The organism is Methylobacterium sp. Leaf104 (genome assembly GCF_001422885.1).
Taxonomy (GTDB): domain Bacteria; phylum Pseudomonadota; class Alphaproteobacteria; order Rhizobiales; family Beijerinckiaceae; genus Methylobacterium.
In genome coordinates this window covers 1-111,627 of sequence record NZ_LMMZ01000034.1, presented here as the reverse complement: position 1 = coordinate 111,627, position 111,627 = coordinate 1, and the positions used below count along the sequence as shown (strand labels likewise).

111 protein-coding genes, 1 tRNA gene and 2 pseudogenes (1 of these 114 only partly in view) are annotated in these 111,627 nt (G+C 69.4%); 80 read left to right on the top strand and 34 right to left on the bottom strand.

Annotated features, from left to right (window positions below; all coding sequences use genetic code 11):
• From ASF49_RS15775 to ASF49_RS15745, 7 genes are all read left to right on the top strand, one after another.
• Positions 1-7 carry the 3' portion of a pyruvate dehydrogenase complex E1 component subunit beta gene (locus ASF49_RS15775; RefSeq protein ID WP_056474777.1) on the top strand. Its footprint begins 1,436 nt before the window's first position, so only the last 7 of its 1,443 coding nucleotides appear in the window; its start codon lies off the left edge, out of view; the stop codon is at positions 5-7.
• A 59-nt stretch (positions 8-66) separates the two neighbouring features.
• Positions 67-348, top strand: a complete 282-nt coding sequence (locus ASF49_RS15770; RefSeq protein ID WP_056475531.1) for a DUF5076 domain-containing protein — start codon at positions 67-69, stop codon at positions 346-348.
• A 46-nt stretch (positions 349-394) separates the two neighbouring features.
• Positions 395-1,807 carry a pyruvate dehydrogenase complex dihydrolipoamide acetyltransferase gene (locus ASF49_RS15765; RefSeq protein WP_056474774.1) on the top strand — a complete coding sequence of 471 codons (1,413 nt, stop codon included), beginning with the start codon at positions 395-397 and terminating at the stop codon, positions 1,805-1,807.
• Positions 1,808-1,889: 82 nt separating this feature from the next.
• A complete protein-coding gene (gene lpdA, locus ASF49_RS15760) occupies positions 1,890-3,329 on the top strand; it encodes a dihydrolipoyl dehydrogenase (protein WP_056474771.1) in 1,440 nt (479 codons plus the stop codon).
• 113 nt (positions 3,330-3,442) lie between these two features.
• The gene (locus tag ASF49_RS15755) at positions 3,443-3,727 is read left to right on the top strand and encodes a GlsB/YeaQ/YmgE family stress response membrane protein (protein ID WP_056474768.1); all 285 of its coding nucleotides are present in this window, start codon (positions 3,443-3,445) and stop codon (positions 3,725-3,727) included.
• Positions 3,728-3,855: 128 nt separating this feature from the next.
• Entirely contained in the window at positions 3,856-4,818 is a 963-nt protein-coding gene (lipA, locus tag ASF49_RS15750) for a lipoyl synthase (protein ID WP_056474765.1), read from the top strand.
• Between the two features lie 7 nt (positions 4,819-4,825).
• Positions 4,826-5,281 carry a type II toxin-antitoxin system RatA family toxin gene (locus ASF49_RS15745; RefSeq protein ID WP_056474762.1) on the top strand — a complete coding sequence of 152 codons (456 nt, stop codon included), beginning with the start codon at positions 4,826-4,828 and terminating at the stop codon, positions 5,279-5,281.
• Between the two features lie 16 nt (positions 5,282-5,297).
• Here ASF49_RS15745 and ASF49_RS15740 read toward each other — a convergent pair whose 3' ends face one another.
• The 4 genes from ASF49_RS15740 to ASF49_RS15725 all read right to left on the bottom strand — a co-directional run bounded on the left by ASF49_RS15740 (position 5,298) and on the right by ASF49_RS15725 (position 9,472).
• Positions 5,298-5,630, bottom strand: a complete 333-nt coding sequence (locus ASF49_RS15740; RefSeq protein ID WP_056474759.1) for a low molecular weight protein tyrosine phosphatase family protein — start codon at positions 5,628-5,630, stop codon at positions 5,298-5,300.
• Entirely contained in the window at positions 5,627-7,414 is a 1,788-nt protein-coding gene (locus tag ASF49_RS15735) for an ABC transporter ATP-binding protein (protein WP_056474756.1), read from the bottom strand. Before ASF49_RS15735 ends, ASF49_RS15740 begins: the two co-directional genes overlap by 4 nt.
• Positions 7,415-7,676: 262 nt before the next feature.
• Positions 7,677-8,180, bottom strand: coding sequence for a CinA family protein (locus tag ASF49_RS15730; protein WP_056474753.1), 504 nt, complete (start codon positions 8,178-8,180; stop codon positions 7,677-7,679).
• Entirely contained in the window at positions 8,177-9,472 is a 1,296-nt protein-coding gene (locus ASF49_RS15725) for a bifunctional 2-C-methyl-D-erythritol 4-phosphate cytidylyltransferase/2-C-methyl-D-erythritol 2,4-cyclodiphosphate synthase (RefSeq protein WP_056474750.1), read from the bottom strand. Before ASF49_RS15725 ends, ASF49_RS15730 begins: the two co-directional genes overlap by 4 nt.
• A gap of 184 nt (positions 9,473-9,656) precedes the next feature.
• Here ASF49_RS15725 and dusB point away from each other — a divergent pair, with 184 nt between their 5' ends.
• From dusB to ASF49_RS15705, 4 genes are read left to right on the top strand one after another with little or no spacing between them, the layout of a single operon-like run.
• Entirely contained in the window at positions 9,657-10,709 is a 1,053-nt protein-coding gene (gene dusB / locus ASF49_RS15720) for a tRNA dihydrouridine synthase DusB (RefSeq protein WP_056474747.1), read from the top strand.
• On the top strand, positions 10,706-11,860 hold the full coding sequence (locus ASF49_RS15715; protein WP_056474744.1) for a two-component system sensor histidine kinase NtrB: 1,155 nt from the start codon (positions 10,706-10,708) through the stop codon (positions 11,858-11,860). Before dusB ends, ASF49_RS15715 begins: the two co-directional genes overlap by 4 nt.
• A gap of 9 nt (positions 11,861-11,869) precedes the next feature.
• Entirely contained in the window at positions 11,870-13,333 is a 1,464-nt protein-coding gene (ntrC, locus tag ASF49_RS15710; RefSeq protein ID WP_056474739.1) for a nitrogen regulation protein NR(I), read from the top strand.
• Positions 13,330-13,935 carry a DUF6886 family protein gene (locus tag ASF49_RS15705; protein WP_243214566.1) on the top strand — a complete coding sequence of 202 codons (606 nt, stop codon included), beginning with the start codon at positions 13,330-13,332 and terminating at the stop codon, positions 13,933-13,935. Before ntrC ends, ASF49_RS15705 begins: the two co-directional genes overlap by 4 nt.
• 75 nt (positions 13,936-14,010) lie before the next feature.
• Here the strand turns inward: ASF49_RS15705 and oxlT are convergent, their stop codons facing one another.
• Together oxlT and ASF49_RS15695 are read right to left on the bottom strand one after the other, a co-directional pair.
• Positions 14,011-15,285 (bottom strand): oxalate/formate MFS antiporter, encoded by a 1,275-nt coding sequence (oxlT, locus tag ASF49_RS15700; RefSeq protein ID WP_056474730.1) that lies wholly within the window; start codon positions 15,283-15,285, stop codon positions 14,011-14,013.
• 115 nt (positions 15,286-15,400) lie between these two features.
• Entirely contained in the window at positions 15,401-16,999 is a 1,599-nt protein-coding gene (locus ASF49_RS15695) for a gamma-glutamyltransferase family protein (RefSeq protein ID WP_056474727.1), read from the bottom strand.
• Between the two features lie 292 nt (positions 17,000-17,291).
• On the opposite strand from ASF49_RS15695, the gene ASF49_RS15690 reads away from it, so the two are divergent.
• From ASF49_RS15690 to hflX, 4 genes are all read left to right on the top strand, one after another.
• The gene (locus ASF49_RS15690) at positions 17,292-19,562 is read left to right on the top strand and encodes a sensor histidine kinase NtrY-like (protein WP_056474724.1); all 2,271 of its coding nucleotides are present in this window, start codon (positions 17,292-17,294) and stop codon (positions 19,560-19,562) included.
• Complete coding sequence (gene ntrX / locus ASF49_RS15685; RefSeq protein ID WP_056474719.1) at positions 19,559-20,929, top strand: nitrogen assimilation response regulator NtrX; 1,371 nt, start codon at positions 19,559-19,561, stop codon at positions 20,927-20,929. Before ASF49_RS15690 ends, ntrX begins: the two co-directional genes overlap by 4 nt.
• Positions 20,930-21,083: 154 nt before the next feature.
• On the top strand, positions 21,084-21,338 hold the full coding sequence (gene hfq / locus ASF49_RS15680; protein WP_003600267.1) for an RNA chaperone Hfq: 255 nt from the start codon (positions 21,084-21,086) through the stop codon (positions 21,336-21,338).
• A gap of 113 nt (positions 21,339-21,451) precedes the next feature.
• Positions 21,452-22,867, top strand: coding sequence for a GTPase HflX (hflX, locus tag ASF49_RS15675; RefSeq protein WP_056474716.1), 1,416 nt, complete (start codon positions 21,452-21,454; stop codon positions 22,865-22,867).
• Between the two features lie 96 nt (positions 22,868-22,963).
• Here hflX and ASF49_RS15670 read toward each other — a convergent pair whose 3' ends face one another.
• The 3 genes from ASF49_RS15670 to uvrA all read right to left on the bottom strand — a co-directional run bounded on the left by ASF49_RS15670 (position 22,964) and on the right by uvrA (position 28,278).
• Complete coding sequence (locus tag ASF49_RS15670) at positions 22,964-23,542, bottom strand: fasciclin domain-containing protein (protein WP_056475526.1); 579 nt, start codon at positions 23,540-23,542, stop codon at positions 22,964-22,966.
• Between the two features lie 258 nt (positions 23,543-23,800).
• Positions 23,801-24,802 (bottom strand): hypothetical protein, encoded by a 1,002-nt coding sequence (locus ASF49_RS15665; RefSeq protein WP_056474713.1) that lies wholly within the window; start codon positions 24,800-24,802, stop codon positions 23,801-23,803.
• Positions 24,803-25,302: 500 nt separating this feature from the next.
• Complete coding sequence (gene uvrA / locus ASF49_RS15660; protein WP_056474711.1) at positions 25,303-28,278, bottom strand: excinuclease ABC subunit UvrA; 2,976 nt, start codon at positions 28,276-28,278, stop codon at positions 25,303-25,305.
• Between the two features lie 484 nt (positions 28,279-28,762).
• Between uvrA and ASF49_RS15655 the strand changes: the two genes are divergently transcribed.
• Entirely contained in the window at positions 28,763-30,817 is a 2,055-nt protein-coding gene (locus tag ASF49_RS15655) for a methyl-accepting chemotaxis protein (RefSeq protein ID WP_056474708.1), read from the top strand.
• Positions 30,818-30,837: 20 nt separating this feature from the next.
• On the opposite strand, the gene ASF49_RS15650 is transcribed toward ASF49_RS15655, so the two are convergent.
• Complete coding sequence (locus ASF49_RS15650; protein WP_243214565.1) at positions 30,838-31,476, bottom strand: hypothetical protein; 639 nt, start codon at positions 31,474-31,476, stop codon at positions 30,838-30,840.
• A gap of 183 nt (positions 31,477-31,659) precedes the next feature.
• Between ASF49_RS15650 and ASF49_RS15645 the strand changes: the two genes are divergently transcribed.
• A complete protein-coding gene (locus tag ASF49_RS15645) occupies positions 31,660-33,084 on the top strand; it encodes a DEAD/DEAH box helicase family protein (RefSeq protein WP_056474706.1) in 1,425 nt (474 codons plus the stop codon).
• 132 nt (positions 33,085-33,216) lie between these two features.
• Positions 33,217-33,609, top strand: a complete 393-nt coding sequence (locus ASF49_RS15640; RefSeq protein ID WP_082511347.1) for a phage holin family protein — start codon at positions 33,217-33,219, stop codon at positions 33,607-33,609.
• Between the two features lie 3 nt (positions 33,610-33,612).
• On the opposite strand, the gene ASF49_RS15635 is transcribed toward ASF49_RS15640, so the two are convergent.
• The 3 genes from ASF49_RS15635 to epmA all read right to left on the bottom strand — a co-directional run bounded on the left by ASF49_RS15635 (position 33,613) and on the right by epmA (position 36,279).
• A complete protein-coding gene (locus tag ASF49_RS15635) occupies positions 33,613-34,062 on the bottom strand; it encodes a hypothetical protein (RefSeq protein ID WP_056474702.1) in 450 nt (149 codons plus the stop codon).
• A 115-nt stretch (positions 34,063-34,177) separates the two neighbouring features.
• Complete coding sequence (locus ASF49_RS15630; protein ID WP_056474700.1) at positions 34,178-35,230, bottom strand: lysine-2,3-aminomutase-like protein; 1,053 nt, start codon at positions 35,228-35,230, stop codon at positions 34,178-34,180.
• Positions 35,227-36,279: an EF-P lysine aminoacylase EpmA gene (epmA, locus tag ASF49_RS15625; RefSeq protein ID WP_056474697.1), complete on the bottom strand. Its 1,053-nt coding sequence runs from the start codon at positions 36,277-36,279 to the stop codon at positions 35,227-35,229. The genes ASF49_RS15630 and epmA overlap by 4 nt, the downstream gene beginning before the upstream one ends.
• A gap of 183 nt (positions 36,280-36,462) precedes the next feature.
• Between epmA and efp the strand changes: the two genes are divergently transcribed.
• Positions 36,463-37,029, top strand: coding sequence for an elongation factor P (gene efp / locus ASF49_RS15620; protein WP_056474694.1), 567 nt, complete (start codon positions 36,463-36,465; stop codon positions 37,027-37,029).
• A gap of 25 nt (positions 37,030-37,054) precedes the next feature.
• Here the strand turns inward: efp and ASF49_RS15615 are convergent, their stop codons facing one another.
• A complete protein-coding gene (locus ASF49_RS15615; protein WP_431739901.1) occupies positions 37,055-38,044 on the bottom strand; it encodes a DUF1624 domain-containing protein in 990 nt (329 codons plus the stop codon).
• A gap of 302 nt (positions 38,045-38,346) precedes the next feature.
• Between ASF49_RS15615 and ASF49_RS15610 the strand changes: the two genes are divergently transcribed.
• The 9 genes from ASF49_RS15610 (at position 38,347) to ASF49_RS23240 (ending at position 43,963) form a co-directional block, all read left to right on the top strand.
• Positions 38,347-38,964: a cold-shock protein gene (locus ASF49_RS15610; protein ID WP_056474692.1), complete on the top strand. Its 618-nt coding sequence runs from the start codon at positions 38,347-38,349 to the stop codon at positions 38,962-38,964.
• A gap of 11 nt (positions 38,965-38,975) precedes the next feature.
• Positions 38,976-39,473, top strand: coding sequence for a DUF192 domain-containing protein (locus ASF49_RS15605; RefSeq protein WP_431739900.1), 498 nt, complete (start codon positions 38,976-38,978; stop codon positions 39,471-39,473).
• 139 nt (positions 39,474-39,612) lie between these two features.
• A complete protein-coding gene (locus ASF49_RS15600; RefSeq protein WP_056474685.1) occupies positions 39,613-40,098 on the top strand; it encodes a hypothetical protein in 486 nt (161 codons plus the stop codon).
• Positions 40,099-40,177: 79 nt separating this feature from the next.
• Positions 40,178-41,074 carry a dienelactone hydrolase family protein gene (locus tag ASF49_RS15595; protein WP_056474683.1) on the top strand — a complete coding sequence of 299 codons (897 nt, stop codon included), beginning with the start codon at positions 40,178-40,180 and terminating at the stop codon, positions 41,072-41,074.
• A gap of 154 nt (positions 41,075-41,228) precedes the next feature.
• Positions 41,229-41,669, top strand: a complete 441-nt coding sequence (locus ASF49_RS15590; protein WP_056474680.1) for a response regulator — start codon at positions 41,229-41,231, stop codon at positions 41,667-41,669.
• Between the two features lie 91 nt (positions 41,670-41,760).
• The gene (locus tag ASF49_RS15585; RefSeq protein ID WP_056474677.1) at positions 41,761-41,964 is read left to right on the top strand and encodes a hypothetical protein; all 204 of its coding nucleotides are present in this window, start codon (positions 41,761-41,763) and stop codon (positions 41,962-41,964) included.
• 139 nt (positions 41,965-42,103) lie between these two features.
• Positions 42,104-43,297: an alpha/beta hydrolase gene (locus ASF49_RS15580; protein ID WP_056474674.1), complete on the top strand. Its 1,194-nt coding sequence runs from the start codon at positions 42,104-42,106 to the stop codon at positions 43,295-43,297.
• A gap of 118 nt (positions 43,298-43,415) precedes the next feature.
• Positions 43,416-43,616: a hypothetical protein gene (locus tag ASF49_RS15575; protein ID WP_056474671.1), complete on the top strand. Its 201-nt coding sequence runs from the start codon at positions 43,416-43,418 to the stop codon at positions 43,614-43,616.
• Positions 43,617-43,786: 170 nt separating this feature from the next.
• The gene (locus ASF49_RS23240; protein WP_003599466.1) at positions 43,787-43,963 is read left to right on the top strand and encodes a DUF1328 domain-containing protein; all 177 of its coding nucleotides are present in this window, start codon (positions 43,787-43,789) and stop codon (positions 43,961-43,963) included.
• A gap of 144 nt (positions 43,964-44,107) precedes the next feature.
• On the opposite strand, the gene ASF49_RS15570 is transcribed toward ASF49_RS23240, so the two are convergent.
• Positions 44,108-44,332, bottom strand: a complete 225-nt coding sequence (locus ASF49_RS15570) for a NepR family anti-sigma factor (RefSeq protein ID WP_056474667.1) — start codon at positions 44,330-44,332, stop codon at positions 44,108-44,110.
• 180 nt (positions 44,333-44,512) lie between these two features.
• Here ASF49_RS15570 and ASF49_RS15565 point away from each other — a divergent pair, with 180 nt between their 5' ends.
• Positions 44,513-45,316 carry a response regulator gene (locus ASF49_RS15565; protein WP_055953119.1) on the top strand — a complete coding sequence of 268 codons (804 nt, stop codon included), beginning with the start codon at positions 44,513-44,515 and terminating at the stop codon, positions 45,314-45,316.
• 950 nt (positions 45,317-46,266) lie between these two features.
• Here the strand turns inward: ASF49_RS15565 and ASF49_RS15555 are convergent.
• Complete coding sequence (locus ASF49_RS15555; RefSeq protein ID WP_055953126.1) at positions 46,267-46,461, bottom strand: general stress protein; 195 nt, start codon at positions 46,459-46,461, stop codon at positions 46,267-46,269.
• Positions 46,462-46,752: 291 nt separating this feature from the next.
• Between ASF49_RS15555 and ASF49_RS15550 the strand changes: the two genes are divergently transcribed.
• On the top strand, positions 46,753-47,196 hold the full coding sequence (locus ASF49_RS15550; protein ID WP_056474661.1) for a cyclic nucleotide-binding domain-containing protein: 444 nt from the start codon (positions 46,753-46,755) through the stop codon (positions 47,194-47,196).
• 26 nt (positions 47,197-47,222) lie between these two features.
• Here ASF49_RS15550 and ASF49_RS15545 read toward each other — a convergent pair whose 3' ends face one another.
• A complete protein-coding gene (locus tag ASF49_RS15545) occupies positions 47,223-47,666 on the bottom strand; it encodes a VOC family protein (protein WP_056474658.1) in 444 nt (147 codons plus the stop codon).
• Positions 47,667-47,910: 244 nt separating this feature from the next.
• Here ASF49_RS15545 and ASF49_RS15540 point away from each other — a divergent pair, with 244 nt between their 5' ends.
• The 8 genes from ASF49_RS15540 (at position 47,911) to greA (ending at position 55,606) form a co-directional block, all read left to right on the top strand.
• The gene (locus ASF49_RS15540; protein ID WP_056474655.1) at positions 47,911-48,552 is read left to right on the top strand and encodes a L,D-transpeptidase; all 642 of its coding nucleotides are present in this window, start codon (positions 47,911-47,913) and stop codon (positions 48,550-48,552) included.
• Positions 48,553-48,601: 49 nt separating this feature from the next.
• Positions 48,602-48,754 carry a DUF3096 domain-containing protein gene (locus ASF49_RS23235; protein WP_082487738.1) on the top strand — a complete coding sequence of 51 codons (153 nt, stop codon included), beginning with the start codon at positions 48,602-48,604 and terminating at the stop codon, positions 48,752-48,754.
• 147 nt (positions 48,755-48,901) lie between these two features.
• Positions 48,902-51,574, top strand: a complete 2,673-nt coding sequence (ppdK, locus tag ASF49_RS15535) for a pyruvate, phosphate dikinase (protein WP_056474651.1) — start codon at positions 48,902-48,904, stop codon at positions 51,572-51,574.
• A gap of 197 nt (positions 51,575-51,771) precedes the next feature.
• On the top strand, positions 51,772-52,035 hold the full coding sequence (locus tag ASF49_RS15530; RefSeq protein WP_056474649.1) for a hypothetical protein: 264 nt from the start codon (positions 51,772-51,774) through the stop codon (positions 52,033-52,035).
• 171 nt (positions 52,036-52,206) lie between these two features.
• Positions 52,207-53,214, top strand: a complete 1,008-nt coding sequence (locus tag ASF49_RS15525) for a cell wall hydrolase (protein ID WP_056474646.1) — start codon at positions 52,207-52,209, stop codon at positions 53,212-53,214.
• A 193-nt stretch (positions 53,215-53,407) separates the two neighbouring features.
• A complete protein-coding gene (locus tag ASF49_RS15520; RefSeq protein WP_056474643.1) occupies positions 53,408-54,010 on the top strand; it encodes a hypothetical protein in 603 nt (200 codons plus the stop codon).
• A gap of 105 nt (positions 54,011-54,115) precedes the next feature.
• Positions 54,116-55,102, top strand: a complete 987-nt coding sequence (acuI, locus tag ASF49_RS15515; protein WP_056474641.1) for an acrylyl-CoA reductase (NADPH) — start codon at positions 54,116-54,118, stop codon at positions 55,100-55,102.
• Positions 55,103-55,144: 42 nt separating this feature from the next.
• Positions 55,145-55,606: a transcription elongation factor GreA gene (gene greA / locus ASF49_RS15510; RefSeq protein ID WP_056474637.1), complete on the top strand. Its 462-nt coding sequence runs from the start codon at positions 55,145-55,147 to the stop codon at positions 55,604-55,606.
• A gap of 151 nt (positions 55,607-55,757) precedes the next feature.
• Here greA and ASF49_RS15505 read toward each other — a convergent pair whose 3' ends face one another.
• Complete coding sequence (locus ASF49_RS15505; protein ID WP_056474633.1) at positions 55,758-56,771, bottom strand: L-threonylcarbamoyladenylate synthase; 1,014 nt, start codon at positions 56,769-56,771, stop codon at positions 55,758-55,760.
• A 122-nt stretch (positions 56,772-56,893) separates the two neighbouring features.
• Between ASF49_RS15505 and ASF49_RS15500 the strand changes: the two genes are divergently transcribed.
• From ASF49_RS15500 to ASF49_RS15465, 8 genes are all read left to right on the top strand, one after another.
• Positions 56,894-58,657, top strand: coding sequence for an acyl-CoA dehydrogenase (locus tag ASF49_RS15500; RefSeq protein ID WP_056474630.1), 1,764 nt, complete (start codon positions 56,894-56,896; stop codon positions 58,655-58,657).
• 59 nt (positions 58,658-58,716) lie between these two features.
• Positions 58,717-59,475 (top strand): enoyl-CoA hydratase-related protein, encoded by a 759-nt coding sequence (locus tag ASF49_RS15495; protein WP_056474627.1) that lies wholly within the window; start codon positions 58,717-58,719, stop codon positions 59,473-59,475.
• Between the two features lie 53 nt (positions 59,476-59,528).
• Entirely contained in the window at positions 59,529-60,347 is an 819-nt protein-coding gene (locus ASF49_RS15490; RefSeq protein WP_056474623.1) for an SDR family NAD(P)-dependent oxidoreductase, read from the top strand.
• Positions 60,348-60,350: 3 nt separating this feature from the next.
• Positions 60,351-61,211: an SDR family oxidoreductase gene (locus ASF49_RS15485; RefSeq protein ID WP_056474621.1), complete on the top strand. Its 861-nt coding sequence runs from the start codon at positions 60,351-60,353 to the stop codon at positions 61,209-61,211.
• A 10-nt stretch (positions 61,212-61,221) separates the two neighbouring features.
• Positions 61,222-62,226: a magnesium transporter CorA family protein gene (locus tag ASF49_RS15480; RefSeq protein WP_055953169.1), complete on the top strand. Its 1,005-nt coding sequence runs from the start codon at positions 61,222-61,224 to the stop codon at positions 62,224-62,226.
• Positions 62,227-62,317: 91 nt separating this feature from the next.
• A complete protein-coding gene (locus tag ASF49_RS15475) occupies positions 62,318-63,082 on the top strand; it encodes an SOS response-associated peptidase (protein WP_056474618.1) in 765 nt (254 codons plus the stop codon).
• A 97-nt stretch (positions 63,083-63,179) separates the two neighbouring features.
• The gene (locus ASF49_RS15470) at positions 63,180-63,383 is read left to right on the top strand and encodes a hypothetical protein (protein WP_056474615.1); all 204 of its coding nucleotides are present in this window, start codon (positions 63,180-63,182) and stop codon (positions 63,381-63,383) included.
• A 10-nt stretch (positions 63,384-63,393) separates the two neighbouring features.
• Positions 63,394-63,609, top strand: coding sequence for an alkylphosphonate utilization protein (locus ASF49_RS15465; protein ID WP_056474610.1), 216 nt, complete (start codon positions 63,394-63,396; stop codon positions 63,607-63,609).
• Positions 63,610-63,660: 51 nt separating this feature from the next.
• On the opposite strand, the gene ASF49_RS15460 is transcribed toward ASF49_RS15465, so the two are convergent.
• On the bottom strand, positions 63,661-63,915 hold the full coding sequence (locus tag ASF49_RS15460) for a hypothetical protein (RefSeq protein WP_056211374.1): 255 nt from the start codon (positions 63,913-63,915) through the stop codon (positions 63,661-63,663).
• Between the two features lie 291 nt (positions 63,916-64,206).
• On the opposite strand from ASF49_RS15460, the gene ASF49_RS15455 reads away from it, so the two are divergent.
• The 6 genes from ASF49_RS15455 (at position 64,207) to trhA (ending at position 69,287) form a co-directional block, all read left to right on the top strand.
• Positions 64,207-66,015, top strand: a complete 1,809-nt coding sequence (locus ASF49_RS15455) for an adenine deaminase C-terminal domain-containing protein (protein ID WP_056474607.1) — start codon at positions 64,207-64,209, stop codon at positions 66,013-66,015.
• A gap of 213 nt (positions 66,016-66,228) precedes the next feature.
• Positions 66,229-66,414, top strand: a complete 186-nt coding sequence (locus tag ASF49_RS15450; RefSeq protein WP_056474605.1) for a hypothetical protein — start codon at positions 66,229-66,231, stop codon at positions 66,412-66,414.
• Positions 66,411-66,692: a hypothetical protein gene (locus tag ASF49_RS24870; protein ID WP_056474601.1), complete on the top strand. Its 282-nt coding sequence runs from the start codon at positions 66,411-66,413 to the stop codon at positions 66,690-66,692. The genes ASF49_RS15450 and ASF49_RS24870 overlap by 4 nt, the downstream gene beginning before the upstream one ends.
• A 91-nt stretch (positions 66,693-66,783) precedes the next feature.
• Positions 66,784-66,936: a hypothetical protein gene (locus ASF49_RS24255; RefSeq protein ID WP_200930067.1), complete on the top strand. Its 153-nt coding sequence runs from the start codon at positions 66,784-66,786 to the stop codon at positions 66,934-66,936.
• A gap of 58 nt (positions 66,937-66,994) precedes the next feature.
• Positions 66,995-68,119, top strand: a complete 1,125-nt coding sequence (locus ASF49_RS15440; RefSeq protein ID WP_056474600.1) for a COX15/CtaA family protein — start codon at positions 66,995-66,997, stop codon at positions 68,117-68,119.
• A 487-nt stretch (positions 68,120-68,606) separates the two neighbouring features.
• Positions 68,607-69,287, top strand: a complete 681-nt coding sequence (trhA, locus tag ASF49_RS15430; protein ID WP_056474593.1) for a PAQR family membrane homeostasis protein TrhA — start codon at positions 68,607-68,609, stop codon at positions 69,285-69,287.
• Between the two features lie 120 nt (positions 69,288-69,407).
• Here trhA and ASF49_RS15425 read toward each other — a convergent pair whose 3' ends face one another.
• Positions 69,408-70,277: a glycoside hydrolase family 25 protein gene (locus tag ASF49_RS15425; protein ID WP_056474590.1), complete on the bottom strand. Its 870-nt coding sequence runs from the start codon at positions 70,275-70,277 to the stop codon at positions 69,408-69,410.
• A gap of 215 nt (positions 70,278-70,492) precedes the next feature.
• Between ASF49_RS15425 and ASF49_RS15420 the strand changes: the two genes are divergently transcribed.
• The 4 genes from ASF49_RS15420 (at position 70,493) to ASF49_RS15405 (ending at position 72,737) form a co-directional block, all read left to right on the top strand.
• Complete coding sequence (locus ASF49_RS15420) at positions 70,493-70,924, top strand: DUF488 domain-containing protein (protein ID WP_056475514.1); 432 nt, start codon at positions 70,493-70,495, stop codon at positions 70,922-70,924.
• A 104-nt stretch (positions 70,925-71,028) separates the two neighbouring features.
• Entirely contained in the window at positions 71,029-71,763 is a 735-nt protein-coding gene (locus ASF49_RS15415; protein ID WP_056474587.1) for a LuxR family transcriptional regulator, read from the top strand.
• Between the two features lie 128 nt (positions 71,764-71,891).
• Complete coding sequence (locus ASF49_RS15410; protein WP_056474585.1) at positions 71,892-72,515, top strand: acyl-homoserine-lactone synthase; 624 nt, start codon at positions 71,892-71,894, stop codon at positions 72,513-72,515.
• 24 nt (positions 72,516-72,539) lie between these two features.
• Positions 72,540-72,737: a hypothetical protein gene (locus tag ASF49_RS15405; RefSeq protein WP_056474580.1), complete on the top strand. Its 198-nt coding sequence runs from the start codon at positions 72,540-72,542 to the stop codon at positions 72,735-72,737.
• Positions 72,738-72,750: 13 nt separating this feature from the next.
• On the opposite strand, the gene ASF49_RS15400 is transcribed toward ASF49_RS15405, so the two are convergent.
• On the bottom strand, positions 72,751-73,680 hold the full coding sequence (locus ASF49_RS15400; RefSeq protein ID WP_056474577.1) for a histone deacetylase family protein: 930 nt from the start codon (positions 73,678-73,680) through the stop codon (positions 72,751-72,753).
• Positions 73,681-73,860: 180 nt separating this feature from the next.
• Here ASF49_RS15400 and ASF49_RS15395 point away from each other — a divergent pair, with 180 nt between their 5' ends.
• From ASF49_RS15395 to ASF49_RS24565, 8 genes are all read left to right on the top strand, one after another.
• Positions 73,861-74,517: a L,D-transpeptidase gene (locus ASF49_RS15395; protein ID WP_056474575.1), complete on the top strand. Its 657-nt coding sequence runs from the start codon at positions 73,861-73,863 to the stop codon at positions 74,515-74,517.
• A 342-nt stretch (positions 74,518-74,859) separates the two neighbouring features.
• Positions 74,860-75,282, top strand: a complete 423-nt coding sequence (locus ASF49_RS15390; RefSeq protein ID WP_056474571.1) for an aspartate 1-decarboxylase — start codon at positions 74,860-74,862, stop codon at positions 75,280-75,282.
• A gap of 176 nt (positions 75,283-75,458) precedes the next feature.
• Positions 75,459-75,893, top strand: a complete 435-nt coding sequence (locus ASF49_RS15385; protein WP_056474567.1) for a hypothetical protein — start codon at positions 75,459-75,461, stop codon at positions 75,891-75,893.
• A gap of 196 nt (positions 75,894-76,089) precedes the next feature.
• The gene (locus ASF49_RS15380; RefSeq protein WP_056474563.1) at positions 76,090-78,093 is read left to right on the top strand and encodes an acetyl-CoA carboxylase biotin carboxylase subunit; all 2,004 of its coding nucleotides are present in this window, start codon (positions 76,090-76,092) and stop codon (positions 78,091-78,093) included.
• Positions 78,094-78,159: 66 nt separating this feature from the next.
• Positions 78,160-78,591: a gamma-glutamylcyclotransferase family protein gene (locus ASF49_RS15375; RefSeq protein WP_056474561.1), complete on the top strand. Its 432-nt coding sequence runs from the start codon at positions 78,160-78,162 to the stop codon at positions 78,589-78,591.
• 209 nt (positions 78,592-78,800) lie between these two features.
• The gene (locus ASF49_RS15370) at positions 78,801-79,082 is read left to right on the top strand and encodes an acylphosphatase (RefSeq protein ID WP_056474558.1); all 282 of its coding nucleotides are present in this window, start codon (positions 78,801-78,803) and stop codon (positions 79,080-79,082) included.
• 113 nt (positions 79,083-79,195) lie between these two features.
• Positions 79,196-79,918, top strand: coding sequence for a DUF599 domain-containing protein (locus ASF49_RS15365; protein ID WP_056474556.1), 723 nt, complete (start codon positions 79,196-79,198; stop codon positions 79,916-79,918).
• 152 nt (positions 79,919-80,070) lie between these two features.
• Entirely contained in the window at positions 80,071-80,334 is a 264-nt protein-coding gene (locus ASF49_RS24565) for a DUF3253 domain-containing protein (protein WP_056475509.1), read from the top strand.
• Here the strand turns inward: ASF49_RS24565 and ASF49_RS15355 are convergent.
• Entirely contained in the window at positions 80,292-81,125 is an 834-nt protein-coding gene (locus ASF49_RS15355; protein WP_056474552.1) for a YdcF family protein, read from the bottom strand. The genes ASF49_RS24565 and ASF49_RS15355 overlap by 43 nt on opposite strands.
• A gap of 258 nt (positions 81,126-81,383) precedes the next feature.
• Between ASF49_RS15355 and ASF49_RS15350 the strand changes: the two genes are divergently transcribed.
• Entirely contained in the window at positions 81,384-81,650 is a 267-nt protein-coding gene (locus ASF49_RS15350) for a DUF6894 family protein (RefSeq protein WP_056474550.1), read from the top strand.
• 332 nt (positions 81,651-81,982) lie between these two features.
• On the opposite strand, the gene ASF49_RS15345 is transcribed toward ASF49_RS15350, so the two are convergent.
• The 8 genes from ASF49_RS15345 to ASF49_RS15315 all read right to left on the bottom strand — a co-directional run bounded on the left by ASF49_RS15345 (position 81,983) and on the right by ASF49_RS15315 (position 91,255).
• Positions 81,983-83,416: a mannose-1-phosphate guanylyltransferase/mannose-6-phosphate isomerase gene (locus ASF49_RS15345; protein ID WP_056474547.1), complete on the bottom strand. Its 1,434-nt coding sequence runs from the start codon at positions 83,414-83,416 to the stop codon at positions 81,983-81,985.
• Positions 83,417-83,650: 234 nt separating this feature from the next.
• Positions 83,651-83,938: a hypothetical protein gene (locus ASF49_RS15340; RefSeq protein WP_056474543.1), complete on the bottom strand. Its 288-nt coding sequence runs from the start codon at positions 83,936-83,938 to the stop codon at positions 83,651-83,653.
• 207 nt (positions 83,939-84,145) lie between these two features.
• The gene (locus tag ASF49_RS23225) at positions 84,146-84,421 is read right to left on the bottom strand and encodes a hypothetical protein (protein ID WP_082511340.1); all 276 of its coding nucleotides are present in this window, start codon (positions 84,419-84,421) and stop codon (positions 84,146-84,148) included.
• Between the two features lie 514 nt (positions 84,422-84,935).
• Positions 84,936-85,027 (bottom strand) — tRNA-Ser (locus tag ASF49_RS15335).
• A 130-nt stretch (positions 85,028-85,157) separates the two neighbouring features.
• On the bottom strand, positions 85,158-86,723 hold the full coding sequence (locus ASF49_RS15330; protein WP_056474541.1) for an acyl-CoA synthetase: 1,566 nt from the start codon (positions 86,721-86,723) through the stop codon (positions 85,158-85,160).
• 101 nt (positions 86,724-86,824) lie between these two features.
• Complete coding sequence (locus ASF49_RS15325; protein ID WP_056474538.1) at positions 86,825-88,198, bottom strand: methyl-accepting chemotaxis protein; 1,374 nt, start codon at positions 88,196-88,198, stop codon at positions 86,825-86,827.
• A gap of 517 nt (positions 88,199-88,715) precedes the next feature.
• A complete protein-coding gene (locus tag ASF49_RS15320) occupies positions 88,716-90,941 on the bottom strand; it encodes an HWE histidine kinase domain-containing protein (protein WP_082511339.1) in 2,226 nt (741 codons plus the stop codon).
• Positions 90,938-91,255, bottom strand: a complete 318-nt coding sequence (locus ASF49_RS15315) for a SelT/SelW/SelH family protein (RefSeq protein WP_056474535.1) — start codon at positions 91,253-91,255, stop codon at positions 90,938-90,940. The genes ASF49_RS15320 and ASF49_RS15315 overlap by 4 nt, the downstream gene beginning before the upstream one ends.
• Before the next feature lie 263 nt (positions 91,256-91,518).
• On the opposite strand from ASF49_RS15315, the gene ASF49_RS15310 reads away from it, so the two are divergent.
• The 12 genes from ASF49_RS15310 (at position 91,519) to ASF49_RS15255 (ending at position 105,570) form a co-directional block, all read left to right on the top strand.
• Positions 91,519-92,157 carry a LemA family protein gene (locus tag ASF49_RS15310; protein WP_056474532.1) on the top strand — a complete coding sequence of 213 codons (639 nt, stop codon included), beginning with the start codon at positions 91,519-91,521 and terminating at the stop codon, positions 92,155-92,157.
• A 72-nt stretch (positions 92,158-92,229) separates the two neighbouring features.
• Positions 92,230-92,994 carry a TPM domain-containing protein gene (locus ASF49_RS15305; protein WP_056474529.1) on the top strand — a complete coding sequence of 255 codons (765 nt, stop codon included), beginning with the start codon at positions 92,230-92,232 and terminating at the stop codon, positions 92,992-92,994.
• Entirely contained in the window at positions 92,984-93,616 is a 633-nt protein-coding gene (locus tag ASF49_RS15300) for a TPM domain-containing protein (RefSeq protein WP_200930065.1), read from the top strand. The genes ASF49_RS15305 and ASF49_RS15300 overlap by 11 nt, the downstream gene beginning before the upstream one ends.
• Before the next feature lie 156 nt (positions 93,617-93,772).
• Positions 93,773-95,839 carry a carbon starvation CstA family protein gene (locus ASF49_RS15295; RefSeq protein ID WP_056474523.1) on the top strand — a complete coding sequence of 689 codons (2,067 nt, stop codon included), beginning with the start codon at positions 93,773-93,775 and terminating at the stop codon, positions 95,837-95,839.
• 5 nt (positions 95,840-95,844) lie between these two features.
• Entirely contained in the window at positions 95,845-96,069 is a 225-nt protein-coding gene (locus tag ASF49_RS15290) for a YbdD/YjiX family protein (RefSeq protein WP_056212834.1), read from the top strand.
• A gap of 436 nt (positions 96,070-96,505) precedes the next feature.
• Positions 96,506-99,730, top strand: coding sequence for an efflux RND transporter permease subunit (locus ASF49_RS15285; protein ID WP_056474520.1), 3,225 nt, complete (start codon positions 96,506-96,508; stop codon positions 99,728-99,730).
• A gap of 67 nt (positions 99,731-99,797) precedes the next feature.
• A complete protein-coding gene (locus tag ASF49_RS15280) occupies positions 99,798-101,072 on the top strand; it encodes an efflux RND transporter periplasmic adaptor subunit (RefSeq protein WP_056474517.1) in 1,275 nt (424 codons plus the stop codon).
• 312 nt (positions 101,073-101,384) lie between these two features.
• On the top strand, positions 101,385-102,080 hold the full coding sequence (locus ASF49_RS15275; RefSeq protein ID WP_243214564.1) for a hypothetical protein: 696 nt from the start codon (positions 101,385-101,387) through the stop codon (positions 102,078-102,080).
• A gap of 152 nt (positions 102,081-102,232) precedes the next feature.
• On the top strand, positions 102,233-103,414 hold the full coding sequence (locus ASF49_RS15270) for an MFS transporter (protein WP_056475500.1): 1,182 nt from the start codon (positions 102,233-102,235) through the stop codon (positions 103,412-103,414).
• A gap of 107 nt (positions 103,415-103,521) precedes the next feature.
• Complete coding sequence (rpmG, locus tag ASF49_RS15265) at positions 103,522-103,689, top strand: 50S ribosomal protein L33 (RefSeq protein WP_056474514.1); 168 nt, start codon at positions 103,522-103,524, stop codon at positions 103,687-103,689.
• 152 nt (positions 103,690-103,841) lie between these two features.
• On the top strand, positions 103,842-105,239 hold the full coding sequence (gene gor / locus ASF49_RS15260; protein ID WP_056474511.1) for a glutathione-disulfide reductase: 1,398 nt from the start codon (positions 103,842-103,844) through the stop codon (positions 105,237-105,239).
• 7 nt (positions 105,240-105,246) lie between these two features.
• Positions 105,247-105,570 carry a hypothetical protein gene (locus ASF49_RS15255; RefSeq protein ID WP_243214563.1) on the top strand — a complete coding sequence of 108 codons (324 nt, stop codon included), beginning with the start codon at positions 105,247-105,249 and terminating at the stop codon, positions 105,568-105,570.
• Positions 105,571-105,577: 7 nt separating this feature from the next.
• Here ASF49_RS15255 and ASF49_RS15250 read toward each other — a convergent pair whose 3' ends face one another.
• From ASF49_RS15250 to ASF49_RS23220, 4 genes are all read right to left on the bottom strand, one after another.
• Entirely contained in the window at positions 105,578-106,981 is a 1,404-nt protein-coding gene (locus tag ASF49_RS15250) for an SGNH/GDSL hydrolase family protein (RefSeq protein WP_056474508.1), read from the bottom strand.
• Between the two features lie 70 nt (positions 106,982-107,051).
• The gene (locus ASF49_RS15245) at positions 107,052-108,269 is read right to left on the bottom strand and encodes a lytic murein transglycosylase (RefSeq protein ID WP_056474507.1); all 1,218 of its coding nucleotides are present in this window, start codon (positions 108,267-108,269) and stop codon (positions 107,052-107,054) included.
• On the bottom strand, positions 108,266-109,354 hold the full coding sequence (galE, locus tag ASF49_RS15240) for a UDP-glucose 4-epimerase GalE (protein ID WP_056474506.1): 1,089 nt from the start codon (positions 109,352-109,354) through the stop codon (positions 108,266-108,268). Before galE ends, ASF49_RS15245 begins: the two co-directional genes overlap by 4 nt.
• Positions 109,355-109,373: 19 nt before the next feature.
• Complete coding sequence (locus tag ASF49_RS23220) at positions 109,374-109,514, bottom strand: NAD-dependent epimerase/dehydratase family protein (protein ID WP_082511338.1); 141 nt, start codon at positions 109,512-109,514, stop codon at positions 109,374-109,376.
• A 349-nt stretch (positions 109,515-109,863) separates the two neighbouring features.
• On the opposite strand from ASF49_RS23220, the gene ASF49_RS15235 reads away from it, so the two are divergent.
• The 3 genes and pseudogenes from ASF49_RS15235 to ASF49_RS23215 form a co-directional block, all read left to right on the top strand.
• Positions 109,864-110,907: an IS110 family transposase gene (locus ASF49_RS15235; RefSeq protein WP_056475495.1), complete on the top strand. Its 1,044-nt coding sequence runs from the start codon at positions 109,864-109,866 to the stop codon at positions 110,905-110,907.
• Between the two features lie 306 nt (positions 110,908-111,213).
• Positions 111,214-111,336, top strand: a pseudogene (locus ASF49_RS24865) (IS3 family transposase); the annotation flags it as partial.
• A 17-nt stretch (positions 111,337-111,353) separates the two neighbouring features.
• Positions 111,354-111,569 (top strand): annotated as a pseudogene (locus tag ASF49_RS23215) (integrase core domain-containing protein); the annotation flags it as partial.
• Positions 111,570-111,627: the final 58 nt, after the last annotated feature.

Below are 111,627 nucleotides of genomic sequence, written 5' to 3'. Positions count from 1 at the left end.
CCGCTGAGGGCCGCACGCGTTCACCTCCAACTCTCCCCGTGTCGGGGAGAGACCGGAGACGAGATGATGACTGACAAATTCGAAGAACTCTCCGCCCCGCCGGATGCCATCGAGAACGGTGGCATCGAGGTGCTGCGCGCCAGCGTCGTCGACGGCGCGGTGAGCATCGCCCTGCGCCGCTCCTTCGACGATCCGGCCACCTGGGGCCGCCTGCTGGCGGATCTGGCCCGTCAGGCGGCGCGCGTCTACGCGCTGGAGACCGAGATGTCCGAGGACGAAGCCTTCGCGCGCATCAGCGCCGGCTTCGAGGCCGAGAGCCTCGACCCGGACGCACCGATTCTGAACTGACCGCCGCTCCCCCGACACCGCCCGCTGACGATCAGGATTTCACCCCATGCCGATCAACGTCCTGATGCCCGCCCTGTCGCCCACGATGGAGAAGGGCAACCTCGCCAAGTGGCTCAAAAAGGAGGGGGACGCGGTGAAGTCCGGCGACGTGCTCGCCGAGATCGAGACCGACAAGGCGACGATGGAGGTCGAGGCCATCGACGAGGGCGTGCTCGCCAAGATCCTGGTGGCCGAGGGCACCGCCGACGTGCCGGTGAACGACCTCATCGCCATCATCGCGGCGGATGGCGAGGATCCGGCCAGCGTCCAGGCCCCCGGCGGCGGCGAGGCGCCGAAGGCGGACGCCAAGGCCGAGGCTCCGAGCGAGAACGCCACCCCCGGCGGTGGGACGATGTCCTACGCCCGGGTCAACGAGGCGCCGGACGGTGCCAAGTCCGCGGGAGGTCAGGGCGCCGCCCCCCGGAGCGCCGCGCCCGCGGCCGAGGCTGGGCGCATCTTCGCCTCGCCGCTGGCCCGCCGCATCGCCAAGCAGGAGGGCGTCGACCTCGCCGCCGTGACGGGCTCCGGCCCTCGCGGCCGGGTGATCGAGCGCGATGTCCGCACGGCGCTGGCCGCCGGCACCGGCAAGGCCGCCCCGGCCACCGCGCCGAAGCCCGCCGAGGCGCCGCAGGTGGCCCCCGCACAGGCCGCGCCCGCCAAGGCGGCGGCCCCCGCTGGCCTGACCACGGATCAGGTCCGCGGCTTCTACGCGAAGGACAGCTTCGAGGAGGTGCCCCTCGACGGCATGCGCAAGACCATCGCCAAGCGCCTCACCGAGGCGATGCAGGTCGCCCCGCACTTCTACCTCACGGTGGATTGCGAGCTCGACGCCCTGATGGCCCTGCGCGAGCAGCTGAACAAGAGCGCCGGCACGACCAAGGACGGCAAGCCGCTGTTCAAGCTCTCGGTAAACGACTTCGTCATCAAGGCGATGGGTCTCGCCCTGATGCGGGTGCCGACGGCCAACGCGGTCTGGGCCGAGGACCGGATCCTGCGCTTCAACAACGCCGAGGTCGGCGTGGCGGTGGCCATCGACGGCGGCCTGTTCACGCCGGTGATCCGCCGGGCCGACCAGAAGACGCTCTCCACCATCTCCAACGAGATGAAGGACTTCGCCGCCCGGGCGCGGGCCAAGAAGCTGAAGCCCGAGGAATACCAGGGCGGCGTCACGTCGGTCTCGAATCTCGGCATGTTCGGCATCAAGCACTTCACGGCCGTGATCAACCCGCCGCAATCCTCGATCCTGGCGGTCGGCGCGGGCGAGAAGCGCATCGTGGTCCGCGACGGCGCCCCGGCCGTCGCCCAGGTGATGACCGCGACCCTCTCCTGCGATCACCGGGTGCTCGACGGGGCGCTCGGCGCCGAGCTGATCTCGGCGTTCAAGGCGCTGATCGAGAACCCGATGGGGATGCTGGTGTGACCGGAGCCCACTGACCCGTCCCCGAGCCCGGCAATCACCCACCCGGCCCCTTCCCATGCGGGAAAGGGGCGTAGGAGCGCACATGGCCGACACCTATGACATCCTCATCATCGGCGCCGGCCCCGGCGGCTACGTGGCGGCGATCCGGGCGGCACAGCTCGGGTTCAAGACCGCCGTGGTGGACCGCGAGCATCTCGGTGGCATCTGCCTGAACTGGGGCTGCATCCCCACCAAGGCCCTGCTCCGCTCGGCCGAGATCTATCACTACATGCAGCATGCCTCCGATTACGGCCTGTCGGCCGAGAAGGTCGGATTCGACACGGCGGCCATCGTCAAGCGCTCGCGCGGGGTCTCGACCCGGCTCAACGGCGGCGTCGGCATGCTCCTGAAGAAGAACAAGGTCGACGTGATCTGGGGCGAGGCCACGGTCACGTCCGCGGCCAAGGGCAACCAGCCGGGACAGGTCACGGTGAAGGAGACCACCCGCGCGCCGGCCCCGAAGGGCGCCCTCGCGGCGGGCGCGTATTCGGCCAAGCACATCATCGTCGCGACGGGCGCGCGGCCCCGCGCGATCCCGGGCATCGAGCCCGACAGACGCCAGATCTGGACCTATTACGAGGCCATGGTGCCGGAGACGATGCCCAAGAGCCTGCTCGTCATCGGCTCGGGCGCCATCGGCATCGAGTTCGCCTCGTTCTATCGCACCATGGGCGCCGAGGTGACGGTGATCGAACTCCTGCCGCAGATCCTGCCCGTGGAGGATGCCGAGATCGCCGGGCTGGCCCGCAAGCGCTTCGAGAAGCAGGGCATCAAGATCCTCACCGGCGCCAAGGTGACGAAGGTGGAGAAGTCCGCCGATGCCGTCACGGCGACGATCGAGACCGGTGACGGCAAGTCCCAGCAACTGAGCGCCGAGAAGCTGATCTCGGCGGTGGGCGTCGTCGGCAACATCGAGGGCATCGGCCTCGACACGCTCGGCGTCACCATCGAGCGCGGGATCGTGGTCACGGACGGCCTCGGCCGCACCAACGTGCCGGGGATCTATGCCATCGGCGACGTCGCCGGCCCGCCCATGCTCGCCCACAAGGCCGAGCACGAGGGCGTGCTCTGCGTGGAGACGATCAAGGGCCTGCACACCCACGCCATGGACAAGGCCAAGATCCCCGGCTGCACCTATTGCCAGCCGCAGATCGCTTCCGTCGGCCTCACCGAGGCCAAGGCCAAGGAGCAGGGCTTCGCCGTGAAGGTCGGCCGCTTCCCCTTCGCGGGCAACGGCAAGGCCATCGCGCTCGGCGAGCCGGACGGCCTCGTGAAGACCGTCTTCGACGCCAAGACCGGCCAGCTGCTCGGCGCCCACATGGTCGGCGCCGAAGTCACCGAGCTGATCCAGGGCTACGTCGTGGCCATGAACCTGGAGACCACCGAGGAAGACCTGATGCACACGGTCTTCCCGCACCCGACGCTCAGCGAGATGATGCACGAGAGCGTGCTGGATGCGTATGGGAAGGTGATCCACACCTGATCCGGTGCGGTGCCGGATGCGACGGACACCCCTCCGCTTGAAACCCGCGCCGCTCGGGGACACCTGAGCGCCGGCCGACAACGGGTCGAGCACCGCAGAGAGGAACACGCGGGATGGATGGACACGTCTACGGCGCCCTGGGTCAGCCCGGCGTCGGCCTGGTCATGGCGATCGTGATCGGGGCGCTGGCGGGATGGCTCGCCGAGCGCTTCACGGCGGCGAATATGGGCCTCATCGCCAACATCGTGATGGGCATCCTCGGCGGCCTGCTCGGCAACTACCTCGCCCAGAAGCTGCACATCCCGGTCTTCGGGTTCTGGCGCAACCTGATCTCGGCGACGGTCGGGGCCGTCATCATCATCACGATCTACCGGGCGATCGCCGGGCGCCGATACTGATCCACAGGGCGCCTGACGAACACGGGACCCTGTCGCGCCATCCCGTCGCGGCGGGTTTGCGGTCGGGGACGTCACGGCTTAAGTCGGGGGATACGCCGGCCTGTCGCGGGCGAATCCCGTGGATTGTCATGGCCGTCGTCCTCGACCTGCTTCGCAACGATCAGCGCCCGCGCCATCCCGAGAAGGCGCACCGGCCCGACAAGCCGATCCAGCGCAAGCCCGACTGGATCCGCGTGAAGGCGCCCGGCTCGAAGGGTTGGGAGGACACCCGCAAGATCGTCCACGAGCACGGGCTCGTCACGGTCTGCGAGGAGGCCGGCTGCCCCAATATCGGCGAATGCTGGGAGAAGAAGCACGCCACCTTCATGATCATGGGCGACACCTGCACGCGGGCCTGCGCCTTCTGCAACGTGCGCACCGGCCTGCCCGAGGGGCTCGATCCGTCGGAGCCCGACAACGTCGCGGATTCGGTGGCCAAGCTCGGCCTCCACCACGTGGTCATCACCTCGGTGGACCGGGACGACCTCGCCGACGGCGGCGCCGAGCACTTCGCCCGCACCATCCGGGCGATCCGGGCGCGCAGCCCCGCCACCACCATCGAGGTGCTGACCCCGGATTTCCTGCGGAAAGCCGGCGCTCTCGAGGTCGTGGTCGCGGCCCGTCCCGACGTGTTCAACCACAACATGGAGACCGTGCCGGGCAATTACCTCACGGTCCGCCCGGGTGCCCGCTACTTCCACTCCGTGCGCCTGCTCCAGCGCGTGAAGGAACTCGACCCGACCATCTTCACCAAGTCCGGCATCATGGTCGGCCTCGGCGAGGAGCGGAACGAGGTCGTGCAGCTCATGGACGACCTGCGCTCCGCCGATGTCGACTTCCTCACCATCGGCCAGTACCTCCAACCGACGAAGAAGCACCACGAGGTGGTGCGCTTCGTGCCGCCGGACGAATTCAAGGGCCTGGAGACCACCGCCTACACCAAGGGTTTCCTGCTCGTCTCGGCGACGCCCCTGACCCGCTCCTCCCACCACGCCGGTGAGGATTTCGCAAAGCTGAAGGCGGCCCGTCTCGCCCGCATCGCCAACGCTTAGAGTCTCGATGCCCTCATTCCGGATCACCCGCGCGGTGCGGCACTCACCGCGCCAGATGTACGACCTCGTGGCCGACGTGGAGCGCTACCCGGACTTCCTGCCCCTCTGCGAATCCCTGCGCGTGCTGCGCCGCCAGCCGGGGGCGGACGGCACGGAGGTGCTCGTGGCCGAGATGGGGGTCGGCTACAAGGCGATCCGCGAGCGCTTCACCACGCGCGTGACCCTGGATCCGCATAGCCTGCGCATCGTCGCCGAGTACATCGACGGTCCGTTCCGCCACCTCGAGAACCGCTGGGCCTTCAAGGAGGCCGAGGGCGGCGGCTGCACGGTCGACTTCTTCATCACCTACGAGTTCAAGAGCCGGACGCTCGGGATGCTCATGGGCACGATGTTCGACCGCGCCTTCCGCAAGTTCACCGACGCCTTCGAGGCGCGGGCGAACCGGGTCTACGGCGCGGCCTGAGACGCGGCACGCGGCTTCAGCGCAGGTGCGGCGTGACCCGGGCACGGAGCAGCCGCACGAGGTCCGGGTCCATGAAGCCGTAGACGTCGGGGATGTCGAGGCAGACGAGCCGCGCGTGCTTGAGGCTGGCGCGGAAGCGGCGCTGCAGCAGCGCCCTGTGCCGGCCCTCCATCACGACGATCAGGTCGGCCCAGGCCAGCCATTCCGCCGAGACCGGTTCGTCGGCCGCCGCATCCGTCCCCGCCGAGGCGACCTCCACATCCGGTTCGGCCGAGAAGACCTGCTCGGCGGTGGGGCTGCGCAGCCGGTTCCGGCTGCACACGAACAGCACGCGCCGCGCGCGTCTCACGCCTCCACCACCCCGCCGGCCTGGCGCTCGAACAGGGCGCGGTAGCGCCCCTCCGGCCGGGCGACCAGGTCCGCGTGGGTGCCGTCCTCGACGATGCGGCCACCGTCGAAGACGAGGATCCGGTCGAGGGCCCGCACGGTGGAGAGGCGATGCGCGATGACGATGGCGGTGCGCCCGCGCATCAGCCGCTCCATCGCCTCCTGGATCAGCGCCTCCGATTCCGAGTCGAGGCTGGAGGTGGCCTCGTCGAGGATCAGGAGGGGCGCGTCGGCCAGGAAGGCGCGGGCGAGCGCCACTCGCTGGCGCTCGCCGCCCGAGAGCTTGACGCCGCGCTCGCCGACCAGGGTGGCGTAGCCCCCGGGCAGGCGCGCGATGAAGTCATGCGCGTTGGCGAGGCGGGCCGCGCGCGCGATCTCCTCCGCCGTGGCGCCGGGCCGTGCATAGGCGATGTTCTCGGCCAGCGAGCGGTGGAACAGCACCGGCTCCTGCGGCACGATGGCGATCTGCGCGCGCAGGGAGGCCTGCGTCACCCCGGCCACGTCCTGCCCGTCGATACGGACGTGGCCGCCGGTGACGTCGTAGAGGCGCTGCACCAGCTTGACGAAGGTCGTCTTGCCGGAGCCGGACCGGCCGACGAGTCCGACCCGCTGCCCGGCCGGGATATGCACCGACAGGTCGCGGTACAGCGGCGTCGCGTGCCCGCGATAGTGGAAGGTGACGCGGTCGAACCGCAGGTCGCCGCCCTTCGCGACGAGCGCCGTGGCGCCCGGCCGGTCCGCGACATCGTAGGGCTCGGCCTCGAGGGCGACGAGTTCCTCCATCTCGTTCACCCCCCGCTGCACCCGGTTGATCTGACCGCCGATGTCCCGCAGGTAGCCGTGCACCACGAAGTAGGTGGTGAGCACGTAGGCCACGTCGCCGGGGGTCGCCGCCCCCGTCCACCAGAGCCAGAGCGCCGTGCCGACGATGGCGGTGCGCAGGGCGAGGAGCAGCACGAACTGCGCCGTGATGCTCCAGGTGATCCGCATCCAGGTCCGGTGCGTCCGCCGGTTCCACTTGCCCAGCAGGCGCGCCAGGCGCGCATCCTCGCGGGCCTCGGCGCCGAAGGCCTTCACCACCGCGTTCGCGCCGACGGCGTCGCTGAGCGCGCCGCCGAGGCGCGAATCCCAGACGTTGGAGAGCTGGGCCGCGGGGGCGATGACCCGCGTCGCGAGCATCACGACGATGCCGAGATAGATCAGCGAACCGAGGCCGATCACCAGTCCCATCACGGGCCATTGCAGGCCGAGCAGGATCATGGTGCCGAGAAGCACCGTGAAGGCCGGCAGCAATTCCAGCAGCAGCGTGTCGTTCAGCCCTTCGAGGGCCCACATCCCGCGCGAGACCTTGCGCACGGTGGAGCCCGAGAAGCTGTTGGCATGCCAATCCGTGGAGAGGCGTTGCACGCGGTGGAAGCCGGCCTGCGCCACGGCCTGCATGGTCGAGAGCGTCAGCGGCACCACCAGCGCCCAGGCGACGTGGCGCAGCCCCAGGGTGACGACCCCGAGGCCGCCCATCGCGGCGAACGCCATCAACGCGTCCCACCGGGCCGCGTCGCGGTCGGCGGCCGAGAGCGCGTCGACCAGGCGCCCGGCGAACAGGGGCAGGAACACGTCGGCCAGGGTCGAGCCGACGATCGCCGCGACGACGCCGGCGAGCAGCGGCAGACGGGTCCGCCATTGGCGAACGAGGAACGCGAGGACGGCCCGATAGGCCTCCGCGCCGTTCAGGCGGTCGAGAATCATGGGGCGATCACGGCGCCAATCGAGCACCGGCTCCGAAGGCGGCAGCCGCACGCGGCCTGCCGTTGTGATGGACGAGATACGAGGGAGACGGGCGCGGCGCGCTCAGGCGCGCGGCGGCGTCAGGCCGGCAGGCGCAAGGCGCGCGGGCGGGCCGGAGAGGCGATCGATACCAATATCATGCGGCCTCCCCAACGGTTCGAGGACGAACCCGGCGCGGAACGCGGCGCCGTGATCCGCAACCTGACGGCCAAGCGTGTCAGTTTCAAGACGTCGGCGCGAGGACCGATTCGAGCAGGCCCAGGGCATCGCCCACCGCCTGGCGGCGGATCGCGGTGCGGCCGAGATCGCCGTACCGGCGCTCGCGATGGCGCACGGGAGCCCCCCGTGTCGCGAGACCGAAATGCACGAGGCCGACCGGCTTGTCGGCGCTGCCGCCCCCGGGACCAGCGATGCCGGTGATCGCCACGGCGACGCCGGCGCGGGCATGCGCCAGGGCGCCCTCGGCCATGGCCCGGGCCACTTCCATGCTCACCGCGCCGTGCGTGGCGATGAGGTCGGCGGGCACGCCGATGCTCTCGGCCTTCGCCGCGTTCGAGTAGGTCACGAAGCCGCGCTCGACCACTGCGGAGGAGCCCGGAATCGCGGTGAGCAGGCCGGCGACGAGGCCGCCGGTGCAGGATTCCGCCGTGGCGAGCGTCAACCCCGCCGCCGCGTAGGCGGCGACCAGTGCCTCCGCCCGGGCGAGCAGGGCGGGATCGTCGATCACGAGCGGCGCTCGGCCGTCTCGTCGGCGGCGTTCAGCTCGGCCGTCACCTCGGGCAGGCGCACCGTGGCGGCGGCCTGGGCTGCGAGGCCTTCGGCGCGGCCGACGAACCCGAGCTTTTCCGTAGTGGTGGCCTTGATCGAGACCGCGCTCAGGGGCACGCCGGCGATCTCGGCGATGCGGGCACGGATCGCCTCGCGATGGGCGCCGATGCGCGGAGCCTCGGCCAGTACCGTGATGTCGAGATGGTCGATCTTGCCGCCACGAGCCCGCACCAGTTCCACCGCGTGCGCCAGGAAGCGGTCGGAGGCCGCACCGCGCCACTGTTCGTCGCTCGGTGGGAAGTGCGTCCCGATATCGCCGTCGGCGATGGCACCGAGCAGCGCGTCGGTCAGGGCGTGCAGGGCGACGTCGCCGTCCGAATGGGCCAGCACGCCCCGGTCGGCCGGGATCTTCACGCCGCCGAGCCAGACATGGTCGCCTTCCGTGAAGGCGTGGACGTCGAAGCCGGTGCCGAGGCGGGTGACATAGGTGGTCATGGAATGGGCCTCGTTCAGGGCGGTGGGCGTTTGGCCGGAGAAGCCGCGATCGGCCTCGATCAGGTCGGCCGGCTGGGTGATCTTGCGATTGCGCGGGTCGCCTTCGAACACGACGACGGGCAGGCCGGCCCATTCGGCCAGGGCGCCGTCGTCGGTGAAGGCGTGCAGGTCGGCGTCGGCCGCCCGGCGGTGGGCGTCGCGCAAGGGGCCATAGGCGAAGGATTGGGGCGTCTGGACGGCGCGCAGGCCCTCGCGCCGCGGCGTCTCGCGCACACGGCCCGTGCCGTCGCCGAGATCCTCCACCACCTTGATGGTGTCGGTGACGGCGATGCCCGGCACGGCGGCGCCATGGTCACGCCCGGCGACCAGCGCACGCTCGATCAGGGCCACGTCCACGTGCGGGCGGGCGGCGTCGTGGACGAGGACGAGATCAGGCGCGGCGGCTCCGTCCAGGGCTTCGAGCCCGGCGCGGACCGATTGCTGGCGGGTGGCCCCGCCGCGGACCGGCTCGGCGAGCTTGTCCCGGGTGGCGGCGTCGAGGTCGTCGAGGCAGGCGCGGTAGAAATCGGCGGCGTCGGGCGCGATCACGGGCTGGATACGGGCGATGCCTGGATGGGCGGCGAGCGCCGCCAGGGTCCGGGTGAGCACGGCCTGGCCGCCGACGCGGCGGTACTGCTTCGGGGTGTCGCCGCCGATGCGGATGCCGCGGCCGGCCGCGACAACCACCGCTGCCGCATTCCACGCGGTGCCGGACATGCGTATGCTCCCGCGCTTCGGGTGTGTGAGGATCCACGCACCGACACGTCACCGCGCGTCCGCGTTGCGAAGGCCCTGGCAACCCGCCGATGGGGGTGGTCTGTCGTTTAAGCGCGGGAGAAGCTGAAATCAAATCCACGGAATCGCTTGCACCGCGGGCCATTTTGTCTATTTGTTGAGCACAATGTGCGCTGATGATTATTTGAGCTTTCTTCGGGCGGCGAGGGCCGTTGGAGACTCGCCGTCGACCGATGGCCGCCGGCCGGTGCCGGTCCTCCTGGCGCCGCTCTCCGGTGTCACCGACCTGCACGTCCGACGCATCGCGCGCCGCCTCGGGGCGAGCGCGGTCGTCTCCGAGATGGTGGCCGCCGCCGAACTGGCGCGCGGCGATCAGGAGGCACGGCTGCGCGCCGAGGGCAGCGGCGTCGATCCCCACATCGTGCAGCTCGCCGGATGCGCGCCGGAGCCGATGGCCGAGGCCGCGCGCATCGCCGAAGCGAACGGCGCCGACGTCGTCGACATCAACATGGGCTGCCCGGCCAAGGTCGTCACCGGCGTCGCCTCTGGCTCGGCACTGATGCGCGACATCGAGGGAGCGACCCGCATCCTCGCGGCCGTGCGCGGCGCGGTGCGCATTCCCGTCACGGTGAAGATGCGCCTCGGCTGGGACCACGCCAACCTCAACGCGCCGGAACTCGCCCGGCGGGCCGAGGGGCTCGGGCTGAACGCCGTGACGGTCCACGGCCGGACCCGGCAGCAATTCTACAAGGACCGGGCCGACTGGGGTGCGATCCGGGCCGTGGTCGAGGCGGTGGCGATCCCGGTCATCGCCAACGGCGACATCACCACGCTGGCGGAGGCGCGGGCCTGCCTCGCCCGCTCGGGTGCCACCGGGCTCATGGTGGGGCGGGCCGCTCTGGGCCGGCCCTGGCTCGTCGGCGCCCTCGCGGCCGGCCTCGCCGGGCGGCCCGCGCCCGCGCTGACGGGCGCCGAGATGGCGGCCCTGGCGGTGGAGCACTACCAGGGGCTGCTCGCCCTCTACGGCCTGCGCATGGGCGTGCGCCACGCCCGCAAGCACCTCGCGGCCTATGCCGAGGCCGGCGGCGGCCTCGACCCGGAGGCGCGGATGCAGCTTCTGACCACCACCGACCCGGCGATCGCCACCGCGCTCCTGGCGCGCGCCTTCACGGGCCGACGCGACGGGGCGATGCCGCAGACCATCGGGGAGGCCGCATGAGCTCTGGCAAGCCGACACCGGGCCGGACCGGGGACGCGCGGACCGACACCGCCCCCACCAACGAAGCGGTGATCAACGCCCTGCCGCTACCGGTGCTGACGGTGGGCGCCAACGACCACATCCTCCACGTCAACCACGCGGGCGAGACGTTCTTCGATCATTCCGCGCGCCTGATGCAGCGGCGGCGCCTCTCCGACATCATCCCCTTCGCCTCGCCGATCATCGCCCTGGTGGCGGAGGTGCGGCGGCGGCGTGCCAGCGTCAGCGAGTACGGGGTCGAGCTCGTCCAGCCGCGCTCGGGGCTCGAGCGCAGCGTCGACGTGTTCGCGACGCCGCTGGGCGACGACGAGGACGCGGTGGTGCTGATGCTGCAGGAGCGCACCATCGCCGACAAGATGAACCGGCAGCTCACCCATCGCGGGGCGGCCCGCTCGATGGTGGCGCTCGGCGCCATGCTGGCGCACGAGATCAAGAACCCGCTCGCCGGCATCCGGGGAGCGGCGCAGCTCCTCGAACAGTCCGGCAACGAGGACGACCGCCTCCTGACCCGGCTGATCTGCGACGAGTCCGACCGGATCGTGCGCATCGTCGAGCGCATGGAGCTGTTCGGGGACGAGCGCCCGGTGGAGCGCGGCTCGGTCAACGTGCACGGGGTGCTCGACCAGGTGAAGCGCTCGGCGCAGTCGGGCTTTGCCCGCCACATCCGCTTCGTGGAGACCTACGACCCCTCGCTGCCGCCGGTCCTCGGCAATCGCGACCAGCTCGTGCAGGTGATCCTGAACCTCGTGAAGAACGCCGCGGAGGCCATCGGGGCCGATGCGGTCGACGGCGAGATCACCCTGTCGACGGCCTTCCGCACGGGCCTGCGCCTCCAGGTGCCGGGCTCGCGCGAGCGGGTCAGCCTGCCCATCGAGGTCGCGGTGCGCGACAACGGCCCCGGCGTCTCGGCGGACCTCCTGCCCGACCTGTTCGATCCCTTCGTCACCACGAAGGCGCAGGGCTCCGGCCTCGGACTTGCATTGGTCGCCAAGATCATCGGCGATCACGGTGGGATCGTCGAGTGCGATCCAGTCCCGCGCCGGACCACCTTTCGTCTTCTTCTCCCCATGTCGAGCGCCCGCGATGGGCGCGAATCGTCCGCGGAGCTGTAGAGTCGCGTCATGCCCAACGGACACATCATCGTCGCGGATGACGACGCCGCCATCCGCACCGTCCTCAACCAGGCGCTGTCGCGGGCCGGGTACGAGGTCCGCTCGACCGGCAACTGCGCAACGCTCTGGCGATGGGTCGCCGAGGGGGCGGGCGACCTCGTGATCACCGACGTGGTGATGCCCGACGAGAACGTCTTCGACCTGCTGCCGCGCATCAAGCGCGTGCGCCCCGAACTCCCGATCATCGTCATGAGCGCGCAGAACACCTTCATGACGGCGATCCGCGCCTCCGAGCGGGGCGCCTACGAGTATCTGCCCAAGCCCTTTGACCTGAAGGAGCTGATCGCCATCGTCGGGCGCGCCCTGTCCCGCCCGCGCGGCACGGCCCCCGCCGGCACCGACCCGGGCAACGAGGACATCCCGCTCGTCGGGCGCTCGCCGGCCATGCAGGAGATCTACCGGGCCCTGGCCCGGCTGATGCCGACCGACCTCACGGTGATGATCACCGGCGAATCCGGCACCGGCAAGGAACTGGTCGCCCGCGCGCTGCACGATTACGGCCGCCGCCGCACCGGCCCGTTCGTGCCCGTGAACATGGCCGCCATCCCGCGCGACCTCATCGAATCGGAACTGTTCGGCCACGAGAAGGGTGCCTTCACCGGCGCGCTGTCGCGCTCGGCCGGCCGCTTCGAGCAGGCCGAGGGCGGCACGCTGTTCCTCGACGAGATCGGCGACATGCCGATGGAGGCGCAGACGCGCCTCCTGCGCGTGCTGCAGCAGGGCGAGTACACCACCGTCGGCGGCCGGGTGCCGATCAAGACGAATGTCCGCATCATCGCGGCCACCAACAAGGACCTGCGGGTCTCGATCCAGCAGGGCATCTTTCGCGAGGACCTGTTCTTCCGGCTCAACGTGGTGCCGCTTCGGCTTCCCGCACTTCGGGAACGCTCCGAGGACGTGCCCGATCTGATCCGCCACTTCTTCGTCTTGGTGGAGCGTGAGGGCCTGAGCCGCAAACAGCTCGACGGCGAAGCGATGGAGCGGCTGAAGCGCTACCGCTGGCCCGGCAACGTCCGCGAGTTGGAAAATCTCGTGCGGCGCCTCGCCGCCCTCTACCCGCAAGAGACGATCACCGGCCCGGTCATCGAGGCGGAGCTCGACACCCTGCCGCTGGCGCAGAGCCAGCAGAACGGCACGGCGGGCGGGCGCAAGCCGAGCGGCGAGGCCGAGACGCTGTCGGGGGCGGTGGAGCGCCACCTCGCCGAGTATTTCGGTGGCTACCGCGACACGCTGCCCCCGCCCGGCCTCTATCATCGCATCCTGCGCGAGATCGAGGGGCCGCTGATCGGCGCGGCGCTGGCCGCCACCCGCGGCAACCAGATCCGCGCAGCCGAACTGCTCGGTGTGAACCGCAACACCCTGCGCAAGAAGGTCCGCGACCTCGACCTGCAGGTGTTCCGCAACGCGCGGTGATCCCGCGCGACGCCCACGCACTGGGCGCGCCCCTGTTCCATTTCAGCGAGGACCCGGACGTCCGGGTCTTCGAACCGCGCCCCGTGCGCGTCGGCATCGCGCGCGGCCCGGAACTGGCCTGGCTGAACGGTCCGCTGGTCTGGGCGATCGATGCCGCGCACAGCCTGCTCTACCTGTTCCCGCGCGACTGCCCCCGGATCGTGATCTGGCCGAGAGCCGAGACGACGCCGGAAGACCGAGCGACGTGGTTCGGCGACGTCTCGGTCCGCGCCGTCGCCTATGTCGAGGCGGCCTGGGCCGACCGGATCACGTCCGGGACGATCCAGCGCTACCGGATGCCGGCCGCCACCTTCGTGCCGACCGGCGATCCGGGCGCCTGGGTCTCGCACCGAACGGTCGTTCCGGATGGCCGCGAGACGATCCGGGATCTGCCAGCGGCGTTGGCCGCGGAAGGCGTCGACCTCCGCATCGTGGCGCGCCTGACGCCGCTCGCCCCGATCTGGCGATCGAGCCTGCATGCGAGCGGCATCCGCCTCAGGAACGCGCAGGACTGGGTGCCGCCGGAAGGCGGGCCGCCGCGGCCCATCACCCTTCCGCCCTGATTGGGAACCCGCCCAGCAGAACGCGGACGGGTTACCCCGTCCGCGCACTTGTCGATCGGCGCGAGCCTCGACGGTTCAGGCCAGGGCCGGCTTGCCCACCAGCCCCGAGGCTTCGGTTTCCCCGAGCCAGCGCCGACGCATCGGCTTGAGCACAAAGTAGGCGAGGATCGCGGTCAGCACGTCGAGGGTGATGATGATCGCGAAGACCGGCAGCCACGAGCCCTGCACGGCGTAGATCCAGGCCGCGATCGGGCCGCCGAACAGGGAGCCGATGCCCTGCGCCATGTAGAGGAAGCCGTAATTCGTCGTCGCGTGCTTGGTCCCGAACGTGTCCGTGAGGATCGACGGAAACAGCGAGAAGATCTCGCCCCAGGCGAAGAAGACCACGCCGGAGAGGAGCGCGAACGCGTAGGGATTCTCGCGGAAGACCAGGAGCAGGGCGATCGCCGCCGCCTCGGCCGCGAAGGCGATGCCCATGGTGTTCTCGCGCCCGATCCGGTCGGAGACCCAGCCGAAGAACGGACGGGTCAGGCCGTTGGTGATGCGGTCGAAGGTGAGCGCGAAGGGCAGGGCGACGAAGCCGAAGATGATCGCGTCGGCGACGCCGAAGTCGCGGGCGAAGGACGCGAAGTTGGCCACCACCATCAGGCCGCCCGTCGACATCATCGTCATCATGGCGAACATCAGCCAGAACAGCGGTGTCCGCAGCATCGCCTTCGGGGCCGTGTCGTGCACGCAGGTCGAGAGGTTGACGGCGGGCGCCGGCAGCACCTCGCCGGCACGGGGGGCGCGCAGGCCCAGGGCTGCCAGGGCGCCGATCGCACCGAGCACGACGCCGAACACCGTGAGGGTGTGGCGATAGCCGTCGGCCGCGAGCATGTCGCTGATGGGGAAGGTGCTCAGCATGGCGCCCATGCCGTAGCCGGCGGCGACCACGCCGACGGCGAAGCCGCGCCGGTCGGGAAACCACTTCACCATCAGGCCGACGATGCCGACATAGACGATGCCGGTGCCGAGGCCGCAGAACAGGCCGTAGGTCGCGTAGACGCCCATGAGCGTGTCGACCCGCGCGGCCAGGACCCAGCCCAGGCCGGACAGGGCGGCGCCGAGCGCGATCATCAGCTTGGGGCTGAAGCGATCGATCAGGTAGCCCTGCACCGGCGAGAAGAAGGTCTGCAGCACGATCAGGATCGTGAAGGTCCACTGGATCTGCGGCAGCGTCGAGCCGGTCGTCGCGATCAGCGGTTTGGTGAAGAGGGTCCAGACATATTGCGGGCTGGAGATCGCCATCATGGCGACCAGTCCGAGGCCGAGTTGCAGCCAGCGTTGGCGGGAGAGGGTCGTATCCATTATTCGCTCCTTGCGACGGTCGCCAATCGCAAGGATGATGCCAGGCCTCTGAAATCAGCAAGTCGATGCTGTGCTCATCTTTCCGGCGCAACCCGACCGTGAAGATCAGCGGAAGTTACAGCCCCTCGGACCCACCGTCGGATCTCGGATCGTGCACGGCCGAGACCGAGCCGTTACTTGGGTGACGCACCAGCATGCCGGCATGGCCGAGGGAGTCGATGTAGGCACCACCGAGTTCTTCGATCTCGTGGCCGAGCTTGCGCAACTCGGCGATGCAGGCCGGATCGAAACGGTCCTCGACCTTCACGCTGAGGGATTCGGCACCCCAGGTCCGGCCGTAGAGCAGGCGCGGGGCGTCGACGGCGGCGGCCGGGTCCATCCCGTAATCGGCGTAGCGCGCGAAGATCTGCGACTGGAATTGCGGCTGCCCGTCGCCGCCCATGCTGCCGTAGGACATCACGCGGCCGTCGTCGAAGCAGGCCAGCGCCGGGATCAGGGTGTGGAAGGGCCGCCGCCCGGGCTCCAGCGGGTTCACCGCCTCGGCGTCGAGGGAGAACGAGGTGCCTCGGTTCTGCCAGTGGATGCCGGTCTTCGGCAGGACGAGGCCGGAGCCGTATTCCCAGTAGATCGACTGGATGTAGGACACCGCGAGGCCGTCGCGGTCGATGGCACCCATCCACACCGTGTCGCCCTCGCCGGGATTGCGCAGGGGGACGCTCGCCGCCCGGCGCATGTCGATCTGTGCCGCCTCGCGGTCCAGCCGTTCCGGCGTGAGGTAGCTGGCGGGATCGACCGTCAGGCGGTCGTAGTCGGTGACGATCCGATCGCGGATGGCGAAGGCGCGCTTCGTCGCCTCGATCAGCCCGTGGTAATGCGCGGTGGTCTCGGGCCGGTCGATCCGCAGGCGGTCGAAGATGCCGAGGATCAGCAGCGCGGCGATCCCCTGGGTCGGTGGCGGAAAGTTGTAGAGCGTGGCATCGCGGCGGCGGATCGACAGCGGCGCGCGTTCGCGGGGGGCGTAAGCCTCGAGGTCGGCCCGGGTCACCGGCGCCCCGAGCCGGTCGAGATCGGCGGCGATCTCCCGCCCGAGGTCACCCTTGTAGAAATCGTCGAGGCCGGCATGGGCCAGTTGCTCCAGGGTGGCGGCCAGCGCCGGCAGCCTGCGGACGGCGCCGGCCGCGAAGGGCTTGCCGCCGTCGAGGAAGGTCTCCGCGAAATGCGGCTGATCGTGGAGCGTGTCGAGTTCCTTCGGCACGTAGCGCGCCTCGGACGGCGAGACCGCGACGCCGTCACGGGCGTGACGGATCGCGTCCGCCAGCAACGTGCCCAGGGGCAACCGGCCGCCGAGTGCCTTCGATAGGTCGAGAGCGAGACGCCAACCGCCGATGGCACCCGCCACGGTCAGCGCCGCATCCGGTCCGCGCGACGGCAGAACCGCGTAGCCCTTCTCCCGGTAGCGCTGGATGGTGGCGTTCCGGCCGGCCGGGCCGCAGGCCTCGATGCCGCGCACCCGCCCGCCGCGTTCGCGTACCAGCCAGAAGCCGTCGCCGCCGATGCCGTTCATGTGCGGGTAGACCACCGCGATGGCGGCGGCCATGGCGGTCATCGCCTCGATCGCATTTCCACCCTGTGCCAGGACGTGCTGACCGGCCTGGGCTGCAAGGCGATGGGGCGCCGCGACGGCGGCCGAGGCGAAGACGGGCGTGTTGGACATTCTGATCTCTGGATGAGGAAGAGCGGAAAGATAATGTATTTTCTCGCGCCGTCGATCGGTCCCGCCGCCCGCGCCAGCAGCCAATCATGATGTCGCGGAAGGCGCATACACTCTGCCGCTGCGCGTCGCTCCGTCGTGGCTCCAGGGGCAATCCGTATTAATTTCGCCACACTGTTGTGGCGACGCATCAGCCATGCCGTGGCTCCGTTCGTCCCACATTTCGAACCCCTCCCGGGAGGATGCCGGCACCGCCGATCCGGCGGAAGCCGGGGGTGTCGATCGCTCCCCCGCGATGGTGCGTGCGCCGCCGCGCGGTCCCGGCCTCGTCGGCGCCCTGGTGGTCATCACCGCCCTGGTCTCGGCCATCACCACCTTCCTGATCCTGGCCGGGGTCATCCGGGTCACGCCGACCCCGACGGTGGGGCTGACGCTCCTCGGCATCAACGTCTTCCTCGTCCTCGGCCTCGTGGTGATCATCGCCTGGGAGGCGCGGGTCTTCCTGTACGCGCGCCGGACCAACGCCGCCGTGGCGCGGCTCCATACCCGCATCGTCGGCCTGTTCAGCCTCATCGCCATCCTGCCGACGGTCCTGCTGGCGGTCGTGGCGGCGGTGACCATCGATCGCGGCCTGTCCCTCGGCTTCACCGACCGGGTGCGCGACGTGGTGCTCAAATCCGTCGAGGTGGCGGATGCCTACCAGGAGAACCAGTGCCAGAGCCTGGCGCGCGAGATCCGCATCCTCGCCGACGACCTGACCCGGGCGCGGCCGAACTTCGACGTGAATCGCGGCTGGTTCGAGAGCTTCCTCACCACCCGCGCCACCGCCCTCGGCCTGCCTGTCGCCGAAATCATGCGCGGACCCACCGAGGTGGTGGCCCGCGCCAAGATCGATGCCCTCAAGGAGCGGCGCCTGCCATCCGCGGCGGCCTTCGACGACGCGGCCAAATCGGTCGATCCGATCTGCCTTGTGCCGAGCGAGGGCCGGGTCTTCGCCGCCCTCCTGCGCATGCCGGCCTATGACGGCGCCGTGCTGCTGGTGCAGCGCGAGGTGAGCCAGCTCGCCATCGAATTCCCCGGCGTGTCGCGCGCCGCAGCGGCCGAATACCTGACCTACGACTCCCTGAAGCGCTCGATCCAGATCAGCTTCGCCTCGGTCTTCGCGCTGATCGCGCTAATCGCGCTGCTCTCGGCCGTGTGGTTCGGCCTCAACTTCGCCAATCGCTTCGTCGCACCGATCCGGCGCCTGATCAACGCGGCCGACCAGGTCGCCTCGGGCAACTTCTACGCGCAGGTGCCGGCCCGGAAGAGCGACGGCGACCTCGCGCACCTGTCCGAGAGCTTCAACAAGATGACCCAGGAGCTGCGGCGCCAGCACGACGGGCTGATGGCGGCGAGCGACCTCATCGACCGGCGCCGGCGCTTCACCGAGGCGGTGCTGGCCGGCGTCTCGCCCGGCGTCCTCGGCGTCGACGCGGCGGGCCACGTCACCATCGCCAATCCCTCGGTCGAGCGCACCCTGGGCCTGCCCGCCGACGCGATCGTCGGCCAGCCGCTGACCCAGGCCGTGCCCGAGTTGCAGGCGCTGTTCCCCGAGGGCGGCGAAGCTCGTCTGCGCACCATGCAGCAGCAGATCCAGCTCACGCGGGACGGCCGCGAGCGCACCGTGACCGTGCGGGTGACCAGCGAGCAGGCGCAGGGAGGCGCCCGCGGCTTCGTCGTCACCCTCGACGACATCACCGACCTCGTCTCGGCCCAGCGCACCTCGGCCTGGGCGGACGTGGCCCGGCGCATCGCCCACGAGATCAAGAACCCGCTGACCCCGATCCAGCTCTCGGCCGAGCGCATCCGGCGCAAGTATGGCAAGGTCATCACCACCGACAAGGAGGTGTTCGACCAGTGCACGGCGACGATCGTCCGGCAGGTGGACGAGATCAAGCGCATGGTCGACGAGTTCTCGTCCTTCGCGCGGATGCCCAAGCCCGCCATCGCCCGGAACGATCTCAGCGAGATCACCCGCCAGAACCTGTTCATGATGCGCGTGGCGCATCCCGACATGGAGTTCTCGTTCGGCGAGGACGGCGACCAGCCGATCCTGGCGGCCTTCGACATCCGTCTCCTGTCCCAGGCGATCACGAACATCCTGAAGAACGCCGTCGAGGCGGTGCAGGCCGTGCCGGAGGCCGAGCTCGGCCAGGGCCGGGTCGATGTCCGCCTCGTCCTAGAGGACGGCTTCGTGGTCATCGAGGTCACCGATAACGGCAAGGGATTTCCCGCCGAGGGGCGCCAGCGGCTGCTGGAGCCCTATATGACCACCCGCGAGGGTGGCACCGGCCTGGGCCTGGCCATCGTCAGCAAAGTCCTCGAAGAGCATGGCGGCGGGATCGAATTGAACGACAATCCGGATGGTCGGGGCGGGCGCGTGCGCCTGCGCGTCCCGCGCGACGGCGCCGTCGCCCCCGCCCGAGACTCAACCACCCACACGCCGCCGGAGGGCAAACCCTCCGCGCAGGATGAGAAGGGCGCCGCGCGGACGGCCCCCCCAATCGCGGAGATCCAGTCATGAGCGCCGATATCCTGATCGTCGACGACGAAGCCGACATCCGCGACCTCGTGGCCGGCATCCTCGACGACGAGGGCCACCGCACCCGCACCGCCGGCGGTTCCGACGAGGCCCTGGCCGCCATCGAGTCGCGCCGGCCCCACCTCGTCTTCCTGGACATCTGGCTGCAGGGCTCGCGCCTCGACGGCCTGCAGGTGCTCGACCAGATCAAGGCCGGCCATCCCGATCTGCCGGTGGTGATGATTTCGGGCCACGGCAACATCGAGACCGCCGTCGCGGCGATCAAGGCGGGGGCCTACGACTTCATCGAGAAGCCGTTCAAGGCCGACCGGCTGATCCTCGTGGCCGAGCGGGCTCTCGAAGCCTCCCGCCTCAAGCGCGAGGTCCGCGACCTCAAGGCGCGGTCGGGCCAGGCGAGCCGGCTCGTCGGCGCCTCGGTGGTGGTCAACCAGCTGCGCCAGACCGTGGAGCGGGTGGCGCCCACCAATGCCCGCGTGATGATCCTGGGGGCGCCGGGCTCGGGCAAGGAACTCTCGGCGCGCACGCTCCACGCCCTGTCGTCCCGGGCCAGCGGGCCGTTCGTGGTGATCAACGCCGCCACCATCACCCCGGACACGATGGAGGCCGAGCTGTTCGGCGTCGAGGCGGGCGAGGGCCGGGCGCGCCGGGTCGGCGCCCTCGAGGAGGCCCATGGCGGCTCGCTCTACATCGACGAAGTCGCCGACATGCCGCGTGAGACCCAGAACCGCATCCTGCGGGTGCTGGTCGACCAGAACTTCCAGCGCGTCGGCGGCACCACCCGGGTCCATGTGGACGTACGCATCATCTCGTCCTCGTCGCGGGACCTCGCCGAGGAGATCGCCGCCGGGCGCTTCCGCGAAGACCTGTTCCACCGCCTGTCGGTGGTGCCGATCCGGGTCCCGTCCCTGTCGGAGCGACGGGAGGACGTGCCGGAACTGATCGCCTTCTTCATGGAGCAGATCTCCGGTGCCACCGGCCTGCCGCGCCGGCGCATCGCCGAGGACGCCATGGCCGTCCTGCAGTCCCACGACTGGCCCGGCAACATCCGCCAGCTGCGCAACAACGTCGAGCGCCTGATGATCCTGACCCACACCGACCCGGATCAGGAGGTGACCTCGGAGATGCTGCCGACCGAGATCGGCGCCCTGGTGCCGACGACCCCGAACGGCTCGGGCGGCGAGAAGCTGATGAGCCTCGCCTTGCGCGAGGCGCGCGAGATCTTCGAGCGTGAATACCTCGTGGCGCAGATCGCCCGGTTCTCCGGCAACATCTCCCGCACCGCGGAATTCATCGGCATGGAGCGCTCCGCGCTCCACCGGAAACTCAAGTCGCTCGGGATCGGGCCCTGAGAACGCGGTGGCGATGCACTTGCATCGCGAGCCCGATACACGTGTAATGTTCCCGCACCGACACGGCGTTGTTCGCCGTTCCGGTGCCGACGAGACCAACAGATGAGAACCCGTCATCACGGCGGGCGGCGATGCGAACCAAGGATAAGAAAAAATGGCGGGCGAGCGCGCTCAGAACCTCCAGGACACGTTCCTGAACCATGTTCGCAAGAACAAGATTCCGCTCACGATCTTCCTCGTCAACGGCGTCAAGCTTCAGGGCGTCGTGACGTGGTTCGACAATTTCTGCGTGCTTCTGCGCCGGGACGGCCATTCGCAGCTGGTCTACAAGCACGCGATCTCGACGATCATGCCCGGTCATCCGGTCCAGCTCTTCGAACCCGACGAGACGGCTCCGGAAAAGGCCTGAGATCGCGCGAAACGGCCTTTCTCCGGCCGGAAAGGTTTGCCGCGCCCTTGTCTGGGGCCGGCAAGCGCCCATTGTCCTGAGGACACGCAGGACGGGGTGAAACGAAGACCTTCATGACGGAACCGATGACGCCCGGCGAAGCCCGGCTCCAGGCGATGGCTGCTCCCGAGGGCGACATCGCGGCGGCAACCCACACCCTCGTCGTCGGACCCTATCTCGGGCGCGCCGCCGCAGCGGCCCGGGGCAGCGCCAACGGCAGTCCGGAAGCCCTGCGCTCGACCGAAGCTCGCCTCGACGAGGCCGCCGGCCTCGCGGCCGCCATCGAACTCGACGTGGTCGAGGCCATCGTCGCGCCGGTCCAGCGCATCCGCCCCTCCACCTATCTCGGCAAGGGCCGCGTCGAGGAACTGGCCGGCGTGATCCGCGCCCGCGAGATCGGCCTCGTGGTGATGGACTGCGCCCTCTCGCCGGTCCAGCAGCGCAACCTCGAGAAGGCCTTCGGCTGCAAGGTCATCGACCGCACCGGCCTCATCCTCGAGATCTTCGGGCGCCGCGCCTCGACCCGCGAGGGCACGCTCCAGGTCGAGCACGCGCACCTCGCTTACCAGAAGAGCCGCCTCGTCCGGTCTTGGACCCACCTGGAGCGCCAGCGCGGCGGCTTCGGCTTCCTAGGCGGCCCAGGCGAGACGCAGATCGAGGCCGACCGGCGCATGATCCAGGAGCGGATGACCAAGATCGAGCGCGAGCTCGACAGCGTCACCCGCACCCGCGGCCTGCACCGGCAGAGCCGCGCCCGGGTGCCGTACCCGATCGTCGCGCTCGTCGGTTACACCAATGCCGGGAAGTCGACGCTGTTCAACACCCTCACCAAGGCGCAGGTGATGGCGCAGGACATGCTGTTCGCCACCCTCGATCCGACGGCGCGGGCGACGAAGCTGCCCCACGGCGAGACGGTGATCCTCTCCGACACGGTGGGCTTCATCTCGGAGCTCCCGACCTCCCTGATCGCGGCCTTCCGGGCCACCCTGGAGGACGTGATCCATGCCGACATCCTGTTGCACGTCCGCGACGTCTCCCATGTCGACAGCGCCGCCCAGGCGGAGGATGTCGGTTCGGTGCTGCGCGAACTCGGAATCGAGACGTCCGCCTCGCGCATCATCGAGGTGTGGAACAAGGCCGATCTCCTCGACGTCGACGAGCGCACGCGGCTCCTCAATCTCAGCGGACACGGGCGCAGCGACCGTGACAGCGATGCGCCCGTCCTGGTCTCCGCCCTGACGGGGGAGGGGCTCGGAATGCTCACCGCGCGCATCGAGGCGCGGATCGCCCGCCAGCGCTCCACCTTCGCGGTGATCCTGCCGCCGGAGGACGGCGCCGCCCTGCACTGGCTCTACGAGAATGCCGAGGTGCTGGACCGACGGGAGGAGGAGGGCGGCACGATGCACCTCGCCATCCGCATCGCGCCGGAGAAGGAGCCGCGCTTTCTCAACCGCTTCGAGGGCGCACGACGCCTCAACCGGGTGAGCTGAGGCCGCGTTTGCACTCCGAGGCCTGGAATAGCGAAACGCCCGCGATCCTGTCGGATCGCGGGCGTTCGCGTCAGGTGACGCCGGGTCCGGAAGGGATCAGGGCTGGAGCACGCCGTTGATGACGTGGATGACACCGTTCGACTGCATCACGTTGGCGGTGGTGACGGTGGCGGTGCTGCCCTTGGCATCGGTCACGTAGACCTTCTTGCCCTTGGTCTGGACGACGAGCGGCGCGCCCTCGACCGTCTTCAGCTGCGCTTCGCCGCCGCCATCCTTCGCGAGCTTCATCAGGTCCTTGGCCGTGTAGGTGCCGGGGACCACGTGGTAGGTCAGGATCTTGGTGAGCGTCGCCTTGTTCTCGGGCTTGACCAGGGTCTCGACGGTGCCGGCCGGCAGCTTGGCGAAGGCGGCGTTGGTGGGCGCGAACACCGTGAAGGGGCCGGGGCCGGCGAGGGTGTCGACGAGGCCGGCGGCCTTCACGGCGGCGACCAGCGTGGTGTGGTCCTTCGAGTTCACCGCGTTTTCGACGATGGTCTTCGAGGCGTACATCGGCGCGCCGCCGACCATCGGGTTCTTCGCGAAGGCCGCGACCGGGAAGGCGGCGCCGACCGAGACGGCGAGTACGACGGCGGCGACCCGGGACGCCACCGGACGACGGGGGTGAAGATTGATCATGAAGCGCATCCTCTGAGAAACGGTTGCCCCTTCGAGGGGGGTCAGCGGCCGTTACGGAGCGCCGTGGCAGAAAGTTTCAGATGCAGGAGCGGGCTGGACCGGCTTTGCTGGAATGCCTTGCCGCCGCGCAGCACCGGCGGGCATTTCGGTTGCGGGAGGTCCGCGTTGCCGAACGCAAAAGCCCGCCTGACCTCAAGGTCGGACGGGCTTCGCTGGTCTATGCGGCGGCGAGGTCCAGCCTCGCCGCCGGCGTCGGGATCAGTACTTGCGGATGATCGGAGCAGCCGAAGCCACGGCCGGGGTCGGCGAGTACAGCGGAACGACAACGCGGAACCAGCCCTCGGTGGTATCGATCTGATCAGAGGTGCGCGCAACCGTGCGAGCCACGTAAGCCTGGGTCGTGAACAGGCCGAAATCGTAGCCGATGAGGCCACCCAGGAGGAAGCGGCCGCCGCGACCAATGCGGCTGTTCGTGACGCCCACCGGGATGGTCGCAGCGTCTGCATAGAGGAACTTGTCACCCTGCAGGTTGACCGTACCGTAGCCGATGGCACCGATCTCGAACTTGCCGAACTTCTTCGTCGCCGTCAGTTCGAGGTTCAGAGAGTCGGAGATGTTGAACGGACCGCGGGTCCCGAAAGCGTTGTTCCCGCTGAAGGTTGCCGGGCCGTCATAGAAGTTGAGGGTCAGGTTGGCAGTCGCGTTCCAGCCGTCGCCGGTGTAGCTGCCAGCGAGGCCGGCGCGGTAGGTGTTCGAGGCGAGCTGCGTGAGCACAGGCGTGGGAAGAGTAGCACCAGCGTTGTTTCGGATGACGCCACGGTCGCCGTTCAGCTCGTTCAGGTAGGCGCCGAACAGAACGCTGACGCCGAAGTTGCCGCCGAGATCGAAGGCCCAGATGCCGCCGACGAAGGTACCGACGTTGATCGAGAGATCGCGGACGTCGCCACCACGGTTGCCCTTACCGAACACGAAGACGGTCGGAGGAGCGACGAGGAGCTCGACGCGGCCACCGAAGGGGACGAACGGCGTCGACCACACGAGAGCCGGAACGTTGACGGCCGTATCGACGCTGCCGACCGGGCTGTTGTCCCGACCGCGATAGGTGAACGTGTTGATGCCATACACGCCCTCGGGCAGCGGGGCGCCGACCGCGAGGCCGACCGTCTCACCCGGAACCGTGGTGGTCTGCGCGTAGGACGCGGTGGCGGTCATGCTGGCCGTGAGCGCGAGCGCTCCGGCGACGAGCCAGTTCTTCGACATTTTTACTCTTCCTTCCCAAGGATTTCAGGCGTCCGCCGCGTAGCCATCCGAACCATTCTGCCGATGCGCCGCTTGTTCGCAGCTTGTTTGCAGTTGTTCCGGCGGCCCCCCTTGCGGCCCGTTCTCAAGTCTCAACGTCGAGAACTATTCTACAGGACGCCGCGGAAGGACAGCGGAATGCTTGGAAACGGGGCAGTTCGACCCGCACCGTTGCGCAAAAGCCGCATTTTCGATGCAGTGCCGCGGAAGGATTTGTTAACCTTTTGAGCAGGTTGGCCGAGCCGAACACGCAGCTTTCAAAGGCCCCCACGGCAAAATACCGCTGAACCCTCAGGCTGTTATGGTTACGGTTCCGTACTGGGAGGATCCGGCAAGGACGTCCGGGCCATTGGGCAGGCCGGACCGTTCGGTGCGCGCGTTTCGGCCGAATGCTGCGCCGCGGAACGCCTCGCGTTCGATCCCGCCGGGCGAATCGCCGGGTATCGCGGAGCCCGGGCGAGCTATTCGGCGGCGGCGCGGCCCTTCGCGGAGGCAGCCGCGGGCCGCCGAGCCAGGACGTCGCGCAGGAATCGCCCGGTATGGCTCGCCCGCGACTTGGCGATCTGTTCGGGCGTTCCTTCGGCCACGACGACGCCGCCGCCGTCGCCGCCTTCGGGGCCCATGTCGATGACCCAGTCGGCGGTCTTGATGACTTCGAGGTTGTGCTCGATCACCACGACCGTGTTGCCCTGGTCGACGAGTTCGTGGAGCACCTCCATCAACTTGGCGACGTCGTGGAAGTGCAGGCCCGTCGTCGGCTCGTCCAGGATGTAGAGCGTGCGGCCCGTGGCGCGCTTCGACAGTTCTTTGGAAAGCTTCACACGTTGGGCCTCGCCGCCCGACAGCGTGGTGGCCTGCTGGCCCACCTTGACGTAGCCGAGCCCGACCCGGGCCAGGGTCTCCATCTTCTCACGGATCGTCGGCACCGCCTTGAAGAGGTCGGCGGCCTCCTCGACGGTCATGTCGAGCACGTCGGCGATCGAATGGTCGCGGTACTTCACCTCCAGGGTCTCGCGGTCGTAGCGACGGCCCTTGCAGACGTCGCAGGTGACGTAGACGTCCGGCAGGAAGTGCATCTCGATCTTGATGACGCCGTCGCCCGAGCAGGCCTCGCAGCGCCCGCCCTTCACGTTGAACGAGAACCGCCCGGCCTGATAGCCGCGCGCCTTGGCCTCCGGCAGGCCGGCGAACCAGTCGCGGATCGGCGTGAAGGCGCCGGTGTAGGTGGCCGGGTTGGAGCGCGGGGTGCGGCCAATCGGCGACTGGTCGATGTCGATGACCTTGTCGAGGTGCTCGAGACCGTCGAGCCGCTCGAAGGGTGCGGGATGCTCCAGGGCGCCGTTCAGGGATTTCGCCACCGCCTTGTAGAGCGTGTCGATGATCAGGGTCGACTTGCCGCCGCCGGAGACGCCGGAGATGCAGGTGAAGGTGCCCAGCGGGATCTCCACCGAGACGTTCTTCAGGTTGTTGCCGCGGGCGCCGACGAGGCTGAGCTTGCCCTTGCGGCCCTTGCGGCGTGCGGTCGGGACACGGACGCTCATCTCGCCGGTGAGGTACTTGGCGGTGAGCGACGCCGGGTTCTTCAGGACCTCCTCGGGGGTCCCCTGGGCGATGATCTGGCCGCCATGGATGCCGGCCCCCGGGCCGACATCGACGACGTAGTCGGCCTGCAGGATGGCGTCCTCGTCGTGCTCGACCACGATCACCGAGTTGCCGAGGTCGCGCAGACGCTTCAGCGTGCCGAGCAGGCGCTCGTTGTCGCGCTGGTGCAGCCCGATGGACGGCTCGTCGAGGACGTAGAGAACGCCGGTGAGCCCGGAACCGATCTGCGAGGCGAGGCGGATGCGCTGGCTCTCGCCGCCCGAGAGGGAGCCGGAGCCGCGCGCCAGCGTCAGGTATTCCAGCCCGACATCGATCAGGAAGGTCAGGCGGTCGCGAATCTCCTTGAGGATCCGGTAGGCGATCTCGTTCTGCTTGTCGGTGAGCTTGCCCGGCAGCTCCGAGAACCAGGCGTGGGCGTCGCGCACCGAGAGAGCGGTGATCTCGCCCACATCCTGCATGGCGATCTTGACCGACAGGGCTTCGAGCTTCAGGCGCTTGCCGCCGCATGTGGCGCAGGGCGTCTCGCTCATGAAGCGCGCGATCTCCTCGCGCGCGGTATCGCTCTCGGTCTCCTTGTAGCGCCGCTCCAGGTTCGGGACGACGCCCTCGAACGGCTTGTTGACCTCGTAGGCCCGCATCCCATCGTCGTAGGCGAAGCGCACCGCCTCGGACCCGGTGCCGTACAGGACCACGTCGCGGGCCTTCGCCGGCAGGTCGCCCCAGGGCAGCGTGGTCTTGAAGCCGTAGTGGCGGGCCAGCGCGTCGAGGGTCTGGCCGTAATAGGGCGAGGTCGACTTCGCCCAGGGGCCGACCGCACCGCGCTTCAGGCTGAGCTTGGCATCCGAGATCACGAGCTCCGGGTCGATCCGCATCTCGTGCCCGATGCCGCCGCAGGTCGGGCAGGCACCGAAGGGATTGTTGAACGAGAACAGCCGCGGCTCGATCTCCGCGATGGTGAAGCCGGAGACGGGACAGGCGAAGCGCGACGAGAAGGTGATCGCCTCGCGCGGTGCCTCGCCCTCGGGCGTGTCGGCGAACTCGATCAGGGCAATGCCGTCGGCGAGGTCCAGCGCCGTCTCGAACGAATCCGCCAGACGCGCGGCGATGTCCGCCCGGACCACGATCCGATCCACCACCACGTCGATGTCGTGCTTCAGCTTCTTGTCGAGCTTCGGCACGTCGTCGATGGCATAGTACTCGCCGTCGACGCGCAGGCGCTGGAAGCCCTTCTTCTGGAACTCGGCGATCTCCTTGCGGTACTCGCCCTTCCGGCCGCGGATCACCGGCGCCAGGAGGTAGAGGCGACTCTTCTCCGGCAGGGCGAGGACCCGGTCCACCATCTGGCTGACCGTCTGGCTCTCGATCGGCAGGCCCGTGGCCGGCGAGTAGGGGATGCCGACCCGCGCCCAGAGCAGGCGCATGTAGTCGTAGATCTCGGTGACGGTGCCGACGGTCGAGCGGGGATTCTTCGAGGTGGTCTTCTGCTCGATGGAGATCGCCGGCGAGAGCCCGTCGATCTGGTCGACGTCGGGCTTCGACATCATCTCGAGAAACTGGCGCGCATAGGCCGAGAGGGATTCGACGTAGCGACGCTGACCTTCCGCATAGATCGTGTCGAAAGCGAGCGACGACTTGCCGGAGCCGGACAGCCCGGTGAAGACGACGAGCCGATCGCGCGGGATCGTCAGGTCGATGTTCTTCAGGTTGTGCTCTCGGGCGCCGCGCACCGAGATGACGCGCGCATCACGGGCGCCGTCGAAAAGCGCCTCGATCTTGGCTTCGACCCGCTCGGCCTCGGCTTGCGATTTCTTGGCGGCGGCTTTGGCTTTGGCCATGGAGTCTCTTCGGAAACGTCTGCGGCGCGGAACTCGGCAGGACTCGACCGGAGCCCCCGCGGCATGTCGGGCGCGCCACCACGTCGGGCAAGGCGCGCGCCGCGCATATCCGCCCCTCAGCTAGAACAAAATGCGTACGCGGACAATATCGCGAGGCTTTCGAATGGCGCGGCGCGGCCGCCAATGGGGGCGGTGCGAAAACATCGGCGAAGACATCGGCAAGTGTCGTGGCCGCGGCGACGCTTCTCCGGGATCTGGATCGCCGACGGCGCAGGATGCATCGACCGAGCACGATCCCCGAAATGACGAGTGCAAAGTCCGAAACCGAGGGCGCGCATCAGGATGTTGCGACACAGATTCGGGCAGCAAATCTGCCCAAAAACTAAGATCTCTGATCAAAAAATGAACACAGGTCGATGGCGAAACGCAACTTTTACCGGAGACGCCGACAGTGTCGACAACGATTTCACGCAGGTCTCGCTCCATGTCTACCGGTCTGTTCACGTCGCTCCGCACGCGCATACTTCTGGTCGCGCTCGCACCCTGCCTCGCTTTCGCGCTGGTCGTGGGACTTGCCGTCACCGAGCGGATGGACATGCGCACCCGGATGACGAACGTGCAGGCGCTCGTCGGCATGGCGGGTCGCATCAGTGCCCTGGTGCACGAGGTTCAGCGCGAGCGCGGCGCGTCCAGCCTCTATCTCGGCGCCAAGGGCACCCAGTTCCGCGCCGAGCTCGACGCCCAGCGCCTGCGCACCGATTCCGCCCGCAAGGCTCTGGAGGAGGGGCAGGCCGGCCTCGACCTCGCCGCCGTCGGAGCCGGCGTCGTCCGACGCCACGATGCGCTCGGCGAGCAGCTCTCCGGAATCGGTCCCCATCGCATCGCGGTGGACGCACTCGGCCGGACGCCGGCGCAGAACATGGCGCTGTATTCGGGCGTGATCACCAACGCGCTCGATCTCGTGCGCGAAGTGTCCCAGGTCGCCGCCAGTGCGGACCTCGCCGCGCGCATCGCTTCCTACTCGTCCTTCCTGGCGCTCAAGGAACTCGCCGGACAGGAGCGGGCCGCCGCCTCGGCGATCTTCGGTGCCGGCCGCATCGATCTGTCCGGCCACGAGCGGCTGGCGGGCCTCAGCGCCGGCCAGATTCTCTACGAATCCCTGTTCCGCCTGGGCGCCGAGCCGGCACAGGCCGCGCTCCTCGATTCCGGCAAGGCCGCGCCCGCCGCCCGGGAAGTCGACCGCCTGCGCCGCCTCGTTCTCGATACGCCCGCCGGCAACGCGCTCGCCTTCACCGACGCCCCCGCCTGGTTCGGCCTCGCGACCCAGCGCATCGACGCCCTGAAGACCATCGAGGACCGGCTCACCGCCGATCTCGGCGCGGCCGCCGGAGCCGCCAGGGCCGAGGCCGAACGGAGCGTCATGCTCTGGATGGCCGTCGGCCTCGCGACCCTGGGCCTGTCCTGCGGCCTCGCCTTCGCCTTCGGCACCGCCATCGCCCGTCCGCTGACCCGGATCGCCGCTGCGCTCACGGCGATCGGGCGCGGCGAGGAGGCCGGCACCATCCCGCGGCGTGGCGCCCGCGAGGTCCGCGCCATCGCGGCGGCGGCCGTCGACTTTGAGGCCAGCGTGGCCGAGCGGCGGCGCATCGCCGCGGAGGCGGACCACGTCACCGCCAATGCCGCGGCCGCCCGGCGCGCCGAGATGGTGGCGCTCGCCGATCGCTTCGAGGCTCAGGCCAGCGGCATCGTCGAGGCGGTCTCGGCGGCCTCGAGCCAGCTGGAGACCGCGGCCTATGCCCTGACACAGGCTGCGAGCGACACCGCATCCCTCAGCGGTTCCGTGGCCGCCGCCTCGGCGGAGACCGCGGCCACGGCCGACACGGTGGCAGCCGCCACCGAAGAGCTGAGCGCCTCGGTGCGCGAGATCGGCAACCGGGTCGAGGCCTCGAGCGCGGTCGCGAGCGAGGCCGAGCGCGATGCCGCCCGGATGGCCGAGGACGTGAACCGCCTGGCGCAGGCGGCGAGCAGCATCGGCGAGATCGTCGGACTGATCACCAGCATCGCCGCCCAGACCAACCTGCTGGCGCTCAACGCCACCATCGAGGCGGCACGGGCCGGCGAGGCTGGGCGGGGTTTCGCCGTCGTCGCCGCGGAGGTGAAGAGCCTGGCGACCCAGACCGCGAAGGCCACCGAGGAAATCGGCGCCAAGGTCTTCGAGATCTCGCAATCGACGGACGCGTCCGTGACGGCGATCGGCGGGATCATGGAAGTCATCCAACGTCTCGGCCGGATCTCGGGCGACATCTCCGCGGCGGTGGATCAGCAGGAATCGGCCACCCAGGAGATCGCCCGCAACACCGTCCTCACCTCCGAGGGGACCCGGGCCGTGTCGGGGCACATCGTCGGGGTCCGCGAAGCGGCGGACTCCGCCCGCAGCGGCTCGGCCCAGGTGCTCACGGCCGCGAGCGACCTCGCCCGTCAGGCCGCCGCCCTGCGCCAGGAAGTGGATGGTTTCCTGGTCACGGTCCGGGCCGCCTGATCCGAGCGGCCCGATCCGGCCTAGGGATTGGTCTTCCAGGGATTGATGATGCGCATCGCCGTCAATTCCGGCTTGACGGTCTGGTCGACGCTGGCGGGCATGACCTTGCGCGCCTGCGCCATCATCTTGCGAGCCTGATCGGCCGGCATGGCGCCGATCGAGAGCATCATCGCGGCGAGCTGATTGCGGGTCCGCCGGTCGACGAAATCGGACCGGCCGATGCTCTCGAAATCGCGGGCGGTGTGACGGTCATCGGGCCGGCCGACGAAGACCTTCGCGCCCTCCTTCATCACCACGATATCACCCGGGCGAAGGGTCTCGTCCTTCATGAAGGCGGCTGCCGGGCCGGCCTTCATGTCGAGGGGCGTCTGACGGTCGGTGACCTTGATCTGCAGCGGTTCGGATTTCGGAAGCGCCGCGTAGCGGATCTTCGGACGCGGGCGACTGGTGACGCGCCGGATCGAGCGGCGGGCCTGCTGGTAGTCGAAGTCCGGTGCGGGCGCGGGCGCCACTTGCTGCACAGGCCGGGCGGGGGCAAAGAGCAGGTCGAACAGGCCGCCATCAGCGCTCTGGGCGCTCGCCGGCAGCGTGAGCATCATCAGTCCGAAGGCAGGGGCGATTGCGGCGCGCGCGGCGGCGGAGAGCGGGATCGTCGGCATCGATGTCTCCGGGTGGGGGCGCCCGACTGCGCGCCGAGATGACCCCTTAACAAAAGCACAACCTGAACAGTTCCAAGGTTTTCAAAAGATGGTGAGGGTCGGCCCAAGACTTCGCGAGCAGGCTTGCAAGGCCGCGACGAGAATTAAGTCTCCTCGTTTCCGCGCCCCAGGAAAAGCCGCCTGATGGTCTTCGGCGACCGCCTCGTGCCGCGCCCGCACCAGGTCTCGGCCCGCGACGCGATCCTGGCCGCGCGTGCCGCGGGCCGGACGGGATTCCTGCTCGGCGACACGACCGGGCTCGGCAAGACCCTCTCGGTCTGGAGCGCGGTCGCGGCCATGCCCGAGCGCGCGATCCTCATCGTCTGCCCCAAGGGCGCGATGCCGCAATGGCGACGCACCATCGCCCTGTCGGGGCTGGGCGAGAAGGCGGTGACGCTCACCAACTACGAACGCACCAAGGCGCTGATGGCGCCGCCCCCAGCCGGCAACCGGCGCTCGACGCGGGCCAAGAACAACGCGCTCGCCCGGCACGGCACGCCGAAGCGCACCTGGCCGCTGGTGGTCTTCGACGAGAGCCACCGCCTCCGGAATCCTTACGCCCAGCAGAGCCTCGTCTGCCGGCAGATCGCGGACGCGGCAGCGTTCACGGTCTACCTCAGCGCCACCGCCGGGCAGGCCCCCCACGAGCTCTCCTATCTCGGGCGCCTGCTCGGCGAAGCCGCGGGACAGCCGACCGGGACGCTGGCTGAATTCCGAGGCCTGATGCAGCGGCTCGGTATCGGCCGCGCCAAGGGGCGCTGGACCAACTGGTCCTGGGAGGCGAACCCGCGCGACTGCACGGTGATGGCCGACCTGCTGTTCAAGGGGACGCGCGCGATCGGCCTGCGCCGGCGCCCCGGCGACATCGCCGGATGGCCGGAGGTGCAGCGCGCCCTCAGCGCGGTCGCCCTCGGCCCGTCGGAGCGCCGCCTCTACGACGCGACCTGGCGGGAGTTCCGCCGGGAATGGGGACTTCTCGGCGGCAGCACCCGCAGGCCGGCGGGCTGGGCGGCGGACCTGCGCTTCCGCCAGAAGGCCAGCCTGCTCCGGGTCTCGGGCAGCACCGCCTTCGCCGACCTGCTGATGGAGGACGGCCACGCGGTCGCGATCTCGGTGGCCTTCCTGGAGACGGCCGCCGCGCTGGTCGAGGCCCTGCGCGCGGCGGGCTGGCGGGCCGACGCGATCACCGGCACGCAATCGGGTGACGCCAACGAGGCGGTGCGGCTCGCCTTCCAGACAGGCGGGCTCGACGCCGTGGTCTTCACGGTGACGGAATCGATCTCCCTGCATGCCCACGAGTTGCCGGGAGGCGAGAGGCCCCGCGCGCTGATCGTCCACGACCTGCGCCACAGCGCGATCCAGCTCGCGCAGATCGAGGGCCGCTGCCACCGGGACGGGCAGCGCGCGACGATCTACTACGCCCTCGCCGAGGGCACCGTGGAAGAGCGCATCGCCGCCACCGTGGTCGGCCGCATGGCCTCGATGGATGCCATGGCGGGCGAGGACACCACGCTCATCGACGCGATCGCCAAGGCCATCGCCGAGGTGCAGGCCAGCGAGGCGCCTTGAGGCCGATTCCGTTCCGCTGGAACGGGATTGGACCGCCACGGTTGTGGCCATCAGGGATCCGTCCGCGAAGGGCGCCGGCCCGCGAACGAACCGAACGCGAACACCCTGCACGCGACGAGAGGACCCGACCCGATGGCACGACCGACGCCGAGCCTTGCCCGACTGATCAGCGAGGGTCTGCGCCACGGCGGCGATCTCGTCGGGCAGGAACTCGAGCTGATGCGGCGGGAGACGGACGGGAACATCCGCGCCATCCTCGGCCTCGTCACCCACTTCGGCACCGCGCTCACCCTGGTGGTCGCCGCGCTGGTGATGCTGTTCGTGGCCCTGGTGAAGGGGCTCGCCGCCCTGATCGGATCGGAGATCGCGGCCGCGCTGATCGTCGGGGCGCCCTTCGCCGGGATCGCCCTCGTCCTGATGGTGCTGGGCCTGCGCCGGATGGCTCGCTCCAACCTGCTGCCGCGCCGCTTCGAGCGTCAGGTGGAGAAGGACGCCGCTCTGGTGACGGGCCGCGTCGCCGACTGAGTCTCAGGCCTTCCGCACCGTGCCGAGGAGCGCGTCCTTGTCGACGCCGAGCGCCGCCGCGATCTCGGCCAGGGCGGCATGCTCCGGCTCGCTGATCCCGGCCTGGTCCGCGACGTCGGCGGCGATCAGGAACACGCTGGTGCGCTGGGCGATCTCGCGCTCCGCGATGGCGGCGACGAAGTGCAGGTTCTCGGCACGGCCGGCGCGGGTGCGGGCGCGGGCGATACCCTCGAACAGCTCGGCCTCCAGCTTCAGGGTGTCGTAGCCCCGCTCGAGGATCGGGTTGGCGCGCATGCCGGCCAGCGCCACCTCGATCTCCTCCTCGTCGATCTCGTAATCCGCCAGGATCACGTTGGCCGAGGCCGAGACCGCCGCCTCCATCAGCGCCCGGTCGCCGAGATAGGCCCCCATGGTCTGGGAGAAGCGCCCGACGAACTCCTGAAACACACCCATCCGGTTCCCCGAAGATCCTTGGAGAGGGCGAGGCCCGGCTCAGGCCGGACCGCCTCGCGACAGCGCTTTCGCATCAAAAGCTTGGCGCCGGAGGCGTGTCAACGCACCCGCTGCCTCAGGGCTCGCGCGCCTTCGGCGGATAGTCGTGGACGGCGCCCTGCGGGTCCGTCACGCGCCAGCCGCTGCCCGCTTGCGCGAGATAGTCCGGTCCCACCGGAACCTTGCCGTGGCCGCCCGGGATGTCGAGGACGTAGAGCGGCTGAGCGAGGCCCGAGAGGCGTCCGCGCAGGGACCGGACGAGGTCGCGGCCGGCGGCGAGATCCGTGCGCAGGTGACCGGTTCCGGGCGCGAGGTCGCCGTGATGCAGGTAGTACGGCTTGATCCGGTTCTCGACGAAGCACCGCATCAGGAGGGACAGGGTGTCCGGGTCGTCGTTGATCCCCGCGAGCAGCACCGTCTGGCTCACCATCGGGATTCCGGCATCGACGAGCCGCGCCACCGCCGCGCGGGCCGCCGCCGTGAACTCACGCGGGTGGTTGGCGTGCAGCGCCACGAACACCGCCCCCTCGAAGCGCTTCAGGGCCGCGACGAGCGCGTCTCCGACCATGTCGGGGGCCACCACCGGAACCCGGGTGTGGAAGCGCAGCACCCGCACGTGTGGGATCGCCGCGAGGGACGCCGCGATCTCGGCCAGCCGCCGCGGCGCCAGGACGAAGGGATCGCCCCCCGTCACGACGACCTCCCAGATCTCGGGCCGCTCGGCGATGTAGGCGAGAGCCCGGGCGAGTTCGGCCTCGCTCAGGGTGCCGAGCCCCTCCGGGCCGACCATCTCGCGCCGGAAGCAGAAGCGGCAATAGACCGGGCAGACGTGCAGGGGCTTCAGGAGCACCCGGTCCGGGTAGCGGTGGACGAGGCCGGGCAGGGGGCTGTGGACCGCGTCGCCGATCGGATCGGCTGCCTCCTCCGCCCGGGTCTCCAGCTCTTCCGCCCGGGGCAGGAACTGGCGGGCGATCGGGTCCGCCGTGTCGTGCGGATCGATCAGCTCGGCCATGTCGGGCGTGACCGAGACGGCGTAGCGCGCCGCCACCGCCTCCAGGGCCGGCAGGGCGCCGGGAGCCGCGAGCCCGGCATGCACGAGGTCGGCCGGCCGGCGCAGGGAGGCGCTCATCGTGCCGGCCCCGCCACCGGCGTCCAGAGCACATCCTCGATGTGGCGGGCATCGGTCGCCAGCATGACGAGGCGGTCGAGGCCGAGGGCGATCCCGCTCGCCTCCGGCATGACCGCCAGGGCGTCGAGGAAGTCCTCGTCGATCGGGTAGCTCTCGCCGTAGACGCGGGCCTTCTCGGCCATTTCCAGGGTAAAGCGCCGGCGCTGCTCCTCGGCATCGGTCAGCTCGCCGAAGGCATTGGCGAGCTCGACGCCGCAGGCATAGAGCTCGAAGCGCTCCGCGACGCGCGGATCGCCGGGGCTCGGCCGGGCCAGGGCCGCCTCGCTGACGGGGTACTCGTACAGGATCGTCGGGCGCCCGAGCCCGAGATGCGGCTCGATCCGCGCGACCAGGACCCGGCTGAACAGGTCGGCCCAGGTATCGTCGTCCGCGACCCTGAGCCCGGCCCCCGAGACGGACGCCGCGAGCGCGTCGCGGTTCGTGGTGCCGTCGTGGTCGATGGTGGCGAGGAGGTCGATCCCGGCTCGCTCGGCGAAGGCCTCGGCCAGGGTCACGCGCTCGAAATCCGCGAACGGATCGGCCATGCGCCCGCGGTGGCGCAGCGTCGGCACGCCGGCCGTCTCGGCGGCGAGCGCCAGGAGGTCGGCGCCGTCGCGCATCAGAGCGGTGTAGTCGGCCCCGGCCCGGTACCATTCCAGCATGGTGAATTCCGGATGGTGAAGGGGTCCGCGCTCGCGATTGCGATACACGCGAGCAAAGCTGACGAGGCGCGGCTCGCCGGCGGCGAGGAGCTTCTTGCAGGCGAACTCCGGGGAGGTGTGCAGGTAGAGCGGGCGCCGCGATCCGTCCGGAGCCAGAGACTCGGTGGCGAAGGCCGCGAGGTGCGCCTCGTTGCCCGGCGACACCTGCAGTGCGGCGGCCTCGACCTCGACGAAGTCGCCCGCCGCGAAATGCGCGCGGAAGGCCGCGACGATGCGGTTTCGGGCCATCAGGGCCGGCCGGCGGTCGGCATGGCGATGGGGCGCCCACCAGGGGGAGGGGGTGTTCATGCGGCGAGCTTTGCGCTGGGCTTCAGACCGGAAATCCGGCGACTCGGGAGTGCCGTCTCGCGGCGCGACTGGCAACGGTGGCGCGGATGGGTTAGTGGCGGGGCCAAGATGTCGCTCCCGCGGACAGATCCGCGTCGGGGCGCCGAGTCCGTTTTTCCAACGAACACAGCAGGACCAGACCCCGTGAAGGTGATCGCCTCTACGCTCCGCAAGGGCAACGTCGTCGACAAGGATGGCAAGCTCTACGTCATCCTGACGGTCGAGAACATCCACCCCGGCAAGGGCACCCCGGTGACCCAGCTCGACATGCGCCGCATCACCGACGGCGTGAAGGTGTCCGAGCGCTACCGCACCACCGAGTCGGTCGAGCGTGCCTTCGTCGAGGACCGGGAGCACACCTTCCTCTACGAGGACGGCGAGGGCTTCCACTTCATGAACCCCGAGAACTACGATCAGGTCGCGATCCCCAAGGACGTCGTCGGCAGCGCTGCGCCGTACCTGCAGGAGGGCATGGCCGTGATGGTCTCCACCCACAATGGCGTGGCTCTCACCCTCGAGCTGCCGCAGCGCGTCGTCCTCGAGGTCACCGAGACCGAGCCGGCGATGAAGGGCCAGACGGCCTCCTCCTCCTACAAGCCCGCGATCCTCTCCAACGGCGTGCGCACCGCAGTGCCGCCGCACATCGCCGTCGGCACTCGGGTGGTGATCATGACCGAGGACGGCTCCTACGTGGAGCGCGCCAAGGACTGACGGCGTCTCGGGAACGGATGCCGGCTCACGGCGCCGGCGCCGTTCCCTCCGCCGCCTCGTAGCAGCCCTGCGACAGCCCCTGGGCGCGCAGGCGCTCCTCGGCGGTGAAGCTGCGCGGCGTGTCCGCCCAGAGATGCTCCCGGCGGAACGCGTCCGAGACGCAGGCCGCCGCCCGGGTGCAGACCTCCGCTTCGCCGCCGGTCGCGACGCAGTTGCGCCGGTAGAGCGCTCGGAATTCGGCCACCCCCGCTTGCGGATGCGGCCCGGTCACGCTGAGGACTCCCGTCAGCAGCGCCATCAGGACCGGCTGGTGGACGAGGTAGATCGCCAGGCTGTGGCGCCCCGCCCAGGCCAGACCCCGGGTCGTCCGCCCGGTGGGCGACCAGTCCGCGAGGCGCGAGCGCCGGAAGGCGGGCAAGCCGTGGAGGGCCGCCGCGACGCCGAGGAGCACCAGCCCGAACCAGGGGAACAGCGGTACGTAGTCGTTGGTCTGCGGCGTGCCGCGTCCCAATCCCACGAAGGACAGGACCGGCGCGTCGAGGATGCCGCCCGAGATCAGGTGCGGAGCGGCCAGCACGAGGGCCGCGCCGAGGAGGGCGGCCCAGCCAGGCAGGACCCGCACGAAGGGCAGGGCGAGCACGCTCGACACGGCGATGCAGTGCAGGATGCCGAAGAAGATGTAGCTCGACGGATCGGCCACCAGGGTCGCGACGGTGACGAGGGCCGCCGCACCCGCGATCCGGGCCAGCCGCAGCAGGAACGGACGGGCCGCGAAGCGCTCGCCGTTCATCAGGACGAGGCCGATTCCGACGAGGATCAGGAAGCTTCCGGCGATGCCGTGCGCGGCGAGCCGGCCCGGCGGCGTCAGGGCGTAGTTCTCGGGGGTCAGCCGCAAGGCCCCGAGGTCCCAGGTCGCGTGGTAGAGCGCCATCGCCACGAGGGCGACGCCGCGCGCGGCGTCGAGGGCCGCGTATCGGAACCGTGGCGCGACGGGGGAGGGGGGCGGGCGCATCATCGCGCAGGCCCTAGCATCGTTCGCGCGTCGTCGCGACGCCGCACCGTTTTCGAAACGAAACCGGCGTCTCGCGCGAAGACGCTTAACAAATTTTGGCCGACCTCCGCGAACGCCCAAAAATACTAAAGCTTGGCTTCGACTTGCCCTTCGCCCCGGGGCGTCCGGCTGTTGCTCGCGAACCGCCCTGCCGAACAATGCGGCATCGAAGCCCGGCCTCGACCGCCAAACAGGCTTCCGCCGAGTCATGACTTTGTTAATCTCTCGTGCGGGTCGCGAGACGTGATTCGGTGTGGGTTGCTTACATGTCTGACGATTTCGGTTCAGGCCCCTTCGGGCAGCGTTCGTCGGGAGAGCAGGACGACAACCGTGCCGTCGAAGGGCAGGGCGCCGAGGCCCAGCGGCCGCTCGACCTCACGGAGGTCGCGGGCCGGATCAAGTGGTTCGACGTGGCGAAGGGCTTCGGCTTCATCGTGCCGGACGATGGCTCGGCCGACGTGCTCCTGCACATCACCTGCCTGCGCCGCGACGGGCACCAGAGCGCCAGCGAGGGCGCCCGCGTGGTCGTGGAGGCCACGGAGCGGCCCCGCGGCTGGCAGGCCTTCCGGGTCATCTCCCTCGACCAGTCGACCGCGCTTCATCCCTCCGAGCTTCCGCTGCCCCGCACCCATGTCACCGTGACCCCGACCAGCGGACTCGAAACCGCCGTGGTGAAGTGGTTCAACCGCCTGCGCGGCTTCGGCTTCCTGAGCCGCGGCGACGGGACGCCGGACATCTTCGTTCACATGGAGACGCTCCGCCGCTACGGAATCGCCGAGCTCAAGCCGGGCGAGACCGTTCTCGTCCGCTACGGCGATGGATCCAAGGGCAAGATGGCCGCCGAAGTCCGGCTGCTCGACGGTGCGCTGCCCGCCTCACACTGACGGATGGTCCGGTGGTTACGCGACGTTTGATCGACTGGCGCGATGGATTGCGCGCGCTCCTCGCCCTGGCCCTGTTCGGGCTGATCCTCGGTCGGGCGACGGCACAGGACGCGGCCGCCGGGCCGACCGAGCCGCTGAGCATCGTCGGCCGCGAAGGGCGGCACGTCTTTGCCGTCGAGGTGATGCGGACCGATGCGGAACGCTCCCGCGGCCTGATGTACCGCCGCACGATGGCGTCCGATCACGGCATGCTCTTCGATTTCCAGGCCTCCGCCCCCGTGGCCATGTGGATGAAGAACACCTACCTGCCTCTCGACATGCTGTTCATCCGCGCCGACGGGACCATCGCCAAGATCGCCGCCGACACCGAACCGCTCTCCACCAAGGTGATCCCGTCGAACGAACCCGTCCTCTCGGTCCTGGAGCTCAATGCCGGGACCGCGGCCCGGCTGCGAATCCATGCAGGCGACCGGGTGGAGCACGCCCTGTTCGACCGGAAGGCCCGATAGGGAATCGCTACGGCTCCCTCGAACACATCGAGAACAAAGGCTTGACGCCTGCCATCTTTCCCACCACTGTTCCCTCAATGTTCTGATCCATTTCGGGACTGCCGCGCGGCGGCACCGAACCTGGCGACGAGGGGACATCATGTTCGACCTGCCTCTGGACGACGCGTGCCCGACGATCCCGGCCCTGTTCGAGAACGCCGACTGGCGTGTCGCCGCCGACGGCCTGGAGCATCGCGAGACCGGCTACTTCATCGCCCGGGACTCGATCACCATGCGGCGGGGCGACCTCTGGGAATGGCCGATGCACCTCGCCGAGAAGAGCTGGTGCACGCCGCGGAGCTTTCGCGAGGCCTTCCTCGCCGCGGTCGCGGCTTTCGGAGTCTCGGCGGATTCCGGCCTCTCGCAATCCTTCGCGGTCGCCTTCGGCCTCGTCGCCGGTGCCGGATCGCGCCGGGGTGATGCGGGCTTCGTGGCCCTGGGCGATCTCGTCCGGCCGAAATCCGCCGGTACCGGAGCGATCCGGAAGCGCAATGGTGCCGGCGAGCCTCGGCTCGCGGCCCGGCGTATGGGTCCGATGGCGGATCAGCGGACGGGCGAAACGGGGCGCCAGCGCGTCGCGCTCTGAGCCTGTCCGCCGCCGTAGAACGCCCTAGCTTCCCCGCTGCGATCCAGCATCGCCCTCCATCGGTCGCATCGGGGACTTCATGTCGAACACGTCGGATCATCGCCTCGACAGCGCGCCGCTCGACGGCCTCGACGGGCTCCTGACGCCGCCCTTTTCCCGGCGCGGCTTCGTCATGACGAGCCTGATCACGGGTTTGACCCTGGCGACGAGTGCCGTGGAGGCTCAGGTGATCCATACCGATGCCGAGGGCATCGAGGCGGACGAGGTGAAGATCCCCGCGGCAGACGGCCCGATGCCGGGATACCGGGCCATGCCGAAGGGGACGGGTCCGTTTCCGATCATCCTCGTCATCGAGGAGATCTTCGGTGTCCACGACTACATCAAGGACATCTGCCGCAGGCTCGCGAAATCCGGCTATTGCGCGGTCGCACCCGAGCTCTACGCCCGACAGGGTGACCTCTCGACCATGACCGATGCCAAGGTCATCATTCGCGACGTCATCTCGAAGACCCCGGATGCCCAGTGGATCGCCGACCTCGACGCCGCCGCGAGCTGGGCCGTCTCGGCCTCGCAGGGAGATCCGGCGCGAATCGGGACGATAGGCTGGTGCCGCGGCGGGCGCGGCGTCTGGCTCTACGCAGCCCATCGCAAGGATCTGAAGGCGGGTGTCGCCTGGTACGGCCCGGTCGGCGGCGAGCGCACCGACATCCAACCCCGCACCGGCACGGACGTGGCCGGCGAGCTCAACGCGCCGCTCCTGTGCCTCTACGGCGGAGCCGATACCGGCATCCCGGTCCGGGACGTCGAGGCGGCGCGCGACAAGGCGAAGGCGGCCGGCAAGATGGTGGAGCTGGTCGTCTATCCCGATGCGCCGCATGGTTTCCATGCCGATTATCGGCCGAGCTATCGTGAAGCGGATGCCCGGGATGGTTGGGCTCGCGCCCTAGCCTTTCTGAAATCACATGGCGTTGGCTAAAAACCTCGTGAAAGCGTGACATCGAAAGCACAACCGATCCGCTCAGGCCGGCTTCAGCGCTATTGGTCGGTTCCGCCACATTGACAGCTTCGCACCTCCGTGGCGCTAGATTGCACTTGGCCCGCCGTTCTGGCCCGAAGAGCGTACCGGACCCATGAGTGCTGTGATCCCGTCTGACGCACGTCCCGTGATCCTCGTCGTCGAGGACGAGCCAGACGAGCGCTTCCTCGCGGCCGAGCTCCTCGAAGAGACGGGCTTTCGAGTCATCGAGGCCGAGACGGCCGAGCGAGCCCTCGCCATCCTCAACGATCGCGGCGACGAGGTCAGCGTGGTCTTCTCCGACGTCCGGACGCCGGGGCCGATCGGCGGCTTCGAACTCGCCCGCATCATCGGAGTGACGTGGCCGCGGGTCCGGGTCCTGCTCACCTCCGGGGATGCCGGCGACCAGCCCAGCGACCTGCGCGTCTCGGCGACCTTCATTCCCAAGCCCTGGCGCGCCGCCGACATCCTGGCCTGGGTCGAGGAGGCTGCCGGCCGCGCCGACGGTGGCGCCGCGGGACCGGACATCATCGGCACCCCGGTTCGGGGCAATTAGAATTATCATAGATCAATGGAAACATCCGGCCGCGAGCCCGTTGACCGGTTTCCCACGATCGAGAGGCCGCACGATGGCCCGAGAGCCGACGATGAACCTCGCCCAGTCAATCCGTACCCAGCATCCGGATGAATCCTGGTCTACCCTGACCGGTCTTCCCGAGGATCAGCTGCTGGAGACGCTGGGAAGCAATCTGCGCGATGTCTACGATTCGATGGCCGATGCAGTTCAGCCCAGCGACCTGATGCGGCTGGCCGCGATGATCGATGCGCGCCGCGGCCAGTCGGACCACTGATCGGCGAATTCCAGACACACAGTGCGGCGGGAATACCGCACCCAGGAGCGCCGGATTACCGTATGGTCCGGCGCAACGTTGATCCGGGCTTCGCGAGGACTGGCCTTCGAAGCTCACGGGCCGCGCTTTCGGGCTTTCCATGCGTTTGAACTTGAGTCTCGGCGCCGCCGCCTTGGGCCTGGCCGTCCTCTTGGCCGCCGGGCCGGCCGCCGCGGCCGCCCCGCCGACCCAGCCGGCCGACGGTCCGGGCGGAATCGGTGACCGCGCGGCGACCATCGTCAAGCGTGGTCTCGGCAAGGCCGGAGCCGGCAGCTTTGTGTTCTACAAGGCCGGGTCGGCACCGGCCGAAGGTCGTCCCGTCGTCGTCTTCCTCCACGCCTGGGGCGCTTCCAATCCGCAGGCCTATGGCGCCTGGATCGATCACCTCGCCCGGACCGGCGCGCTCGTGGTGTTCCCGCGTTTCCAGGACCTCAACCGGACACGTCCCTCCGAGGCGAGCGCGATCGCCGCACGCATCCTGAAATCCACCTTGTCCGATCTCGGGAGCGATGCCGACGCCAAGCCGGACCTCAAGCGGGTCGCGATCATCGGATACCTCGCCGGTGCGCCGATCGCCGCCAATCTGGCGGCCGACGCGGCCGAGCAGGGCCTGCCCGCGCCGCGCCTCGTCTTCGCGATCATGCCGGGCGGCATCGCCAGCGACGCGCGCTCCCGCGGCATCGTCCTGCACGACCTGGGACGCATCGCCCCCGAAACCCTTGTGATCACCGTCATCGGCGACCGCGACGCCCGCGCCGCCGACCTGGCCGGCAGGCGCCTGCTGCGCGAGGCGAGCGCGGTGCCGACCGAGCGCAAGCTCTTCGTGCGCGCCCTCTCGGACGACCACGGCTTTCCGGCCCTGGCCGCCACGCTGACGTCGCCGGCGGCCGTGGATGCCGCCTACGACGGCTCGGCGATCAAGCTGCCGCCGGAGCCGCCGCGGGATCCCAAGCAGCCTGCGCCGCCCTTCAAGTGGTCGCCCGACATGGCGCTGACCGGCGAGCAGACCACGCTCGTCGCGCAGATCAACAACGCCCGCGCCGACAGCCTGGATTACCTCGCCTACTGGAAGACCTTCGACCTTTCCGCCGCGGCCGCTTTCGCGGGCGCGGACGCCAACAGCCTCAAGGGCAATCCGCGCTTCAGCGACATGGAGCGCTGGGGGGACGGCTGGCCGGTCAAGCGCCTCGTCGTCGAGTCGGTGCGTCCGCCCGCCGCTCAGCCAGCCACACCGGCACCCACCCCCGCCGCCAATTCCACTCGCCCCAAGCCGGCGGCCTCGCGCCGGCCCTGAGAACGGATTCCCGCCGGCGCTCGGACGGGCGCCGATGGAGTGGCGGGCGCCCCCGCATGTGTCGCGAGGCTGGCGCAAGCTTTGCGTGGTCGGGTTCGGGTCAACCGGACACGCCGCCATGCCCGATTTCGTCGCCCTGCTCGCCGCCTCGGCCCTGTTCTGCGCCGCCCTCGTCGCACTGAACGGCCTGACCCGGCTCCTGCTTCAGATGCACGGGTCCATCGGCGATCTCTCTGAAAACGGTTTCGCTCAGTACGGACTCGCCCTGGCCCTCGCGGCTCTTGCCTGGCGTCGGGCCTCGCGGCGCAAAGCTCTCTGATCCCGGACTGCCGCCGCGTCACCGACAAACCGAGTCAAAGCGCGGTCTCGTCCCCACAGGAAAAGGTGGCGATCCTGTGACGGGCGCAGGAACCGTCCCGCTAACTTGGCGTTATGCTGTCATGAGGTCGCAGCCGATGCTGCACCGTACTTGATGAAGGGTTGAGTCACATGCTCGGATGGGCCGTTACGTTCCTGGTCGTCGCCCTCGTCGCGGCGCTGCTTGGCTTCGGTGGTATCGCCGGCACGGCGATGGAAGCCGCGAAGCTCGTGTTCTTCGTCGCCATCGTGCTGTTCGCCATCTCGGCCGTGATCGGCCTGATGCGCGGCCGCTCGCCGACGCTCTGATCCGCGTCGACGCCGGCATGCCGGCAACCTGACACGTGAAGAGGGCCGCTCCGATGAGCGGCCCTTTTTCCTTGCCGCGCGCGTGGCCCGACAAGCGGATGCGTGGCGCGGCACGCTCAGCCACCCGGCTCGCGGGCAGACGCGTCAGGTCTGCGGGTCGGGACCCGGCGTCGTCGCGTCGAGTTTGGCGATCAGGTCACGAAACCGGTCGGGCACCGGCTGCTGCACGATGGTGTCGTACATGGCCCGGAGATGAAGTCCGATCCGCTTCTGGGTATGATCGCTCAGTCCCTGTTCGGGCACAGCGTCGCCCGTCTTCGGGTCGGCCCCCTCGGGTGAGGAGCCGGGACCCGGTCCGTTATCGTCCATACGTCGGTCCCCTTGGATGTCGACAAGCGACATCGCCGCGATTGTTTTGCGGCTTCACATAGGCCATGGCTGCACCTGCAACGCTGCTGTGAACAATCGGTTCCCGGCCGGCGGAACGGAGCCCTGCATTCCGCGTTGTGGCGGAGGCGCCCGAGAGAACGGCAAAGCCAAGGGGATATAATGTCGACAGCTCAACTCGTCGTTCAGCATCTGCCGTACCTGCGCCGTTATGCGCGGGCGCTGACCGGCAGCCAGGTTGCTGGCGACGCCTACGTCGCGGCCACGCTCGAGACCCTCGTGAACGAGCCCGAGACGCTCGGCCGAAGCTCCAACGTGAAGGCCGACCTGTTCCGCGTCTTTACCCGCATCTGGAACTCGCTCTCGGTGAACGGCCAGAGCGAGCAGGTTCAGCACGATCTGCCGGCGGAGGTCCGCCTCGGCCAGATCACGCCGCTGCCGCGCCAGGCCTTCCTGCTCTCCTGCCTCGAAGGCTTCTCCGAAGAGGACGCGGCGATCATCCTCGACGTCGACGTCAGTCAGGTCCGCGATCTGGTGGATGAGGCCGGCCGCGAGCTCGCGGCCGACATGGCGACCGAGATCCTCATCATCGAGGACGAGCCGCTGATCGCCATGGACCTCGAGGCGCTCGTGGAGGGGCTCGGCCACAACGTGATTGGCGTCGCGCGAACCCGCACCGAGGCGATCAAGATCGCGTCCGGGGGCACGCGCCCGGGCCTGATCCTGGCCGACATCCAGCTGGCGGACGGCAGTTCCGGCCTCGACGCGGTGAACGACCTGCTGAAGACCTTCGAGGTGCCGGTGATCTTCATCACCGCCTATCCCGAACGCTTCCTCACCGGCGAGCGGCCCGAGCCGGCCTTCCTGATCGCCAAGCCGTTCCAGCCCGCCAACGTCTCGGCCGTGATCAGTCAGGCTCTGTTCTTCCAGCAGAGCGCCCGCCGTCGCGAGGCGAAGTCCGCCTGATTTGACGACGTCCGGCGCACGACGCGCGCCGACCGTCACTTCCTGACAGCGCAGAAACCCCGGTCCGACCACCGGGGTTTTTTTCGTGCCGAAACGCCTTCGGTCCTGGTTCCCAGCACCGGACCCACAAAAAAACGGGTCGGAGGATGTCCGACCCGTTGGAAGGTTCCGGCCAATGCACAAGGGGAATGCGGGGGAGGACCAGGCGGCCGGGTGCTGGGACAACGGCGCGCGACAGCTCCAGTTCCGAACCTGTGCCGTGCGGACGGAATTTTTATCTTTCCAGATGCATTTTCGCCACTCCGCTCATGAGGGGCGAGCCGAAACGCGACCAATCCAGAAAATGCGACCCAACCCGTTAAGGCTCGGTTTTTCAGTTCACGATGGTTAAGGAACCGTTGTTTCCGAGACGCGTTGAACGGACAACCTGTCAAGCTTTGCGCGGAGATTACGACGATGTCTCGGTCTCGCTTCTTTCTCAGCGTGAGTGGGCCGGCCGCCGTTCTGACGTTGCTGATCCAGCCGACCGTCCGTCAGGCAGCGGATCAGTGGGCTCCGACCGCGACGCCCCCGGCCTTGGTCGCCGATCAGATTTCCTCCGAGACCCGTGTCGTTCCGGCCACATCGCGGCCGCTGCACGTCGCCTCCGTTCCGAGCGTCGCACCGCGGTCCGAATCCACCGCACCCGAGATCGGACGGACCGCCAGCGAGAAGGACATGCCCCGCCTGCGCAAGCCCCTGCAGGAAGGGTGCGAGCGGTCGATCAGCTCACTGGCTGGGCCGGAAGCCCGCCGCATGGTTCCGGGCCGCTGCATGACCTGACCAAGCCTCCCCCTGGATAATCGATCGCAACGAAAACGCCCCGTCCTGATGGAACGGGGCGTTTTCGTTGACGCGTCGTCGACCAAAGAATGGCGCGAGGCCCTGAAGGCCACGCGCCAGAATAGTTCTTACTCGTCGCCAGGGCGGCCCGAGCCGCTCGACTGGCCGCCCTTGCGGCCGGCATTGGAGGCGAGTTCGCGATCCTGCGAGAAGGAGCGCTTCTCCGCGGGCACGCTGCGCCCGCCCTTGCTCGCGATCTCCCGCTGCCGTTCGAGGTCCATCGACGCGAAACCTCGCTTCGAGGTGGAATTTCCTGATGCCATCAGCGCCTCCTCAGCTTTGCGTTCACTGCCAAGACAACCTTTGCCAATATCGATGGTTCCTCATCTGATCGGTGGACGAGCAGTCGCGGCCGCCACGATTGGCGATTAATCCAAGCTTAACCGTTAGATCTCTCGCTGATCTGGACCGTTCGGCCACGATCCCTCGCGGTGATATGCCGGCGCGGACAGAGCGCGACGGGGCGGGGTATGGACAAAGCCGCTGCGACCCGCATTGGATGGACCAGGATCGTGCCGTGCCCGGAGGGACGTCGCGCCACGGGAGCCCGACCCATGACCCTCGAGACCGAGGTTTCGTCCCTTCGTCAGGTGCCGCTGTTTCGCGGCGTCGAACCGTCGCGCCTGAAGCTCCTCGCCTTCACCAGCGAGCGCGTGCATTTCGAATCCGGCCAGCAGCTCTTCGCCCGCGGTGACGCGGCCGACGCCGCCTACCTGCTCCTCGAAGGATCGGCGGAGGTCTCCATCGACAGTCCCCAGGGGCCGTTCCGCCTCGCCCTCCTCGGGGCGAACGCCCTCGTCGGCGAGATGGGCATCCTCGCCGACCAGCCGCGCTCGGCGACCGTCGCCGCCGTGGATCCGACGACGGCCCTGCGGATCGACCGCACCGTGTTCCTCGAATTGCTGGGGCAGTTCCCGCCCATCGCCATCGCGGTGATGCGCGAACTGGCACTGCGCCTGGAGCAGACCAATCAGCAGCTCGCCCAGAGCCAGGGCTGAGGGCGAACTGCGCCTCGCGCGTCGCCTCAGGGCTGCGGATAGGTGATGAACTCCATCAGTGAGCCGTCGGGATCGCGGAAATAGATGCTCAGGCCGGCCCCGGCCGCCCCGTGGCGCGTGACCGGACCGAGCTCCACGGCCACGCCCTGCGATGCGAGATGGTCGGCGGCCTGCTCGATCGTCCCCGACCAGCGGAAGCAGAGATCGCTGTTGCCCGGCGTCACCGGATGCCGGGCCAGGGGCGTCGCGTCGACGCCCGGCCCATGCACGTTCAGCTGAACGCCGCCGAAGCGGTAGGCGAAGGCCGGGCCGCGCGGGATGATCTCGGCGCCCATCACGTCGCGATAGAAGGCGTTCGAGCGTTCCCAATCGGTGACGTGGATGACGCAATGGTCGAGATGGACGGCCGGGGCGAGGTCCGCCAGGGCGGTCCCGGCCTCGATCTCGGCAAGCACCTGCGTCTCCACCATCGTCGCCTGCGCTCCGTCGCCGTCATCGGCCTAGGCCGATCATGGAACCCCGGCCCGCGCGATGCAATGCGCGCCGCAGGGACCGGGTCAGACCGCCGCCATCCTGCGCTCCCGAGGCCTGTCGGCAGGGCCTTGCCCGATACGCAACATCCTACCTGCGGCGGGAATGACACAACGTCCGCGGCCGGGGAGCGCTAGTCAGGGACGAAGCCGTCGTCAGACGCATCGAAACGTGGAGCTGTCCATGCCGTCCCGCCGCCTCGCCCTCGGCCTGATCCTGATCACACCCCTCGCGGCCTGCCAGTCGCGCGGCCCCGTGAACCTGGCCCAGGACGACGAGGCCGCCTGGTACACCGGCACGATGCCGGACAAGCCCTACGACGTGCCGCTGGTCGACAAGTCGCGCCTCGATCCGAAGTATCGCCGGCAGGTGGTGCGCTACACCGGCCCGGAGAAGCCGGGCACGATCGTGGTGGACATCGACAACCGGCAACTCGCCCTGGTGCAGGAGGACGGGACGGCCGTGCAGTACGGCGTCGGCGTCGGCAAGCTCGGCTTCTCGTGGAAGGGCCAGGCCCGGGTCGGACGCAAGGGCGTCTGGCCGGACTGGAGCCCCACCACCACCATGGTCTCCCTGAACCCGGACCTGCCGCGCACCCGCAAGGGCGGCGTCGACAACCCCCTCGGCGCCCGCGCCCTCTACCTCTATCAGGGCAACCGCGACATCCTGTTCCGCATCCACGGCACCAACGAGCCCTGGAGCATCGGTGAGCAGATGTCCTCGGGCTGCGTGCGCATGCTCAACGAGGACATCGTCGATCTCTACGAGCGCGTCCCCGTGGGCACGCAGGTCCTGGTGAAGCGCAACGGGAAGTACCGCGTCTGAGCCGCCTCGCGGCTCACACAAGTCCTGAAGCCGTGCCGGAGCGCGCCCCATGACCATCACGATCTCCAGCCTTCAGCCCGTCATCGCGTTGGCCGCCGGCGTGCTGATCCTCATCGTCCCGCGCCTGCTGAACTTCATCGTGGCGATCTACCTCATCCTGGTGGGCCTGATCGGCCTCGGCGTGTTCCGCGCGCTCGGCTGATCGGGCAACGGCTCCGTTACAGCCGACCCGAAGCGTCACGCTGTCCCGGCCTGGAGAAGACGTTCATCTTGCGTTGCAGCAGAAGATGGTCCAACCCGCCGTGTTAGGCATGGGGCAGTGTTCACTCCTGCAAGCGGACGGATACAGATGGGCAAGTGGGTCTACTCCTTCGGTGACGGCAAGGCCGAGGGCCAGTCGTCCATGCGCAACCTCCTGGGCGGGAAGGGCGCGAACCTCGCCGAGATGTCGAATCTCGGTCTGCCGGTTCCCCCCGGCTTCACCATCACGACCGAAGTCTGCACCTACTATTACGATCACGGACAGCAGTATCCGGACGAGCTGAAGGCCCAGGTCAAGGCCGCCCTCGACGCGGTCGGCGCGCTCACCGGGCGCGGCTTCGGCGACCCGGAGAACCCGCTCCTCGTCTCGGTCCGCTCGGGCGCCCGCGCCTCCATGCCGGGCATGATGGACACCGTGCTCAACCTCGGGCTCAACGACGTCACCGTCGAGGCGCTCGCCCAGGGCGCGGGCGACCCGCGCTTCGCCTACGATTCCTACCGCCGCTTCATCACCATGTACTCGAACGTCGTCCTCGGCGTGGAACACCATGCCTTCGAGGAGGCGTTGGAGCACTACAAGGAAGGCAAGGGCGTCAGCCTCGACACCGAACTCGGGGCCGAGGACTGGAAGCACCTCGTCGGCAGGTACAAGGCCATCGTGAAGGCCGAGCACGGCTCCGACTTCCCGCAGGCGCCGGAGGACCAGCTCTGGGGCGCCATCGGCGCGGTGTTCGATTCCTGGATGATCCCGCGCGCCAAGAAGTACCGCGAGCTCAACAGCATCCCGGAGAGCTGGGGCACGGCCGTCAACGTCCAGGCCATGGTGTTCGGCAACATGGGCGACACCTCGGCCACCGGCGTCGCCTTCACCCGCAACCCGTCCACCGGCGAGCGCGCCCTCTACGGCGAGTTCCTGATCAACGCGCAGGGCGAGGACGTGGTGGCGGGCATCCGCACCCCGCAGGACATCACCGAGAAGGCCCGCATCGAGGCCAAGTCCGACCGTCCCTCGATGGAGCTGGCCATGCCCGACTCCTACGCCGAGCTGGTGCGGATCTACGGTCTCCTCGAGACCCACTACCGCGACATGCAGGACATGGAGTTCACCATCGAGAGCGGGAAGCTCTGGATGCTCCAGACCCGCAACGGCAAGCGCACCGCCAAGGCGGCCCTGCGGATCGCCGTCGACCTCGCGGCGGAAGGCCTGATCACCGAGGAGGAGGCCATCGGCCGCGTCGAGCCCGCCGCGCTCGACCAGCTCCTGCACCCGACCATCGACCCGAAGGCCGAGCGCAAGGTGATCGCCTCCGGCCTGCCGGCCTCGCCGGGCGCCGCCACGGGCGAGATCGTGTTCAATTCCGAGGATGCCGAGGCCGCCCGCAAGGCCGAGCGCAAATGTATCCTCGTGCGCGTGGAGACCTCGCCCGAGGACATCCACGGCATGCACGCCTCGGAGGGCATCCTCACCACCCGCGGCGGCATGACCAGCCACGCGGCGGTGGTCGCCCGCGGCATGGGCAAGCCCTGCGTCTCCGGCGTCGGCTCGATCCGCGTCGACTACAAGGCCGGCACCCTCTCGGTGGCCGGTACCACTCTGAAGGCGGGCGACAAGATCACCATCGACGGCTCGACGGGGCAGGTCCTCCTCGGCGAGGTGGCCATGCTGGAGCCGTCCCTGTCCGGCGAGTTCGCCACCCTGATGGGCTGGGCCGACAAGGTGCGCACCATGAAGGTCCGCACCAACGCCGACACCCCGACCGATGCGCGCGCCGCCCGCAACTTCGGCGCCGAGGGCATCGGCCTCTGCCGCACCGAGCACATGTTCTTCGAGGGTGACCGCATCGTCGCCGTGCGCGAGATGATCCTCGCCGACGACGTCGAGGGCCGCCGCGCGGCACTGGCCAAGATCCTGCCCTACCAGCGCCAGGACTTCGTCGAGCTGTTCACGATCATGTCGGGCTTGCCCGTCACGATCCGCCTGCTCGATCCGCCGCTGCACGAGTTCCTGCCGCACACCGACGCGGAGGTGCGGGACGTCGCCACCAGCATGGGTGTGTCGGAGGACAAGCTGCGCCGCCGGATGACGGAGCTGCACGAGTTCAATCCGATGCTGGGCTTCCGCGGCTGCCGCCTCGCCATCGCGTTCCCGGAGATCGCCGAGATGCAGGCCCGCGCCATCTTCGAGGCTGCCGTCCAGGCCGCCAAGGAGACCGGCGCGCCGGTGACGTCCGAGGTCATGGTGCCGCTGGTCTTCACGAAGATGGAGTTCGACATCGTCAAGGCGCGCATCGACGCCATGGCGAAGGCCGTCGCTGCCGAAACAGGCGGCACGCTTGACTACCAAGTGGGCACGATGATCGAGCTGCCGCGGGCCGCGCTCCGCGCCGGCGACATCGCCGAGACGGCGGAGTTCTTCTCCTTCGGCACCAACGACCTGACCCAGACCGCCCTCGGCATCTCGCGCGACGACGCCGCGACCTTCCTCGGCGCCTACACCCAGAAGGGCATCCTCTCGGCGGATCCCTTCATCTCCATCGATCAGGAGGGCGTGGGCGAACTGGTGCGGATCGGCGTGGAGCGCGGCCGCGCGGTGCGGCCGAACATCAAGCTCGGCATCTGCGGCGAGCATGGCGGCGATCCGGCCTCGGTGGCCTTCTGCCAGGAGGTCGGCCTCGACTACGTGTCGTGCTCGCCCTACCGGGTGCCGATCGCCCGCCTCGCGGCGGCCCAGGCGGCGCTGGCCGCGAAGGGCGCGAAGTAGGCGCTCCACGACCTGCTCTCACCCCGTCCGGAGGTGGCTCCGCGCCGCCCCCGGACGGGCGTGAAACGAACCGTTCAACAAATTGTCGAAAACGCGGCGAACCGATTCCGCGCGGGCACGTTCAGTGCTAGTGCCAGACCGTTGCGCGCAGGCAACCCTGCTCACAAGGGCGGCAGCCACCGCGTGGGATCGCCGGCATGAACGATACCAGCCCACCTCCTCTGTTCCTCAACGAAAATCCCGTCGCGGTGCCGCTGCCCCGCGCGATGCAGCAGGCCTATCTCTGGGTCGTGGCCGCCATCGGCGGCCTCGCGACGGTGGCGCTGTTCGTCTTCGCCGTGGCGACGCAGAGCGGAGCCGATGCCGAGCGCATCGCCGGCGCCCAGGAGAGCGCTCGCTCCGGTCTGGCCACGCTGGTCGGCAACCTTGCGGCGCTGCACGGACGCCCCGGCGCGCTCTGACGGCGGCGCTTAACCGCTCCGCAACCATACCGCACGATAGTTGAACGCAACGGTCGCCTCACCCCTCCCGTGGGGCCGGCGACCCGAGCGTTTGGCATCCTGGTGCGGGTCGGTGGCGTGGGTACGAAACGGTTACGACGCGCGTCGCATCTGCGCTGGCTCAGCGCCGCGATGACCCCCTGGGCGGCCGGCATCGGGCTGCTCGTCTCCTTCACCGCCACCGCCGGCACGGACATGGCGCCGGGTGCCGCCGGATGGGCCGCCGGGCAGGGCCGTCTCCTGGCGACGGCCTCCCCGGGCGCGCGTCTCGGCGGGACAGAGACCCGTTCGCACGCGCCGCACCGGGTCTACGCCCGCGGCGGTGCCGACGGCATCGCCATGCCCGAGGGCCGGGGCGAGGCCCTCGTGGTCAGGGCCAGCCTCGCCGACCCGGCGAGCGGATTGCTGGCGGCCGGCTCGGCCACGTGGAATCCCGATCTCGACGCCGGCTTCGTGCCGGCACCCGATCTCGGTCTCGACCCCGGCGGGGAGGGCGAAGGCTCGGTGGTCGCCGTGGAGGACGGGGCGACGCCCGCCATCCCCCGCGCCGAAGCCCTGTCCTCGACCACGCCCGCCCCGGCCGACGCGACGCCGATCGAGATCGCCGCCGCGAGCCTCGCCTTCCCAGACTTGTCGCCGCGCGGAACCCAGGCGGATGGGGCCACGCCGGGCGCCGCCACGCCCCCGGACATCGCCCGTCACCGCTACGCCGACCTGATCGGCCCAAATGCCATGGACCGCGAGCAGCGCTGCCTCGCCGAGGCGGTGTACTTCGAGGCCCGCAGCGAATCCGAGGAGGGACAGGCCGCCGTGGCCCAGGTCGTCCTCAACCGGGTGAAGAGCGGCCTCTATCCGGGCAATGTCTGCGGCGTCGTCTACCAGAACCGGCACCGCTACATGGGCTGCCAATTCTCCTTCGCCTGCGAGGGCAAATCCCTGCGGGTCACGGACGGGCCGTCCTGGCAGACCGCCACCCGCATCGCGAGTGCGGTGATCGAGGGACGCACCTACCTGAGCGAGGTCGGCGGGGCGACGCACTACCATGCGGACTACGTGAAACCCGGCTGGTCGCGCCGGCTGAAGAAGATGGACGTCATCGGCCGGCACATCTTTTACCAGCTCAAGCGTGGGCAGACCTGACTTTCGCGACAGTTCCGCGGGTTTTTACCTACGCAGTGAAACTTCTAAGTAGTCCTAAGCTTGGGTTAATTTTACCTTGAGTCTCGATACAGCTTGATCGAGCGGCAACTTGGCGGCCTCTGGAACGTCGAGATGCGCGCGGGCTTCGCGCGCCATCCCGTCCTGTACAGCGTCACGATCCGAGGAACCCGTCATGACCACGCCGGTCGCAGCCCGTATCAGTCTCGCCGCCATCGCCGGCGCCGTCCTCACCTTCTCCTCGGCCCCGTTCTCCTCGGCCCAGGCCGGCGGCTGCGGCGGCGCCGAGTGCTACCGCCGCGTGAACACCCCCCCGGTCTACGGCGCCGTGTCGGAACGCGTCCTCGTCCGTCCGGCCGAGACCGTCTACCGCACGGTTCCCCCCGTCTACGAGACCGTCTCGGAGCGGGTGCTCGTGGCGCCGGGCGGCCGGGTCTGGCAAACCCGCCGCGACGCCTATGGCGAGCTGATCGGCTGCTGGGTCGACGTGCCGCCGCAATACGCCGTCCGCCGTCGCCGCGTCCTGGTCCAGCCGGCGCAGGCGATCCCCGAGACGATCCCGGCGGAATATGCCAGCGTCCGCCGCCGCGTCCTGGTCCAGCCCGCCCGATCGGGCTGGGTCCCGGCGAATTACGGCCAGGGCGGATACCCGGGCGCCTTCGGTCCCAGCCTCGCCGTCGGCTCGCTCCCGGATGCCTTCGGCATCACCGGCGCCAGCTCGGCCGATGTCGGCGTAGGCCTCGGCTTCTCGTCGGGCAGCATCTACGACGGCTACTGAGCCGTCCGCCGCGATCGAACACGCGCCTCGGACGCTACCGCGCTTGGGGCCGCTTGATTCGGGCCGCCCGTGCCACACCTCAGACCCGTGAACGGGAGGTCTGCCATGGGTCAGTTCAAGGCTTGGGTCGTCGAGAAGACCGAGACGGGGCAGTCCCTCGCCTTCAGGGATTTCGACGATGCCGACCTGATGGCGGGCGACGTCACGGTCCGGGTGACCCACTCCACGGTGAACTACAAGGACGGGCTGGCGATGACCGGTAGGTCGCCGGTGGTGCGCCGCTTCCCCATGATCCCCGGCATCGATTTCGCCGGCATCGTCGAGACCTCGGACCACGCTGAATACAAGCCCGGCGACGCCGTCGTGCTCACCGGCTGGGGCGTCGGCGAGACCCATCTCGGAGCCTATGCCCAGCGCGCCCGGGTCAAGGGCGATTGGCTGGTCCCGCTGCCGGAGGGCCTGAGCGCCGCCCAGGCCATGGCGATCGGCACCGCCGGCTACACCGCGATGCTCTGCCTGATGGCCCTCGACCATCACGGCGTGAATCCGGCGCAGGGGCCGGTCCTCGTCACCGGCGCCTCCGGCGGCGTGGGCTCGGTGGCGGTGGCCCTGCTGGCCCGGGCCGGCTGGCACGTGATCGCCTCCACCGGCCGCGATTCGGAGGCCGACTACCTGCGCAGCCTCGGCGCCGCCGAGATCCTCGACCGCGCGGAGCTGAGCCAGCCCGGCAAGCCCTTGGCCAAGGAGCGCTGGGCGGCGGCCATCGACGCCGTCGGCTCGGTGACCCTCGCCAACGTCCTGGCCGGAACGAAGGCGGACGGCGCGGTCGCGGCCTGCGGGCTGGCGCAAGGCATGGACCTGCCGACATCGGTCGCCCCCTTCATCCTGCGCGGCGTCTCGCTCCTCGGCGTCAACAGCGTGACCACGCCCCAGGCGAAGCGACGGGCGGCCTGGGGACGCCTCGCCAGGGAGCTCGACCACGACAAGCTGGCGGCGATGACCCAGACGGTGCCGCTGCCCGGGGTCGACACCGTGGCGGAGGCGATCCTGGACGGACGGGTCCGCGGACGCACGGTGGTCGAGGTCGCGTGAGCGCGATGGAACGCTGGGCGCCGGCGGGGCGTTTTCGGCTTCATGAGCCAAGCATTCGTTCGTGAGCGTGACGGGGACGCGGTGTTCGAGGATCTTCCCGAGCGCCAGATCTCGTCCCACCCCAACTTCGTCACCCCTGAGGGCCTGGCCCAGATCGAGGCAGAGGTCGCACGCCTGCAGGCGGAATTCTCCGCCCTGACGCCGGACGCGCAGGCGGACGTCGCCCGGGTCAACCGCGACCTCGCCTACTGGACGGCCCGGCGCAGCTCCGCGCAGCTGGTCGAGGCCGAGCCCGGCGACGTGGTCCGCTTCGGCTCCACCGTGACGATCCTGGCCGAGGACGACAGCCGCCGAACCTACCGCATCGTCGGCGAGGACGAGGCCGATCCGGCGCAGGGCACGATCTCCTACGTTTCGCCCATGGCGCGCGCGCTGACCGGCAAGGTCGTGGGCGATGTCGTCGAGGTGAACGGGCACGAGAGCGAGATCGCGGAGATCGGTTGATTCTGCGACGGCTTCCAGGACGGCGCCCAAGAAAAAAGGCTCGGATCGCTCCGAGCCCTGGAAGGGAAAAGGCCATTGGGGGCTGAACTGGCCTTCGTACGGTTGAAACGTGCTCCCGCGCCTCGGGTTCCAAGGAATTCCGGAAAAAATTTCAGCGTGGGGCCGCTGCTCTGCGAAGCCGGTCGTTGATCGCCTCGCCGAGCCCCCGTTCCGGGATCGGCGCAACCGCGATCACCGATGCCGCGACACCGTCGAGCTGTCGCAGGGCGGAGAACAACTTGGCCGCCGCCTCGGCGAGATCGCCTGACGGGCTGAGGTTGAGGCACGCCCGCGCCGCCTCGGCGCCGGCCGGGGAATCCGGGCCGAACAGTAGAACGACCTCCTCCTTCGACACGGATGTCGCATCGAGTCGGACGTGCGCCCGCGGCGCGTAGTGCGAGGCCAGCAATCCCGGGCCAACCGGATGGGCCGTATCGTCACCCTGCGGACCCGAGAGGGCGGAGCCGAGCCGCGTTTCCAGGGTTTCCCGCGTGAGGCCGCCCGGCCGCAGCAGGCGCGGCGGCCCGCCGAGACAGGCGATCACCGTCGATTCGACGCCGACCGGCGTCTCGCCGCCGTCCAGCACGGCGGCGATCCGGCCGTCGAGGTCGGTGAGGACATGGTCGGCGCTGGTCGGGCTGACCCGGCCCGAGCGGTTCGCGGACGGCGCGGCGACCGGCCTGCCGACTTGCGCCAGCAGCGCCCGGGTGCTCCGAGGGGCCGGGACCCGCAGCGCGACGCTCGGCAGACCGGCCCGGGCGAGGTCGCAGACCCGGCAGCCCGGGGCCGCCGGGACCACGAGGGTGAGGGGACCGGGCCAGAACGCCTCGGCGAGCCTGCGGGCCGCGGCGTCGAACACGCCCTCGGCGAAGGCGGATTGCGCGTCGGCGAGATGCGCGATCAGCGGATTGAAGCGCGGGCGCGCCTTGGCCGCGAAGATCCGCGCGACCGCCGACGGATCGGTGGCATCGGCGCCGAGGCCGTAGACCGTCTCGGTGGCGAAGGCCACGGCCTGTCCGTCACGGAGGAGGGCCGCCGCGGCCGCGATCCCCCCTTCGTCTTCGACCAAGCGCCGGGTCGCCACGGGCGGGATCGCATCGCCGGGGATTGACCCAAGATCGTTCATATCTAAACTATCTTCGCTGACACCCCTTCGCGGGGGAGAGCCCGGGCCTAGCGCCCGGCCGGGCCATGCGTCAAACACGGGGCGACACGCGTCGATTCAATCAAGGCGCGGGAGGAAGCATCATGACCTATCGCGCACCGGTGGCCGACATGCTGTTCGCCCTGCGCCACGTGGCCGGGCTCGACGCCGCGCTCGCCGCGGGCCTGCACGGCGACCTCGCGGCGGAGGATGCCGAGGCGATCCTGGCCGAGGCCGGGAAGGTCGCCGAATCGGTCATCGCCCCGCTCAACCGGGTGGGCGACCGTCACGGCACGCCGCTCGAGGACGGCGTCATCACCACGCCGCCGGGCTGGCGCGAAGCCTACCAGACCTGGATCGCCGGCGGCTGGAACGGTCTCAGCGCCGACCCCGACCATGGTGGCCAGGGCTTGCCCCTCGTCCTCAACGCCGCCTGCAACGAGATCTGGAACGCGGCGAGCATCGCCTTCGGCCTGTGCCCGCTCCTCACGGCGGGCGGCATCGAGGCGCTGGCCCGGCACGGCTCGGACGACCTCAAGAGCCGATACCTCGACAAGCTCGTCTCCGGTGAATGGACCGCGACCATGAACCTGACCGAGCCGCAGGCGGGCTCGGACCTCGCGCTGCTGCGCAGCCGGGCCGAGCCCCTCGGCGACGGCCGCTACAGCATCGTCGGCGCCAAGATCTACATCACCTACGGCGAGCACGACCTCACCGACAACATCGTCCACCTCGTGCTGGCCCGGCTGAAGGACGCACCGGCCGGCACCCGCGGCATCTCGCTGTTCCTGGTGCCGAAGGTGCTGCCGGACGGCGGCCGCAACGACCTGCGCTGCTCGGGCATCGAGCACAAGCTCGGCATCCACGGCTCGCCCACCTGCTCGATGGCCTTCGGGGACAATGGCGGCGCCATCGGCTGGCTCATCGGCGAGGAGAATCGCGGCCTCGCCTGCATGTTCACGATGATGAACTCGGCCCGGCTCAATGTCGGCCTGCAGGGCGTCGGCATCGCCGAGCGGGCCTACCAGCAGGCGCTCGGCTATGCCCGCGACCGGCGCCAGGGCAAGGCGCCGGGGGCCGCGGAGGCGAGCCCGATCGTCGCCCATGCCGACGTGCAGCGCATGCTGCTCACCATGAAGGCCTTCACCCAGGCCGCCCGTGGCATCTGCTACCTCACCGCCGCCGCCCTCGATGCGGCGGAAGGTCCGGAGGGGCAGGCGGCCCACGACCGGGCCTCCCTGCTGACCCCCGTCGCCAAGGCGTTCTCCACCGACATCGCCAACGAGGTGACTTCGCTCGGCGTCCAGGTGCATGGCGGCATGGGCTTCGTCGAGGAGACGGGCGCCGCGCAGCACATGCGCGATGCCCGCATCCTGGGCATCTACGAGGGCACCAACGGCATCCAGGCCATCGATCTCGTCGCCCGCAAGCTCCCCCTGAACGGCGGCGCCACGGTGCGGGCGCAGATCGCCGGCCTGCGCCGGATCGCCGAGGGCTTCCTCAAGGACCCCGACCCGGCCTTCGGCAACATCGGCGCCCGGCTGCGCGCCGGCATCGCGAGCCTGGACCGGGCGACGAGCTTCCAGCTCAAGGCGCTGGCCTCGAACCGGCCCGAGGCGGCCCTGGCCGGGGCGACGCCGTACCTGCGCCTGTTCGGGCTCGTGCAGGGCGGAGCCTGCCTCGGGCGCCAGGCACTCGCCGCCGACGCGGCCCTGAAGGCCGGCGGGACCGACCCGGCCCATGCCGGCCGGATCGCGCTCGCGCGCTTCTTTGCCGACAACCTCCTCACCGCGGCCGAGGGGCTGGAGGCGAGCATCGTCTCCGGCGGGCACTTCACCGACGATGCGGAACTCGCCCTGGCGAGCTGACCGGCCGGGCCGGGAATGGGCCGGCCCAAGAATCGACCATCATCCAGGGGCAGGGCACCATGAGCGAGCACATCGCGATCGCGGATACGGCCGACGGCGTCCGCCTCATCCGCATCGACCGGCCCGAGAAGAAGAACGCCCTGACCGGCGCCATGTACGACGCCATGCGCGCCGCCCTCGCGGACGCCGATGCGCAGGATGCGATCGGCGCCGTGGTGTTCGCCGGAGCGCCGGGCGCGTTCAGCGCCGGCAACGACCTCGCCGACTTCGTGGCGGGCGCGGGCAAGCCGTTCCGCGAGGCCCCGGCCCTGCAGTTCATCCGCCAGCTCGCCCGCACCCGCACGCCGATGATCGCCGCCGTGGACGGGATCGCGGTGGGGATCGGCACGACGCTGACCCTGCATTGCGACCTCGTCTATGCCAGCCCGGCCGCGCGCTTCCGCATGCCCTTCGTGGAGCTCGGCCTCGTTCCGGAGGCGGCCTCGAGCTACCTGCTGCCGCGCCGGGTCGGGCTCCTGAAGGCCACCGAGATGCTGCTCCTGAGCCAGGGCTTCGATGCGGACGAGGCGCTCGGCCTCGGTCTCGTCAACGCGGTGATGCCGGCCGGCCTGCTGCTGGAGCATGCCCAGGCCCAGGGCACCCGCCTCGCCGGGCTGCCCCGCGGCGCGGTGCAGGCGACACGGGCGCTCATCCGCGGCGACCAGGCCGCCATGGAAGCCGCCCTCGAGGCCGAGGCCGTCGCCTTCGAGGAGCGCCTGCGGGCGCCGGAAGCCCAGGCCGCCTTCGCGCGCTTCCTCGGCCGGGCCAAACCGGCGTGAGCGCCGGCCCCGACGCCCGGCCGACACCCGACCTGCGGGGAAGGATCTGCCTCGTGGCCGGTGCCTCGCGCGGCGTCGGCCGAGGCATCGCCCGGGGACTCGGCGAGGCGGGCGCCACCGTCATCGTCACCGCCCGCTCCAGCGAGACGGGGCCGCGCACGGAAGGACGGCCGGAGGTCGTCGAGGACACCGCCCGGGCCGTCGACGCCGCCGGCGGCGAGGGCCACCACTACCTCTGTGACCATACCAGCGAGCGGGCGGTCGACACGCTGGTCCACTGGGTCCTGCGCCGGTTCGGGCGCATCGATCTCGCCGTCTCCAGCGTCTGGGGCGGCAACGAGGGCTATGACGGCGAGCGCTACGCCGACGGCGCCGCCTGGGGCACGCCGTTCTGGCGCCGCTCGGCCGAACCGTTCTCGGACTTCTTCGGGAGCGGCCCCTATCCGGCCCTGCTCCTCGCCCGCGCGGTCGCCCCCGCGATGGTCTCGGCGAAAGCCGGCCTCCTCGCCTTCGTCTCGTTCGACACCGCCCCGGGCTACCTCGGCGACATCTTCTACGACCTGACCAAGGCCACCACGAACCGGCTGGCCTTCGCCTGCGCCCAGGAACTGGCGCCGCACGGGGTCACGGCCCTCGCGCTCTCCCCCGGCTTCGTGCGCACCGAGCGCGCCGTCGACATCGGCCATGCCGACCGGGCGACGGAGAGCCCGCTCTATGCGGGTCGCGCCCTCGCCGCCCTGGCCGCCGACCCGGCCGTCGCGACCCGGGCCGGGCAGGTCCTCCATGCCGGGGATCTCGCCGCCCAATACGGCTTCACCGATGCGGACGGCACCCGGCCGTCCCGGTTCCAGATCAACGCCGAGGAAACCTGAGACATGAGCGGATCGCTTCAGGGCAAAACCCTGTTCATCACCGGGGCCTCCCGCGGGATCGGCCTCGCCATCGCCCTGCGCGCGGCCCGCGACGGCGCCAACATCGCGATCGCGGCCAAGACCGATACGCCGCATCCGAAGCTGGAGGGCACCATCCACACCGCGGCCGCGGCCATCGAGGCGGCGGGCGGGCGGGCGCTGCCGCTCCTCGTCGACGTCCGCGACGAGGACAGCGTGGCGACCGCCATCGAGACCACGGCGAAGACCTTCGGCGGCATCGACATCGTGGTGAACAACGCCAGCGCGATCTCGCTGACCCGGACGCCCGAGACCGAGATGAAGCGCTTCGACCTGATGCACGGCATCAATACGCGCGGCACCTACATGGTCAGCAAATACGCGATCCCGCACCTCGCCAAGGCGGAGAACCCGCACATCGTCATGCTGTCGCCGCCCCTCGACCTGTCCGAGAAGTGGTTCGCACCGCACCTGGCCTATTCCATCGCCAAGTACGGCATGTCGCTCTGCGTCCTCGGTCTTTCCGGCGAGCTGCGGCGCCAGGGCATCGCGGTGAACGCCCTGTGGCCGCGCACCACCATCGCCACCGCGGCGGTGAAGAACCTGCTGGGCGGCGAGGCCCTGATGCAGGCGAGCCGCACCCCCGAGATCCTGGCCGACGCCGCCCACGCGCTGTTCGGCCTGCCGGCCCGGGAGGTGACCGGCCGCTTCCTCATCGACGACAGTTTCCTGGCCGAGCAGGGTGTCACGGACTTTTCAAAATACCGCGTCACACCCGGCATCCCTCTTGCGCCGGACTTCTTCGTGCCGGATGCGAGCACACCGCCTCCCGGGGCCTTCGCCTGAGACATCCCGCGTGATCTTCATCCACCAGCCGGTCGCCGGTGCCGGGCAGACCCTGCTCGAGCGCCGTTCCCTCGAATTGCAGGAGCCGATCCCCGACGACACCGTCTGGCTCGACATGGTGCGGCCGAGCCGGGAGGAGGACCTCAAGGTCGAAGTCTTCATGGGCATCTCGGTGCCGACCCGCGAGGAGATGAAGGACATCGAGCCCTCCGAACTCCTCTACGTCGAGGACGGCGCCCGCTACATGACCGGCCGGGTGCTGAGCAAGGTCAGCGAATCCGAGGAGCCGGGGCTGGCCGGCATCACCTTCATCCTGCGCGGCAACCGGCTCGTGACCGTGCGCTACGAGGAGCCGCAGGCCTTCCGGATGTACACGCAGCGGGCCGGCCGCTCCACGGGCAACGGTCCCTCGGCGGTTCCTTCCGGCGAGACCATCCTGGCCGGGCTGATCGAGACCGTGATCGACCGGGCGGCGGACGTGCTCCAGCTCCAGGGCGAGCGCATCGACCGGCTCTCGGGCAAGATCTTCGAGGAGAAGGAGGACCCGAGCGCCCGCAACACCGCCCTGCAGGACACGCTCCGGGCGCTGGGGCGCCACGGCGACCTCATCTCGAAGCAGCGCGAGAGCCTGGTCTCGATGGAGCGCATCCTGCTCTCGCTCTCGGCGACCTACCGCACCGCCAAGGCCCCGCGCGAGTTGCGCGAGGACGTGCGCTCCACCCTGCGCGATCTCCAGTCCCTGGAGGAGCACGCCACCTTCCTGTCCTCGAAGATCCAGTTCCTCCTCGACGCCACCCTCGGGCTGGTGAACCTGGAACAGAACAACATCATCAAGCTGTTCTCGGTCATGGCGGTGGTCTTCATGCCGCCGACCCTGATCGCGTCGATCTACGGCATGAACTTCAAGGCCATGCCGGAGCTGGACTGGGGGTTCGGCTACCCGATGGCGGTGGTCATGATGGTCGTCGCGGCCGTGCTCCCATACGTGTTCTTCCGCTGGAAGCGCTGGCTGTAGCGCGCTGGACCCGGACGGTCGCCGCCGTGGAAAGACCGATCCAAGCCCATCGGGCCTTGCCGATCGCGTCGGATTTGCCGATCGTCCGCCCATGTGTGGACGCTTCTTCATCGCCCAGGCCCCGGAGATCTTCCGGGCCTTCTACGGCTATCCCGAGGTTCCGAACTTCCCGCCCCGTTACAACGTGGCGCCGACCCAGCCGGTGCCCGTGGTGCTGTCGGAGGGCGGCCGGCGCCAGTTCCGCCTGGTGCGCTGGGGCCTGTGGCCGAGCTGGGTCAAGGACCCGAAGGATTTCCCCCTCGTCATCAACGCCCGATCCGAGACGCTGCGGGAAAAACCCACCTTCCGCGGCGCCCTGCGCCATCGCCGCTGCGTCTTCCTGGCGGACGGCTTCTACGAGTGGCGCCGGGAGGGAACGGGCAGGGTCGCGACCAGGACCCCGTTCATGATCCGCCGCGCCGACCGGGCGCCGATGGCCCTGGCCGGCCTGTGGGAGAACTGGCTCGGGGCCGACGGCTCGGAGGTCGACACCGCGGCCATCGTCACCACGGACGCCAACGGCGCGATGGCGGCCGTCCACGACCGCATGCCGGTGATCCTCGCGCCGGAGACCATCGAGTCCTGGCTCGACACCCGCGGCACCGAACCGGATGCGGCGGTGGCCTTGTGCCGGCCCTGTCCGAACGACTGGCTCACCCTCGATCCCGTCAGCGCCCGTGTGAACAACGCCCGCATCGACGAACCGGACCTGATCGAACCGCTCGCGCGGCCGCAGCGCGGCGAGGCCGGACGGGACGCGCCGCCCGCCGCGCAGCCGCGCTCCAGCGACGAGGACGAGCAGGGCGCCCTGTTCTGAGACAGGCTCCGATCCGGAGGGAGCCCGCCTTGCGTTCGGCTCGCAAAGGCCGCATCGCTCCTGCGGCCCTGCCGGGCCGGTTCAGGGGGAACATGGTATGACGTCGGAAGAGATCGAGCAGATGAACCGGGCACGGGACAGCCTCGCCCGCCAGCGCGGCGCGCTCGCCCGTCGCATCGGCAGCAGCGAGGTCGCCGCTCCCTCGGCCGCCGAGGACCTGACCCGGATCCTGCTCGCCATCGAGGCAGTCGACCGCGCCCTCGTCGATGCCGGCCGGCCCTACACACGGCCCGAGGCCTGAGACCGGGCTCATGGACGAGACCCGGGATGCGAACGGCACCAAGCTCGCCGACGGCGACGCGGTGACCCTGATCAAGGACCTGAAGGTGAAGGGGACCTCGACGACCCTGAAGCGCGGCACGCTGATCCGGAACATCCGGCTGACCGACGATCCGGCCGAGATCGAGTGCAACGCCGAGAAGGTGAAGGGCCTCGTCCTGAAGGCGGCGTTCCTCAAGAAGGCCTGAAGGCGGAACCGCCGGCCCGGGGCTGGTCCGGGCGGCGGGGACGGGCGCGGCCTACTCGTCCGAGGCCGTGGAGACGCGGGCGGGCGAGCGGGTCAGGCTGCGGATCGCCCGCAGGGGGCGGCCGGACTTCTCCGAGATGGCGCGATCCTGGTCCTCGATGAGCTGGCGGGCCGGCTCGTCGCCGTCGAGGCCGCCGAGGATTTCCATGGGCACGCGCCGGTTCGAGGCGCGGGACTCGTCGTCGTAGACGACGTCGAACAGGACGGAGCCGCGCTCCTGCGGTTTCGACTTGGTACGCTTGGCCATGACGGGACGATGCTCGAACTGCAGGGGCTGGGGGAAATGCCGACGGCCACGGATGGGACGGGGCGGGTGCGCGTACATCCGGCGTCACCCAGGCCCGTCATCGTGGCCGTCTCCGATCGAGCGACGCGGGGTCGCGACCGGCATGGCGCCTAAATGGTGCCGCGGCGCCGGCTTGGCAACCCGGCTTCCGGGTCGCCGCGCCTGTCGCGCGGGTCCGCGGTCTGGCACGATGCGTGCGCCGCGGGGGTGGCCGGGGCGGCGATGCCGACCCTTCGAGGATCGGGAGACCGCATGACCGACACGCGACCGCTGACGCGCTTCTCCGTCGAACCCTTGAGCCGGATGACACGACACCTCGCGGCCGTGGCCTCGGGCCGGGCCGAGCCCGATCGCGTCCTCACCGGCGCCCGGCTGCTCTCGACCTATTCCGAGCGCATCCTGCCCGACCGCGAGGTCTGGATCGCCGGCGGACGGATCGCGGCGGTGAGGCCGGCGGGAACCCATCGGGGCGCCGCGCCGCGCCACGACCTCGGCGGCGGCCTGCTCGCACCGGGCCTCGTCGACCCGCACCTCCACATCGAGAGCAGCATGGTCACGGCCTGCGCCTATGCCGAGGCCGCGCTCCTCAACGGCACCACCAGCATCGTCTGCGACAGCCACGAGATCGGCAACGTCCTCGATACGGACGGCATCGCCTGGATGCTTGAGGATGCCCGCGCGGCGCCCCTGAACATCTACCTCACGGTGCCCAGCACGGTGCCGGCGACCTCGCCCGAACTGGAGACCGCGGGCGGCGACCTCGACGCGGCCAAGATCGCGGCCCTGTTCGATGCCTGGCCGGAGGCGATCGGCCTCGGCGAGAAGATGGATTTCGTGGCGGTCTGCGAGGGCGACCCCCGCGCCCACGCCATCATCCAGGCCGCCCTGGAGCGCGGGCGCCCGGTCTCAGGCCACATTTACGGGCGCGACTTCGTGTCGGCCTATGCGGCCAGCGGCGTCACCGACACCCACGAGGCCATCGACCGCGACATCGCCGACGACCTCCTGGAGGCGGGCGTCTGGATCTACCTGCGCGGCGGCCCGCCGACCACGCCCTGGCACAGCCTGCCGAAAGGCATTGGCACCATCCTGGATTACGGCGCCGCCGCCAAGCGGATCTGCGTCTGCACCGACGATCGCGACGCGCAGGATCTTCTCGCCTTCGGCCTCGACTGGGTGGTGCGCGAGGCGGTGCGCATGGGCATCCCGAAGGTGCAGGCCTGGTCGATGGGGTCGCTGCACCCCGCCACCCGCTACGGTCTCGACGGCGAGATCGGCGGCTTCGGCGGCGGCCGCCGGGCCGATCTCGTGCTCCTCGACGACGACCTCGTGCCCCATTCCACTTGGTATGGCGGCGAGTTGGTCGTCGAGAACCGGCGGATCACGCCGATCCTCGACGCCGCCCTGTCGCGCCCCTACCGCTACCCGGCGCCGGCCTACGCCACCATGCACCTGCCCGATCCGCTGCCGTCCCTCGTCCCGGACTTGCCGGCGGGACCGTGCCGGATCAACGCGATCCGCACCACGCTCCCGGGCATCGAGCTCACCCACGAGATCGTCGACCTCGTGCCCGGGCCGGACTGGCCTGCGACGCTGGCGGCCAACGACCTCTGCTTCGTCACCGTGATCGAGCGCCACGGCCGGGCCGGAAATCTCGCCCACGGCCTGCTGCGCGCCTTCGGGCTGAAACGCGGCGCGGTGGCGAGCAGCGTGGGCCACGACTCCCACAACGTCATCGTCGCGGGCCTCGACGAGGCGGACATGCGCGTCGCCCTCGACGCCCTGAGCGCGATCCAGGGCGGCGTCTGCGTGGTCGAGGAGGGAGCGGTGGTCGCCCTGGTGCCGCTGCCGGTGGCCGGGCTCCTGTCGGACAAGCGCGTCACGGCGGTGGCCGAGGAGGTGCGGGTGCTCAAGGCAGCGTGGGAGCGAGCCGGCTGCACCATCCCCTATATGGGCTTCAATCTGATCCCGCTCTCGGTGATTCCGGAGATCCGCATCACCGACAAGGGCCTCGTCCTGGTGCCGGGCATGCGCATCGTGCCCCTGTTCGAAGCCGCCTGAGGCGATTCCACGATCCGGTGCGGGAACCGTTGCCGGACGGCGCCGTTGTCAGGCAGGTCTCAACAGCCTCTCGATCCTCCCAAGCTCATACAGCCTGCATGCCGAGATCGGCGCGCGGGCTGTTTCTTTGTCCGGGACTCCCCCCGGAGATGGGGTCTCCCCGAGACCCGGGTGGTGAGAAGGGGCGCCCGACCGGTCCTGGGAGTTGCCCCGATGCGTAGTCTTCTCACCCTCATCATCGTCGGCGCGGTCGCCTTCGTGCTCGTCGGCATGTACGTGGCCCCGGGCCAGCCCGAGTTGCGGGCCTGGTACCTTCGCAATGCCTGCGAGCATCTCGACAAGGTGTCGCCGCAGATCTGCGCCCCGGCCCGCAAGGCCGACACCGGAGTCCCGACCTGAACGCGATCGACTGGTTCTTTCGCAACCGCCAGACGGGTGCGATCACCATCGGACAATGGCCGAACGCCCCGCTGCTGATCTTCATCGGCTGCGCGGTGGTCGGCTGGCTCGATGGGCCGGGCGGTCGAATCGGCCCCTATCTCCGCGTCCTCGGCGCGGCGGCGCTCGCGTGGTGGGCCGTCGACGAGGTCGTGCGCGGCGTGAATCCCTGGCGGCGGTGTCTCGGCGCCGGTGTCCTGGCCTTCCTGGTTTGGAAGTTGGCGCGCACTGCCTTCTGAGACTGTCTTTTCGGTTTGCTTTCCGGCTTGCCGAACCTCGTGCGTCACCTATTCTGGCTGTCGCGCGCGGCGCGCAGGAGGATTTGCAGGCATGACGTTCTTCATCGGGATCGCGGGACCCTGGATCGTCATCGCCGTACTCGAGATGCTGTCGCTCTCCCGTCAGCGCGACCTGGATGCCGGGGGCCTGGAGCCCGGCGGTGCGTCGTCGCTGAGCGTTGCCCACAGCGCCTACCTCGCTTAACCCGCATCCATCCGCGGCGCGCCGATCGGCGCCCGCGCGGGATGCGAGGAACGACGCGGTGCGAGCAGGCGAACAGGCGACCGGCAGGACCTCCGGGCAGCGGGGCGTGCGAATCTGGCTCTACCTGCTGGCCGCCCTCGTGGTCGGCATGGTCGCCGTCGGCGGTGCCACGCGCCTCACCGGCTCCGGACTCTCGATCACGGAATGGCGGCCCGTCACGGGGGCGATCCCGCCCGTCTCGGCCGGGGCCTGGGCGGCGGAGTTCGAGAAGTATCGCGACACGCCGCAATACCGCATCCTGAACCAGGGCATGGGCCTGTCCGACTTCAAGGTGCTGTATGCCTGGGAATGGGGCCATCGCCTCCTCGGCCGCATCGTCGGCCTGGTCTTCTTCCTGCCCCTGCTCTGGTTCTGGTGGCGCGGCGCCCTGACCCGCAGCCTCGGCCTCGGCCTCCTCGGGCTCGGGATCCTCGGCGGCCTCCAGGGCGCGATCGGCTGGATCATGGTCGCCTCCGGCCTCCAGCCCGGCATGACGGCCGTCGCGCCGTTGAAGCTCGCCCTCCACCTCACCACCGCCAGCCTGATCCTGGCCGGTCTCGTCTGGCTCGCCGCCGGCCTGCGCCCGTCGGACGCCGCCGCCGAAGCCGGACCGCCGCGCCTGCAGCGGACGGCATTCGCCATCATGGTCCTCGTGGTCGTCCAGATCTTCCTCGGCGGCCTCGTCGCCGGATCGAAGGCCGGCCTCCTGTACAACACCTGGCCGAGCATGGACGGGCACCTCGTGCCGCCCATGGCGGAACTCTTCGCCGGGACGCCGTGGATCGAGAACTTCGTCGACAACCTCGCCCTGGTGCAGCTCAACCACCGCCTGACCGCCTACCTGCTCCTGGCCGTCGCGCTGGTCCATGCCCTCGATGCCCGTCGGGTCCGGCCGGGCACCGGGACGGCCCGCCGTGCGACCGGCATCGCCGGTCTCGTGCTCGCCCAGGGCGTTCTCGGCATCACCACCCTGCTGCTGGCCGTGCCGCTCTGGGCGGCGCTCTCCCATCAGGTCTTCGCCATGGCGGTCCTCACCATGGCGACGGTCCATGCCCGCCGGACAGGACGAGCCGCCGTCGCGACGCCGCTCGGACGCCCGTCAACGCCGTTCGGCTACGAAGCCCTCACCGGCAAGGCGGCCTGAGGACCCCGCACCTCCACCCGGCATGTGCGGATCGCCACATCGCGACCGCACTGCAACGAACCACGATCGTCCTCGTACGTTCGAACCCCGTCACAGCGAAGCCCGGGCGTCCGACGTCCGCTTCCCGACGCCTCTGAACCGCGAAAGGACGATCCCTGCATGCAGGACACCGAGACTCGGCGCCCGCCCGCTTTCGAGCCGACCCGCCCCGAGGCCCGGACGGCACCCGCCGCCGCTCCGACCCGGCCGTCCGCCACACCCCCTCACAGGAAGCAAGGTCATGGCAAGCACGCTTGGTTGGCGCTCGGCCTGACGGGGCTCCTGGGCGCCGTCTGGGCCATGGCCATCGCGAGCCGCTACCCCAACATCCTTCCTGGTTAGTCCTTACCCGAAGAGATTCCTGTTGATGGCTCCAACTCGGTAGTTGTCGCTGGGAACGCGGCAACAGGTTGAAGCGTAGCCTCTACGGAAATACCGGAGGTCGGCGATGCTTTTAGCGGACGACGGACGCCCAACGGGAGTGACCTGGAACTACACTCGGAAAGAAATCCTGGCGGATGGCGCCGTGCACGTCGTGGGCGTCGCCCTCGGCGTCGCCGGCGCCATCGCCATCGTGGTGATCGCCGCCCTCTCGCCGCTCTCGTTCCTGGAGCGCGCCGGGGTCACGATCTACGCGGCCGGCCTCGTCTCGATGCTCGGCGTCTCGGCCACCTACAACATGTGGCCCGTCTCCCGGCGCAAGTGGCTGCTGCGGCGCGCCGACCACGCCCTGATCTACCTCATGATCGCCGGCACCTACACGCCCCTGGTCGCCCTCGTGGGCGACGGCTTGCCGGCCTGGAGCCTCCTCGGCACGGTCTGGCTAGTGGCGGCGATCGGGATCGCCCTGAAGCTGCTCCTGCCCGGCCGCTACGACCGGGCCTCGATCGGGCTCTATCTCACCCTCGGCTGGAGCGGCGTCGTCGCCTACGACGCGGTGATCGGGCGCCTCAGCAGCGACGCCCTCTGGATGCTCGCCCTCGGCGGCGTGCTCTACTCCCTGGGGGTGATCTTCCACGTCTGGCGGAGCCTGCCCTACCAGAACGCGATCTGGCACGCCTTCGTGCTCGCCGCCACCGCCTGCCATTACGGGACCGTGATGGCGACCGTGATGGGCGCGGGCGCCTGACGCGGGCCGCAAACGCGCATCCCGGCGCGTCGGCGCCGGGATGCGCTGCCCGCTGTTTGCGGTCGGGCGCCCGGGATCACTCGCTCGGGATGACTTCGCCGGGCGATCGGGCGCTCAGCATCACTTGCCGGTGCAGAGGCCGCGATCGGCGAGGTTGCGGTGCTCGCGCGGGTCGCAATCCGTCGACAGGAACGAGGCCCATTCGGCCGGCGTGCCGTAGAACGCGTTGCGGTCGACGTCGCCGCGCACGCCGGGCACCCGCCCGGTGGAGGTGAACTGCCACAGCATCCACTTGCGCTTGGCGTAGCGCTGCTCCGGCTCGGCCGCCGTGGAACGGACCCAGTGCGGGTAGTCCGGCAGCTCGTCCTCGAGCACGTCCTTGTGGAAGGTGATGTCGGTGTAGATGATCGGGCGCTTGCCGGTGTAGCGCTCCATCTCGTCGAGCATGTAGCGGATCATCGACAGGGCCTGGGCCTTCGGCAGCTTCTTCGGGCAGAGCTGCGAATGGCCGTTCCACTCCACGTCGAGGACGGGGGGGAGGGCGGTCGGATCGTTGGGGACGTTCTTCATGAACCAGGCCATCTGGTCCTGCGGCGAGCGGCACCAGAACACGAAGTGATAGGCGCCGCGGGGCACGCCGGCCTTGGCCGCGCCCTCCCAGTTCGTCCGGAAGCGCTCGTCGACGTGGTCGCCGCCCTCGGTCGCCTTGATGAAGGCGAACTGGGTGCCGGCCGCGCGCACGGACATCCAGTCGACGGGGCCCTGCCACTTGGAGATGTCGATGCCCTGCACCGGGTGCTGCTTGGCCCGCGCCACGCCGGGATGGGGCTTGGCGTCACCCTTGGTGGGGTAGAAATCCGTGCTGCCCGAGCAGGCCGCCAGGGCCGAGAGCACGGCCAGGGCCGCGCCCCGGCGCAGGCCGGTCCGGAGGGCCGCAAGCGGCGCACGCTGGTTCTGACGTGCCGGGGCAGTCCCGTTCCACAGCCGCATCGTTGCCCGACCCACCAGCTTCTACGCGCTACCAATGGCTAAGGGATGACCCGGGCGCGGTTAACAGACCTTTGACGGCAATGCGGCGGATTTCCGGAAGCCGTGTCGAACGAGCCACATGAGCGGTGGACGTCCACGCTGGCCCCCATGGCCTCCACTCCCTAAGTGCAGGCTGGGCCTCGGCGTTTGGGGCAGGGGAGGATGCCGTGAAGGTTCTGTTCACCATCGGGTACGAAGGGCTCGATTCCGAGCGCCTGATCGCGGCCCTGCGGGACGCCCAGGTGGGGACCCTGGCGGATGTCCGCGCCGTGGCGAATTCCCGCAAGCGGGGTTTCTCGAAGAACGCCCTGCGCACCAGCCTGGAGGACGCCGGCATCGGCTACGCCCATGCCCGCTCCCTCGGTACGCCGAAGGCCGGGCGGCAGGCGGCGCGCGCGGACGACGCCGCGCTGATGCGCCGGATCTACTGCGAGGAGGTGCTCGACACCGCCGATGGCGGCCTCGCCCTGGACGAACTCTGCGCCCTGGCGGACCGCACCCCGGTCTGCCTCCTGTGCTTCGAGCGGGAGCCGGAGCGCTGCCACCGGCGGGTCCTCGCCGAGCGGATGGCGGCGCGCGGCTTCACCGCTTTGGACCTGTTCGGCTGACGCGGCGCGCGCCGGACCACCCGCCCGACTCCCGATCGCGTCCGCGTTGACAATCTAGAGTTAACCGGCTTTCACTCGGGTGGGGCGACGATGCCGGACATGCCATGACGCGCCGAGCGCTGGATCAGACGTTGGGCTTCCTCCGGGCCCTCGACCGCACCGCGAGCGCCGACGATGTGGGACGGCTGCTGGTGGACGAATTCGCCGCCTTCGGCGTGTCCAACGCCATGGCCGGCACGGTCCCGCGCAAGGGCACGCCGGCCCGGCAGCAGCACGGGCACGTCCTGGTCAACACCTTCCCCGAGGCGTGGAGCCGGCGCTACCTCGCCCGCGGCTACGCCTTCCACGACCCCACCGTGCGGCACCTCGCCGACAGCACGGTGCCCTTCGCCTGGAGCGACCTGCGCGAGCGCTTCGGCGACGATGCCGGCGCCCGCCGCGTCATGGAGGAGGCGGGCGACTTCCGCCTGCGCGATGGCGTCACCGTCCCGCTCATGACGCTCGACGGCGAGATCGCCGGGTTCAGCCTCTCGGGCGAGCGCCTGGCGATGAACCCGGGCGACCGCCCGATGCTGCACCTCATCGCCACCTATGCCTTCGGCCATCTCCTGCGCCTGCGCGGGCCGGCCGCCGCCGCGCGGGCGGCCAAGCTCGCGCCGCGCGAGCGCGAGGCCCTGCAATGGGCGGCAGAGGGCAAGACCGACTGGGAGATCGGCGAGGTCATGGGCATCTCGACCCACGGGGTCGATTTCCACCTGCGCTCCGCCCGCACGAAGCTCGGCACCACCAACCGGACCCAGGCGGTCGCGGTCGCGCTGCGGCGCGGCCTCATCACCTGAGCCGACGCCCCGCCGGGCTTTCGCGCCGGCCCGATCCAGCACGTCCGTCCGCGCCTCCCTACGGATTCCCGTAGGTTTGTGACGGTCCCGTTCATGTCAGAAACGACCTCGGTGACGGGGGTATCGACATGATCCAGATCGTGACACCAGCGAACGAATACTGCTTTCGTGAGGAGATGGAACAGGTCTGGCGCCTGAGACACCAGATCTTCGTCGAGGAGAAGCGCTGGCTCGACCTTGCCCGACCCGACGGGCGGGAGATCGACCAGTTCGACACGGCCCACGCGATGCACTTCCTCGCCATCGAGGCCGGGCGCGTGATCGGCTACAGCCGTCTCCTGCCGACGACCCGGCCGCACCTCCTCTCCGACGTGCTGCCCCAGCTCTGCGAGGGCACGCTGCCGCGCGGCCCGGACACCTGGGAATGGACCCGCCAGGCCGTCGCGCGGTCCCATCGCGGTCGCGGCAAGGCGGTCAACCCGGTCTCGCTCGCCCTGCTTTCCGGCATCGTGGAGTGGGGCCTCGCCAACGGGGTGCGCGAGCTCGTGCTGCAGATGCCGACCCTCTACCTGCTGCACGTGGTGCAGCTCCACTTCCGCGCCCGTCCGCTGGGCCTGCCGCAGTCGATCGGCGGCGAGGACATCATCGCGGCGACCGCCGAGTTCGACGAGCGGACCCTGGCACGGCTGCGCAGCCTCACCGGGCGCACCGGCACCGTCCTCGCCGCGACCTACCCCTACCTCGCCGCCTGACGCGCGGCCGCAAAGGACCCCACCATGCTCATCGCGACCCCGTCCCCGCAGGGCGAAGCCCTCGACGTCCTCGCCGCCCACTGCATCGCGGCGCGCGCCGTCATCGAGGAGGCCGGGACACCGGTGATGCGGCGGCTCATCGACCTGCTGCTGTTCGAGATCGCGGTCGCCATGGCGGACCCTTCGGACAGGCCTTCCCTCGCCCTGGAGCCTGTGGCCTGAGCGCGTCCTCGGGTCAGCGCCCCATCAGCGCATCGACATGCGCGGCGACGGAGAGGCCGAGCCCCTTGAGGCTATAGCCCCCCTCCAGCACCGAGACGACGCGCCCGCCCGCATGACGATCGGCCACGGCCATCAGGCGCCGGGTCGCCCAGCCGAAATCGCCCTCGGTGAGCGCGACATGGCCGAGAGGGTCGAGGTGGTGGGCATCGAAGCCCGCCGAGATGATGACGAGGTCGGGCGCGAAGGCATCGAGGCGGCGCAGGATGCCGGCCTCGAAGGCCTCGCGGAAGGTCTCGCCGTCGTCGCCCGCCCGCAGGGGCACGTTGACGATGGTGTCGTGGTTGCCCCGCTCCGAGACCGCGCCCGTGCCGGGAAACAGCGGCATCTCGTGGGTGGAGGCGTACATCACCGTTCGGTCGTCCCAGAAGATGTCCTGCGTGCCGTTGCCGTGATGGACGTCCCAGTCGACGATCGCGACGCGGCTCGCGCCGTGCGCCTCGCGGGCGTGGCGCGCCGCGATGGCGGCGTTGTTGAACACGCAGAATCCCATCGCGGTCATGCGCTCGGCATGGTGGCCCGGGGGCCGCATGGCCACGAAGGCGTTGGCGCACTCGCCCCCCATCACGGCATCGACCGCGTGCACGGCACCGCCGACTCCGCGCAAGGCCGCCTCGATGGTCCCCGGCGAGAGCAGGGTGTCGCCGTCGATCTGGACGTAGCCCTCCGTCGGCGCCGCCTCGATGATCGCCTGAACGTAGGGGACCGGATGCACGAGGCTCGGCACGGAGGCCTCGGCCCTCGGGGCCTGGCCGCGCACCAGCCCGGCGAAGCGCTCGTTCTCGAGGGCCCGCTCCACCGCCCGGATGCGGTCGGCCCGCTCCGGGTGCCCTTCCGGCATGACGTGATCGAGGGCGGACGGATGGCTCACGTACAGCGTCGTCACGGTCGTCCCTCCGAGCCGCCAATCTGACGCTTCCATGCAACAGATGGTGCCAATGTATCACATCTGACGCGTGATCACGTTGCTGGGATGCGCGCTCGGCTTGGCTTGTGCAAGACCTGTTCGAACACGAATCGATCAGACCGCGTCGGAACAGCGACGGGTCGAGACAGGCCCTGACCCATGCGCGCCCCCGCCACTCTTCTGCTCCTCGGCACGTTGCTGCCGCTCGGCGCCTGCAACACCCGGACGGCGAGCCAGGCCACCGGCCCGGCGGCCCCGCAGGTCGCCGCCGCGACGCCGGTTCCCGCGACCGCCCAGGCACCCCTGGCGGGACCGGAGCGCGACAAGGCCTGGATGAAGCTGGCGCCCACCGCGCCCGTCGATCCGAAGATCGCCCGCGCCACCGTCGACTATCCGACGAAGGAGGCGCCCGGCACCGTCATCGTGGTCACTAAGGAGCGCCGGCTGTACTACGTGCTGCCGGACGGCAAGGCCGTGCGCTATCCCGTGGCCGTCGGCCATGCCGGCATGGCCTGGGCCGGGACGGCCGAGGTCGACCGCAAGGGCGAGTGGCCGGACTGGAACCCGCCGCCGGAGATGCTGGCCCGCCGTCCCGACCTGCCGAAGCGCCTCGAAGGCGGCCCGACGAGCCCGATCGGCGCCCGGGCGCTCTACCTCGCCGAAGGCAAGAAGGACACGCTGTTCCGCATCCACGGCACCAACGAGCCGGAGAAGATCGGTCAGGCGGTGTCCTCGGGCTGCATCCGCATGCTCAACGCCGACGTGGTCGACCTCTACGACCGGGTTCCGATCGGCGCGAAGGTGGTGGTGCGCTAGGGACCTCTCGCCTGAGGGCTGGCGGGCGGCCGATGGCCCGCCGCGGCGCCTGGGGGCGGCGTCCGGCCCTCGGCCCGCCGGCACCGGGGCGGCTCCGGACCGCATCCTGGCCGCACGGGGACGCATCCGGCACGCGATCGCGCCCGGTCGCCCGTGCGGGTGGACCGCAAGGGTGAGACGCACGCCATCGCTCTCCCGAGCCCGGCGGTCCGGTCCGAGGCGGCCGGTCTCCGCTCCATTCTCCCGCATCCGCGACCCGGGGCATCCGGCTGCGGCGGTCGGGGCTGGCGTCGGCTGCCGGCGGCGATTAACAACGCGGCCGCACCAATGAAGGGCCGATCGATGCAGAGTTTCGTCCGCGCCAAGTTGCACGGCCTCAGGGTGACCGGTGCCGACCTGAACTATCACGGCTCGATCACGCTCGACGCGGAGTTCTGCCGGGAGGTCGGCCTCGATCCCCTCGAATTCGTCGAGATCTGGAACAAGATGTCGGGTGCCCGGATCAGCACCTACGTCCTCTACGGCGAAGCCGGATCGCGCTGCTGCATCCTCAACGGCGCCGCCGCCCGCACCTGCCAGGTGGGCGACGAGATCATCATCGCCTCCGCGACCTACGGCTCCATCGACGACGTGATCGCGCAGAAGCCGCGGGTGCTCATCTTCGGCGAGGGCAATACGGTCAGCGACCGCGTGACCTACGACGTCTTCCGCGACGAGGCGGGACGCCTCGACATGCGGATCCTCGGTCCCGGGACCGCCGGCTGAGCGGGCGACCCGGTGCCGCGACCGTCATGATTTCGAAAGGCTCATTCGTGAGCAGGCTTTAACCTGAACATTGATTCAGATTTGCCCGTTAACCGCTTGAGCGATGCCATCCTGCATAGTCGAACCATCGACAGGGACACAGACCGGCCAAGACAAAGCCGGGGAGGCATCAAGACATGATAAACCTTTCGCTTCAGGTTTTCTGTAACCGTATCGTCGCCGCCGACCGCATCACGGTCGAGGATGTCAAGGTCCTGGCCCGGGAGGTTCTCCCCGACGGCTTCGTCTGCCGCGACGAGGCCGACATGCTGATCGCCCTGGAGCGCATCGTCACCAGCGCCGATCCGGCCTTCGGGGACTACCTCGTCGCCGCCGTGGTGGATTTCGCGGTCTGGGGCGAGCGTCCCACCGGCTACATCGACGCCGGGGTCGCGACCTGGCTCGTCGGCTCCCTGCGCGCCGGCTGCGGCCCGACCCGGCTCGCCGCCCGCCTCGCCCGCGAGGTGATCCGCGAGGCCCAGGCCAGCGACGAGGCCCTGATCGCCTTCGCGCTGGCGGCCAATCGTGCCACCGCCGATCACGAGCGGACCCGGGAACTGTTGGCTGCCTGAGAGCCGGCAGCCCGATATTTCGCATTCAAAATGTGATGGTGCATTGCACCGTCGGAATGTCGGCGGCGCACCTACATATTCGGGCCGCTGCCCCGGATCAGTCAGCTTCCCGAAGCCGCATAACTGCTTTAACGGGAACGAGCTTGGGCGTTTGGAGACGCCGCCTGTTCCCTGACTGACCAGAGTGCGCGGAAAGATGTTCGACAAGATCCTGATTGCGAACCGTGGCGAGATCGCCTGTCGCATCATCAAGACCGCCCGCCGCATGGGCATCAAGACCGTGGCGGTCTACTCGGATGCCGACCGCGATGCGGTGCACGTCGCCATGGCCGACGAGGCCGTGCATATCGGTCCGGCCCCGGCCGCGCAGTCCTACCTGCTGATCGACAAGATCATCGATGCCTGCAAGCGGACCGGCGCCCAGGCCGTGCACCCGGGCTACGGCTTCCTGTCCGAGCGCGAGTCGTTTCCCCGCGCCCTGGATGCGGCCGGCATCGTCTTCATCGGCCCGAACCCCGGCGCGATCGCCGCGATGGGCGACAAGATCGAATCCAAGAAGGCCGCCTCGGCGGCGAAGGTCTCCACCGTGCCGGGCTTCCTCGGCGTCATCGAGAGCCCCGAGCACGCGGTCACCATCGCGGACGAGATCGGTTACCCGGTGATGATCAAGGCCTCCGCCGGCGGCGGCGGCAAGGGCATGCGCATCGCCCACTCGTCCGGCGAAGTGGCGGAGGGCTTCGCCCGCGCCAAGTCCGAGGCCGCCTCGTCCTTCGGCGACGACCGCGTCTTCGTGGAGAAGTTCATCACCGACCCGCGCCACATCGAGATCCAGGTGATCGGCGACAAGCACGGCAACGTGATCTACCTCGGCGAGCGCGAGTGCTCGATCCAACGCCGCAACCAGAAGGTCATCGAGGAGGCGCCGTCGCCGCTCCTCGACGAGGCCACCCGCCGCAAGATGGGCGAGCAGGCCGTGGCCCTGGCGAAAGCCGTGAACTACGACTCGGCCGGCACCGTCGAGTTCGTGGCCGGCCAGGACAAGTCCTTCTACTTCCTCGAGATGAACACCCGCCTGCAGGTGGAGCATCCGGTCACCGAGATGATCACCGGCCTCGACCTCGTCGAGCTGATGATCCGGGTCGCGGCCGGCGAGGCGCTGCCGCTGGGCCAGGGGGACGTGAAGCTCAACGGCTGGGCGGTCGAGAGCCGCGTCTACGCCGAGGACCCGACCCGCAACTTCCTGCCCTCGATCGGACGCCTCACCACCTACCGGCCGCCGGCCGAGGGCCGATTCGGCGGCGCCATCGTCCGCAACGACACCGGCGTGGAAGAGGGCGGCGAGATCGCGATCCACTACGATCCGATGATCGCCAAGCTCGTCACCTGGGCGCCGACCCGGGCCGAGGCCATCGAATCGCAGGGCGAGGCGCTGGACGCCTTCGCGATCGAGGGCATCCGCCACAACATCCCGTTCCTGGCGGCCCTGATGGCGCATCCGCGCTGGCGCTCGGGCAACCTCTCCACCGGCTTCATCGCGGAGGAGTTCCCGGACGGCTTCGTCGCCCCGGAGCCGCAGGGCGAGATCGCCCGGCGCATGGCGGCCGCGGCGGCGGCCATCGACCACAAGATGAACCAGCGCAAGCGCGGCATCTCCGGCCAGATGCGCGATCCGGCGCTGCTGGATTTCGAGCGCGACCGCGTCGTGGTCCTGGCGGGCGAATCCTATCCCGTCACCGTCGACGCCGTCGGCGGTACCCTCATCGTCACCGGCGCCGACGGCGCCACCTGGCCGGTCTCCTCCGACTGGCGCCCGGGCGAGCCGGTCTGGCAGGGCGAGATCGACGGCACCCGCGTGGCGATGCAGGTCCGTGGCCTGCTCAACGGCGTCGCCCTCCAGCACGCCGGCGCCGCCGCCGAGGCCCGGGTCTACACCCAGCGCGAGGCGGCCCTGGCCGCCCTGATGCCGGTGAAGGAAGATGCCGGCTCCGGCAAGCAGGTGCTCTGCCCGATGCCCGGTCTCGTCAAGGCGATCCTGGTGAAGGAAGGCCAGGAGGTGAAGAACGGCGAGGCGCTGGCCATCGTCGAGGCGATGAAGATGGAGAACGTGCTCCGCGCCGAGCGCGACGCCACCGTCGCCAAGATCGCCGCCAAGGAAGGCGACAGTCTCGCGGTCGACGCGGTCATCCTCGAATTCGCTTGACGATCTCCCGGCTCCGGAGCGCCTCCCCTGGGGACGCGCTCCGGACCGGAAGCCCGGGACCGGTCGATGCCCCTCTACTTCGCCTACGGCGCGAACATGGATGCCGGCGCCATGGCCGCGCGCTGCCCGCGCTCGACCCTGATCGGGCAGGCCCGCCTCAACCGGCACCGTTTCATCATCATGCGCGAGGGTTACGCCTCGGTCGTGCGTGACCCACGCGCGACCGTGTTCGGTATACTGTGGGATCTGTCCCTGGGAGACGTGCCGGCCCTCGACCGCTACGAGGGCGTCGCCTCGGGCCTCTACACGAAGGCGGTGCAGCCGGTCTCGGTGCCGGGCGGATCGAAGCGGGCGCTGATCTACCTCGGCGGAAGCAGCGCCACGGGCGCTCCACGACCGGGCTACCTCGAATCCGTGCTGGCCGCGGCCGGCGCCGCGCAATTGCCGGCGGCCTATCGGGCGGAACTGCAGACCTGGCAGCGCGGACGTGCCGGCTGACGCACGATCTCGAACCCTCCGGTGGTGAGCCGGCCCAGGATCGCGGCCGGCGGAAGGCGCCGGCTCCGACCGTTTTCGAGCCGTGCCGGTCCGGAACCAGGCCCCTGTTACGCTCGCCGGCGTCGGGCACTTCATCGCGCCGGCGAGGTGTCCTAACGTTCGGCGCAGCACAGCCCCGCCGGCCCGCCGAACCTGGGAAGGACGCCACCGTGACCCCCGAGATCCGAACGGTCGCTATCGTCATCCAGGGCCGGGTCCAGGGCGTCGGCTACCGGATGTGGGTGCGCGGAGAGGCGGATCGCCGGGGCCTCGCAGGCCACGTCCGCAATCGGTCGGACGGAGCCGTCGAGGCCATCCTGTCGGGGTCGCCCGACGCCGTGGCGCGGATGCTGGAGGCCTGCCGCCACGGGCCTCCTGGGGCCCGCGTCACGGAAATCGCAGTGACCGAGAGCGAGGCGGCGCCCCCACAACCCGGCTTCGCGATCCGCTGACGCCCCGCTTCCCGTGACACGTTCCGGCCCCGCTTCCGCTGGACAGGGCGTCGGCATCCGCGCTAGCGCCCGGACGGGACGCCCGCAGATCGGCCGTCCAGAGACCGGACGCGATGCTGACCGCCGACTTCTCCTATCTCGACCTCGCCGCCCTCTGCTATTTCGTGGCGGCCTGGGCCGGCTATGGCATCGCGGTGGCGCGAATGCGCGGCCGGCGGACCAGCCTCAGCCAGATCATGAACGCGCAGCGCGCGGAGTGGACGCGCCAGCTGATCGGGCGGGACAACCGGGTGGTCGACACGACCATCAACGCTTCCCTGCAGAACGGGACCGCGTTCTTCGCCTCGACCTCACTGATCGCGCTGGGCGGCGTACTGACCCTGTCGCGCTCCGGCGATGACGTCCTGACCCTGTTCGGCGCGCTCCCCTTCGGCGCCGTCGCAACGCGGGTGACCTGGGAGATCAAGGTCGCAGGCCTGGCGGTCGTCTTCGTCTACGCCTTCTTCAAGTTCTCCTGGGCCTATCGGCTGTTCAATTACGGCGCGATCCTCCTCGGCGCGGTACCGCCGAAGGGATCGGACGCCACCCCGGAGCAGATGCTCCGTGCGGCCCGCAAGGCCGCCGCGATGAACATCGCCGCCGGCAGCCACTTCGCCCGCGGCCAGCGGGCCTTCTTCTTCGCCCTGGCCTATCTCGGCTGGTTCGTGAGCCCCTGGCTGCTCATGCTGACGACCACGGCGGTGGTGCTGGTGATGTGGCGGCGGCAATTCGCCTCGCGAATTCGCGGGGCCCTGCTGGCGGAAGACGACGGGACAGGGCAGGGATGGCAGCCATGACGATTCCCAAGAAGCCGACGCGCCAGCGCACCTCATCTCCGAAGGCTCCGCGGTCCAAGACGCCGGCGCCGCAGGCACCGGTCTCCCCGCCCGCCCCGAAGGTCGCGGAGAAGCCCGGTGGACGGCCGGAGCGCAAGGGTCCCTCCGAGACGCTGATCGCCGAGACGATTCTGCGCCTCGTCACGGCGCGCGATGCCGGAAAGACGGTGTGTCCGTCGGAGGTGGCCCGGGAACTGGGCGGGCCGCAACCGGAGGAATGGAGCCCCTTGATGCAACCGATCCGCCGGATCGCCGTGCGGATGACGAAGGCCGGGGAGGTCGCAATCCTTCGCAAGGGCAAGCCCGTGGAGGACCCGGACGACTTCCGCGGCATCTACCGGCTCGGCGCCGTCGCGACGGCACCGGACGAGACCTGAGGGGCCGGCAAGAGGGCATCGGTGTAACCGGCGAGCCGGTAGGCGACGAGGCCGAACCATTCCTTCGTGATCACGTCGAGGAGTGACAGCCCTTCCGAAGCGAAGCCGTTGATGCGCCAGACATCGTCCCAACCGCCGGTGCGGTAATCGACCGGGTAGGCCGCAACCGTGAAGCCCGCCTGCCGGAAGCAGCCGACGGCCCGCGGCATGTGCCAGGCCGAGGTGACGAGGAGCCAGCGCTCGTCCGGCTGCGGCTTCACCATCTCCGCGGTGAAGACTGCGTTCTCGCGGGTGTTCCGCGAGCGGTCCTCCAGGATGAGCCGGGTGCGCGGCAGCCCCATCGTGTCGGCGTAGCGCCCGACGAGCTCGGATTCCGAGGCTCTGCTCCCGCCGAGGGCGCCGCTCCCGCCGCTGAAGACGAGGCGGCTCTGCGGATAGCGCCGGGCGAGATCGGCCAGGGCGACCTGACGCTCGGCCGAGTCGTTGAGGAGAAACTGTCCGCGACTCGCCGAGAGCCGCGTCTCGATCGCCCCACCAAGGACGATGATTCCGGTCACCGGCCGGTCGTCCTCGACGAAGGCCGGAAAGCGCTCCTCCAGAGGCAGGGCAACGAAGGCCGAGAGGGGGGACAGGCCGGCCACGAGGAGCAGCAGTGCCGCCAGGCCGCCGAGCCACAACCCCGGTCGAAGCCACCCCGCCGCCGCCAGGCCGGTCCCGGCCAGCGCGAGGAGGATCAGCGCGTTCGAAGGCGTCACGAGAAAGAACAGCAGCTTCGAGAGTGGAAAAAACATGCGCGGGCAACCGAAGCGGGTGGGTGGGTGAGGCGTGATAGCGCAACGCCTGCGGCCTTGTCCCCATCGTGCTCGACGAGTCGGTCGATCGCCTGGACCGGGACCGGGCCGCGACATCGTCATCCGCTTGCGCGGGACCCGGAACTGACAAATCTGTTTCGTATGAGACCTAAGCAGGAACCACCGATTGCACTCGGTTCTCGAACGGCCTAGGTTAACCTTATAGAGTGGGATAAATTCCCACGGGTATCATTGTCAATGCCACGCTTTTTCATCGACCTCCACGACGGAGCGAATTTCGTCAAGGACAAGGTCGGATTCGAGTTGTCCGACGAGGACGCCGTGCGGACCAAACTCGTGCGCATCATGGCCAAGATCGCGCAGGAATTCAGCGTCGATGCCGAACGCCAGGATTATCTGGCGATCGTTCGCGGCGAGGGCGCGCAGGTCCACTTCCGAGCACATCTGTCGCTCGATATCGAACGGGTCACCGGCGCGGTCGAGGTCAATCCCGACGAATCCTGATCGATTTCAGGGCCTTGCATTCCGGTATAGGAACCGGGTCTCGCCCGGTTGCCCTAACGATCAGCCCAGCAAGGCCTTCGTGGATTGGCAGGTCATCGGAATCGTGGGTTCGATCCACCTCGTGCGGCGATGGCGCGCGCACGGAAGCGCTCATGGCTCGGCACCATCCGCAATCGCGGCAGTTCGCATAAAAGCCATGTCTGTGCCGATGCCGCCCCGACCATGTCGTTCCGGCGGATGAGACGAAGCCCAGTGGAAAGCAGACCCTCGCGATGGGCGAGGGTCTGAAGATTTCCCATTGTGCCGATGTCGAGGCGATCCTCGCGGACGCCTCAGCGTCCGTAGATATCCTCGACGCGGATGATGTCGTCCTCGCCGGTGTAGGAACCGACCTGCACCTCGATCAGCTCCAGCGGGATCTTGCCCGGGTTGGTCAGGCGGTGCATCGAGCCGATCGGCAGGTAGATCGCCTCGTTCTCGTGCACCAGCACCACCGACTCGTTGAGCGTCACCTCCGCCGTGCCCTTGACCACCACCCAGTGCTCGGCCCGGTGGAAGTGCTTCTGCAGGGACAGCCGCCCGCCCGGCGTCACCATGATCCGCTTGACCTGGAAGCGCTCGCCGATGTCGATGCGCTGGTACCAGCCCCAGGGCCGGTACATCCGCCGATGCGCGTCCGCCTCCGGATGCGCCTTCTCGCGCAGGCGGTTGACGAGATCCTTGACCTGGCCCGAGCGCGCCTTCGAGGTCACCAGCACGGCGTCGGGCGTGGTCACCACGACGACGTCGTCGAGCCCCACCACCGCCGTCAGGTGCTCGCCCTCGCTGTGGATCAGGCTGCCGCGCGTGTCGATCGTCTCGACCCGGCCCCGGACGGCGTTGCCGTCGGCATCGTGCGCCAGCACGTCCCAGACCGCGTCCCAGGTGCCGACATCCGACCAGGGGAAGGAGACCGGGCGCACGCCGGCATGCCGGGTGCGCTCCATCACGGCGTAGTCGATCGAGGTCTTGGGCGCCCGGCCGAAGGCGGCCGCGTCGAGGCGGACGAAGTCGAGGTCGATCACGGCGGCCTCGAGCGCGGCGCGGGTGGCCGCCAGGATCTCCGGGGCATGGGCCTCGAGCTCGGCCAGCATCACGTCGGCGCGGAACAGGAAGTAGCCCGAGTTCCAGAGGGCGCCCTCGTCGATCAGCCGCAGGGCGCCGTCGCGATCGGGCTTCTCGACGAAGCGCTCGACCGCGTGGTTGCCCGCGCCGCCCGCCAGGGCTGCGCCGACGCGGATGTAGCCGTAGCCGGTGGCGGGCGCGGTCGGGGTGATGCCGAGGGTCATGATCGCCCCGGCCCGGGCACCGGCGGCGGCGGCCTCGGCGGCCGCCACGAAGGCGGGGGTGTCGCCGATGACGTGGTCGGCGGCCATGATCAGCACGACGCCCTCGGGGTCGCGCCGCGCCGCGTGCAGGGTGGCGACCGCGACCGCCGCGGCCGAATCGCGCCGCTCGGGTTCGAGGATGATGTCGGCCGCGATGCCCGCCTGCTGCAGCTGCTCGGCGACGATGAAGCGCGCATCGCTGCTGGTGAGCACGGTGGGGCGGGAGAACACCCGGGTATCGGCCAGGCGCCGGGCCGTGTCCTGGAAGGTCGAGCTGTCCGGATTGACGAGCGGCGTGAACTGCTTGGGCATGCTCTCGCGCGAGGCCGGCCAAAGCCGCGTGCCCGAGCCACCACACAGGATGATCGGATGGATCAAGACGCCGGCAGGCTCAGACATTCGACCAATCGCCTCGTGAATTGCAGGACGCATAGGCCCGACGAGCCCCATACAGATTGCAGTGCAACAATTGCGAGTTCTACCAGTTCAGTATCGGCCACGCCACCTCGCATTGGTCTGGAAGGACCGCCGAGGGCCCGGTTTCCCCAATCCGCCGATCACACGGATCGGAGCATCGATCGGCCCGTCGGGACATCGGGTACGGGCCACGTGGGCACATCCTGCGACGCGTCGTCAGCGCCGCGTCTTCGGGGGGTTGCGCGCCGCCGGCTGCGGGCGCCCGATCGGTTTGCGGGGTGTCTGGGCGGCCAAGGCCGCCCGGGCGATCTCCTGAGGTCTCGGATCGCCCCGGGCGATCCTCTTCAAGGCCTCGGCCATCTCCTCGATCATCTGCGCCGACTCACCCTCCAGGGTTTCCTCGGCGCGGATCCCGTTCAGCTCGGGCGCGATCTCCTCGGCGGCCTCGCGCAGTTCGTCGACGAGTTCGGCAGGCGACCAGCGGGGATAGGATGTTTGCGGCATGGCCCATCATGCCAGGGCATCTGGATGCCGACAACGGTCCGGCGCCTCGGTTCGAAGGCAGGTCATTGAAGCATCCATGCTGCGCAGGCACACCCTGGGTTGCCGCCGGAACAAGGCGGACCCAGGCAGTTTCAATACGACGCCGCCTCGCTCAGGCCGGGTCGAGCGGGCGCGTCGTCAAAGTTCGCGGATTGGCAGGGACCCAGTTCAGCGGCCGCCGGGGCCACCGTTGGCGCTGCCGTTGGGAAATGCCTGCTCCGGCCGACTCGCATTCCCACCTGCGGCCGAGTTGGTGGTCACTGTGTCGGCGCCGGTCGCGCCGTAGGATATGACCACGTCATTACTGTTGCCCGTCGTGTTCGGCTGGTTCTGAATGATGACGCCAGGACGGCCTTCCGGGCCCAGGACACCCTGGGCCAGAGCCGGCTGCGTCGTCAGGATCGCGAGCGCACAAGTACCCGCCACGAAAGCAGAAATCTTCATAGGAAAACCCCGAGGTTCAAGTTCCTCGCATCAACCTGCGGCTCCGAGCGCCTGTTCCTGTGACGAAGACGCGCCCCATTGATGGATCGGGTGCGGAGGCACCCGGCCGTATCGCCGTGATCGCGCGCGTGAAGACCGGTGATCGGCGTTTGAAGATGACGGTTTCCAGTCGGACGAGAAGGGGCCGGCGTCGGGTCAATCGAATCCGTCGTGTTGACGGGTTACGCCCCACCCATCGTCGACCCCTCTGCCGGCTCGATGGGAAATCGACTCGGGCCGCTCTTGAACGGGCCCCCGAGACCAAGGGGGCAACAAGAAAGCCGGACATAGTTTCTGCGCGATGCGTCCTGAGCCAAGCTGTTGCAGGTCAATCACGCTCGGAAGCGGTTGCCATGGCTCTGGCACGACCACGCAACGATGTCGGATTACGCTATGTTGCGCGCGCCATTCATGGCAGCACTGGTCGCGCAACGAGCCATTCTAAGCAACCGAGTTCTTGAGCTGGACGCTTGAATGGCGGAGACGGAGGGATTCGAACCCTCGATACCCCTTTCGGGGTATGCTCATTTAGCAAACGAGTGCCTTCAGCCGCTCGGCCACGTCTCCGCAGGCCGTCGATCTAGAATTTCGCATCCGGCGGGTCAAGCTGCGATTGGTGGCGCCGTGGGGAAATCGAAGCGTTCCGGACCTCCGTGCCGGCTGAGGCACAGGCATCGGCCGATCATCCGGTACAGCATCACGGCCCGACACGGTCGCGTCGAACCAATCCCCCGGCACTGGCGAGGCGCTTGCGTTGCACCTTGCCGTTCGCGGTGCGCGGGAGCGCTTCGAGGAAGCGCACCTCGCGCGGGCACTTGTAGGCGGCCAGGCGATCGAGGCACCAGGCCCGGATGTCTTCGGAGTCAAGATCGGCGTCTGGCTTCGCCACCACGAAGGCGGTGATCACGCTGAGGTCCGCCCGGACGGGCATCTCCGCCACCCCGACCTCGGCGACGTCCGGATGCTCGATCAGGACACCCTCGATCTCGTTCGGCGAAACCCGGTAGCCGAATGCGTTCATCAGGTCGTCGTTGCGGCCATGGAAGGTCAGGTAACCGTCCGCGTCCAGGCTCGCGAGATCGCCGCCGACGAACCAGTCCCCGCGCAGCACCGACGCCTCCTCTTCGGGCCGGTTCCAGTACCCCAGCATCAGCCCGGGCTCGGAACGATGGATGGCGAGGAGACCGATCTCACCGGGAGGCAGCTGCTCGGCCGGGCCTTCCGTCGGCAGGATCGCGACGCGGCGCCCGGGCTGCGGCTTGCCGGGTGAGCCGGGACGCACCGGAATGGTCGGGCCGCTCGACACGTAGGTGGAGCACTCGCTCATCCCGAGGGCCTCGTAGAGGGGTTTCCCGGTCGCCTGCGTCCAGGCCGCGAGGAGTTCCGGCGCCAGCGCCTCGCCCGCCGTCACGCCGTGGCGCAGGGTGCCGAGGTCGACGGCACCGAGGTCGGCATATTTCAGGATCTGCCGGTAGAGGCTCGGCACGGCGGCGAACAGCGTCGCCCCGTGGCGCGCGATGAGCGCCGGCCAGATCGCCGGATCGCGTGGGCCGTCGTAGAGCACCGCGGTGGCGCCGCAGGCCCAGGGGTCGGTGATGCCGACGCCGAGGGTGTAGGTCCAGTTCATCGTGCCGGCGTGGAGCATCACGTCGTGCTCGGACAGGCCGAGCCAGTGCGCATGCATCGGCCGGCGGCCGCGGATGGCCCGGTGGGCGTGCAGGACGCCCTTGGGGCGGCTGGTCGTGCCGGAGGTATAGACCAGGGTCGCCGGATCGTCGGCGCCGGTCTCGGCGTAGTCGGGCAGGGCGGAGCCGGCCTTCATGGCGGCGATGTCGTCGGACCGGAGCAGGATCCGACCGCCGAGCCCGGCCGGATCGACGGAATGGCCGGCGCCGGCGACGACCACCGACGCGCCTGAATTCTCCATCAGGAACGCCGCCTCGGGCTCGGTCAATTGCGGCGAGGAGGGCAGGGCGACGAAGCCCGCCGCCAGGGCCGCGAAATAGACGAGGACGTAATCGGCCTCGTTGCCCATGCGGATCATCACCCGGGCGCCGGGCTCGAGACCCAAGGATCGAAGCCCCGCACCGATGCTGCGCACCGCACGGTCGACCTCTCCGAAGGTCAGGGTGCGGACGTCGTCGCCGGCACCCGCCATGACGAGCGCCGTCTTGTCGGCGCGCAGGCGGGCGTTCTCTGCGAGGCAGTGGCGCGCGCCGTTGAACCGGGAGGTCTCGGGGGCAACGGCATAGGATACGGTCAAGTGAAGGCTCCGTGGCAACCCGCTCAGGGAAGCCGAAAGCGGCCGCTCCGACAAGGGCGCCCGCCTTCCTGCGACGGATTTGCCGGCGGCTGCCGTACTCCTCAGCCGGTGATCTCCTTGGCGGCCGTCAGCATTTCCTTCATGGCCTCGGCGGCGGCCTGGTAAGCCGGCGTTCCGACGTCCCAGTTGTTCGCCTTGAGGGCTTCCAGCATCCGGTTGGCCTCGGCGACGGCCTTGGTTTCCGCGGCCGCGAGGCGGGCGAAGGCCGGATGGGCGGCGGGGGCCGTACCGGCGAGGTCGGCCCTGAGGCTGCGGCCGGGCTGCCCCGACAGGCTCGCCAGGGCCGGGTCGGGCTGCGCCATGCCGACGAGGACGCGCGCGAGCCTCCGCTTCCAGGCGCCGATGTCGGCCGGCAGGCGCACCAGGGCATAGAGCGGTACGTCGCGCGCATTGGCGTTCAGGGCCGTCTGGCCGGTGGCCTCGGCGCGCACGAGGCGGCTGGTGATCTTCTCGATCTCCTCGTGGGTTTTGGAGGCCTTGGCGGCGATGTTCTGGACGCTGGTGGAGATCTCCGAGGTCGCCGCGCGCTGCTGGCCGAGCATCTGGGAAATGGCCTGGTTGAGGTCGCTCGCCTGCGCGATGCGGGCGTTGGTCTCGACGATGCGGTGCTCGAGGTGATCGACGATAGTGCGGCCCGTGGTGACGGCGCTGCGGCTCTCGTGCACGGCTTCGGAGATCGCGCCCATCTCGGCGGTGAGGGTGCTCAGGAGCCCGCGGATCTCACCGGTGGACTTGGCGGTCTGGGCGGAGAGCGACTTCACCTCGGCGGCCACGACGGAGAAGCCGCGGCCGGCCTCGCCGGCCCGGGCGGCCTCGATGGTGGCGTTGAGGGCGAGGAGGTTCGTCTGGGCCGAGATCGCCGCGATGGTGGTGGCCATCACCTCGATCTGGGCGATGGCGCGTTCGAGGACCACGACGCGGTCCGAGATCTGCGAGGTGCGAGTGTCGATCTCGTGCATCGCCGTGCGCGCCTTCTGCGCGTCCTGGATGCAGGCCTGAGTCTCCGCGAGGGCGCCCTGCGCCACGGCCACGACGGTCTCGGAGGTCTGGGCCACCTCCGCCACGGAGGCCGCCATTTCCTCGGTGGCGCCGGCGATCGTCTGGGTGGCGCTCGCCACCTCGCCGACATCGTAGGTCATCCAGCCGGTATTGGTGGCTGCCTCGGAAGCCTCGCGGGCGACGGAAGCGGTGCTGCCGAGGCTGCGCAGCAGCTCGGCTTCGCGGTTCGCGTGCAGCCGTTCGATCGCGGCCCGCAGGGCCCCCGCGGGGAGCTCGACGGCGGCGAGGGACTGGCTCGCCATCAGCGATTCGACCGCTTGCACGAGCCGTGCTTCGTCGCCGGCCTGGATGGTGTCGGGCGCGGCGTCGATGGCGGACGGCTTCGGGGTGGAACGGGCGAAGGGGAGGCCGAGCATCGCGATTGATCCTGTAGGGCGTAGCGATGTGATCTACCGGTCTTCCATTAAAGTATCCTTATTCGGGCTCACATCGGCGCCCCAGCAAGACGCCACGCGAAATCGCGCACCCGAAATTCGATGCAGCGCAAACAATCCGCAGTCCCAGGGGCACAATCGGTGCTTGTCATTTACCCCTCATCTGGACGAATAGAGCCGCACCGGCTCAAGATTTCGACCTGAAAATTTCAGCCCTCGAATCCTGAGGGAGTGCTTACGGATCAAAATTTCGCGATCCGCATTCGGTCCCAAGTCTCGACCGTCGACTGCGTCACCGTCTCGAACCGACGTCGATGTCGGCCGATTGGGCGATCCCACTCGGGGATTGTCAGGTTTAAACCGAGATTGCCCATTCCTCACCGGACCGAGCCTTTCCCTGAATTGAGCTGAAATCGCTCATTTCGCGCTCCGAAGCGCCCACGCCGTCCGCGGAACGCAGACCTCCTCCGGGCTGTATGCGGGAATCGCGGACCGCGGATCAGGCCGAGCGCGACAGCGCGACCTCGCGCGGACCGATGAGGTCGGCCTTCCGCTCCAGGAGGGTCGGCGGCGGCACCGGCGCCTCGATGGTGCAGACGACCCCCGCCGTCGCGAACAGCAGCTGGACCTCGCCGTCGAGCTCCCGGGCTAGGCTGCGCTCGATCAGGCGAGACCCGAAACCGGTCCGGTTCGGCGGGACGACGGGCGGCCCCCCGTCCTCGCTCCAGCGCAGGATCAGCCGGGTCTCCGCCTGGCGCTCCACCGACCAGGCGATCGTCACGGTTCCCCCCTCCTGCGAGAGGGACCCGTACTTCACCGCGTTGGTGCCGAGTTCGTGCAGCGCCATGGCGATCGAGAGGGCGAGACGCGGCGGCAGGCGGAGGGCAGGACCGGACACGAGGAAGCGCGAGCGCTGCCCCTCCGTCGCGTCCAGCGGCGCGATGGCGTCGGCCACGACGTTTCCGAGCTCGGCCCCGTCCCAGCTCTCGCGGGTCAGGACGTTGTGGACCCGGGCGAGGGCCAGCAGGCGGGCCTCGAAGGCGGCCCGGGCCGCACCGGCCTCCGGTCCCTCCAGGCGGCGCAAGGACTGCCCGGCGATCGACTGAACCGTCGCCAGGGTGTTCTTGACGCGATGATTGAGCTCGTGAATGAGCAGTTGCTGGTGCTCCGCGGCGCGCTTGGCATCGGTGATGTCGACGTTGCACCCGGTATAGCCGAGGAAATTGCCGGTATCGTCCGTACGCGGCACGCCCTCGCAGCGGATCCAGCGGACCACGCCGTCCCGGTCGATCACGCGGACATCGGCCTGGAAGGGCACCCGGGCCGCGAAGGCATCCCGGAAGCGCGCCGCGAAGGTCTCGTAATCCTCAGCGAAGATGACGCGGCGCCAATCCTCGCCCGTGAGTTCCGCCGCCGTATGGAGGCCGAACATGTGGTCGAAATGCATGTTGGCGAAGCTGATCTGCGCCGTCTCGTCCGTCATCCAAATCAGGGCCGGCGCGGAATCGGCCATGTGCCGGAACCGGGCTTCGCTCTCGCGCAGGGCACTCAGGCCCCGCTCCGTCTCGGCCAGGGCGCGGTCGCGCTCGTCGCTACGCAGGCGCAGGCGCAGCGAGGCATCCGCGAGCACGTCCCCGAGACGGCGGATCTCGTGGATGGGCGAGGTGATCCGGGGAATGACCTCGCCCCGCGCGAGGGCCGGACCTGTCGCCGCGAGCCGGCGCAGGGGTTGCGAGACTCGCGACCACAGATGGACGGCGAGGATGGACGAGGTCGCCAGCACGAGGAGCCCGAAGCCGCAGAAGGCCCAGATCCAGTTGCGCAGGCGCGCTTCCACCAGGGCCTGAGGGATGATGGCGGCTGCCGTCCAGCCGGTCAGGCGCGAGCGCGCCTCGACGACGGTCACGGCCTTCAGGCGCCGGTCCTTGCCCTCCCAGACGTTCGGCGTCGCGGTCTGATACTGCCGCAGGGTCGCGGGTTGCTGCGCGCCGATGAGGGCGTCCGGATCGGGCACCCGCGACAGGATGATCCCATCCCGGTCGGAGAGCCCGGTGATCCAGCCCTCGACGGCTTCCCGGGCGACGAGGCTCTCGAGACGGCTGATCGGCACGGTGAAGCTGAGGATGTGGCTGATGCCGCCCTCGCCGAGCACCGGCACGGCCACCGCGTAGGTCGCCTCGGTCGGCTTCATGCCCTTGACGTATCCGGAAACCACCGCGCGCTGACTTCCCGATGCGATCTCGCGGTCGAACGGCAGCCCGCTGCGCGGCAGGGGCGCGCCGCGCGGAACCGCCGTGTTCACGACCTGCTGCCCATCCGGACGCCGCAGGAGGATGTCGAGGCCGACGGCATCGCGCACCAGGCGGGCCTGGGCGTCGAAGTTGTCGAACTCGCCATCCTTCAGTCGCGGCGACGTCGCCAGGGTCTGCAGCACCGAGACGAGCCCGGCGGTGTCGCGATCGACGGACAGGGCGATGCCCCGCACGTTCTCGCGAGCATCCTGCTCGAAACGGGCCCGCTCCGTTCCGGCGTATCGGACAAGAAGGATCGCCGTGAAGATCAGACCCGGACCGATCAGCGCCACCACCAGGGCGACGAGGTAGACCTGCGTCGAGAATCCCCGTTGGCGGATATGGGCGTAGGCCGAGGCGAGCGACCTTGGCCTCCACCACCGACGCCCCGTGCGGCGCCCGGTCGTGGATTCTCCGCGTGGCGGGCTGTTCATGGACGGTCGACGCCCGAACGATCGATATGGCCGAGGTCGCGGCCGGGAGCGAGTTGGTCCCGCACCCGCTGCTTCAACACCTTCACGTCGGGAAAACCGCCGTCGCGCGTCCGATCCCAGATCAGGTCCGGTCCGCACCGGATCACGAAGACGCCGCCGGTGCCGGGAACAAGCGCCACCTCACCGAGATCGTCCCGAAAGGTGGAGAGGAGTTCCTGCGCCATCCATCCCGCTCGCAGCAGCCATTGGCACTGCGTGCAGTAGGTGATTGAAACCCGCGGCTTCTCGGGCGATGGGCGGGGCATTTCGTCCATGGCGGGTAAAGCGACCGATCGTTCCCGGCTTGTCAACCGGCGCGCGGCCTGCCTCCGGTGCAAACCGGGGGCGACCCGCTTTCGATTGGGTTTTCCCCGGCGGCCAAGCCGTCTTCCCACCATGCCGTCTCTCGCGGTCAGGGCGTCTCCTGCGGCCAAGTTTTTCGCCGCGCGCCTTTATCGCAGCGGGCGCGCACCTATGTGTCATCACGCGGCGCCCGGGGATCGAACACGGGTGCCGTTCCGCTGCCGAGGAGTCCAACATGCGTTCAGGTGTCGTCACCCCGGCGGCGGGGCCGATCAGGACTTGGCTCGGCCGGGCGCGGATCGCGGTCGCCGCCCTCGCTCTGGGGACGACCCTGACCGGCTGCGGCGCCATCAACCGGGTCCCGACCCTGGAGGAGCGGGCTAAGTCCTCCTGGAGCGAGGTGCAGAACCAGTACCAGCGCCGGGCCGACCTGATCCCGAACCTCGTCGAGACGGTGAAGGGCTACGCCCAGCAGGAAAAGGACGTGCTGATCGGCGTCACCGAGGCGCGGGCCAAGGCCTCCAGCGTCAAGGTCGATGCCTCCACGGTCAGCGATCCGCAGAAGTTCAAGGAATTCCAGGACGCCCAGAACCAGCTCTCCGGCGCCCTCGGCCGCCTGCTCGTCACGGTGGAGCGCTACCCCGACATCAAGTCGAACCAGAACTTCCTCGCCCTGCAATCGCAGCTCGAAGGCACCGAGAATCGGATCGCCGTCGCGCGCCGGGATTACATCGCGGCCGTCCAGGACTACAATACCGAGGTCCGCACCATTCCCGGACGCTGGATCGCGGCATGGTTCTATCCGGAGGCGAAGCCGATGGAGACCTTCACGGCGACGCCCAATTCCGAGCGCCCGCCGAACGTGAAGCTCTAGTTCGCCATGGGCCGTCCGCGCGCGGGACGCCTCGGAACGCCGTCGGGCCGGCTACACCCCGTCCGGCTGTCCATGGCGGGCCTGCTCCTGGGGCTCTGGCTGACCTTCGGCCTCACTGGCGTTGAGGCCCGTGCCGCCGAGCCCACCTTCCCGGCCCTGACGGGTCGGGTCGTCGATGCCGCCGGCATCCTGAAACCCGACGAGCGGGCGGCGCTGGAGGCCAAGCTGAAGGCCTATGAGGACAGGACCTCGGACCAGGTCGTGGTCGCGACGGTGCCAGGCTTGCAGGACCGAACCGTGGAGGACTACGCCAACCGCCTGTTCCGCACCTGGAAGCTCGGGCAGGCCAAGACCAACAACGGCGCATTGCTCCTCGTCGCCCCGGCGGAGCGCAAGGTCCGGATCGAGGTCGGCTACGGGCTCGAGGGCGCCCTGACCGACGCCCTCACCAAGGTGATCATCACCACCGCGATCACGCCGCGTTTCAAGACGGGCGACTTCGCCGGCGGCATCAACGCGGGCATCGACGCGATGCTGTCCATCCTCGCTGGCGACGCCGAGGAATGGCATCGCAAGGCTGAGATACGCAGCGACGAGGCCGATCCCGGACAGGTGGTCATCTTCATCGTCCTGTTCTTCATCGTCCTGTTCGTCGTCTACCGGATGAACCGGGGGCGACGGGGCGGCGGAGGCGGATTCATCGTCCTGCCGGGACCGTCCTCGGGTGGCTGGAGCGGCGGCGTCTCGGGCGGCTTCGACAGCGGCTTTTCCGGTGGCGGCGGATTCTCCGGCGGTGGTGGCTCGTCGGGTGGGGGAGGGGCGTCCGGTGACTGGTGAACGGCGTCCCTTCTTGGACCCGGCGGCGCGGACGCGGATCGGAGAGGCGATTCGCCGGGCCGAGACCGAGACGGCGGGCGAGATCGTGGTGCTGGTCGCCGCCCGCGCCGGGCTCTACCGCTCGGCGCCGCTGCTGCTGGCGCTTGCCGCCGGCCTCGCCGTCCCATGGCCGCTCATCGTGCTGACCCCCTGGAGCGCCGCCGCGATCGCCCTGACGCAGGTCGCCGTGGTCCTGCTGGCGCTGCTCGCGGGTCTCCATGCCCGCGTTCGGATGGCCCTGGTGCCGCGGGCGATCCGCCGCGACCGGGCGCACGAGCAGGCCCTGCGCGAGTTCACGACCCGGGGTCTCAGCCGGACGGTGGGGCGGACCGGCGTACTGATCTACGTGGCCCGGGCCGAGGGCCATGCCGAGATCGTCGCGGACCACGGCGTCGCCGCGCGCGTCCCGCCAGCCGCCTGGGCCGGCGCGATCGGGAATCTGCTGGCGGCCCTGCGGAGCGGCGAGGCGGAGGCGGGACTGACCGCCGTCGTGGCTGAAGTCGGCTCCATCCTGTCCGGGCCGCTGCCGCGGGAGGCGAGGCCCGTCGACGCCCTGCCGAACCGGGTGATCGAACTCGACTGACGATCGGCCGGTCCTGCAACCTCCGGTTACAATTCCCGGATGTGTTATTCAAACCCTAACGATTGAAACCTCCCGCCTCTGGCTCTTCCGCAAAATTTGCGCGAGAAGCACACTTGACGATCTGCCATCAAGGACAGGTCGCTGGAGCGAGACGTCATGAGTGCGGTATCGAAGCACGGGCCCTGGGCCCTCGTGGGAGCGCTGGGGGCTGCCGCCCTCGCCATCGTCGCGACGACGCGCGGCGAAACGGTCAACGCCCTCTGGATCGTCGTGGCGGCGGTGTGCGTCTACCTGATCGCCTACCGCTACTATTCGCTCTTCATCTCCTCGAAGGTCATGCGGCTCGACAACGGCCGCCAGACCCCGGCCCACGTGCACAACGACGGCCTCGACTACGTCCCGACCAACCGCAACGTGCTGTTCGGCCACCACTTCGCCGCCATCGCCGGCGCCGGGCCGCTCGTCGGCCCCGTGCTCGCCGCGCAGATGGGCTACCTACCGGGCCTCCTCTGGATCCTGGCAGGCGTGGTCCTGGCCGGTGCCGTGCAGGACTTCATGGTCCTCTTCATCTCGATGCGCCGGGACGGCCGCTCGCTGGGCGAGTTGATCCGGTCCGAGCTCGGCACCATCCCGGGCGTGATCGCCCTCTTTGGTACGTTCATGATCATGGTCATCCTGCTGGCGGTGCTGGCGATGATCGTCGTGAAGGCCCTGGCCGAGAGCCCCTGGGGCACCTTCACCGTCGCGGCGACGATCCCGATCGCGATGCTGATGGGCCTCTACGCCCGCTACATCCGGCCCGGGAAGGTCGGCGAGGTCTCGATCATCGGCTTCGTGCTGCTGATGCTGGCGATCGTCTACGGCGGCAACGTCGCCGCCGATCCGTACTGGGGTCCGTTCTTCACCTTCACCGGCACCCAGCTCTGCTGGCTGCTGATCGGCTACGGCTTCATCGCCTCGATCCTGCCGGTCTGGCTCCTGCTCGCCCCGCGCGACTACCTCTCGACCTTCCTCAAGATCGGCACCATCATCGGCCTCGCGCTCGGCATCGCCTACGTCGCCCCGCACATGCAGATGCCGGCCGTCACCAAGTTCGTCGACGGCAGCGGACCGGTCTGGGCCGGGTCGCTGTTCCCGTTCCTGTTCATCACCATCGCCTGCGGCGCGGTCTCGGGCTTCCACGCCCTGATCTCCTCCGGCACGACGCCGAAGCTGATCGACCGTGAGTCCGATGCCCGTTTCATCGGCTACGGCGGCATGCTCATGGAGAGCTTCGTGGCCGTGATGGCCCTGGTCTCCGCCAGCGTGATCGAGCCGGGCATCTACTTCACCATGAACTCGCCGGCCGGCCTCGTCGGCACGACGCCGGAGAGCGCGGCCGCCGCGGTCACGAAGCTCGATCCCGCCTTCACCATCACGGCGGAGCAGATCGCCCAGACGGCCAAGGACGTCGGCGAGCACTCGATCATCTCCCGCGCCGGCGGCGCGCCGACCCTCGCGGTCGGCATGGCCCACATCATCTCCTCGGCCATCGGCGGCAAGGCGATGATGGCGTTCTGGTACCACTTCGCCATCCTGTTCGAGGCACTGTTCATCCTGACGGCCGTGGACGCCGGCACCCGCGCCGGGCGCTTCATGCTGCAGGACCTGCTCGGCCTCGTCTCGCCGCGGTTCAAGGACACGACCGCCTGGGCACCCAGCATCCTGGCCACCGCCCTGTGCGTCGGCGCCTGGGGCTACTTCCTCTACCAGGGCGTCACCGATCCGCTCGGCGGCATCTACACCCTCTGGCCCCTGTTCGGCATCTCCAACCAGATGCTCGCTGCCGTGGCCCTCACGCTCGCCACCGTGGTGATCTTCAAGATGAAGCGCGAGCGCTACGCCTTCGTCACGATCATCCCCACCGTCTGGCTCTGCGTCTGTACCCTGACGGCGGGCTGGCAGAAGATCTTCTCGGCGGACCCGAAGATCGGCTTCCTCTCCCATGCCGACCGCTTCTCGGCCGCCATCGCCGAGAACAAGGTGCTGGCGCCGGCCAAGAACATGGCCGACATGCACAAGATCGTCTTCAACGATCGGATCGACGCGGCCCTCGCGGTGCTGTTCGTCGGCCTCGTGCTCGCCATCGCCACCTTCGGCATCATGGCCTGCGTGAAGGCTTACCGGGCCGATCGCTGGACCGCCCTGGAGAGTGGCGGCCCGGCCGCCGTTCCCGCGGAGTAAGCCCCATGGCGCTGTCGTCGACCGAGTTGCGGGACCGTCTCAAGACCTTCTCGAAATGCGTCTGCGACGGCGCCCGTCTGATGGTGGGGCAGGGCGACTACGAGGCCTATGCCGCCCATATCCGCAGGACGCATGCGGATCAGGAGCCCATGAGCGAGCGGGAATTCTTCCGGAACCGGGAGAATGCCCGTTTCGGCGTCGGCAACCGCAGCGGCTTCCGCTGCTGCTGACCGGTTCCGTCTGCCATCCCGGCGGGCATCATCCAAGCTGGCAGCGCCCACTCGTGGCGCTGGCAGCGCCGCGTCCATCCTGGAGCACCTCTTCAGGGATGGCGACCATGGCGCCGTCGCGAGCTTCCTGCGCAGCCATCCCCTGATCCGCGAACGGACGCAGCGGATCCGCACCCTGGCTGGCTCCGCGACCACCGACCGGCCCATCCTGGCGGGCCAGGACTGGGCGTTGCTGAAGTTTATTTCCCGCAACGGCCCGACCACATCGGCCCCCTGAAACAGGCGGCGACGTCAGGGTCCAGGCCGCCGGTTTACACCCGGAAACAAAAAACTCGGGTCCAGACCTCGATTGCGTCGCGTCGTCACGGCTACAGAGGAGCCGGTGGCATGCGACCACCGTGGTACACCAGCCTCGACGCGATCGCGTGGGAGCCGCATGGGCCTCGTTCAGTACGCTCTGAAGTTCCGCATCACGATCTACGTCCTCGCCGTGCTGATGATGCTCGGCGGCGCGGCGGCGGTCGTGGTCGCGCCCAAGGACGTGCTGCCCACCGTGGACATCCCGGTGGTCGTGGTGGTGTGGACCTATAACGGCCTGTCGACCTCCGAGATGGAGCGTCGCATCACCACCTACGCGGAGTTCTCGCTCTCCAACAACGTCAACAACATCGCCCGGATGGAATCCACGACCCTCCAGGGCACGGCGATCCAGAAGATCTACTTCGACGGCTCGGTGAGCATCGATCTCGCCATCGCGCAGGTCGTCTCGGCGATGAACTCGATCCGCGCGACGATGCCGCCCGGCGTGCAGCCGCCCATCGTCCTGCGCTTCTCGGCCTCCTCGGTGCCGGTGATCCAGCTCGCGCTCTCCTCCGACCGCGAGAGCCTGACCAAGGTCTTCGATTACGCCCAGTACCGGATCCGGCAGCGCCTGACCCAGGTGCCGGGTTCGACCCTGCCGTCGCCCTTCGGCGGCACGCCGCGCCAGATCATGGTCGACCTCGACCTGCATGCGCTCCAGGCCCTCGGGCTCACGGCGCTGGACGTCACCAACGCCGTGACGGCGCAGAACCTGACGATTCCCTCCGGGCTCGCCAAGATCGGTGAGCAGCAATACCCGGTGCAGCTCAACGCCTCGCCCGAGGCGATCGAGGCCCTGAACCAGATTCCCATCAAGGTGGTGGGCGGTCAGCCGATCCTGGTGCGCGACGTCGCCAACGTGCGCGACGGCGGCCCGCCGCAGGTCAACATCGTGCGCGCCGACGGCCTGCACTCGGTGCTGATGCGCATCTTCAAGAACGGCACCGCCTCGACGCTGGACGTCGTCAACAACGTGAAGAAGGCTTTGCCGGACATTCAGGCCGCCGCTCCCGAAGGCATGAGCCTGAAGCCGCTGTTCGACCAGTCGGTCTTCGTCTCCGCCGCGATCGAGGGCGTGATCCACGAGGCGATCATCGCGGCAGGCCTCACGGGCCTCACCATCCTGCTGTTCCTGGGATCGTGGCGCTCCACCATCGTGGTGCTGGTATCGATTCCGCTCTCGATCCTGACCTCACTGGCGATCCTGGCGGCTTTGGGCGAGACCATCAACGTGATGACTCTCGGTGGCCTGGCGCTGGCGGTCGGCATCCTGGTCGACGACGCCACCGTGGCGATCGAGAACACCTATCGGCTGTTCGAGGAGGGCGAACCCTTCCGCAAGTCCGTGGTGGAGGGCGCGGCCGGCATCGCCAAGCCGGCGCTGATCTCGACCCTGTCGATCTGCGCCGCCTTCGTCTCGGTCTTCGCCCTCACCGACACGCCGAAATACCTGTTCACGCCGCAGGCCCTGGCGGTCGTGTTCGCGATGCTGACCTCCTACGTCCTGTCGCGCACCCTGGTCCCGGTGCTGATCGACGTGCTGGTGGCCCGGGAATACGATGCCAAGCACGGGCAGGGCGCCGAGCCGCGGCGGGGGCGGGTCGCCCGCGCCCTCGGCTGGATCGGCGGCCCGGTCCTCCGCCTGGCCGGCTGGTTCCGGCACGGCTTCGAGGTGCGGTTCGCACGCTTCCACCGCGGCTATCTCGGCCTGCTCCACGTCGTCATCGCCCGCCGCACCGCGACGCTGACCCTGGTGGCCGTCGTCTTCGCGACCACGGCCGGGCTCTTCGTCTTCGTGGGACAGGATTACTTCCCGCAGGTCGCGTCGAGCCAGATGACCCTGCACCTGCGGACCCGGCCCGGCATGCGCATCGAGACCGCCGAGCAGGTCTTCGCCCAGGTCGAAAACGTCGTCCGCGAGGTGATTCCCGAGGGTGAGATCGACCAGATCCTCGACAATATCGGACTGCCGGCGAACAACTACAACTTCGCCTTCTCGGATGGCTCGTTCGTCGCCTACAACGACGGCCAGATGCTCATCAACCTCAAGGAGGGACACGGCTCGGTGGCCGACTACACCAAGCGCTTGCGCGAGGTGCTGCGTGAGCGCTTCCCCGACGTGGTCTTCTACTTCCAGCCCTCGGACATCATCACCCAGATCCTGAACTTCGGAACCCTAGCGCAGATCGACATCCAGGTTTCCGGTCGCAACACCGCCAAGGACCTGGAGGTGGCGCAGAACATCGTCCGCCGCCTGAAGGCGGTGCGGGGCGCCGTCGACGTGCACCTGCACCAGATCGTCGGCACGCCGCAATTCTTCGTGGACGTCGACCGGCGGCTCGCCTCCGAGCTCGGACTGACCCAGCAGCAGATCGCCCAGGGCCTGAACGTCTCGCTGTCGGGCTCTTTCCAGGTCACGCCGAACTTCTGGACCGATCCGAAGACCGGCATCCCCTACCAGCTCTGGGTCCAGACGCCGGAATATCGCAACGACTCGCTGACGGCGCTTCAGAACACGCCGCTCCTGGTCAATGGCGGCCCCGACGCGCCGGGCGTGCTGACGCTCCTCTCCAGCGTCTCCACCATGCGCCGCCAGGGCTCGCAGACGGTCATCAACCACGTCAACACGCAGCCGACCTTCAACGTCTACGCGGCGGTGCAGGACAGCGACCTCGGCTCCGTGTCGAAGGAGATCCGCCAGATCATCGCCGACGAACAGAAGGCCTTGCCGGCGCCCGACAAGATCACCGTGCGCGGGCAGATCGAGAACATGGAATCGGCCTTCTTCCGGCTCCAGGTCGGCCTCGCGATCGCCCTCGTGGCGGTCTACCTCCTGATGGCGGTGAACTTCCAGAGCTGGGGCGACCCCTTCGTGGTGCTGGCTGCCCTGCCGCTCGCCTTCTGCGGCATCGTCGCGAGCCTGTTCATCACCGGAACAACGTTCTCGATTCCCTCGCTGTTCGGCGCGATCATGTCGGTGGGTATCGCCTCCGCCAACTCCATCCTGCTGGTCACCTTCGCCAAGGAGCATCGCGAGGCGACCGGATGCGGCGCGGTCGAGGCGGCCCTGCTGGCCGGCGAGACCCGCCTGCGGCCGGTGCTGATGACCGCGAGCGCGATGTTCCTCGGCCTGATCCCCATGGCCCTCGGAACGGGAGAGGGCGGCGAGCAGAACGCCGCGCTGGCCCGGGCCGTGATGGGCGGCATCGCGGTCGGCACCCCGGCGACGCTGCTCTTCGTGCCGTTCCTGTATGCCCTTCTGCGCTGGGGCGAGGTCAAGCCGTTGGAGGATTACGCGTGAGCCGTTGGCGGGTCTTGGGCGTTGCTGGCAGGGTGAGGGCCGCCGGTTCGGGGATGGGACAGCCGTGATGCATCAGACCCATGACCCGTCCGACATCCCGCCGCCGCCCGGCAAGGCGCCGTTCCTGATCGCCGCGGTGGCCGCCATCGGGCTGCTCGCCTGGGGCGGGTACGGCCAGATGGAGCGGCGCGCCGCCGCCTCCGAGACCCAGCGTAAGATGAACAGTTTCGTTCCGGTGGTGCGCACCGCCACCGCGGAGCGGGCGGACAAGCCGATCGACATCACCCTGCCGGGCCAGACCGACGCCTTCGCCAAGGCGGCCCTCTACGCGCGCGCCACCGGCTACATCGCCGAACGCCGCGTCGACATCGGCAGCCGCGTCCGTCAGGGCGACATCCTGATGCGGATCGCCGCGCCGGATCTCGACCAGCAGCTGGCCCAGGCCGAAGCGCAGACGGGGCAACTCGAGGCCGCGCTCCTGCAGGCCAAGTCCATGGTCGACCAGGCCAAGGCCAACGTGAACCTCGCCAACGTCACCAACAACCGCACCACGACCCTCGCCGGCCAGGGCTGGGCCTCGAAGCAGAACGCGGACAATTCCCAGGCCAGCGTGCTCAGTCAGGCCGCGACCCTCGCCTCGGCGGAGGCCGGCGTGAAGGTGGCCCAGGCCAACATCAAGGCGCAGGCGGCCACGGTGGAGCGCCTGCGCGCGCTCACCGGCTTCAAGGACATCATCGCGCCCTTCGACGGCGTCGTCACCCAGCGCGGCGTCGATGTCGGCGACCTCGTGCACGCGGACGGAACGGGGACGGCCCTGCTCTCCATGGACCGGGACGACATCCTGCGCGTCTCGGTCAACGTGCCCCAGAACGTCGCGGTCGGCGTGAAGCCCGGCGTCGATGCCTCGATCAAGGTGCCGCAGATCGCCGACCGGACCTTTTCCGGCAAGGTCGAGCGCAGCTCCGTGGCGCTGCTGACCTCGTCGCGCACCCTGACGACCCAGGTCGACGTGCCGAACACGGACGGCGCCCTACGGGCCGGGCTCTACGTCTACGTCACCCTGAAGGTGCCGCGCACCGAGCCGAACGTGCGGGTGCCGGCCGAAAGCCTCGTCTTCAACCAGCGCGGCACGCAGGTGGCAGTGGCCGGCGACGACGGTACGGCGCAGTGGCGCACGGTGACGATCCGGCGCGACCTCGGCACGACCGTCGAGCTCGGCCAGGGGCTGGAGGGCGGCGAGGAGATCGTGCTGAGCCCGCCCGCCGACCTGCGCGACGGCCAGAAGATCGAGCGCAAGCCGCCCGCGGGCGACGGCAAGCCGCTGAAATCGGCCGCCCGGTAGCGCATTCTTCACACCCTCCGCGCCGCACCTTCCATCGGCCGATCTCATCAAGGCGATCGGTTTCTCCGGCCGGTTCGAAGCCGATGGAATCCGGACGGGCGTGGTCCTGGGCGCCGAAGACCTTCTCGACCGCGAAGATCCCGGGATCGTGCCCCTGCGCGACCTCGACGCCTGCGCGCTGTGGTGTCCTTCCTGGGAATCTGCCACCTCGGTGGCCGGCGCGAGGCAGGATGATCGCGCCGGCAGACCCCGCCACGAAGAGAAGACAGGTTGGGCTTCATGAGGTCAGCGAACGGGTCTCGCATCCGACACGTGCTGCTGCTCATTCTCAGTATCTTGTTCGTCGCGGCCGGTCTCGGGATGATCGTCACCGGAGCGGATGGCGGCATCACGACGACGGCGTTCTTCGGGGTCTGCGCGGCCGTCGCCGTCTGGCAGATGTGGCCGGGCCTGCTCGAGACCGAGACCCGTTCCGCCGACGCCCTGCTCGCGCGCTACCCGGGTCCGGTCGTCCTGCGCGCCTCGACGCGCAAGCTTCTGTTCCTGGCCGCTCTGTCGACCGTCTTCGGCGGGGTCATGCTCTGGATGCTGCTGCACGAGGCGGTCCCGCTCGCCGCCCAGGTGCTGGTCTGGCCGGGCGTGGTGCTTTTCCTCGGTGGCGCGCCTGTGATGATCGCCATGGCGATCAAGGGTTCGGCGCTGCACCTGGACGGGGTGGACCTGACGATCGTGCGGGCCGGCCGCTTGCGGCGGGTGCGCTGGCACGATGCCAGCGGATTCACGGCGGTCGCGGTGTCGGGCGCGGCGCAGCGGATCGTCATGTTCGACGACGCCAGCGCCGGCGAGACGCGTCTCGCGGCGATGAACCGCCAGCTCACCGGACGTGGCGTGGGCCTACCGGACACGTATGGATTGGAGCCGGAGGCATTGGCGGACTTGCTGGCGGCGTGGCGGATGCGGGCGGTCTCGGGCAAGCGCCGCCGCCTTCCCGACGCGGATCGAACCTGACTCCTCGAAAGCCCTGCGGCCAGTCGCGGCTCTCGGCACGGCAAGCCGCCATCGGATCATCGCCCTCGCACCCGCGGGTGGTTGCGCGAAGCGAACCCGACATGGACAAGGCGGTCCCGGCGTCGCCCCGGCGACCCGCGATGGACCCCGACATGCCGGCTCAACCTCACAGCGAGATCGCGGGCGGCGCGCGCTTCGCCTCGATCGCCGCCGCCATCACCTGCGTTGCGGTGGTCGGGATCGGGCTCAGCCTGACGATCCCGCTGCTCTCCATCGAGATGGAGCGCATGGGGGCCTCGAGCACCCTGATCGGGGTGAACACCGCCGTCGCCGGCCTCGCGGCCATTCTCACGGTGCCGTTCGTGCCACGCCTCGCCGCCCGGCTCGGCGTCCTGCGCCTGCTCGTCGGCGCCATCGTCCTCGGTGCGCTCTGCCTCGTCGCCTTCAAGCTGCTGCAGGGCATCGCCTGGTGGTTCGTGCTGCGCTTCGTGTTCTCCACGAGCCTCGGCGCCCTGTTCGTGCTCTCGGAGTTCTGGATCAACGCGGCCGCCCCGCCGGAGCGACGCGGGCTGGTGATGGGGATCTACGCGACGGTCCTGGCCCTCGGCTTCGCGGTCGGACCGGCCCTGCTCGCCGTCTTCGGCACGCAGGGCCATGCCCCCTATCTCGGCGGCGCCGGCCTCTTCCTCGTCGCCCTGGTGCCGCTCCTGCTGGCCCGGGAGCTGTCGCCCGTGATCGGCCAAGGGCGTGGCCGGCCCTTCTTCGCCTATCTGCGCCTCGCCCCCGCCGCCACCGTCGCGGCCCTGGTCTACGGCGCGGTGGAGACCGGCGGCTTCGCGATCCTGCCGCTCTACGGCCTGCGCCTCGGCTACGACGCCGGGACGGCGGCGGGGCTCGTCAGCGCACTGGCGCTGGGCAACGTCGTGTTCCAGATCCCCTTCGGCTGGCTCGCCGACCGCATGGACCGCCGCCGCGTGCTGCTGATGGCGGGCCTCGGCGGCGCGCTCGGGTCGAGCCTGATCCCGCTCGCCTCCGCCTCGTTCCCCGCATTGCTGGTCCTGCTGTTCCTGTGGGGCGGGATCGCCGGCACGCTCTACACGGTGGGCCTCGCCCATCTCGGCGCGACCGTGCGCGGGCCGGAGCTCGCAGGCGCCAACGCCGCCTTCGTGGTGCTCTACAATGTCGGCCTGATGCTCGGTCCGCCGATCATCGGGGGCGGCATGGACCTCGCCCCGCCCCAGGGCTTCGCCTACAGCCTCTGCCTGCTGTTTCTCGGCTACGCGGTGGTCGTCGCCCTGCGCATCGTCCAGCATCCGAAGCAGGATGCGCCTTGACGAATCCCGGCCGATAAGGCAATCACCCGCCGGTATTCAGCCGGCCAACGCCGGCCCTTTTGCGTTTCGCTGATGCGGAATGCCGCGATCACAGGAGCGCCGCGTCCATGGCCAAGGCCGTCACCGTTAAAGTCAAGCTGCTTTCGACCGCCGATACGGGTTACTTCTACGTCACGAAGAAGAACTCCCGCACGCAGACCGAGAAGCTGTCGATGAAGAAGTACGACCCCGTCGTGCGCAAGCACGTCGACTTCAAGGAAACCAAGATCAAGTAAGCCCGCCGGCGCGTTCGCGCGCCGCACGGGTGTCCGAGGGGCCGTTTCTCCGGGAGGGGAAGCGGCCTTTTCGTTTGAGTGGCGGGACGGTTGATGTACCGCCGCGTTCGGGCGATGGAGAGCCCTCCGCGTCCCACCCGCAGGATGAGTTCATGGCAGACGATCCGGACCGCACCTTCGACGTCGATCTGTTCGTCATCGGCGGCGGCTCCGGCGGCGTCCGGGCAGCCCGCATCGCCGCCGGGTACGGTGCACGGGTCCAGCTCGCCGAGGAGTATCGGGTCGGCGGTACCTGCGTGATCCGCGGCTGCGTGCCGAAGAAGCTCATGGTCTATGCCGGGCGCTTCGCCGACGACTTCGCGGATGCCGCCGGCTTCGGCTGGTCGGTACCCGAGCCGCGCTTCGACTGGAGCATCCTGAAGGCCCGGCGCGATGCGGAGGTGGCGCGGCTCGAAGGCATCTACGATACCAATCTCGGCCGGGCCGGCGTCACCGTCGTTTCCGAGCGGGCCGTGATCGAGGATGCGCACGCGGTGCGCCTCCTCGGATCAGACCGCCGCGTCACGGCCCGCACCATCCTGGTCGCGGTCGGCGCCCATCCGGTCAAGGAGCCGCTGATCCCGGGCGCCGAGCTCGCCATCACGTCGAACGAAGTGTTCGACCTCGAGACCCTGCCCGAGCGCATCCTCGTGGTCGGCGGCGGCTACATCGCGGTGGAATTCGCCGGCGTCTTCGCGCATCTCGGCAGCCGCACGACGCTGCTGCACCGGGGCGACCGCCTGCTGCGCGGCTTCGACGACGAGATCCGCGACGCCCTCGGCGAAGCCTATGCCGAGCGCATGGACCTGCGCCTCAACCGGACGGTGGAACGCCTCGACCGGACCGATGGCGGCATTCGCGTCACCCTCGACGACGGCAGCCATCTGGAGGTCGATCAGGTCCTGACCGCCACGGGGCGGCGACCGAACATCGCCGGCCTCGGCCTCGATCGGGTCGGAATCGAGCCGGATGCGCGCGGCGCGATCCCGGTCGACGCGTATTCGCAGACCTGCGTTCCGTCGATCTACGCGGTGGGCGACGTCACCGACCGGGCGGCGCTGACGCCCATCGCGATCCGCGAGGGCCATGCCTTCGCCGACACCGTGTTCGGCGACAAGCCCTGGTGCGTCGATCACGGCCTCATCCCCACCGCCGTCTTCTCGACGCCGGAGATCGGCGTCGTCGGCCACAACGAGGACGTGGCGCGCACGCTCTACGGGGCCGTCGACGTCTACCGGTCGAGCTTCCGCCCGATGAAGGCGACTCTGTCCGGCCGCGCGGAGCGTGTGCTGATGAAGGTGGTGGTCGATTGCGCGAGCGACCGGGTCGTCGGTGTGCACGTGCTCGGGCACGATGCCGGCGAGATCATCCAGGCGGTGGGCATCGCGGTCACGATGGGCGCCACCAAGGCGGATTTCGACCGCACCATCGCGGTGCATCCGACGGCCGGCGAGGAACTCGTCACGATGCGCAGCCCCGTGGTGACGAAGCACCCAGTGGGCGTCGGCTAGCGGCGCGGTGAGCGAGACTCCGTCGCCCGATTCGTCGCGGCGCTACATCGTCCGCCGGCGCGTCATCGGCAAGAACGCGCGCAACGACAGGATCCGCTACCGCGCGACGTTCCTGAACACCATCGGCACATCCCTGGTGATGCTGGGCTTCTTCCTGCCCGGCATCCGCCTCTACGACCGCTACGACTATCGCCTGACCCAGAGCGAGGCCCTGGACGTGATCTGGCGTTACTTCCAGACCGAGCCCGGCGTCGCCAGCCTCGGTGCCCTCACCCTGGGCTTTGCCCTGCACTGGATCGCCATCGGGCATCTCGGCAAGCTGGAGGATTGACCACCGGTCAGCCCGGCGGCCACTTGAAGTCGTCGGCCCGGCCCGGTTGGGGCAGGGGCGCGGCGCCCCGCACCAGTGCCCGCTCGACGGTGCCCGACGGATCGGGATCGCGCGGCCGGCCGCTGATGAGGGTTCCACCCGGCGTCACCTCGGCCCGACCGAGGGGCACGACGGGACCGGCAAGGGGCTTGACCGGAAGCGCCGGGATGCCCGGCGGCTCGGGCAGGCTCGGCAGCATCGCGGTGATCTGCCGGTCGATGGCGGCGGCATCGTCGAGTTTGGCCGTCTCGCCCTCCAGCGTCGGCTGCGGCGCCACCGCCACGGGGGCCGCGAGCGACGGCTGGGCCGGGGTGCCGGCCCCCATCATCCGCTTCAGTTCGACGTCGGCGAAATGCGCCATCTTGCGCGCGCCCGCCTTGGTGAAGTGCACGCCGTCCGCGGTGCGCAGCTTCGCCTCCTGCCCTTCGAGATCGGGACCCGTCGCGGTGTAGCGATTGCGATCGTCCACGAAGCCCGGCCAGATGTCGACGTAGGTCTGGCCGGCCTTGGCCACGCGCTCGCGAAAGATGTCGTTGATCGCCGCGATGTCCTTCGTCAGGGATTCGCTGCGCATGGGCGGCGCCCCGACCCAGATCAGCGGGATCTTGGCCTCGCCGAACACCCTGATCAGGGCATCGACCCGCTCGGCATAGAGGGTGCGCCAGCGGTCGCTCAGGGGGTCGAAGGTCTGGTCGCCCTCGCGGATGGGCTGACGATCGTTCGAACCCAGCATGACCACGGCGTAGCTGGTCTTCGGGTTCGCCTTCAGGAACTCCTCGGCGGCCTTCGGCCAATCGACCACGTCCTTGCGCACGAGGCCGCTATCGGCCTTGGAGCGATCGACGACGCCGATCTCGGTGTTGTCCTCGAAGACGTTCGACAGCCCGCTCCCGAGGTGACCCGCGAGCGTGTCGCCGAACACCGCGATGCGGGTCGTCGGCTCGACCTTGGGGACGGCGGGCTTCGGCTGGGCGAAGACCGGAGCGGGGCGGGGGCGGCGGCGGACGGCACGTCCGTCGTCGTGACCCGAGCGCCCATCGTCGGCGTAGCCGCGATTGCGCGGCGGCGCTGGCCGGGCGCTGGGCACCGGGGCGACCTGGGCCGGCGCCGGGCGATCCTCCCAGGGCCAGTAGAACTGGCGCGGCGCCTCCTGCGGTGGCGCCGGCGCATAGCGCCGGTTCGCCTGCCGTGCTCCGTAGCCGTCGTCGTCCCGGTAATAGTCGCGCGCCCGGCGCCGCGAGGACGGGTAGTCGCCGCCCCGCGGCGCATCGTAGGAATCGCCCCACTGCGCGCCTGCCGGCGCGGCGCCCGCGAGGAGCAGCGACAATCCGGAGAGGAAACACCAGGCCGCGCGCGATGCCGGCAAGGTCATGGGACGCCTCGATCGATCAGACCGGAGACCGGTCGGGTGCCATCACCTTAGAGGAGGATGCGGCCGAGGTCTAAGGGCGGCGCCGGAGGTGGTCCAGCAGCGCCGGCGTGGCGTAGCCGTCCGCCGGCAGCCCCTCGGCGATCTGGTACTGGCGCACCGCCTCGCGCAGCTTCGGCCCGGCGCGCCCGTCGCCCTCGCCCGCGTAGAGGCCGCGCCCGGCGAGGCCGCTCTGGAGCGCCTGCAGCCCGGCCTTGTCGAGGCGGGCATCCCTCACGGGCCAGGGCGCGGCGAGGACGGGTCCGCCGGCCAGCCGGTCGGCGAGGTGCCCCACCGCCAGGGCGTAGGAATCCGACGTATTGTAGGCGCGGACCACCTCGAAATTGTCGGTGATCAGGAAGACCGGACCGCCGAGGCCACCGGGCAGGAACAGGCTGCCGAGGCCTGCGCCGGGCAGGGCTTCCCCGTCGGCACGCCTGACGCCGCGCTGGGCGAAATCCGCGAGGTTCCCGCGGTAGCGCGCGAGATCGAACCCCGGCGGCAGGATCACCTCGTAGCCCCAGGACAGGCCCGGGTTCCAGCCCAGGGCCTTGAGATAGGCGGCGATGGAGGCGAGGGCATCGGTCTCGGATCCCCAGATGTCGCGATGCCCGTCCCCGTCGAAGTCCACGGCATGCGCCAGGAAGCTGGAGGGCAGGAACTGCACCTGACCCATGGCGCCGGCCCAGGAGCCCTTCATGCGCTCCGGCGTGACGTCGCCGCGCTCCAGGATGGTGAGGGCGGCGAGGAGTTCGTCGCGAAACAGGGCGCCGCGGAACTTCGCCTCCGCCAGGGTCGCGAGCGCCCGGATCGTCGGAACGCTGCCGGCGCTCGCCCCGAAATCCGATTCGACGCCCCAGAAGGCCAACACGATCCACCGCGGCACGCCGTAGCGCGCCTCGATTCGGGCGAGGACGGGCGCGAGTCGCCTGGCCTGGGCCTGACCGCGGGCAATCCGCCCAGCCGAGACGGCGCCCACCAGATAGTCCCAGACGGGCCGCCCGAACTCGCCCTGCTTGCGCGTGCGGGCGAGGATGTCGGGATCGGGCCCGGAGATCCCCGCGAAGGCGGCCGAGAAGGTCCGGGGCGTGACGCCACGGGCCTCGGCATCCGGCCGCAGCGCGGCGACGAAGGCGGCAAAGCCCGATCTTGCCTCCATCGCCGCCGCGGCCGGTGTCGACGCGGCACCCGCCGCCTGGACGGGGCCGGCTCCGAGCAATGCGGCGAGGACGACGGGCGTCCAGCGCCTCATGTGCGATTGCGCCGGGTCAGGGCCTCTTCCCAGGCGAAGGCCTGGGCGACGATCCGGTCGAGGTCATCGTTCTGCGGGGTCCAGCCGAGATCGCGGATGCGCTGCGCCTCGGCGACGATCTGGGCGGGATCCCCCGGCCGGCGCGGCGAGAGGCGAACCTCGAACTCGTTCTGCGGGGTCCAGCCGAGATCGCGGATGCGCTGCGCCTCGGCGACGATCTGGGCGGGATCCCCCGGCCGGCGCGGCGAGAGGCGAACCTCGAAATCGCGTCCCGAGACGCGCTTGACCACCTCGATCACCTCCARGACCGAGTAGCCGCGGCCGTAGCCGCAATTCAGCGTCAGGCTCTCGCCACCGGACCGGAGGTGGTYGAGGGCCACGCGATGGGCCTCGGCGAGGTCGGAGACCTGGATGTAGTCGCGCAGGCACGAGCCGTCGCGGGTCGGGTAATCGGTCCCGTAAACCTCCAGATGGGTCCGCTGGCCGAGCGCCGCCTGCGTCGCGACCTTGATCAGGTGSGTGGCATTCGGCGTCGATTGTCCGGTCCTGCCGCGCGGGTCGGCGCCGGCGACGTTGAAGTAGCGCAGGACGACGTAGGAGAAGCCATGGGCCTTGGCCGCATCGGCGATCATCCACTCGCTCATCAGCTTGGAGCGTCCGTACGGATTGATCGGCGCGGGCGGCAGATCCTCCGGCACCGGCACGACCTCCGGTTCGCCGTAGACCGCCGCCGTCGAGGAGAAGATCACGTGCTTGACCCCACAGCGGACCGCGGTTTCGATCAATGCCCGCGTCTTTACTGTATTGGCCAAGTAGTAATGCAGCGGATCCGCGACGGAATCCGGTACGACGATGCGCGCGGCGAAGTGCGCGATCGCATCGATACGGTGCTGAAGGATGATTTCCGTGACCAGAGACTGGTCCGCGACATCGCCGACGACGAGCTTGACTTCGGGAGGGAGCGCCCAGTCGAACCCGGTCGAGAGGTCGTCGAGCACGACGACCTCTTCGTGTCCGGCGTCGAGAAGTGCCAGGACCATGTGGCTGCCGATATAGCCCGCCCCGCCCGTGACAAGAACCGCCATGATACACCTTGACCCGGGCTCAGGGGCAGGAAGGCGGTGGCGAAGTGCCGGGCGATGAGTCCGCGTCGAGCACGACGACCTCTTCGTGTCCGGCGTCGAGAAGTGCCAGGACCATGTGGCTGCCGATATAGCCCGCCCCGCCCGTGACAAGAACCGCCATGATACACCTTGATGAGAGTTTGCAGATTGTAGACTAACCCTAGGAGACAATGATCGAGAAATCAAATCGAGACCTCGAGTCATTCAATGATAGTGCATCAAAATTCAGCTACACGTCATATCTTGGAGAATAATATTTCACAAAATTTTTATTCCAAGCAAAAATTAAAAATTAAAACTTCAATTTGGAAAACAATTTATATAGACGCAGAAAATTTTTGATCCCCCCTTGGCCTGCCTCCTGAAAAGTGGTCCTCCCTGAGGTATGATGGTGTGGAATGGTCCTGCTTGCGGCAGTGCTGATCTGGGTTCTCATTCCGGATCAGTTCTCGAACGTAGAGGAACCGATCATGTCTGAGATCCACATAGTCGGCCTTGATCTGGCCAAGCAGATCTTTCAAGTGCACGCGATTTCCGCGGAGGGAGCCGTGGTGGTGAGGCGGCAGTTGCGTCGCTCGCAGGTGCTGGCATTCTTCGCCAAGCTCCCATCCTGCCTCGTCGGGATGGAAGCGTGCGGCGGTGCTCACTTCTGGGCGCGTGAGATCGCGAGGCTTGGCCACCAGGTGCGCCTCATGCCCCCGAGCTACGTCAAGCCTTACGTGAAGCGCGGCAAGACCGATGCCGGCGATGCGGAAGCTATCTGTGAGGCAGTGAGCCGTCCAACGATGCGCTTCGTGCCGGTCAAGACAGCCGAGCAGCAGGCCGCTGCCATGGTGTTGAAGACACGTGACCTGCTCGTACGCCAGCGGAACCAAGCGATCAACGCGCTGCGGGCTCACCTGTCGGAGTTGGGCATCGTGAGCGGCACCGGGGTGAGCAGGGTGGCGGCTCTGATCGGGATTGTCCGTGATCCTGACGATGCGCGGCTTCCGGTCATCGCGCGGCGGGCGCTTTCGGATCTGGCCGATCACATCGAAGCGTTGAGCGAACGCCTTCACCGCTTGGACCGCGAGATCGTGGCCCAGTCCCAGGAAGACGCGGACCTTCGGAGGCTGACGGCGGTCCCTGGTATTGGACCGATCTCGGCAGCGTCGCTGAAGGCCCTCGTCCCTGATCCGAGTGGGTTCGTCTCCGGACGGCACTTCGCAGCCTGGCTTGGCCTGACACCGCGGGCTCATTCCAGTGGAGGCAAGGAGCGTCTCGGCCGGATCTCGAAGATGGGCAATCCGACCTTACGAACCTTGCTGATCCTGGGCGCGACCACGGTCCTGCGCCACGCGCGCAATGGCGGCAAGGCTTCGCCGTGGTTGCAGGCGATCCTGTCGCGTCGTCCTCCGAAGGTCGCGGCCGTTGCGCTGGCCAACAAGACGGCGCGCATCGTCTGGGCGCTCCTCACGAAGGGCAGCCATTATCGGAATCCTGGTCTCGCCGCTTCGAGCGCAATGGACGCATGACGGAAGAAACCAGACAGAGCTGACCGGCGGACCGCTGCCGGGCAGGGACAAGGTGTGCGACAGCAGCGATGAGACCCGACGGGACGTCACCCCGAAGTGAGATAGGCCTCCAAAGCCGATGCGCCTTCCGAGCGCGCAGGTATGATCTGCCACTCACCTCGCGGACTCCATCGAGGCCAGCGGTCTATGACCGCGCCAAAAGGCCGGACATATGACTGCACCGTTCTCGATGGGGATCTGTTGCTGAGCACTCTTGTCCGCAGGGCCGTTTCACATATGGCTTTGCGCCATGTGGAGGATGTTGTCATGGGACGGAAGAAGCATACGGCTGAAGAGATCGTCACCAAGCTGCGGCAGGTGGATGTTCTGGTCTCGCAAGGGCGCAAGGTTGCCGAAGCAATCCGCTCCATTGAGGTCACCGAGGTCACCGAGGTCACCGAGGTCACGTACGGGATGAACTCCTCAACGGCGAGGTGTTCTACACCCTCAGGGAAGCCAGCGTCGTGATCGAGCAATGACGGAAGCACTACAACGGCATCCAGCCGCACTCGTCGCTCGGCTACCAGCCGCCTGCGCCAGAGGTCGTCATCTGGCCAACCGAACCGAGCGGCTCAGGGCCGTCCGCTCGTCCTGCCATCGTCACGCGACCGACGATGCATTAAGTTCGAACCTGGGCCACCGAACGGGGGCAGGCACCTGGGCCACCGAACGGGGGCAGGC

Coding starts and splice junctions, on each gene's coding strand:
- ntrC (WP_056474739.1), top strand. CDS start 11,870: ATGCCCAACGGACACATCATCGTCGCGGATGACGACGCCGCCATCCGC.
- ASF49_RS15655 (WP_056474708.1), top strand. CDS start 28,763: ATGTCTACCGGTCTGTTCACGTCGCTCCGCACGCGCATACTTCTGGTC.
- ASF49_RS15290 (WP_056212834.1), top strand. CDS start 95,845: ATGGCGCTGTCGTCGACCGAGTTGCGGGACCGTCTCAAGACCTTCTCG.
- ASF49_RS15580 (WP_056474674.1), top strand. CDS start 42,104: ATGCGTTTGAACTTGAGTCTCGGCGCCGCCGCCTTGGGCCTGGCCGTC.
- hfq (WP_003600267.1), top strand. CDS start 21,084: ATGGCGGGCGAGCGCGCTCAGAACCTCCAGGACACGTTCCTGAACCAT.
- ASF49_RS15410 (WP_056474585.1), top strand. CDS start 71,892: ATGATCCAGATCGTGACACCAGCGAACGAATACTGCTTTCGTGAGGAG.
- trhA (WP_056474593.1), top strand. CDS start 68,607: ATGCTTTTAGCGGACGACGGACGCCCAACGGGAGTGACCTGGAACTAC.
- ASF49_RS15455 (WP_056474607.1), top strand. CDS start 64,207: ATGACCGACACGCGACCGCTGACGCGCTTCTCCGTCGAACCCTTGAGC.
- ASF49_RS15380 (WP_056474563.1), top strand. CDS start 76,090: ATGTTCGACAAGATCCTGATTGCGAACCGTGGCGAGATCGCCTGTCGC.
- ASF49_RS15315 (WP_056474535.1), bottom strand. CDS start 91,255: ATGGACGAAATGCCCCGCCCATCGCCCGAGAAGCCGCGGGTTTCAATC.
- ASF49_RS15500 (WP_056474630.1), top strand. CDS start 56,894: ATGACCTATCGCGCACCGGTGGCCGACATGCTGTTCGCCCTGCGCCAC.
- lpdA (WP_056474771.1), top strand. CDS start 1,890: ATGGCCGACACCTATGACATCCTCATCATCGGCGCCGGCCCCGGCGGC.
- ASF49_RS15390 (WP_056474571.1), top strand. CDS start 74,860: ATGCAGAGTTTCGTCCGCGCCAAGTTGCACGGCCTCAGGGTGACCGGT.
- ASF49_RS15475 (WP_056474618.1), top strand. CDS start 62,318: ATGTGTGGACGCTTCTTCATCGCCCAGGCCCCGGAGATCTTCCGGGCC.
- ASF49_RS15630 (WP_056474700.1), bottom strand. CDS start 35,230: ATGAGCGCCTCCCTGCGCCGGCCGGCCGACCTCGTGCATGCCGGGCTC.
- ASF49_RS15555 (WP_055953126.1), bottom strand. CDS start 46,461: ATGGCATCAGGAAATTCCACCTCGAAGCGAGGTTTCGCGTCGATGGAC.
- ASF49_RS15365 (WP_056474556.1), top strand. CDS start 79,196: ATGCTGACCGCCGACTTCTCCTATCTCGACCTCGCCGCCCTCTGCTAT.
- ASF49_RS15485 (WP_056474621.1), top strand. CDS start 60,351: ATGAGCGGATCGCTTCAGGGCAAAACCCTGTTCATCACCGGGGCCTCC.
- ASF49_RS23225 (WP_082511340.1), bottom strand. CDS start 84,421: ATGAAGATTTCTGCTTTCGTGGCGGGTACTTGTGCGCTCGCGATCCTG.
- ASF49_RS15250 (WP_056474508.1), bottom strand. CDS start 106,981: ATGACCTTGCCGGCATCGCGCGCGGCCTGGTGTTTCCTCTCCGGATTG.
- gor (WP_056474511.1), top strand. CDS start 103,842: ATGGCAGACGATCCGGACCGCACCTTCGACGTCGATCTGTTCGTCATC.
- ntrX (WP_056474719.1), top strand. CDS start 19,559: ATGAGCGCCGATATCCTGATCGTCGACGACGAAGCCGACATCCGCGAC.
- greA (WP_056474637.1), top strand. CDS start 55,145: ATGAGCCAAGCATTCGTTCGTGAGCGTGACGGGGACGCGGTGTTCGAG.
- ASF49_RS15665 (WP_056474713.1), bottom strand. CDS start 24,802: ATGTCGAAGAACTGGCTCGTCGCCGGAGCGCTCGCGCTCACGGCCAGC.
- ASF49_RS23240 (WP_003599466.1), top strand. CDS start 43,787: ATGCTCGGATGGGCCGTTACGTTCCTGGTCGTCGCCCTCGTCGCGGCG.
- ASF49_RS15395 (WP_056474575.1), top strand. CDS start 73,861: ATGCGCGCCCCCGCCACTCTTCTGCTCCTCGGCACGTTGCTGCCGCTC.
- ASF49_RS15645 (WP_056474706.1), top strand. CDS start 31,660: ATGGTCTTCGGCGACCGCCTCGTGCCGCGCCCGCACCAGGTCTCGGCC.
- ASF49_RS15735 (WP_056474756.1), bottom strand. CDS start 7,414: ATGATTCTCGACCGCCTGAACGGCGCGGAGGCCTATCGGGCCGTCCTC.
- ASF49_RS15610 (WP_056474692.1), top strand. CDS start 38,347: ATGTCTGACGATTTCGGTTCAGGCCCCTTCGGGCAGCGTTCGTCGGGA.
- ASF49_RS15270 (WP_056475500.1), top strand. CDS start 102,233: ATGCCGGCTCAACCTCACAGCGAGATCGCGGGCGGCGCGCGCTTCGCC.
- ASF49_RS15540 (WP_056474655.1), top strand. CDS start 47,911: ATGCCGTCCCGCCGCCTCGCCCTCGGCCTGATCCTGATCACACCCCTC.
- epmA (WP_056474697.1), bottom strand. CDS start 36,279: ATGAACACCCCCTCCCCCTGGTGGGCGCCCCATCGCCATGCCGACCGC.
- ASF49_RS15640 (WP_082511347.1), top strand. CDS start 33,217: ATGGCACGACCGACGCCGAGCCTTGCCCGACTGATCAGCGAGGGTCTG.
- ASF49_RS15415 (WP_056474587.1), top strand. CDS start 71,029: ATGACGCGCCGAGCGCTGGATCAGACGTTGGGCTTCCTCCGGGCCCTC.
- ASF49_RS23235 (WP_082487738.1), top strand. CDS start 48,602: ATGACCATCACGATCTCCAGCCTTCAGCCCGTCATCGCGTTGGCCGCC.
- ASF49_RS15670 (WP_056475526.1), bottom strand. CDS start 23,542: ATGATCAATCTTCACCCCCGTCGTCCGGTGGCGTCCCGGGTCGCCGCC.
- ASF49_RS15245 (WP_056474507.1), bottom strand. CDS start 108,269: ATGAGGCGCTGGACGCCCGTCGTCCTCGCCGCATTGCTCGGAGCCGGC.
- ASF49_RS15235 (WP_056475495.1), top strand. CDS start 109,864: ATGTCTGAGATCCACATAGTCGGCCTTGATCTGGCCAAGCAGATCTTT.
- ASF49_RS15770 (WP_056475531.1), top strand. CDS start 67: ATGACTGACAAATTCGAAGAACTCTCCGCCCCGCCGGATGCCATCGAG.
- oxlT (WP_056474730.1), bottom strand. CDS start 15,285: ATGGATACGACCCTCTCCCGCCAACGCTGGCTGCAACTCGGCCTCGGA.
- ASF49_RS15575 (WP_056474671.1), top strand. CDS start 43,416: ATGCCCGATTTCGTCGCCCTGCTCGCCGCCTCGGCCCTGTTCTGCGCC.
- ASF49_RS15425 (WP_056474590.1), bottom strand. CDS start 70,277: ATGCGGCTGTGGAACGGGACTGCCCCGGCACGTCAGAACCAGCGTGCG.
- ASF49_RS15585 (WP_056474677.1), top strand. CDS start 41,761: ATGAACCTCGCCCAGTCAATCCGTACCCAGCATCCGGATGAATCCTGG.
- dusB (WP_056474747.1), top strand. CDS start 9,657: ATGTGCGCTGATGATTATTTGAGCTTTCTTCGGGCGGCGAGGGCCGTT.
- ASF49_RS15355 (WP_056474552.1), bottom strand. CDS start 81,125: ATGTTTTTTCCACTCTCGAAGCTGCTGTTCTTTCTCGTGACGCCTTCG.
- ASF49_RS15520 (WP_056474643.1), top strand. CDS start 53,408: ATGACCACGCCGGTCGCAGCCCGTATCAGTCTCGCCGCCATCGCCGGC.
- ASF49_RS15405 (WP_056474580.1), top strand. CDS start 72,540: ATGCTCATCGCGACCCCGTCCCCGCAGGGCGAAGCCCTCGACGTCCTC.
- ASF49_RS15470 (WP_056474615.1), top strand. CDS start 63,180: ATGACGTCGGAAGAGATCGAGCAGATGAACCGGGCACGGGACAGCCTC.
- ASF49_RS15570 (WP_056474667.1), bottom strand. CDS start 44,332: ATGGACGATAACGGACCGGGTCCCGGCTCCTCACCCGAGGGGGCCGAC.
- ASF49_RS24255 (WP_200930067.1), top strand. CDS start 66,784: ATGACGTTCTTCATCGGGATCGCGGGACCCTGGATCGTCATCGCCGTA.
- ASF49_RS15725 (WP_056474750.1), bottom strand. CDS start 9,472: ATGTCCGGCACCGCGTGGAATGCGGCAGCGGTGGTTGTCGCGGCCGGC.
- ASF49_RS15280 (WP_056474517.1), top strand. CDS start 99,798: ATGCATCAGACCCATGACCCGTCCGACATCCCGCCGCCGCCCGGCAAG.
- rpmG (WP_056474514.1), top strand. CDS start 103,522: ATGGCCAAGGCCGTCACCGTTAAAGTCAAGCTGCTTTCGACCGCCGAT.
- ASF49_RS15765 (WP_056474774.1), top strand. CDS start 395: ATGCCGATCAACGTCCTGATGCCCGCCCTGTCGCCCACGATGGAGAAG.
- uvrA (WP_056474711.1), bottom strand. CDS start 28,278: ATGGCCAAAGCCAAAGCCGCCGCCAAGAAATCGCAAGCCGAGGCCGAG.
- ASF49_RS15650 (WP_243214565.1), bottom strand. CDS start 31,476: ATGCCGACGATCCCGCTCTCCGCCGCCGCGCGCGCCGCAATCGCCCCT.
- ASF49_RS15505 (WP_056474633.1), bottom strand. CDS start 56,771: ATGAACGATCTTGGGTCAATCCCCGGCGATGCGATCCCGCCCGTGGCG.
- ASF49_RS15690 (WP_056474724.1), top strand. CDS start 17,292: ATGGTGCGTGCGCCGCCGCGCGGTCCCGGCCTCGTCGGCGCCCTGGTG.
- ASF49_RS15340 (WP_056474543.1), bottom strand. CDS start 83,938: ATGCCGCAAACATCCTATCCCCGCTGGTCGCCTGCCGAACTCGTCGAC.
- ASF49_RS15715 (WP_056474744.1), top strand. CDS start 10,706: ATGAGCTCTGGCAAGCCGACACCGGGCCGGACCGGGGACGCGCGGACC.
- lipA (WP_056474765.1), top strand. CDS start 3,856: ATGGCCGTCGTCCTCGACCTGCTTCGCAACGATCAGCGCCCGCGCCAT.
- hflX (WP_056474716.1), top strand. CDS start 21,452: ATGACGGAACCGATGACGCCCGGCGAAGCCCGGCTCCAGGCGATGGCT.
- ASF49_RS15385 (WP_056474567.1), top strand. CDS start 75,459: ATGATAAACCTTTCGCTTCAGGTTTTCTGTAACCGTATCGTCGCCGCC.
- ASF49_RS15450 (WP_056474605.1), top strand. CDS start 66,229: ATGCGTAGTCTTCTCACCCTCATCATCGTCGGCGCGGTCGCCTTCGTG.
- ASF49_RS15320 (WP_082511339.1), bottom strand. CDS start 90,941: ATGAACAGCCCGCCACGCGGAGAATCCACGACCGGGCGCCGCACGGGG.
- ASF49_RS15530 (WP_056474649.1), top strand. CDS start 51,772: ATGAACGATACCAGCCCACCTCCTCTGTTCCTCAACGAAAATCCCGTC.
- ASF49_RS15590 (WP_056474680.1), top strand. CDS start 41,229: ATGAGTGCTGTGATCCCGTCTGACGCACGTCCCGTGATCCTCGTCGTC.
- ASF49_RS15695 (WP_056474727.1), bottom strand. CDS start 16,999: ATGTCCAACACGCCCGTCTTCGCCTCGGCCGCCGTCGCGGCGCCCCAT.
- ASF49_RS15550 (WP_056474661.1), top strand. CDS start 46,753: ATGACCCTCGAGACCGAGGTTTCGTCCCTTCGTCAGGTGCCGCTGTTT.
- ASF49_RS15495 (WP_056474627.1), top strand. CDS start 58,717: ATGAGCGAGCACATCGCGATCGCGGATACGGCCGACGGCGTCCGCCTC.
- ASF49_RS15285 (WP_056474520.1), top strand. CDS start 96,506: ATGGGCCTCGTTCAGTACGCTCTGAAGTTCCGCATCACGATCTACGTC.
- ppdK (WP_056474651.1), top strand. CDS start 48,902: ATGGGCAAGTGGGTCTACTCCTTCGGTGACGGCAAGGCCGAGGGCCAG.
- ASF49_RS15595 (WP_056474683.1), top strand. CDS start 40,178: ATGTCGAACACGTCGGATCATCGCCTCGACAGCGCGCCGCTCGACGGC.
- ASF49_RS15460 (WP_056211374.1), bottom strand. CDS start 63,915: ATGGCCAAGCGTACCAAGTCGAAACCGCAGGAGCGCGGCTCCGTCCTG.
- ASF49_RS15295 (WP_056474523.1), top strand. CDS start 93,773: ATGAGTGCGGTATCGAAGCACGGGCCCTGGGCCCTCGTGGGAGCGCTG.
- ASF49_RS15600 (WP_056474685.1), top strand. CDS start 39,613: ATGTTCGACCTGCCTCTGGACGACGCGTGCCCGACGATCCCGGCCCTG.
- ASF49_RS15305 (WP_056474529.1), top strand. CDS start 92,230: ATGGCGGGCCTGCTCCTGGGGCTCTGGCTGACCTTCGGCCTCACTGGC.
- ASF49_RS15745 (WP_056474762.1), top strand. CDS start 4,826: ATGCCCTCATTCCGGATCACCCGCGCGGTGCGGCACTCACCGCGCCAG.
- ASF49_RS15615 (WP_431739901.1), bottom strand. CDS start 38,044: ATGATGCGCCCGCCCCCCTCCCCCGTCGCGCCACGGTTCCGATACGCG.
- ASF49_RS15310 (WP_056474532.1), top strand. CDS start 91,519: ATGCGTTCAGGTGTCGTCACCCCGGCGGCGGGGCCGATCAGGACTTGG.
- ASF49_RS15755 (WP_056474768.1), top strand. CDS start 3,443: ATGGATGGACACGTCTACGGCGCCCTGGGTCAGCCCGGCGTCGGCCTG.
- ASF49_RS23220 (WP_082511338.1), bottom strand. CDS start 109,514: ATGGCGGTTCTTGTCACGGGCGGGGCGGGCTATATCGGCAGCCACATG.
- ASF49_RS15345 (WP_056474547.1), bottom strand. CDS start 83,416: ATGTCTGAGCCTGCCGGCGTCTTGATCCATCCGATCATCCTGTGTGGT.
- ASF49_RS15325 (WP_056474538.1), bottom strand. CDS start 88,198: ATGCTCGGCCTCCCCTTCGCCCGTTCCACCCCGAAGCCGTCCGCCATC.
- ASF49_RS15465 (WP_056474610.1), top strand. CDS start 63,394: ATGGACGAGACCCGGGATGCGAACGGCACCAAGCTCGCCGACGGCGAC.
- ASF49_RS15525 (WP_056474646.1), top strand. CDS start 52,207: ATGACCCCCTGGGCGGCCGGCATCGGGCTGCTCGTCTCCTTCACCGCC.
- ASF49_RS15635 (WP_056474702.1), bottom strand. CDS start 34,062: ATGGGTGTGTTTCAGGAGTTCGTCGGGCGCTTCTCCCAGACCATGGGG.
- ASF49_RS15545 (WP_056474658.1), bottom strand. CDS start 47,666: ATGGTGGAGACGCAGGTGCTTGCCGAGATCGAGGCCGGGACCGCCCTG.
- ASF49_RS15375 (WP_056474561.1), top strand. CDS start 78,160: ATGCCCCTCTACTTCGCCTACGGCGCGAACATGGATGCCGGCGCCATG.
- ASF49_RS15565 (WP_055953119.1), top strand. CDS start 44,513: ATGTCGACAGCTCAACTCGTCGTTCAGCATCTGCCGTACCTGCGCCGT.
- ASF49_RS15350 (WP_056474550.1), top strand. CDS start 81,384: ATGCCACGCTTTTTCATCGACCTCCACGACGGAGCGAATTTCGTCAAG.
- acuI (WP_056474641.1), top strand. CDS start 54,116: ATGGGTCAGTTCAAGGCTTGGGTCGTCGAGAAGACCGAGACGGGGCAG.